Genomic DNA, 112,729 nt, shown 5'->3' with positions numbered 1-112,729 from the left:
TTCATAGGGTAGAATGAATAATGATTGCCAATAACACGAAAATATTTATTATTAATTATTATCACCCCGAGAGATTACTCTACTAAACAGCTGAGCTGCGCTACGCGGCCAGGGCCGCTGTGCCTTTCCGGCTGTACCGGTCCCGATACGCCCCCGGCGACACGCCCGTAATCCGCTTAAACAGCGTCCGGAAGGCCTTGGTATCGGAGTAGCCCACCGAGTACATCACCTCGCTCACGTTTTCCTGCGATGATTCCAGGCTCATTTTGGCCGCCTCAATCTTCACCCGCTGAATGTATTCGGCCACGGTGTTGCTGGTGGCTTTCTTGAAGCGGCGCTCGAAATTGCGGCGGCTCAGGCAGGCCAGCGCCGCCAGCTCCTCAATGGATAGTTTCGCCGCAAAGTGCTGCTCGATGAACTCCTGGGCCTTTTTGATGGGCTCGTCCTCGTGGTCTTTCTGCCCGCTGAAAATGACGAACGGCGACTGGCTGTGGCGCCCAATGTCAATCTGGAACACCTTGGCGCAGCACACGGCCATGTCGCGGCTCACGTACTTCTCGATGAGGTAGAGCACCAGGTTCAGGTAAGAATAGGCCCCGCCGCTGGAATACAGGCCCTGCTCATCGGTAATCACCTGCTCGGCTACCAAATTCACGGCCGGGAACATGGCCGCGAACTGCTGGGCGCCCAGCCAGTGCGTGGCGCATTTGCGGCCATCCATCAGGCCCGTGGCCGCCAGAATAAACGCGCCGAGGCACAGGCTGGCTACTTCGGCGCCGGCCCGGTGCTGCCGGATTATCCAGGGCAGGAAAGCGTGGTTCAGGGCCACGGCTTCGGCCAGGTCGCCGTGCGGGGCGGGAATGATGATGAGGTCGGTGCGGAAATCCTCGTCAATGGTGCGGTGGGCGTGCAGCGTGAACAGGCCCCGGGTGAAAGTCTTGTGCCTGGTGAGGCCCACCAGTTCAATCTCGAAGGCGGGCGCCTGCCCCAGGCCCACCAAAAAGTCATTTACCTGGCTGAGTACCTTGTGCGGTCCCTCAATGCTGCCGACCACGGCATCGCCGGCCGGCACCAGAATCGAAATGTGCTTCATAGCTCAAATATAGCCAAATACCTGCCGCTTTCACCCCCCTAAATGGGCGTGATTGCCCCTGCTGCCACCTCGCATTTGCTAATACCTTTGCTAAACAAGTTAGGCATTACTAAAACAGTTAACACTCTCTTCCCCTCAACCAACCCCGACCATGAAACCACGCACCACCGCCCGCCTCTATTGGACTCTCACCGTTCTCTTCTGCCTGATGATGCTGGCCGACGGCGTCGCCGGCCTCCTGCTGGAGAAAAACGGACAGGAAGCCATGCGCCAGCTCGGCTACCCCCTGTACATCATGACCATCACCGGGGTGGCCAAAATCCTGGGCGCGCTGGCCCTGCTGCAATCCAAGTACCGCACGCTGAAGGAATGGGCGTTTGCCGGCTTTGCCATCGACTTCATCGGGGCGGCGGCTTCCGTGCTGTTTGCCGGCATGGGGCTGGTGGGCTCCATTCCCGCTCTGGTAATGCTGGCCGTGCTTTTCGGCCTTTATTTTCTCTGGAAGCGCTACCTGGCCACGGCCCGGCCGGCTCGTGAGACGGGCGAAACGATGCTTTTTGATTCTGCGCCTTCGTTTGTAATCTAGCCGCACGGCTTCTCTTTCAATCACCTGCTTTTAAACCCCTAAAAATCAGTTGTCATGATTCACCTCAGCCCCTACCTCTTCTTCAGCGGCAACTGCCGCGAAGTGCTTGCCTTCTACCAAAGCTGCCTGGGCGGCGAACTCGACTTGCAGCGGTTCGGCGACTCGCCCGCAGCGGCGCACATGCCAGCCGAGGCCCAAGAGAACATTATGCACGGCACGCTCACGACTAAGGATTACATCATCATGGCAGTCGATACCGGCGTCCCACGGGCGTCACTTACCTTGGGCAATACTGTGCGGATGAGCCTGCACTTTGACAACGATGCCGAAATCGAGGCCACCTTTGCCCGGCTGAGCGAAGGCGGTCAGGTCATCGACCCACTGGCAGATATGTTCTGGGGCGGAAAATTCGGCACGTTCACCGACCGGTTCGGTATCAATTGGCTATTCAATTTCCAACGCCCTGCCGACGAATAAATTCCTGTCATGAGAAAAGTAGTTGCCGCCGAATACCTTACCCTCGACGGGGTAATGGAAAACCCCGCCTGGACCGCTCCCTACTGGAACGAGGAGCTGGCCCAGTTGCAGCACGACCTGAACTTCAGCAGCGACGCGCTGCTGCTGGGCCGCGTCACCTACGAGGGCTTTGCCGCCGCCTGGCCCACCATGACGGACGCGGAGCAGTTTGCCGAGCGCATGAACAGCCTGCCCAAATTCGTGGCCTCCCGCACGCTCGCCACCACCGAGTGGAACGCCCGGCTGCTGCAAGGCGACGTGGCCGAAGCCGTGGCCCAGCTCAAGCGGCAGCCCGGTCAGAACCTGCTCATTTACGGCAGCGGCCAGCTCACGGAGTACCTGCGCCAGCACGGCCTGGTTGACGAGTACCGCCTCATGGTGTTTCCTACGGTGCTGGGCAGCGGCAAGCGGCTATTTACCGAAGGCTTCGGCTCCGATTTCAGGCTGACCAATACGGTGACGACCAGCGCGGGCGTCGTTGTCCTCACCTACGAGCGGGCCAGCGCCTGAGCCTGCATTCAACCCTAACCATGGACTTCAAACTCGAACTAATCCCGGTGCCGGTGGCGGACATCGACCGTGCCCTGAAATTCTACACCGAACAAGTCGGCTTCAGGCTCGACCACGACGTGCGGCCCACCGCCACGGTGCGCGTGGTGCAGCTCACGCCGCCCGGCTCGGCCTGCTCCATCGTGCTGAGCACGGGGTTGTCGGGTATCGCCATGCCCGCCGGCTCGCTCCGGGGCCTGCATCTGGTGGTGGCCGATATCGTTCAGGCCCGCGCCGAGCTGGCCGGCCGGGGCGTGGCCATGGGCGAAATCCAGGACCTGAGCGGCATCAAATACGCCGGCTTCCGGGACCCCGACGGCAACACCTGGACCTTGCAGGAAATCCCGGAAAGGCGGTAGCGCGCACCGGGCCCACAGCGGATTGGCTAGTGCGTCACGAGCAGGCCCATGCGCTCCACGGTTTCGCCTTCGAAGTCGAATTCAATGAGAATGGCGGGTTCATCGCCCACTACCCAGCCGTCGTGGCCGGGCGCGATGGCCACCACCTGCGGCGCCACAAACTCCTCAATCACCCCGTCGGCGTACTGAATATTAATCTGGCCACTGGCCAGAAAGCCCACATGGGCGTGCATGCACAGCGGCGTGCCCACGATATCCTTCAGGTTTTTCGACCACCGAAAGCCTTGCGGGTACACAACGCGCTTGACCCGCGCGTTGCCGGTCTGCACCACATCAACGAGCACACCGCCTACTTCGCGGTGCGTAGCGCCCTTCAGCGGGCTCAGGAGGGAGGTAGTTTTCATACCCCAACCTACGCATTTAAGTTGTCAGTTACTAGTTGTCAGTTGTTTGTTGCTCACAATCACTCCCCAACAGCCTAACAACTGATAACGGGCAACTGACAACTAACGCGCCATTTACCCTACTTTTTCGCCATGGAGGCGGCCACAATTGCCGTATTTTCCGGCAGGAGAATTTCGCGGGCAGTTTCAAATTGACCGGCTTCGGGAGCGGTTTCTTCCACGCGGCGCTGCACGATGCGCAGGCGGTGGCCGTCCACGTTCAGCACGGCCAGGTCGGAGCTGGTGCCGGTGGCGGCCGAGTAGCTGCGGAAGCCCATCAGCATGCCCGCTGGGAAGTTGGCGGCCTTGGCTTTGGCGGCGTCCACCACGTCGGGCTTGCCCACAAATTTGCCCAGGTCAATGTCCTGCGGCTTGCTGCCTTGCAGCACGAGGTGGGCGCTGGTGCGGGGGTGGCTGGGGTCGTCGGGGTCCGGGCTGGGCTTGAAATTGAACGACACTTTCATCACTTCGGCCTCTTTCAGCGCGGGCGTAGTAGCTTCGGGTGCAGGCGCCGCAGCGGCCGCATCGGCAGGCGGGGCCGCCGCCGCGGCCGTAGCCGAGTCGGCCTTGACGGCGGCCGGCGTGGCGGCCGTTTCGGGCGCCGCGGCCGTGGGCGCAGAAGTGACGGGGGCCGTTTGGTTGCAGCCGGCCAGCAGCACGGCCGCGCCCAGCGCCATTGAGAATGATTTCATCCGGAAAAGGAGGTAAAGTTTTGCCGCCGTAAGATTAAGCATAATTGCGCAGCCACCCGCGGCCAGCAACTCCCAAAGTACCGGCAGTCTTTTCGAACAGCACTCCTTGCCGGGGGCACAAAAAAAGCCCTGCGGCCGAAGCAGCAGGACTTTTCATTCAGAAATCAGGCGGGCTTACCAGCGGCGGCCGTAGCCACGCCCACCGCGGTAGCCACCCCGGTAGCCATAGTAAGGCCGGGGGGCGTAGTACACCGGGCGCGGGGCGTAATATGGCGCGGGCGCGTATATCACGGCCGGCGGGGCGTACACCACGGGAGCCGGCGGGTAGTAGTAGCGGGGTGGGTAGTAAGCCCGCGGGTAGTAGCCTCTGCCAATGCTCACGGAAACCTGAGCGTTGGCCGCGTGGCTGGCCAGCATCAGCAGGAACAAGCCCAGCGAAAGAATCATGGATTTAGTCCGCATAAGGATTCGCGCCAAAGCGCGTCAGTTAATGATGAAAGGACGTTTATGGGAGTTAGACGTAAACCCGGCCGTGGGGTTTAACAGTCCCTGCCACAACTCCAAATACCATTCCATTACGTGAGGAATCAATGAAAACCAGCGGCTGGCAAACCTATTTTTTGTGGTACGCAGCGTTCAGGTAAGCCAGCACCGGCGCGGTGATGTCGAGGTCTTTTTCGCCGTAGGCAATGGTGCCGCTGGGGGCCGCAATCAGAATCAGCTTGTAGCCGTGGGCTTTGCCGTAGGCTTCCACTTTCTTGTTCACGCTTTCGAGCACGCTTTGGGTCAGTTTACCTTCCTCCTCCTGGGCCTGGGCCTGGAGTTGCTGCTGCTGCTGGCCCACCTGCTGCTGCTGGGCCTGGAGCTTCTGCTCGGTGGCAGCGCGCTGCTCGGCGGTGAGGGTGGGCGCCTGCTTCTGGTAGGCCTCCACGGCGGCCTTAAAGCTGGCCAGCATGTTCTGGTTCTGCTTTTCCCAGCCGCGGGCCTTGACTTCGAAGGCCTTGCGGGCATCTTTCATGCCCTGGTAGCCGTCCAGCATCTTGCCCGATTCCACGTAGGCCAGCTTGCCCGAGAAGTTGCCGGTTACATCGGCCGCAGGGGTGGCGGCAGGAGCCGGAGTGGTTTCGGCGGAAGTAGTTTCGGCTACGGCGGCAGCGGCCGTATCGGTGGCGGTGTTCATATCCGGCGAGGCCATGACGGCCACCGATTTATCGGTAGCAAGGGCGGGCGCGGCCACGGGACTGCGGAAATGCATGAAATACAGCCCGGCCACGGCCAAAGCCAGCACAATGTTAATGGTTAACTGGAGAGGGTTTTTCATTGACGAATGAAGATGGAGAAAGGACAAAAGTAAGGAGGCCGTAGGAACGCGCCACGGCGCGTTCAATCGTGGAACGACCAATGGGGTGCGCAAGCCCCGAACGGCCCGGCCGCCGAACGCGCCGTGGCGCGTTCCTACTCGGGCACGGCAATATGCAGCAGGGCGTCGCCCTGGTTCACCACGGGCATGTAATTCAGCCCAATCACGTAGCCGCTCACCGGCGACTCCAGTCGCACGGACTGCTGCCCGTAGGGGTCGGCCACGGAACCGTAAATCTGGCCCTTTTCCACAAATTGCCCGTTCTCGACGTGCGAGCGGAACAGGCCCGCAAAGCGCGCCCGCAGCCACGTATGCCGCCGGCAGATGATGCCCGGCCGGGCCGGCGCAGGCGCTTCCGGGCCCATGCCCAGGTGGTGCATCACCCGCAGGGTGCCCGCCACGGCCTCCTCAATGCCGGGCTCATCGAGCCGCAGGCTCTCGCCGGTTTCGTACACGATGATGCGCTTGCCCAGGTTGTGGGCGGCTTCGCGCAGGGAGCCGCCGCGCAGCGAGGCGTGCAGCGTGAACGGCGCGCCAAACGCGGCCGCCATGGCATCCATCTCGGGGTCGACGCCCAGCAGGCAGCGCACCTGCGGATAGTTGGCCCGGGCCGCGCCGCCGGTGTGGAAATCAATGCCGTAGTCAATCAGGGGCATGATTTCGCGCATGAAGCGGTGCGCCACCCGGCCGGCCAGCGAGCCCCGCGGAAACCCCGGAAACGAGCGGTTCACGTCTTTGCCGTCGGGCACGTCGCGGCTGAAATTCAGGAACCCGTAAATATTGAGAATGGGAATGGCGATGACACTGCCCCGCGACGGCAGCAGCAGTTCGCGCCGCACCAGCCGCCGGATGGTTTCGATGCCGTTCACTTCGTCGCCGTGCATGCCGCCCATCAGCAGCAGCGTGGGGCCGGGCTCGGTGGCGCGCAGCACGTGCACCGGCACGTCAATCACCGTGCCCGAGGGCAGCTTCGAAATCACGAGCCGCGTGAGGACCTGCTCGCCGGGCTGAATGGTGAGGCCGTTGAGGTGAAACGAGGCGGCGGCATGGCCCATAGGCATCTTCATTGAATAGCAGCAGAACTGGTTAGGCCGCAGCACTGGCCAACTTCATGCCAGCCCTATTTACCCGTCGGCACATCCGATTGCGCATCCACGGCGTGGTCGACGTCCTTTTTGGCTTTGGGTTTGATTTTCTTCTTGGCCGCCAGGTTGGTGGTGTATTCGATGATGCGGCCGGCAATGTCCTGCTGGGTAGCTTTTTCGATGCCTTCCAGGCCGGGCGAGGAGTTCACCTCCAGCACCAGCGGGCCGCGCTTGCTTTGCAGCATGTCTACGCCCGCGATGCCCAGGCCCAGGGCTTTGGTGGCCAGCAGGGCGGCGGCTTTTTCGGCCCGACTGAGCTTGACCAGTGTGCCGGTGCCGCCCCGGTGCAGGTTCGAGCGGAACTCGCCCTCCTTGCCCTGGCGCTTCATGGCGCCCACCACTTCACCATCTACCACGAAGGCGCGCAGGTCGGCCCCCTTGCTTTCGGCGATGAATTCCTGCACGATGATGCGGGCCTTGAGGTTGTGAAAGGCCTCGATGACCGACTGCGCGGCTTTGGCCGACTCGGCCAGCACCACGCCCAGGCCCTGGGTGCCTTCCAGCAGCTTGATGATGACCGGGGCGCCGCCCACCTGGTTTATCATGGCGGGCACTTCGTCCGAATTGTTGGTGAAGGCCGTTTTGGGCATGCCCACGCCGGCGCGGCTCAGAATCTGCATCGAGCGGAGCTTGTCGCGCGAGCGCACAATGGCCTGGCTGTCGACGGCGGTGCGCACCTTCATCATCTCAAACTGCCGCACCACGGCCGTGCCGTAGAACGTGACCGAAGCCCCGATACGCGGAATAATAGCGTCGAAGCCTTCCAGCCGCTCGCCTTGGTAAATGATGCCGGGGTGGCCCTTTTCCAGCACCAGGTTGCACTGCAGGTGGTCGATGACCACGGCTTCGTGACCCCGCGCGGTGGCAGCCTCCACCAGCCGTTGGGTGGAATAGGACTTGGGCTCGCGCGAGAGAATGGCCAGTTTCATCGGGAGGTGGCGGGGTGGTGATGGGTGTAGTTGGCGAAGCAGGGGTGGGACGGCGGTAGGGCAGGTTGGGGATGCAATGAAGGGTTAAATTTCTGCCCAGGCACCAATTCAACCCTTCACCAACCCGCCGGCTTGCCGCGCCACAAAGCTAGTCAGGGCCGGGCGCGCCGGGCGGCGGCCCGGGCCAGGGCTTTGTAGGATAGGTTGCGCTTGGCCACGTCGACCACGAAATGCCCCTGACGCAACAGGCTGCGGCCCAACAGCACAGGGTATTTCATATCGGACCGGTCGGAGAGTGAAAAGTCGGCTTCAAAATCCTTCCCGTACAGCTGCACCACCGCCCGAATGACGTACCGCTCCTGCACTTCGCCATTGGAAGAGCGGATGTCGCGCAACTCGAACTCGGTAAACGTTAGGGAGCAGCCATCGGTGCCTTCATGGCCGGGGTCGAGCAGGTTGACCACCAGCACTGGCCGTTGCCGGGCATCGGTTTCGATGTGAATGTTGGTGCAGTGAATGGCGCTGGTGTAGGCCCCGGTGTCCACCTTGGCCTCCACGCCGCCGAGGGCAAAGGCAGGAAAGTCAATCAGTTCGCGGCGGCCGAGGATGCGCTTGAGCGGGCGGGTCATGAGAACGGGAATGGAACGAACGGGAACGTCATGCAGAGCGCAGCGAAGCATCTCTACCGCAATAGTAAACCCAAACGACTGGATTACCAGCGCGGTAGAGATGCTGCGCTGCGCTCTGCATGACGTTCTTTTCTGTCCTTTTACCCCTGCCCTGCCCTGCCCCCTACCCCGCGTACCAAATCCGAAATACGGCCCCGCCCTGGTCGTCGCTCACCAGCATCGAGCCGTCGGGCAGCACCAGCAAACACACCGGGCGGCCCCAGCTTTCCTGGCCCTGCAGCCAGCCTTCGGCGAAGGGCTGGTAGGCGATGGTGGCCTTGCCGGCGGCATCCAGCTTCACCATCGAAATGCAGTAGCCGCTCTTTTTGCTGCGGTTCCAGGAGCCGTGCTCGGGAATAAAAATCTGGTTGCGGTACTGGGCCGGGAACTTGCGGCCGGTGTAGAACTTCATGCCCAGCGAGGCGACGTGGGCACCCAGCTTGCGGGCCGGCTTCACGTACATATTGGCCGTTTTGCCGGCGCTCAGCTCGGGGTCGGGCACATCGCCGGCGAAGAAATACGGGAAACCGAAATTCTGGCCGGGCTTGGTGAGGTGGTTCAGCTCATCAGAAGGCAGGTCGTCGCCCAGCAGGTCGCGGCCGTTGTCGGTAAACCATAGCTCCTTGGTTACCGGGTGCCAGTCAAAACCCACGGTATTGCGCACGCCGGTGGCCACGTTCTGGAAGCCCGTGCCATCGGCCTTCATCCGGTTGATGGTGCCAAAAATCGGCTGGTCCGGCGCGCAGGAATTGCAGGGCGCGCCCACCGGCACGTACAGCAGCCCGTCGGGCCCAAAGGCGATGTAGCGCATGCCGTGCCAAGGGTTGCCGGGCAGCTTATCGTACACCACCACCGCTTTGGGCGCCGTTTTCAGGTTGGCCGCGATGTTGTCGAAGCGGGTAATGCGGTTGATTTCGGCCACGTAGAGGCTGCCCTGGCGCACGGCCACGCCGTTGGGGCTGTTGAGGCCGGTGGCAATGGTGAGCACGGCGTCGGCCTTGCCGTTGTGGTTTTTATCGGGCAGCGCGTACACTTTGCCCTTGGTGCCGTCGGCGCTGGTGCCCACGTACACGGTGCCGTCGGGGCCCACGGCCAGCTCGCGGGCGCCGGGCACGTTCTGGGCAAAGTAGCTGATGCGGAAACCGGCGGGCAGCTTGATTTTGGCGAGATTAGCTTCGGCCGTGGTGGCTGCGGGCAGGACCGGCTTCTTCACCGGGGCCGGGCCGGCGGCCAGGAGCAGCGGCGCGGCCAGCAGGGGCAGCAGGTTCGTTTTCATACCCGCACAAACCGCTGCCCGCCGCCGAAGGTTGCCCGCTTACCGGTAACGGTCCAGGTTGCCGGTGCCTTCCTCGCGCATCAGCCGCTCGTATTCGCGCTGGGTGCGCTGCTCGCGGTTGAAGCCGCCGTATGCCCCGATTCCGCTCATTACCAACCCAATGCCCCAAAATACCGTGGACCATATCGGCCAGGGTATGCCGCCATCGTGCTGCCGGTCGGTGAAGGCCCACAGCACCCACAGGCCGCAGTTCACCACCACGTACGTCACGAGGTGCGACTGGAATCTGGTCCGGGCTTTTGCTTTCTGCCACAGGTAGGGGTCGCGTTTCAGGGGTTCCATGATGGTAAGGGGCTGAGGTGGTTAGGATTAATGATTAAATATAGCTTTTCGCTACCGGGGTCCGCCACTTTCTGTTGCCGAAGTGTCGGGGCGGCCTGCCCAGGCATCATTTGCGCGGGCCGAAGCGTAAGCACAAGCTGAATCGCCGGAACCCGCGCCAGCATTACATCTTTGCGCGAATATCTACTTATTTTCCTTCTTATGCCCGCTACCCTCTCCGCCCGCATCCAGCTTGTGCAGGGCGACATCACCCGCCAGGAAGTCTCGGCCATCGTCAACGCGGCCAATTCCAGCCTGCTCGGCGGGGGCGGCGTGGATGGCGCCATCCACCGCGCCGGCGGCCCCCAGATTCTGGAAGAATGCCGCCAAATCCGGGCCCGCCAGGGTGGCTGCAAAACCGGCGAGGCCGTCATCACCACCGGCGGGCGGCTGCCGGCCGCGCACGTCATCCACACCGTGGGCCCGGTCTGGAACGGCGGCCACAAGGGCGAGCCCGAGCTACTGGCCCACTGCTACCGCAACAGCCTGCGCCTGGCTGAAGAAAAAAGCCTGGCCAGCGTGGCTTTCCCCGGCATCAGCACGGGCATCTACGGCTACCCCAAAGCGGAAGCCGCCGCCATTGCTGTGCACGAGGTACGGCAGTGGCTGGCGGCCCATGAGTTTCCCGAAAAAGTCGTTTTTGTGGCGTTCGACGAGGAAAACCGGCGGCTCTACGAGCAGAAGCTACGGTAAAGCCTACGCCAGCTCGCCCACGCCTTCCACCCGCTCGGCCACCTGCTGCATCAGCCAGAGCGGCGTGCTGGTGGCCCCGCAAATGCCCACGGAGTGCGCGTCAGCAAACCAGTTTTCGTCGATTTCGGCTTCGTTTTCGATGAAGTAGCTGTGCGGGTTCACCGCATTCACCACCGAGAAGAGGGCCTTGCCGTTGGAGCTTTTGCGGCCGCTCACGAAGAGCACCACGTCGTATTCGAGGGCGAATCTGGCCAGGGCGGGCTCGCGGTTGCTCACCTGCCGGCAAATGCTGTCGTTGGCATCGAAGCTCTCCAGCGTGCCGCCGGCGGCCTGGATGCGCGCTTCCATCAGGGCCTTCATCTTGTAGAAGCCGGCCGTGCTTTTGGTGGTCTGGCTGAAGAGGGTGACGGGCCGGGCAAAATCAATCTGGTCGAGGTCGGCCTCGCTCATCACGATGATGGCGCGGTTGCCGGTCTGGCCCGTAAGGCCGGCCACTTCGGCGTGGCCGGGCTGGCCATATATCACAATCTGGCCGTCCTGGCGCTGGCTAAGGTCGAAGGCGTGCTTCACGCGGTTTTGCAGCTTGAGCACCACCGGGCAGCTGGCGTCAATCAACTCCAGGTTGTTTTCGAGGGCCAATTGATACGTTTCCGGCGGCTCACCGTGGGCCCGGATGAGGACTTTGGTGTCGTGCAGCTGGGCCAGCTGCTCGCGGTCGATGATGCGCAGGCCCAGCTGGTGCAGGCGCTCCACTTCCATGCGGTTGTGCACGATATCACCCAGGCAATAGAGCTGCTGGCCGTGCGCCAGTTCGTCCTCGGCCATCTGAATGGCGAATTCGACGCCAAAGCAGTAACCGGAATTTTTATCAATCGTGACCTTCATGCTGCAAAGTCTAACACCACGCGTCGGCGAGGGGTTCGCCGGGGCAAAGGTACGGCAACGGGGTTTGCGAATGCGCAGTTTGCCGTCATGCAGGGCGCAGCGAAGCATCTCGCGTGTAGTAGTGACTCAATCGCAAGAAAAATAATTATTACCCCACGCGAGATGCTTCGCTGCGCGCTGCATGACGTTCTTGTTTGAACGTTGCTAGTCCCAACCCGCCGCGAACAGTGCCGCCGAAACCCTATCCAGCACGAAATCGACCTGCTCGGTGATGGTAATGTGCGTGGTGTCGAGCAGCACGGCATCGGCCGCGCGGCGCAGGGGGCTTTCGGCGCGGGTCGAATCGAGGTAATCGCGCTTGCGCAGGTTCTCGATTATGTCTTCCAGCGGCACTATCTCGCCGGTTAAGGCCAGCTCGTCCTGGCGGCGCTGGGCGCGCAGCACGATTTCGGCGGTCATGAAAATTTTCACCTCCGCATCGGGGAAAACGGTGGTGCCGATGTCGCGGCCGTCCATCACCACGCCGCGCTTGCGGCCCATGCGCTGCTGCTGGGCCACCATGGCGTGCCGCACCATGGGGATGACCGACACCTCGCTCACGGAATTGGAAATGAGCATCTGCCGGATGTCATCCTCGCGGTTCATGCCGTTCAGAAACAGCTCGTTGCGGCCCGTGCGGCGGTGGCGGCGGAAGGTGATGTTGATTTCCTGCAAGGCCTGCTCGATGCGGGGCAGGTCATCGAAGGCAATCTGGTTTTCGAGCAGGTACAGCGTCACGGCGCGGTACATGGCGCCGGTGTCGACGTAGGCGTAGTGCAGCAGCGTGGCCACGGCTTTGGCGGTGGTGCTTTTGCCGCACGAGGAGTAACCATCAATGGCGATAACGAGTTGTTTCATAACGACGCGGGCGGCCATTGGCCCCGCAAGATTACGAAATCCAACCCTTACGAGCAGCAGGTGGCGACTTCAAGCGGCTCGGAACCGAGGCAAAAAAAGCAGCTACCGAGGCGCTTTCTCCCTCATTCAGTTGCGCATCGACTAAATGGAAGGGGTTAAAAAAAAATCGATTGGCCAGCCCGATACCGGTGGTGCCGTCGCGCCCGGTGCCCCATTCGCCCCGGTACACCTGCACCAGGCACTGCCCCAGAAAGCAGCCCAGAGCCATAATAACGCCCGGCCGCTCGGCCGGGCCCAGCTCGCCGCGCTGGGCCTGAATAAAGTTGGCCAAGTGAGCCACGCCCTCGGCATCGAAGGCTTTTAATTTTAACTGCTGCCGAACCTGCTCGGCGGCGGCATTTATCGAATCGAGGGGTGTGGGAATGATATCGGGCATAAAAATAGAAATAGCAGCGGGTTAGAGGTGGGGCATAACATTAAAACGGAGGCTAATTATAGCCACCAATGCCTAATGCAGCGCATTACCCTGCAGAAAATCTGCGTAATCCTTGATTAGTTGCTCTGCTTCGTCGCGGCCCATTTCGCCGCTGGCCACTTTGGCGGTCAGCGCCGGCGAGTCCTTCACAATGGCCAGCATCGCAGTTTTGAACTCGGCTTTGCCCGATGGCAACAGCTGCATCGACGCGTTGGGGCGGCTCAGGAAATACGTCGGCCGGCCCGTTTCGTAGTACATCGCCAGCAGCCGCACGCCCTGGCGGTTGACGCAGGAGCGCAGAAAATCGGGCTTCTCGGGGGCCACGCGCCGGCCGGGCAAGTCCTTCACCACCAAAAAAGTATCCTGCTTCACTTCCAGCTGCCGCACGGTTTCGGAGGTGAAGCGCTGCTTGCCGGTCGCACCGTCCTGCACCGTCAGCTTTTCGCCGTTGAACACCAGCCGTTGGGCCCGGTGCCAGCTGCCGTCGGGCAGCTGGTAGCTGCCCGCCCCGTCGCGGTGGGCCAGGGATTCGGGCCGGCTCCCCCACCCGTAGGGAGGCATATTCATGTTCATGGAGGGTACCGGCGGGGTGTAGTGGTAATTGGGTATCGACAGCGGCGCCGACTGGCCGAAACCGGCATGACTCAACAATAGCGCGGCACCAAACGCACCGATGTTCGGGTAGCAAAAATGACAACGACGCATTGGGCAGTTAACTAGAAATTGGGGCAAGCGGTACGCCGCCGCACGGTTCCGCTTTGTTGAATAGCTGGAAACCCCGCCTTAGCAGTTGTGCGTAGGGCACGGAATGCGGCCGCCGGGCGTGGTGTGGTGCTTATACCAACGGGTTTTTTTTTCCTGAGCAGTGCGGGTGGCACAGCCGCTCCCGGCCAGCAGTGGCAGCACGAGCAGCAAAAGGGCAAGGTTCTTTTTCACCGGAAATGGTTTTTTGTCAAATATAAGGTTCTTTGCCTCCGCAAAACCGGCCGTGTGCCGGTTTACCTGTTGCACCCCACCCTGCTTATGACCGCTGATTTTTCGCTTACCGCCAACGTTGTAGACATTTTTGCTCATACCATCCAGCCCGCCACTATTTTGGTCGAAGCCGGCCGCATTGTCAGCATCGCGCCCATCGACGAAGCCACGCCCAACCCGGCCCTGCCCTACGCCCTGCCCGGCTTCGTAGATGCGCACGTGCACGTGGAAAGCTCGTTGCTGGTGCCCACCGAATTTGCCCGCCTGGCCGTGACGCACGGCACCGTGGCCACCGTGAGCGACCCGCACGAAATTGGCAACGTGCTGGGCGTGGCCGGGGTGGAATTCATGCTGGAAAATGCGGCGCACTCGCCCTTCAAGTTCTGCTTTGGCGCGCCCAGCTGCGTGCCGGCCACGCCGTTTGAAACGGCCGGGGCCGAAATCACGGTGGCCGACATCAAAAAGCTGTTCGAAAACCCCAAAATCGGCTACCTGGCCGAGATGATGAACTGGCCCGGCGTGCTGCACCGCGACGCCGACGTGATGGCCAAAATTGCCCTGGCCCACGCCGCCGGTCGCCCCGTAGACGGCCACGCCCCCGGCCTGCGCGGCGACGACGCGGCCCACTACGCCAGCGCCGGCATCAGCACCGACCACGAGTGCTTCACCGCCGCCGAAGCCCGCGACAAGCTGGCCGTGGGCATGAAAATCCTCATCCGCGAAGGCTCGGCCGCTCGCAACTTCGATGCCCTCATCGAATTGCTGCCCGAGCACTACGCCAACCTGATGTTCTGCTCCGACGACAAGCACCCGGATACCCTCGTGCTCGGCCACATCAACCAGCTGGTGCAGCGGGCCGTGGCGCTTGGCTGCGACGTGTTCAGCGTGCTGCGCGTGGCCTGCGTGAACCCCGTGAAGCACTACCACCTGCCCGTGGGCCTGCTCACCGAAGGCGACCCCGCCGACTTCATCGTGGTGAAGGATTTGCAGAATTTCGAAGTTCTGCAAACCTACCTCAACGGCCGGCTGGTGGCCGAAAACGGCAAATCCTTACTGCCGGCCGCCCCCATTGCGGTGGTCAATAATTTCCACGCCCGGCCCGTCGCGGTGAAGGATTTTGAGTTGCCCGCCCCCAAAACGGAGCGGCCCATTCTGCGCGTCATCGAGTGCTTCGACGGCCAGCTCATTACGGCCCGCGTCGACCTGCCGGCCCACGTCGAAAACGGCCTGGTGGTGCCCGATGTGAACGGCGACGTGCTCAAGTTGGCCGTCATCAACCGCTACCAGCCGCAAGTGGCGCCGGCCCTGGCCTTTATTCGCGGTTTTGGGCTGAAAAGCGGCGCGCTGGCCAGCAGCGTGGGCCATGATTCGCACAACATTACCGCCGTGGGCTGCGACGACGAGAGCCTGGCGCGGGCCGTCAACCTGGTTATCGCGGCCAAGGGCGGCCTGGCCGCCGTGGGGCCCGATGGGCAGGAAATTCTGGTGCCGCTGCCCGTGGCGGGCCTCATGTCGGACCAGGAGGGCCCGGCCGTGGCCCGGGCCTACGCCGCCGTCGATGCCCTGGCCAAGCAGCTCGGTTCTCCGCTGGGCGCGCCGTTCATGACGCTTTCGTTCATGGCGCTGCTCGTGATTCCCAGCCTGAAACTGAGCGATAAAGGCTTGTTCGACGGGCAGCAATTCACGTTTGTGGACGCGGTGGAGTAGGGGCGGCGCAATTTTTAGCGCGGTTTCTGCGTAGGGAGCGGGGCAAGTCCTCGCACCCTACCTTGTTTTGCTGGTTATGAAATTGCTGCCCCTGCCCTTTTTCTGTTATTTCCCTGGCGCCTTTCTGCTGCTGCTGGGGCTAGTAACTCAGCCGGCCGCCGCGCAGAAATACCGCACCGCCGCCGGTTTCCGCAGCGACGGCACCAACTACGGCCTGACCATTCAGCAACTCATCATCCCCAAAACCACGCTGGAGGGCCTGGCCATGTTTGCGCCGCGCGAGCGCAGCGGTACGGTGCTGGCCGAGCGCCATTTCGGCATTCTGGGCCCCAGCCTGAACTATTACTTTGGGGCTGGCGGGCACTACGGCCGCAACCGCGACGACGGCGACTTCTGGGGCTTCGACGGCCTCGTTGGCGTCGAATACAAAGTCGCCTTCATTCCCTTTGTCCTCTCCTTCGATTTCAAGCCCACCATCGAGTACGGCTCGGCCGATTGGAACCGGTTTCCCACGGGATTTTCGGTGCGCTACATTTTTCTCAAGCAGCGAAAAACCGGCATCTTCCGGGTGCTGAACAAACTATAAGGGCAAGAAAAAACCGCCTCCAGCGGACCGGAGGCGGTTTTTTTGTCGTTCTTCCACTAAACGGACAGGTAGAAGAGGGAAAGCGTGGTTCTATTGAAACCGCTTTTCCAGCAGCTTACGCATCTTTTCTTCAGTCAGCGGTTTGGTGAGGTATTCTACGTTGGGGTACTGGGCCACGCGGGCCGTGTCGGCGCCGTGCATGGAGGTGGTGAGCACGGCCATCACCGTTTTGTCCTGCACGGGCTGGGGCAAAGCGTTGTACAGCTCCAGAAACTCAAAACCAGACACGCCGGGCATCTTCAGGTCCACAAACACTAAATCAGGAGCCGCCTCATTGCCGCCGCTCACGCCGCCCCAGAGCTGCTCGAAGGCTTCGTCGGCCCGCGAGAACGTGCTCACGTGGTCGGCTACGGCCAGGCGGCCCAGCAAGCGGTTGTTGAGGAAACTGGTGGTTTCGTTGTCATCAACCAGCACAATGTGATTCAGATTTGCGGACATGGATAAAGATTTATATGCTAGCTTTCACGAAGATACCGACCCCGGCGCACTCCTGCAACAGCGGCGCTTACTATAGCCAGCCCTGAGCGCGCATCCAGTCATCGTTGTAGATTTTGCCCAAGTAGCGGGTGCCGTGGTCGGGCAGCAAAACCACCATTGTGTCATCTTCCTTCAGGTGCTCGCGGGCGTATTCCAGCGCTCCGAAAACGGCCGAGCCGCAGCTCCAGCCCACAAACAGACCTTCTTCCCTGGCCAGCCGGCGGGTCATCACGGCCGCGTCCTTATCGGCCACTTTAATAAACAAATCGATAACGTCGAAATCCACATTCTTAGGCAGAATATCTTCGCCAATGCCTTCGGTTTTGTAGGGGTAGATTTCGTTCTTGTCGAAAATGCCCGTCTCCTTGTACTTCTTGAAAACCGAGCCGTAGGTATCCAGGCCCACCGTGACGATGGCCGGATTCTGCTCCTTCAAATACTTGCTGACGCCGCAAATGGTGCCGCCCGTGCCCACACCGGCCGCCCAATGCGTGATTTTTTGGTCGGTGCCGGCCCAGATTTCGGGGCCGGTGTGGTCGTAGTGCGCGGCAGTGTTCGAGAGGTTGTCGTACTGGTTGGGGTAGAAGGAATTGGGCGTTTCGGCATTGAGGCGGCGGGCTACCGAGTAGTAGCTGCGCGGGTCGTCGGGGGCCACGTCCACGGGGCACACCACTACCTGAGCGCCCACTGCACGCAGAATGTCCTGCTTTTCCTTGCTCTGCTTGTCGCTCATCACGAAGATGGTCTGGTAGCCTTTGGCAATGGCGGCCAGGGCCAGGCCCATGCCGGTGTTGCCGCTGGTGCCCTCGATGATGGTGCCGCCGGGCTTGAGGAGGCCGGCCTTCTCGGCGTCCTCCACCATGCGGATGGCCATGCGGTCTTTCACCGAGTTGCCGGGGTTGAAATACTCCACCTTGGCCAGCACGGTGCCTTTTATGCCATCGGTTACTTTGTTGAGCTTGACGAGGGGAGTATGGCCGACGGCGTCAATGACGTGGTTGAAATACATCGAAATTTGTTAGGTGGGATGTTTCTGTTCAAGGGGACAAAGGTAGGAATTTCGGCGGCGGGGCGGGGTCGGGAGAGGTAGCGGCCGGCAAAAAGCCCGTTATGCAGGGCGCAGCAAAGCATCTCTATCACTTCGTTGCCCCAAGTGAATTACTTCTCCGGCAGAGATGCCTCGGCAAGCTCAGCATGACGTTCAATGGATTGCCTGACTTCTGCCTTGTCCCGGCACCAAAATGCCCTACTTTTGCACCACCGTTGCCCGTCCGGGCCGCCCTCTCCATCAATCAACACCCAAAAACACCTCCGAATGAGCGTTCTGGTCAATAAAGATTCCAAGGTTATCGTGCAGGGCTTCACCGGCTCCGAGGGTTCGTTCCACGCCCAGCAGATGATGGACTACGGCACCAACGTGGTGGGCGGCGTGACGCCCGGCAAAGGCGGCTCCGAGCACCTCGGCCGGCCCGTGTTCAACACCGTGGCCGAGGCCGTGACCCAGGCCGGCGCCGACACCAGCATCATTTTCGTGCCCCCGGCTTTCGCCGCCGACGCTATTATGGAAGCCGCTGACGCGGGCATCAAGGTGATTATCACCATCACCGAAGGCATCCCGACCAAGGACATGATTGCCGTGAAGCAGTACCTCTCGGAGCGCCCCACGGTGACGATGATTGGGCCGAACTGCCCCGGCGTGATGACCGCCGGCGAGTGCAAAGTGGGCATCATGCCCGGCTTCATCTTCATGAAAGGCAAAATCGGCATCGTGTCCAAGTCGGGCACGCTGACCTACGAGGCCGTGGACCAGCTCACCAAAGCCGGCCTGGGCCAGACCACGGCCATCGGCATCGGTGGCGACCCCATCATCGGCACTACCACCAAGCAGGCAGTGGAATTGCTGATGAACGACCCCGAAACCGAAGGCATCGTGATGATTGGCGAAATCGGCGGCGGCATGGAAGCCGAAGCCGCGCGTTGGATTAAAGAAACCGGCAACAAAAAGCCCGTCGTGGGCTTCATCGCCGGCCAGACGGCGCCTCCCGGCCGCCGCATGGGCCACGCCGGGGCCATCGTGGGCGGCGCCGACGACACGGCCGCGGCTAAAATGGCCATCATGCGCGAGTGCGGCATCCACGTCGTGGATTCGCCCGCCGAGATTGGCGACACCATGCTGCGCGTGATGAGCGGCAAGTAAGGTCCCCTGCTTTTTATCCGGAATGGGTCGTTGCCACTTGCTGGCAGCGACCCATTTTGTTTGGGCCTGATGATGCGTGCGGCGCGGGTAATACTCCAGCTTCGGAGTGGCTGTTATTTTATTGCGAAGTCTTGTGAAGCAGGCGCTTTTTTGCGGCTGCGCTTATATCTTTAGGGCCTCTTTCACATTCGTTAATCTACCTAATTGACCTTATGGCATTTCGTCCATCCCACCGCGCTAGCTTGCTGTTGCTGGCAGCCATTGTCCTGAGTTTTAGCGCTTGCAAAAAAGAGACTGAGATTCAGATAAAGGAAGTTGATAAAGTGTATAGCTGGCAGGCAGACCGGCACCTTTATGGCCTCAGCAAAGTCATTCTGGGGATGGGCCAAGATGCCAGTTCGCTTTACCTGCAGACGCCAAACTACCTGGGCCACTTGTTACCGGTAGCAAGCGGTAATTCGACACTTTATTTTACCAGCATAAGCTGGCTGCCTTCCGATGTGACTTTGCGGGTTCCCATTGTGGCCAATATGTATGCGTGGCCTGCGGCCGATACTGCGATAACCATTACCCCCATGGCGGATGCGGTCAACCCGGAATACAGCGCCAACATCCACTTGCTTAAACTGGACCCGCAAGCCACCACCTACAAGTCGACCCTAGCCGAGTCGTCGATGAGAGAATCGCGCTTTGCCGCGCTTAATCAAAACCACTACCTCCTGTTCAGCTATCGCCGCACGCCTACCGGGCCCACCGACCCGGTTTTGCGCCTGGTACTGGCCCACATAGTGCCAAATGCCTTCCAGCGCCTGCAGGTGCAGTCGCAACAGGTACTAGACTTCCCGAACAGCACTTTTGACGCGGGGTCTTATACCAGCCAAATAACGGCCATAGACGACTATTTTCTGGTTGGCAGCGAAAGCAATGCCTTTTATAACCCTGGTATCTTCAAAGTAAAGCAGGACGGCACCATCCGGCGCGTGAGCCCCCAAACGGGTGTTACGGCGTTTTATAAGTGGCAGGGCAAAGTATATGCGCAGACATTTGACGATAAGCTTTTGGTATCGACCGACAATAGCGAAACCTGGACCACGTACGCCAATACGCCTTCCCTCCTGCGTTCCAGCGGTTTCCGGCTTATCGGTGATAGCCTGGTCGGCTTCATCCGGCCCTTCAACCAGCTATACTCGCTGCGCTGGAATGGCGGCACCGGGCGGGTGCGCGAGCTCAAAAACGACGGGCTGGGTGAAGCCGCCATCACCGACATCCAGCAGCTGGGCGATACGGTGTACGTGGGCACCACCAGCGGGCTGTTTAAACGCCTGAAAACGGTGTTTTTTGAGAGCAAGCCCCAGTAACGCCGTCCCACGCCGCGCCTACTCGTCCAGTGTGGTGTTCTTGTCCAGGTTGATAACGATGCCGATTTGAAAGACCGAATTCGCGGCCTTCAAAAACTTATTGCTGCGGAAGCCGAAAATCTGGCCGCTGATTAATTGCAATTGGACGGGGCCGGCAATTTGGGTGCGGGTGAAGGTGATGGGCTCGAAAAACACGTTGTTTTCGCCGGGGGCGGGCAGGCCATCGAGGTGGAAGTTGTTGAGCTGCATGTAGCTCAGGCGCAGGGCGGCGCCGTAGGTCAGGGGGAAGTCGCGGTTGAAGAGGTGGATGTTGTCGCGCTTTTTGCGGGCGTAGTTCACCTGGGCAAATACCTTAGAGAGGCTGCCGCTGAGGGTGCGGGAGGCGATTTGGGCTTCGTTGCGCTCGATGCGGTCGGTGTGGCCGCCGCCGCCGCCCACGTATACTTCCAGCACGCGCTTGTCGGACAGGCGGGTGAAGTAGCCGAGGCTGGCTTCGCCGAAGTCGATGTTTTTGGTGGCGGCGTCGTTCTTGGTGTGCAGCGAGGAGAACGTGCCGGCCACGCCGAGGTGGTTGGTGAGGGCGTAGGCCCCTTGCAGGGCGTAATTATTGTGCTGGTTGGTGCTCACGGCCCCGTAGAACTCGCCCTGGTGCGTGAGCAGCGGCGCGTGGGGCGGGGGCGGAAAGTACAGCGAGGTGCAGCCGGTGAGGCCAGTTAGGGCAAGCGAAAAGGCGGCGCGCAGCGGATGCTTCATAGAGGCGGGGCAAGGAGAATCAGAAACCAGGCAACGCCTGATACGGCAATTTCGTGTTTCTGCGGCACATTCCGCCGCAATTCGGGCTTTATAGGCCCGTAAGGCCGTATGCATAACGGTACCCGCTACCTTGCGCCACCCTACTTTTTGTTCTCCTCCATGCCCGCTACTGCTTTCGACGCCATTATTATCGGTTCTGGCCAGGCCGGAAACCCGCTGGCCACGGCCCTGGCAGGGGCTGGCCGCCACGTTGCCCTCATCGAAGAAAACAAGCTGGGCGGCTCCTGCATCAACTACGGCTGCTCGCCCACTAAAACGCTGCTGGCCACCGCCGAGCGCCTGCACCTGCTGCGCACCGCCGCGGCCGTGGCGGCCCCGGAAGTGGCCGGCGCGGCGGCGTTGAAAGTGGACCTGGCCGCCGCCGTGGCCCGCAAAGATGCCCTCATTGCCAAGACGCGCAAGGGCATTCGGGCCAACTTTGCGCAACACGCCGAACACGTCACGCTGCTGGAAGGCCACGCGGCCTTCACGGCGCCGCATTCGCTGCACGTCACGCTGGCCAGTGGCGGCATTCAAGACGTTACCGCGCCGCTTATCTTCATCAATACCGGCACCCGCGCCGCCGTGCCCGACGTGGCCGGACTGGCCGAGGTTGACTACCTCACCACCACGCAGCTGCTCGACTTGAAGGAGCTGCCCGAGCACCTGCTCATCCTCGGCGGGGGCTACATCGGGCTGGAGTTTAGCCAGATGTTCCGGCGCTTTGGCAGCCGCGTCACCGTCATCGAATCGGGCCCGCAGCTGCTGGAACGGGAGGACGACGACGTGTGCCAGGGCCTGCAGGCGGCGCTGAGCCAGGAGGGCATCGAATTCGTGCTGGGCGCGCGGGCCCACAGCGTGAGCCGCACCCCCAGCGGCAACATCTCGCTCATGGTGCACACCGCCGAGGGCGAGCGCCGCCTGCGCGGCAGCCACTTGCTGGTGGCCACCGGCCGCCGCCCCAATTCCGACAAGCTGGGCCTGGGCTTCGCCGGCATCAAAACCAACGACAAAGGCTACATCCTCGTCAACGACAACCTGCAAACCAACGTGCGCGGCGTGTACGCGCTGGGCGACATTCACCCCGGCCCGCAATTCACGCACATTTCCTACGACGACTACCGCGTGGTGCGCGATGCCCTGCTGCACGGCCGCAAACGCTCGGCCCGGCAGCGGCCCCTGCCCTACTGCGTATTCACCGACCCGCCGCTGGCCCGCATCGGGCTGAGCGAGGGCCAGGCGCAGGAGCAGAAACTCCCCTACCGCGTGGCCACCATGCCGGTGAGCGTGATTGGCCGGGCGCAGCACACGGGCGAGAGCCGGGGCTTCTGGAAGGTGTTGGTGGGCAACGACGACCGGCTGCTGGGGGCCACCCTGCTCGGGCCCGAAGCCGGCGAAATCATGGCCGTTATTGAAGTGGCCATGGCCGGACGGCTTAAATATCAGCAGCTCCAGGACATGATTTTTGCCCACCCCACCTGGGCCGAGGGACTGAACAACGTGTTCCGGGACTTGCGGCGGGTGGGCAAATAAAGGGCCCGATACTTCATTCAGCCTACATAAGGGCCCCCATAAGTTAGCGGCGGCTTTCGCATGGGGCGGACGCTTTCCCCAGCTACCCTACCTGGACTTTATGAAGCTTACCTGGCTACTTCTTCTTCTTGTGCTGCCGGGCGGTACGGCCGCCGCGCAGGGCACGGGCACTGCTCCCGCCAAGAAGGACCCCGAACTCATGGTGCCCTACTACGGCCACTTCACCATCACGGGGCAATACGTGCCGCTCTACCTCACCGCCGATACCACGGCCGTGGACCAGCACGCCTCGCGGGGCGAAGTGCTGCCCGTGTGGCAGATTGGCAATATCTGGGCGCAGGTGCACAAAGCCGGCAAGTCCTACTACGTGCGCCGGAGCTACCTCAACTTTCCCGACGCGCTGGTCATCACCCCCGATTCGGTGGCCGTGCCCCGCGACCCCGCCACGGGCCTCATCCGGTACGTGGGCGACGTGGACGTGCCCGGTACCCAGGCCGAGCTCATGGGCCGGGCCCAGGTGTGGTTTGCTACCGGCTTCCCCACCAAAGACGTGCTGCAGGTGAACGACGCGGCCACCGCCACCCTGGTGGGCCGCACGTATTCGGAAATATTCATTCACGCCCCGGAGCCCAACAACCACCGCGTCGACTACACCATTCAGCTCACCTGCCGTGACGGCCACTACCACTACGCCATCAGCAACTTTGCCTTTGGGGCGTATCTGGCGCCCATCGGCAACGGCACGGGCAGCCCGGCCGAGCTGTTCGTGTTCCGGACCAAGGCCAATGGCCAGCAGCGCGCCCTCATGCTGAAACACAAAGCCGAGCTCTGCCGCGTGGGCCGCGAGCTGCAAAGCCAGCTCCGCACCGCCCTGAGCAGGCCCACGGGGTCGTAGCGCGGGTAGAGAAAGCTACCAGACCGTCATGCTGAGCGGAGCCAAAGCATCTATGTCGCTTCGTTGAATCGGTTGGAATACGACCGAGGTAGAGATGCTTTGGCAAGCTCCGCATGACGTTTCAGGGTCGTTTCAACGACTTATTTGCCGGGCTACTCAGAAGTCGAACGTGCGCGGCTCGCCCAGCAGCTCGCGGCCGTCGAGCAGGCTTTCGCGCATGCAGTGGCCGAGGTCGCTGCGCCAGGTGGGCTCTTCGGCTTCGGGGTGGCTGATGTTCAGGTCCTGGCGCATGCGGTAGGCCTCGTACACCTGGGGCAGGTGGGCCAGCAGCTGGTGGCGCTGGGTTTCGACCACGGCCTGGCGCAGGGCCGCGCGCCAGTCGGCGGCCGGGGCCAGGGGCACAGTTTCACCGGGGTCGAGGGCTTTGAGGTAGGCAAAGTCGGCTTCGACCTGCTCATCGGCGGCTTCGCGGTCTTTTTGGGCGGCGTAGGCGGCTTGCTGGCGGCGCAGCTTGGGGCTTTCGAACCGGTGCAGCAGGGCGTGTTGCAGGGTTTCTTCCTGCTCAAACGTCAGGAACCGGGGGCGCGGGTCGGTGGGCGGGGGGCTGGCCGGGCCGGGGCCTTTGGCGCGGCGGTGGGCGTAGTAGGCGTCCAGGTAGGGCTTTTCGCGGGGGCCGCGCAGGTCGGGCAGGCTCAGCAGGAAGCCGTGGCCGGTGCGCGAGTTATGGTAGTCGTACCAGGCCGGCGGCCGCACGCCTTTGCACGCCTCATCGGGGGTATTTTGGGCCTCCTCCTGCTCGTGGAGGCGCATTTTGTCGTAGTCCTGCCAGTCGCGGGGCAGGCCGAAATCGCCGCCGTAGCAGTCCAGCACGTCCTCGTCGAAATCGGCCGCCTGGCGCACGAAATCGCAATACATCGCCAGCTCCTCGGGGCTGATGGGGTCCAGCACGGGGCAGTTCTCGATGGCGACGTCGTAGCGCGCGAAGTCGAAGGTGCAGTCCAGGCCCGGCCCGGTGACGTGGCCGGCCCGCCAGCGGCATTGCAGGTCGAAAAGCTTCTTGCGCTGGATGTCCCACAGCCGGTTATACGCCGCCTCACTGCAACGGCTCAGGGCGTCGGTCTGGTCAAATTCGGCTTGCGCGCCGTGGTACTGCCACTGGAATTTGTTGATGGCGTAGTTGGCCGCGAACTTGGCCACGGCCTCCGGGTGATAGGGCGCAAACAGCGCCGCGTAGCGCAGGTTGGTGAGCATGTCCTGCTTGATTTCGGTGTGGGAAAAGTCGGGCATAGAACGAGGCGGCCCTGGTGTGGCCACGGGCTTAAAGATAACCGGAAGTTGCAAGCAGTCAATGCCTCCGAAAACCTATCCGATGGCTCCGGCAACTCGTCCGATGGCTCCGGCCACGCCCCTCACCGTATCGGCCAGAAAATTCGGCATCGAGCCCGCGCGCCAGGGCCGCAACAACGACGAGCACGAAGGCCTCGCGGATTCGCTGAAAACCCTGCTCCAGAACATCGAAACCAACAAAACCGCCCTCCTGGCCAAAGGCCAGACCCGGGCCGAAACCGACCAAATCCAGGAGCTTTACGACGCCCTGGTGAAGGACAGCACCGCCCAGGGCAGCAGCCTCAGCGACCAGCGCCTGCTCACGGCCGGCAACGTAAAGCTGTTCCGCGCCCTCTACGCGCCCATGAAAGAGCTGCTGGCCGACGGCAAAAGTATCTACAAAACCGACGATAAAACCAAGCTTCAGGACTACACCCTGCGCAAAATCCTCCAGCAGGTGCGCAAGGACCAGCCCGCCCCGCCCGCCCCGGACAAACAAACCGGCGGCGTAGGGTTTCGAGGAATTGTCAGGCAACAAAAAAGGGCACCCGCTTGGCGTGGGTGCCTTTTTTTGTTAGTTAGAACGTTGTTTAAACCGCTTCGCTTGGAGCGAATTCCCCTGCACTACTGGCTTACAACCCGAGCCACGGGCTCGCGGCCAACGGGCAGAGCATTGCAGATACACGCCAGTAGCGAAATATCTATGCATTACAGTGGCAGTTGCAACGGCCGCAGCCCGGTCTGGAACGCCAGTACGTCAATCCGTTCAGCCGAAACCAAGCGGTAGATGATGCGATACTGTCGGTACAGTAACTCGCGCACCTTTTCATTGCCAAACTCGGGCACCATGCGGCCCATTTTGGGGTGCTGGCGCAACAAATCAAGCTGCCGAAAGACGCTATTCACCACTAAAGAAGCCCGAGTTGTTGAATACTGCGCCAGATAATCGGCCTGCTCGTCCAGTTCATGCACGAAGCGGGTGGTATAGTGGATAACCATCCTACCGCGCCGCCGTGCCCGTGTCGGTCAGCCAGCGGCTGAGGTAGTTTCGGGCTTCGGCTTCGGTCAGCGTTTCGCCATTATCCGATTGGCGCACCCCTTCCTCAATCCGCTTGATGAGCAGTAAACGCTCGAAAAGGTCTTCTAACTCGAAGTTTTCCGGCAATTGGTTGACGGCTTCGAGGATTTGGGCTTTGGTCATGGGGGCGGGTGGCGTGGTGGTCGTTTGCTAAACTACGCTTCGGGTTGCAAAAGTGCCGGGGGTTGCACTAGTTATTGGCTACTGGTGCCTAGGCGCAAGCCACAGGCTCGAAGCTAGTGGGCTGCGCGTCACAGACACATGCCAGTCGAGGTTGTAATAGGCTTTAATCTGAATGAGTTGCTGCTATAATGTTATTCCATTCATCATCACTCCATTCTTTAAAAAACTCTGAGAATACTGCTAATTGCGATGTCCATTTTCTAATTTGTTCATTAGTTTCAAGCCCTTCATCAAGGCATCTTATTGAGTTTATCAGGCTCTCTCGCTTTTCCGATGATATATGCCTCACAGCGTTGATGAAATTTTTCTTTATCAACTCTTCATTATAGATATTGATTATATCTGCCGGATTTTGGTAATACGATATAATACTGTGTGTCCTAATCGCCTTTGGAAGGTAAACATTGATATACCTTATCATTTCCAACAAAGTATAGGCTGGAGTATCAAACCCAGCAATACCCTTCAATAAGGTTGCTTCGTTTCTTGCATCTCGCCCTTTTATTGGTACTCCTTCTCCTCTCCGGAGGTTGATAAAATACCCTTTATTCAAAACGAATATTGCATCTGGCTGCAAGTGCAGTGGAACACTCTTAAGCTTTTTACGCAATTGCATGAAAATTGCTTCAATGCTTGTTTTGCTATCAAACGCAAAAACTAAATACGGGATTCTTTGAATCATGTATTCGTAATCCCCTGCAAACCCTTTAGCAGTCATTCCCAATGTCAACTGTCTATCTAGTTTTTTTACTGAAATACAGTTTTTAATAATCCTATCTATTTCATTACTACTAATAACAGCTTTCACTTGAACAACAAAGTCAACGCCTTCACATAAAATCAGTTCACCCGTTTTAGTTCTAAAAGGTTGGTCATCATTGCACACACATACGTCTATCTCGTCTGAAGCTTTGCCTAGCGAATCAATTATCTGATTGTTATTACTAATAAAATTACATTTGATGTGCTCAGATAAAAATTCAGAAACTATCTTCTCATTATTCGACCCTTTCACAGCTGAATCAGAATAAATATCTCTGATTCTTGCAAAATCTTCAGTTATCCTTCGCTGATGAGATGCAAAGTATTTTTCCAATTTCGAATTCTCGCGCATAATATTTCTTTAAACCAAAACCCCCGCGCCAGCCAAAGCCGACGCGGGGGTTTCTGTTGGTGCTTAGGCAGCGGCCAAGCTACTACATATTCTTGATAATTTCCTGGCCGAATTCGCTCGTTTTGAGCAGGGTGGCGCCTTCCATCTGGCGTTCGAAGTCGTAGGTCACGCGCTTGCTGGCGATGGCGGCTTCGAGGCCTTTGTTGATGAGGGCGGCGGCCTCTTTCCAGCCCATGTATTCGAGCATCATCACGCCGGAAAGGATGACCGAACCGGGGTTCACCTTGTCGAGGTTGGCGTATTTGGGCGCCGTGCCGTGGGTGGCTTCGAAGATGGCGTGGCCGGTTACGTAGTTGATGTTGGCGCCCGGCGCGATGCCGATGCCGCCCACGATGGCCGCCAGCGCATCGGAGATGTAGTCGCCGTTCAGGTTCAGCGTGGCCACCACCGAATACTCCGAAGGGCGCAACAGAATCTGTTGCAGGAAAGCATCCGCAATGCTGTCCTTGATGATGAGCTTGCCCTGGTCCTGGGCCTGCTTTTGCAGCGCGTCGGCCACGGCCACGCCCTGCTTGGCCACGATTTTATCGTACTGCGCCCAGGTAAACACCTTGCTGCCAAACTCCTTCTCGGCCAGTTCGTAGCCCCAGGTTTTGAACGCGCCTTCGGTGAACTTCATGATGTTACCCTTGTGCACGATGGTCACCGACGGCAGCTTGTGCTCCAGCGCGTACTTGATGGCGGCGCGCACGAGGCGCTCGGTGCCTTCTTTCGACACCGGCTTGATGCCGAACGAGGACGACTCGGGGAAACGAATTTTCTTCACCCCCATCTCATCCACCAGGAATTCCAGCATTTTCTGGGCCTGGGGCGTGCCGTACATGTACTCGATGCCGGCGTAGATGTCCTCGGTGTTCTCGCGGAAGATGACCATGTCGGTCAGCTCCGGGTGCTTCACCGGCGAGGGCACGCCGTCGTAGTAGCGCACGGGGCGCACGCAGGAGTACAGGTCCAGTTCCTGGCGCAGGGCCACGTTTAGCGAGCGGATGCCACCACCCACTGGCGTCGTTAGCGGGCCTTTGATGCCCACGAGGTATTCGCGGAAAGCATCCAGCGTTTCGGTGGGCAACCAGTTATTGGTGGCTTTGTAGGCCTTTTCACCCGCCAGCACTTCCTTCCACATCAGCTGCTTTTTGCCCCCATAGGCCTTCTCGACGGCGGCGTCAAATACAAGTTTGGAAGCCCGCCAGATGTCCGGACCGGTCCCGTCGCCCTCGATGAAGGGAATGGTCGGTTTGTCCGGAACGGTCAGCTTGCCGTTTTTTATGGTGATTTTTTGCTCTGCCATGGGGTATTATTTGTCAGTTATTAGTTGTCGGTTGTCAGGTGGGAATGCAGAATTGTCGGCCATGAGGAGTGCTGGGCACTGTTCCGGTCACCAGCCTGACAACTGACAACCACCAACCGACAACTAGGAATCAGTACCCAAAAATCTCTTTCAGCGTGAGCTGCTGCACGGTGCCGTACTTGGCCAGCTCCTTAAAATTGAGCCGGTCTTTCGAGCCAATAACCAGGATAACCTGGTTCTGGCCGCGAATCTTGGCTATTTGAAACTTCTTCAATTCGTCAAAAGTCATTTTCTGCGTGCTGGCGTACACGTCGCGGCGCAGGTCGTAGTCGAGGCCGAGGCGCTTGGCGCGCTCGTAGCTGAGCAGCACATTGCCTTTGGTGATGCGCTCGGTGCTGATGCTGTTGCGCAGAGCATTCTTGGCGATTTCCAGGTTGGCTTCGGCCACCGGCATATCCGTTAGCAATGCCTCCATGCCAGCCATCGCCTCGGGCAATTTGTCGCTCTGCGTGCCGATGTAGCTCAGGTTGTAGTTGGAGCGGCCCAGCTTGTCGGCATTTGAGTAGCCGGAGTAGGCCGAGTAGGCCAGCGCCTTGCTCTCGCGCAAATCCTGAAACACGATGCTGCCCATGCCCCCGCCGAAATACTCGTTGTAGAGCGCCACGGTGGGCACCATATCCTTGCTATACAAATCGCCCTTGGTCAGGAACAGGATTTCGGCCTGTACCATGTTGTAGTCCACCCAATACACCTTTTTGTCCTTCAGCGGCTGCTCGGCGAAGTCTTTGGCAGCGGGTGCGGGCGTGAGTTTGGCGGGCGTTTGGTGGAGTTGCCACAATATGTCGACTACTCCATTTCCTTGCCGGCTACCAATTGTTCCCAGTTGAACAACACTTTTGCCTTTGGAATTAACTTTTGTTTTTGGCAAAGTCTCTGCGTTCAATTCACCAACAGGACGCGGCCCGTAATACAGCACCCGGTGCTGATACGTCTCCAGCTTCTTAATCAGGGCCGTGAGCTGCTCGGGTTTCAGCGCCTTTAGCTCTTTCTCGCTGAGGATATTCGTGAAGGTATTTTTGGGGCCGTACTTCACGTAGTTCACCATCGCTGCATTTAGAATTACGCGCTTTTCGAGCTTGGCATCCTGGCGCTGCTTGAGCACGCCGGCCACCATGTTTTTCAGGGCGGCGGCATCGGGCTTGGGCGCGTTCAGCAGCTCCTCAAACAGCTTCAATGCCGGCTCCAGGTTGCTGTCGAGGCCATTCAGGCTCACAAAAATGCGGTCGGGCCCACTGCTCACGTTGAAGGAACAGCCCAGCTTGTAGAACTCCTGCTGCAACTGCGCGGCGGTGTATTTCCCAGCACCAAGGTATTGCAGGTAATCGGCCGCCAGGCCCCAACGCGGGTCATTATTGGTGCCGATGTCCAGGATATAGGACAAGTTAAACAGGCCGTTTTCGGCGTTGTGCGTGTAGTACAGCGGCAGACCGGGCTTTATTTCGGTTTCCTGGACGTCCTTTTTGTAATCCACAAACACCGGCTGTAGCTCCGTGCTCGGCATCGCCGTCAACTGCTTGTAGTAGGCCGAAGACACGTCGCGGTTGGCCGGCACGGGCGTGATGGCAGGCTTCACCACCTTCACCTTATTGGGGTCGACGCCGGTGCGCTTGAACACCGCCACGTAGTTCCGGCCGTAGTTGTCGTTAGCGAATTTCACAATTTCAGCCTTGGTAATCTTGCCGAAATCGTCCTGCTGCTTCAGGTAATCTTTCCAGTCGACGCGCTCGATAAACGCCTCGTACATGGCGCTGGCGCGAGCCTCGTTGCTTTCGTAGCCCTTGGTGCGGGTCAGCTTCTCGTTGTTGATGATGGCCGGAATCAGCCAGTCGGGGAAGTTGCCGGCTTTCACCTTGGCCAGTTCACCCTGCAGCAGGGCCTTCACGTCTTCCAGCTTCTGCCCCTGGCGTGGCGTGCCGTAGATGACGTGCGTGGAGTAGTCGTCGTTGAGGTCGGTGAACGAGGCGGCCTCCAGCACTTTCTGCTGCTGGTTCAGGTCGAGGTCAATGAGGCCGGCCTGGCCGTTGGTCAGGATTTTATCCAGCATGCGCAGGCGCACGGCATCGTGGCTGGCTTTGCCCGGCAGGCGGTAGCCAATCATCACGTTTTCCGACTGCGGCCCGACGATTTCGCGCGTCACCGGCGCCGTAATCGGCTGCTCCACCGGCGCGTTGAAAACCGGCACCGGCTTGCTCGGCAGCGCGCCAAAATATTTATCAATCAGGCGAATGGTTGTGTCGTAATCCAGGTCGCCGCTCAGGCACAGCGCCACGTTGTTCGGCACGTAGTACTGGCCAAAATACTTCTTAATCTCCGTGATGGACGGGTTTTGCAAATGCTCAATCGTGCCGATGGTCGTCTGCGTGCCGTAGGGATGCGTGGGGTACAGCGCGGCATTCAGCGCCTCAAACTCCTTGTTGAAGTCGCTGTCCAGCCCCCGGTTTTTCTCCTCGTACACCGCTTCCAGCTCGGTATGAAACAGGCGCGGCACCATCTCCTGCATTCGCTCCGATTGCAGCGCGGCCCATTTCTCCAGCTGGTTGCTCGGAATGTCTTCCTGGTACACCGTTTCCTCGTTCGAGGTGTGCGCGTTCGAGCCCTTGGCCCCGATGGCGCCCATTATCTTGTCGTACTCATTCGGCACGGCGTATCTGGCCGCCACGCCCGAAATTGAGTCAATCTGATGATAGGTCCGCTTGCGGGCGGCTGCATCATTGCGCTCGCCGCGGTACACTTCGTACAGCGCCTCAATCTTGTCAAGCTCAACTTTTTCCTTGGCCCAATCCTGCGTGCCCAGCTTCGATGTGCCCTTGAACACCATGTGCTCGAGGTAGTGCGCGAGGCCGGTAGCGGTGGCGGGGTCATTTTTAGAACCAGCGCGCACCGCCAGATACGTCTGGATGCGCGGCGCATCCTTGTAGTCGGACAGATAGACGGTCAGGCCGTTGTCCAAATGGTATACACGAGCTTGCAGCGGGTCGCCGGGCACCGATTCGTAACGGTATTCCTTCGGTGCGGCCAGAGCAGCGGGTGCAGAAGCAGGGACGGCGGCAGACACTGCAGTGGCAGTAGTTACCGGCTTGCTCGATTGGCACTGCGTGGCAACACCTAGCACCGCCAGGGCCGGAAACAGCAGCAAAAAAGGATTTTTCACGAAGGGCGCAGGCGGGTAGCTGGGGGATTCAAAAAACAAAGGTAACTGGCTGATAGGGGAATAAAAAACGAATTTTTACCTTATCTTAGCAGATTGTAGCCACCGCTGATTCGCCGCTGCCTTTGGGGTTGCTTCCTCCCCAATCGTTTGCAGGTTTTGCGACTGGCATGGAGCTTGGTGATTCCGGAAGGCGTCATGTGCAGTCCGCGAATATTCTTACTTCCAACGACTCATTTACCCGCCCAAAGTTGCGTAGCCAAGGTCATCAGCCCTTGTTGAGGGCTGTCGTGGTTGCGCGCTCGGCTGCGCGTTTTAGAGGCGTGGCATTGCCAAACCGCTGGTCGCTTCGTAGGCAGCCGGTTCGATCAAGCCGTTTTATCGCCGCTCACAGGCACGGGCGCGTGGCCGGAATGCGCCAGTTACAGAGTCGCAGGGTTCAGACGAAATCCAAGCTGCCTAAAAATCGGCTTCCAACCCCAGGCGTTGCTTGGCTTCGCGCAGGGCGGGAAACCGTTCGGCCAGGTATTCGAACTTATCCGAGGCGGTGTAAAGCTTGCGGGCCGAGGGTGCGGCAGCGGCCACTACTGGCTGCACCGTGAGGCGCGGGTGGCCGGTGCGCCGGCGCAGCTCGGCCAGGAATTCTACCCGCATTTCGTTGAACTGGTCCACCTGAATGGGGTTGTCCACGGCCAGCTCGATGTTGTGCTCGGCACTGGCTGTCACGGGGCGGTTCAGGACCCAGTATTCGCTCATGCGGTCCTGGGTGCGGCGCTCTTCAGCCAACTCCTGCCACACGCGCTGCAACAGGGCGGAGTCGATGGGTGCCACCGGCCCGCTGATGAACTGCGGCTCGGCAGAAGTGGCAGCGGCCGGGCCGACTGCACGGCTGCCCATGTTCTTGAGGCTGGGCAGCTTGCTGGCCAGGCTGGGAATTTTGGCAAAGGCTGCCTGAGGCGAGGGGCGCGGCTCGGGCTCAATTCCTTCGAAGCTGGGCACGCCGATTTCAACGTGTGGCAGCGTGTCGCGCATCTGGTGGCGCTCGGTGATGGCTGCAGTGGAGTCGGCCTCGATGCTGGGCGTATCGTGCATTTCCTCCACGCCGTTTTCCACGGGCAGGGGCTCAGGGCCATCGGCGGGGGCGGCCCCGGTGGCCACGGGCGCACCAGCTGGCATTGGCAGCGCGCCCGGCGCGGCAGCCGGGCGCGGGGCGGCCGTGTAAGGAGCGGCCGGCGACTCAGTGGCATACGCAGCGGGCGACGCGAACGAAGCGGCCGGAGTAATGGCAGCCGCCGAGGCTATTGGCGCGTACTCAGCGTGGCCGGTGCTACCAGTGCTACCCGGAGCAGAGGCAACGGCAGGCACTCCTCCCCCACCGTTTAGGCCGCTAGTTTTTTTTTTTAGCCTCGCCGTTATCTGACGATGACCTTTGGTTGGTGGCGGGGCTTAGCTCGCGCACGAATTGCACGGCTCCGTTCAGGTAGGCCAGCTTCATCAGGGCCAGCTCGACGTGAAGGCGCTGGTTTTTGGCCTGCTTGAACTCGCGGTCGCACTGGCTGATGAGGTTGAGGGCCGAGAGTAGGAAGGCCAGCGGCGCGGCCTGGGCCTGCGCAACGTATTGTTTTTTAATGCCATCCGATACTTCCAGCAGCTGCACGGTCACGGCATCTTTGCACACGAGCAGGCCGCGCAGGTGCTCGGCGGTGCCCACCACGAAGTTGTGCAGGTCGAAGCCGTTCTGCATCACCTCATCGAGCAGCAGCAGCGCGGCCGAGAGGTTTTCGGTGAGCAGGCTATCGATGAGGCGGAAGTAGTAGTCGTAGTCGAGGATGTGCAGGTTTTGCACCACCTCTTTGTAGGTGAGGTTGTTGCCGCCGAAGGTGACCATCTGGTCGAACATCGACAGGGCATCGCGCAGGCCGCCGTCGGCTTTCTGGGCCAGCAGGTGCAGGGCGTCGTCTTCGGCGGTGATGCCTTCCTGGGTGGCCACGTAGCGCAGGTGGCTGCGCATGTCCTCCACCTTGATGCGGCTGAAATCGAAAATCTGGCAGCGCGACAGGATGGTGGGAATAATCTTGTGGCGCTCGGTGGTGGCGAGGATGAAGATGGCGTAGCTCGGCGGCTCCTCCAGCGTTTTCAGAAACGCGTTGAAGGCCGCGTTCGAGAGCATGTGCACCTCGTCGATGATGTAGATTTTATATTTGCCGGCCTGCGGGGCGTAGCGCACCTGCTCCACCAGCGAGCGAATGTCCTCCACGGAGTTATTCGAGGCCGCGTCCAACTCGTGCACGTTGAACGAGGCGTTTTCCCGGAAGGCCACGCAGGAGGCGCAGGTACCGCAAGCCTCGGTTTCAGGGCTGAGGTTGGTGCAGTTGATGGTTTTGGCCAGGATGCGGGCGCAGGTGGTTTTGCCCACCCCGCGCGGGCCGCAAAACAGGAACGCCTGGGCCAGGTGCTGGCTCTGAATGGCGTTCTGCAGCGTGGTGGTGACGTGCTGCTGCCCCACCACGCTGCGAAACGTGGAAGGACGGTACTTGCGGGCCGAAACGACGAAATTATCCATAAGTTCTGTTGACAAAGTTACCCAGAAACGGGCGGCTTTGGAAGCGGTCGGGCGGCCGTCTGGCTTATCATCAGGTTATCAGAGCGTCATGTCGAGGGCAGCCGAGACATCTCGCTCGCATCGACTTCACGATTGGATTACTACCCCGAGCGAGATGTCTCGGCTGCGCTCGACATGACGTTCCTTTTTCCTGTTCCGATGCAATCCAAACACGCAACCCGCCGGAAACCTTCCCTCCGCCCCTGCCGTTTCAACTTCACCGCGTACCTTCGCGGCCCGCTTAGCCTTTCGAGGCGACTGCGGGACTCGTTCTTTACCATTTGGGGATGACCGGAATTGACAGCTTGCGCAAATTGCGGGTAAGCGTGCCAGGAGTTGATGGAAGCTCTCCTGTCAAAAAATCTATCAAACAACAACTGGCGACTATTCGTACGCCATGGCTGCCTAGTTCAGAATTAGGTAATTGCCATCGTTCCGCCTGGGTAAGTTTCTACACCTGGGAGTTCGGAGCGTCGTAAGTAGAAAATAGCCTTCGAGGAGCTGTGACCCGGGGGCGAAACCCAACTGCAGCTAGGGGGATTTCAAAGGCCTGACTGACGCCTGGAATACCATGAAAATCCAAGTCTGGATACGCACGTAGAAAGCACGTTGATTTCCTTGTCTGGACCAGGGTTCGAATCCCTGCATCTCCACTTTAAACCCCGTTTGCGATGAGCAGGCGGGGTTTTTCGGTTTTCGGGGGACGCTTTAGGGGACAAATCATTTTTACAAGCAGCCTGATTGAAAGTGCTAGTAGTGAAATGTAAGGCCCACGCCCCATCCCTACTGGTTGTCGTAATTGGCGCTGAGCGAGGCGTATTTACTGCCCATTGTAGCGAAAACCGAGGGTGAACTCGCGGTCCGTATTGGCCCGAATGTCCATGAATACGTTGTTGCTCAGGGGCTGGTCGCGGCGCTCCAGCTGCGCCCGCAGCTGGCCGGTAAGGTCGGTGCGAAGTTCGGCCCGGACCGGCAGGGGCAATAGGTAATGCACGCCAACTTCGGCCTGCCGGCGGAAGTTGCGGTTGTTTTTCTCGGTCCGGCGGTTGCCGCCCTCGGTGTCCGAGGCGGAGCGCCGGGTTTTGTTGTCGCGCAAATTTTCGTGCGCCGCGAATACGGCCGCCGCCCGGGGAGCCAGGCCCGTGGGCAGGACGTGAAACGTGGTGCTGGCGGCCAGCGGCCCCACGAAGCCGCCCGCCATTACCGCCAGGCAATCCACCGCACCAGGGGCCAATCTTTGAACACCAGTACCGCCTGTAGCGCAGTGGCCAGCAGGAGGATGAGGACGATGGGGAAATGCACCACCAAGGGGTTCGCTATTTCAGTGACCGGCGCAGTAATTGCGCGTTCAACGCCACGATGACGGTGCTCGCGCTCATGAGCACCGCGCCGATGGCCGGGCTCAGCACAAAGTGCGGGTACAAGCCCCCGGCCGCCAGCGGCAGGGCAATGACGTTGTAGCCCGTGGCCCAGAACAGGTTCTGCATCATCTTGCGGTAGGTGGCCTTGCCGGACTCCACCAGGTTGGTAATGTCAGTGGGCTTGCTGTTGACCAGTATGATGTCGGCGGTTTCGGCTGCGATGTCGGCGCCCGAGCCTACGGCGATGCCCACGTTGGCCTGGGCCAGGGCCGAAGCGTCGTTCACGCCCTCGCCGTTGACCGCCCCGGCGATGACCTTGGCGGCGGCCTCCTTCTGCACCGGCACGCTTTCGCCCGTAAGCATGCTCTCGTTCACGGCGCTGCAGCCGTCCACCACTTCGCCATCGGTGGGAATCCGCTCGCCGGGCCGCACCAGCACCAGGTCGCCGACCACCAGGGCCGAAACCTTGACATCGCTGATTTTATTGCCTTCCTTCTGATGGGCCTCGGCCGGGAGCAGCTGCACCAGCAGCTCCAGCGAGCGCGAGGCTCCGGCCACCGACCGCATTTCGAGGTAGTGCCCCAGCAGCATGATGTCAATCAGCGTGGCGAGTTCCAGAAACAGGTCCATGCCCCGCAGCCAGCCCACCGTCACGGCCACGCGGTAGCCGTAGGCCACGGTAATGGCCACTGCCACCAGCGTCATCATGCCCGGCTACCGGCCGCGCAGTTCCCCACCGTGCCGCTGAGGAAGGGCCAGCCGCCGTACACGTAAATGACCGATGCCAGCCCCAGCAGCAGCGGGGTGCTGTAGGAAAATGAAAGGTGGTAACCGGCCAGGGCCTGAAACATCATCGGCAGGGCGACGATGGGCACGGACAGGGCCAGGCACACCCAGAACCGGCGCAGGAAGTCCGCGACCATGGCCCCGTGGTCGTGCCCGCCCGCCGGGCTATGGGGGCGTGGTGGGGTACGCGGACGGGGACAGCTTGGCGATGGAGGGGGCGTGTTGATGCTGCATCCGGCGGGGGGTTGGGTCGCTGTAAAAAAAAAGCGAACTCACGGCCAGCCGCGAGTCCGCTAAACAGGGGGCGTTTCCGCGCCTGCCGCGGCGAGCGGCGAGGACCGAAACCAGTACCGCCCGACTACATTTTCATGCCTTCCATCTTGTGGCCGCTTTTCGAGCCGGCGGGCATTTTCATTTTGCCGCTCATCATCATGCACTGGCCGTCCTTCATCTTCATCGTGGTGCCATCCTTCATTTTGCAGGTGCCATCGGTCATGCACACGGTGCCATCGGCCATGGTCATGTCGGCGGTCATGGGCATCATTTTGCCGCCTTTTATCATCGTCATCTTACCGTCCTTCATCATGCAACAATCCTGATGCGATGACTTGGTGGCGGAATGGGCATGGGCGGCCTTCGGGGTCGTCTGGGCGTGGGGTGCGCTGGTCAGGCCGGCGAACAGGAGGGCGGTCAGGAGATAGGGGAGCTTTTTCATGAAAGGGGGAAATGACGGTTGACGAGATACGTGTAAGTGACGGGCCAGACCGCCGGGCCACTCGTTCGCCAAGGGCAGAAACGAGGAGCCAGCGGTGCCAAAGGTCCGCCAGGGCTGCATGGGGGACCATGACAAGCGAGGCCCCAATAGATAAGATTTGTCAGCTTGCCGGGCGGGCTGTGCCGGGCGCGAATTCGACGGTGTTGAGTTGGTGGGCAACGCTATCGAAACCAAAAACGCCCGGCGGAGCCGGGCGTCTGGGCGGGGTAAGCAGCAAGGGATTAAGCCGCCTGAATCTCAAAGCCGGCATTTTCGACGGCCTGCACGACTTGCTCCGGAGTAAGCTGGTCGGAGCTGACCGTGAGAATCTTGTCGGGGTTGGCCGTGTCAACCTGCCAGTTGCCGGCTCCGGCCTGCTGGTTGAGGGTGGGCGTCACGGCCTTGATGCAGCCGCCGCAGTTGATGTTGGTTTTGAATTGAAGGGTTTTCATGACGAATTGAGTTTAGGAACCCGCACCGGGTTCGTGCCAATACAACACGCAAAGCTGCGGCCAAGGTGGCACCGGCGGGGTATAGAATTGCGCAGGGGACTTGCATGATTTCCCGCCGGCAGGCCACCAGAAAAACCCGGCTTAGGCCGCAATGCCGGCGCGGCAGGCTTCCTCGCAGCGACGGCAGGCCTCGGCGCATTCCCGGCAGTGCGGCATGTGGGCCGCGTGCTTTTCGCACTCGTCGCCGCAGGCTTTGCAGACTTCGGCGCACTCGCGCAGCAGGTGCGGGCCATGCTCCGAGCCGCGGGCAATCAGGCGAACCGTCAGGGCGCAGACATCGGCACAGTCGCGGGCGAGGCCAATACAGCGGGCCATCATTTTCACGTCTTCTTCCTGTAGGCAAGCGGTGGCGCAGGGTTCGCAGGCGGCGATGCAGGCGTTGAGGGCGTTGAGGAGGGCTTGGTTTTGAGCGGGCATGCGGGAAGGGGCTAGAAGTGAATGGGGGTTGAGCCTGAACTACCCCTTCTGATACCCATAGTGCTCAGCTTGGTTTTGCATCAATGCCCCCGTGGATTGCATCATTTGGCGGCGCGGCGTCGGTCCGGGTCCGGGTTGCTTCCTGCTGGCGGTAGGCGGAAGGCGAACATTGTGCAAACCGCCGGAACTGGGCGGAAAAATGCGCCAGGCTGCCGTAGCCCAGCCGCCGGGCAATGCGCCCGATGTTCAGCCTGGAAGTATCCAGCAGCTCCTGCGCGTAAGCGAGCCGGCAGCGCGTGATGTAACCAAGCAGGCTTTCGTGGCCGGGCAGCCGGGCGAAGACCCCGTGGATTTGGCGCACACTCAGGCCCATTTCCTGCGCCAGCGTTGGAATGAAGTCGCGGTGCCGCAATGTTTCGGCGTGGCGCAGCAACTCGTCCACCACGCGCTTCACCTGAGCGGCCTGGGCCTGCTGCGGGCTTTCCAGCAAGGCAAAGCCCGCCGTGAGGAGGGCGGCCCGAATGCGCGCCCAGTCCAGCTCCGGGGCCGGGCCCGCGACCGTGGCGGCCCCCAGGCGCACGTCGAGCACGCGCAGCCCCAGGTTTTCCAGCTCCCACCGCACCACCCGAATACCCCGCGCACAGACCATGTGCTTGATATAAAGCACACAGCCGGCATCATCGGGCGCAAGGGATTCAGGAAGCGACATGGCCGGGCACTTACACGGCGGATTGCACTGGGTTCCGGTCGGCCGGGGGCGTGAGGGGCTGGGTGTCCAGCTCCTGCGGGTGGGCATCGAGGCCGACTTCGTGGTGGCCGCGCTGGTACCGGGCCAGGGCTTTTTCGCCGAAGAGCCAGAACACCACGGGAGTCACCACGATGTCGAGGAAAGTAGAGGAGAGCAAACCGCCGAGGATGACGGTGGCCACCGGGTAAAGGATTTCCTTGCCCGGCGCATCCCTGGCCAGGGTGAGCGGCACCAGGGCCAGCGCGGCCACCAGGGCCGTCATCAGCACCGGCACCAGACGTTCGAGCGAGCCCCGGATAATCAGGTCCTTGCCGAACTTCTCGCCCTCGTGCTCCACCAGGTGGATGTAGTGCGAAATCATCATGATGCCGTTGCGCGAGGCAATGCCGGTGAGCGTGATGAAACCCACCAGCGAGGCAATGCTGAACGTGCCGCCGGTGAGCAGCACCGCCACCACCGAGCCGATGAGGGCCAGCGGAATGTTGAGCATAATCTGCCCCACCAGCAGCCCCGACCTGAAGTGCGAGAACAGCACCAGGAAGATGCCGGCCAGCGAGAACAGGCTCAGCCAGAGAATCTTCTGCGAGGCCGACTGCTGGCTCTCGAACTGTCCGCCGTAGGTGAGGTAGTAGCCCGCCGGCAGCTTCACCTGCTGGTTGATGCGGGCCTGCACCTCCTTGACGGTGCTGCCCAGGTCGCGCCCGGCCACGTTCATCGAGACGGTGATGCGGCGCTGGGTGTTTTCGTGGTTGACGGTGTTGGGGCCGGGCTCGTAGCTCACATCGGCCACCTGGCTCACCGGAATCAGGGCGCCGCTCGGAGTTTCGATGCGAGTCTGAGCGATGGTGGCAATGTCGTTGCGCTGGGCTTCGGGCAGCTTCACGATGAGGTCGAACCGCTTCTGCCCGTCGAGCATCTGCGACACCACGTCGCCCTGAAACAGGGTTTCCAGCGTGGAAACCACTTGCCCGCGCTCCAGGCCGTAGGCCCGCAGGGCGGCGTCGCGGGGCCGCACCAGCAGCTGCGGAATCTGCACCTGCTTTTCGACCTGTAAGTCCACCACGCCGGGCACGGAGCCGGCGGCCGTGCGGATTTCGTTGGCGTAGCGGCGCAGCTCCAGCAAATCATTGCCGAATACTTTGATGGCCACCTGCGCCCGCACCCCGCTCAGCAGGTGGTCGAGGCGGTGGCTGATGGGCTGGCCGATGTTGACGTTCACGCCGGTTATCAGGCTCAGACGCTGGCGCAGGTCGGCCAGGATTGCCTCCCGACTACGCATGGTTTGGCCGGCTTTTTTCAGCTCTTCCGGGGTTTTGAAGGCAACCTCGATTTCGGAGTTGTTCACCGATTCGGCGTGCTCGTCCAGCTCGGCGCGGCCGGTGCGGCGGGCGGTGTAGGCCACTTCCGGCAGCTGCAAAATCTGCTCCTCGCCCAGCGTGCCCAGCTTGTTGGACTCGGTGAGCGAGGTGCCGGCCGGGGCCGAAAAGTTGACCGTGAGCGAGCCTTCGTTGAAAGGCGGCAGGAATTCGGTGCCGAAGAAGGGCACCAGCGAGGCCGCCAGCGCGAAGAGCAGACCGGCGACGGTCAGCACCACTTTCGGGTGGGCCAGGCCCCAGTTCAGCAGGCCGGTATCCTTGCGCTTGAGCCAGCGCACCAGCCCGCCCTCCTGCTCGGCCGCCCGAATCTGCTTCATCTTGGGCAGCAGGTAGTAGCAGAGCACCGGCGTGACGGTGAGCGACACAAACAGCGAGGCCACGATGCTCGTGATATAGGCAATGCCCAGCGGCGCGAAAATGCGCCCTTCCATGCCTTCGAGCGCGAACAGCGGCAAAAACACCAGCACCACAATAATGGTGGCGTAGACGATGGAGTTACGCACCTCCGAACTTGCCGCGTAAATCACCTGCAAAGCCGGCTTGGGGGTGGGCAGGTGCTGGTTTTCGCGCAGCCGCCGGAACACGTTTTCCACGTCCACGATGGCGTCATCCACCAGCTCCCCGATGGCAATGGCCAGCCCGCCCAGCGTCATGGTATTGATGGAAATTCCCGCGAAGCGGAATACCAGCGCCGTAACCAGCAGCGACAACGGAATGGCCACCAGCGAAATAAACGTGGTCCGTACGTTCAGCAAAAAGGCAAACAGCACGATAACCACCAGAATAGCCCCGTCGCGCAGCGCGTCCTCGACGTTGCTAATCGACGACTCAATAAAATCGGCCTGCTTGAACAGGCGCGTATTCACCTGCACATCTTTGGGCAATGAAGGCTTCAGCTCGACCAGGGCCTTTTCCACAGCCTCCGTGAGCCCCACCGTGGCGGTGCCGGGCTGCTTCTCGATGCTTAGAATGACGGCGGGCTTGCCGTTCACGCTGCCGTCGCCGCGCTTAAAGCGGGCCCCGAAGGCTACATTGGCCACCTGCCTGACGCTGATGGGCGAGCCCTGCCGGTAACCGACGATGATGTTCTCGATGTCGGCCACCGAGCGCAGCCGGCCCAGGTTCCGAATCAGCACTTCCGAGCCGTTGCGGTCGAAGAAGTTGCCGGTGGTGTTCAGGTTGGAGCGGCGCAGTGCCTCTTCCACCTGGGTCACGGTCAGGCCTGTGGCGTTCAGGCGGGGCATGTCGAGCAACACCTGGTACTGCAGGTTGTCGCCGCCGATGGGGATGACCTGCGCCACGCCGGGGATACTGAGCAGGCGCTGGCGCACGGTGTAGTTAGCAAGCGTGCGCAGGTCGGCCGCGTTGGTGGCGCGGCCGACTCCCACGCCAACCTCACCCCCCGGCCCCCTCTCCAAAAAAGAGGGGGAGCCTGACGATTTCGGGTCGTCATTCTTTTGATTGGTAACTGTTAACTGCTCATTGTTAACTGAAGAAAGGCCCACCAGCATAATCTGCCCCATGACCGAGGAAATCGGTCCCAGCACCGGCGTGATGCCGGTGGGCAGCTGCCCGCTCACGGTCTGCAGCTTTTCGGCTACAATCTGGCGGGCGGTGAAAATGTCGGTGCCGTAGTCGAACTCCACGAACACCATGCCCAGGCCAATGGCCGAGTTGGAGCGCACGGCTGCCACGCCGGTGGCCCCGTTCAGGGCCGTTTCGACCGGGAGCGTCACCAGGGCTTCCACTTCTTCGGGGGCCATGCCGGCGGCTTCCAGGAACACGGTCACGCGGGGGCGGTCGAGGTCGGGCAGCACGTCCACGGGCAGCTGGCGCGCCGTGTAGGTGCCGGCGATGAGCAGGCCCACGGCAAAGGCCAGCATGAGCAGGCGGTTTTGCAGGGCAAAACGGATGATTTTATCGAGCATTTTGGGTAGAGTTAAAAGTTAAAAGGGAAGAGTTAAAACGTCTGATTTCAACTCTTCCCTTTTAATTTTTAACCCGCTATTGGTTCAGGTAAATGGATTTGAGCTGGTAGGTTCCCACGCTCACCACCCGGTCGTTCTCGTTCACGTCGCCGCCCAGCAGCACCGTTTGCTCGCCGTTGGCCGCGCCGGGCTGCACGTAGTGGACTTTGAAGGTTTCGGGGTCAGTGTGCACGAAGACCACCGGCTTGCCGTTCAGGTCGGTTAGCGCCGAGGTGGGCACGACCAGCTGCTTTTTGCCGCTGCGGCGGCCCAGCACCTGCACGTTCACGGCCTGGCCGGCGCGGAACAGATTGGTGCCGGTGGGGTCGAGCTCCAGCACCAGCTGGCGGGCCTGGTTCACCGGGTTCACCACGTTGCTGAACACGACCAGCCGGGCCGGCGCGCTACCGGTCTGCCCCTCGAGGCCTTCCACCTGAAACTGTGCCCCGGCGGGAATCTTGTCCAGGTCTTGGGCAAACACCTGGGCTTCTACCCGCAGCTTGCCGGGGTTAAGCACCCGCAGCAGCTCGTCGCCCTGCGTGACCTGCTGGCCCAGTGCGAGGGTAAACACGTCTACTGTCCCGCTAATGGGCGAGGTAATGGCGACGCGGCGGTTGCTGGCCTGGCCGTTGAGAATCCCCGCGTTCTGGCGGGCCTGGCGCAGGCGCAGCTCGGCGGCCACCACGTCCTTGCGGGCGGCGATGTCGGCGATGGTTTGCAGGCGGGCGTAGTCCTGCTGGGCAGCCCGCAGCTCGGCCTGGGCGTTGGCCCGCTCCGTGCTGAGGCCGATTTGCTGGGTGGCATCCAGGGTTTGGTCGACCACGGCCAGCACCTGCCCGGCGCGAACCGGCTGCCCCACTTTAGCTAAGAGGCTGACAATGCGCCCGGTCTGGGGCACCACCACCCGGCCTTCGCCCCCGGCGGCCGAAGCCACGGTGCCGTAGAGCGTGAGGCGGTTGTAGGTATCGGAATAGCCGGCCAGCGCCGTGCGCACCCCAAACAGGAACTGGCTTTCCTTGGGCAGGGCCACGGCATCGGTCATGGCCACGCCGGTCGAAGCGTGGGCGGCCCCGCCGTGGTCTTCGCCACCGTGGGCCCACAGCGCGGCGGGCGGGGGCAGCAGCACCGTCAGGGTGAGGCCCAGGGCGGCCGTAGCCGCGAGGAATTTATGCGTGGTTTTCATAGACGGCGGACGTTGAAGTAGGGACGGCAGCCGCCGAACGGCGGCGCATAACCAAGGCGGTGGCGGCAATGCCCAGCGCAAAAGCACCAAAGAGCAGCAGCACGGTTTTCCAGGAGCCAATAAGGGCGGGGGCTGCTACAGCCGGAGCTGCCGCAACCGGCAGCAGCTTGCCCACTTCGATGCCGGAGAGCAGCATCAGGTCGGCCTTATCGCCAGCCACGATGTTCACGGCCAGGCTATATTTCTTATTCGCCGGAAACACGCCCTCGACCATGTAGGCCCCCGGCGACTTTTCGGAGACGGTGAATTTCAGCCCGGCCGCTTCCGGGCAGGTCACGGTTAGTTTGGCTCCCTTGATGGGCGCATTGGTGCCGTAATCGGAGATGAACAGGCGCATATCGGCGTCCTGGCCCTTTTTCAGAGGCTCGAAGCGGAGCAGCAGCTCAAAGCTCTCGGACAGCGCGGCCACCGAAAACGTGGTGGCCACGGCCCCGGCCGAGGGCTTGGCCGCGTCGCCGTGGTCTTCGCCGCCGTGGGCGCGGGCCCCGGTGGCCAGCAGCACGGCCAGCAAAAGCAGGAGGAGGTTCTTCATTAGTATCCCCGCAGGTAATTAAGTGCAACGATGGCCTGACGGTAGTCGCGGATGGTCGTCAGGTAGGTATTCTGAATGGTAAACGCCTGGTTCAGGCTCTGAATCAGCACCAGGTAGCTGATTTCGCCGGCCTTGAACAGGCGCTGCGACTGGCTGATGATGGCCCGCGACTGGGGCAGGCCCGTCTGCTCGTAGTAGGTGAGCGAGGCGGCAAACTTGCGCGTATCGGCCACGGCCTGCTGGTACTGGGTGCCCAGGTCGAGGCGCTGCACCTGCAGCTGGGCCTGCGCGGCCTTGCTGCGCGCCGTGGCCGCTTGCAGCTGGGCGCGGTAGGTCCAGAACCAGATGGGCACCGACACGCCGAACTGGAAGCGGTACTTGACCACGGAGTTCTCATAGGCCTGGTTCTGGTAGCCCAGCGTGAGGGCCGGGGTGCGCCGGGCCCGCACCAGGCTGATGCCCGACTGGCTCAAGGCCACGTTCTGGCCGTAGTAGGCCAGCGTGGGGCTCTGGACTACGGCGGCGCTGTCCTGCTGGGGTAGGGTACCCAGCAGCTCCGCGCCGGCGCGGGCCAGCGCGGGGCCGGTCTGGCGCAGGTCGGTGTCGGCGGTCAGGTTGGCTTCGGGCTGCCCGAGTAACAGGCCCAGCCGCCGTTGCGCCGAGCGTTGGTCCACCAGCGCCTGCTCCAGTTGGTTGTGCACCTGCCGGGCTTCGGCCTCGGTGCTCACGCGCTGCAAGGCCGTCACCTCGCCGGCCTTGAACAGGCGCTCGGTGGCCTGCTGCAAGGTCCGAAACAGGCTGTCCTGGTAGGTGAGCTGCCGCACCTGGGCCTCGGTAAACTGCAGGCTCAGGTAGGCCTGGCGCACGTCGCGCCGCACGGTGGCGCGGTTCACGTCCAGGCCCCGCTCGGCCAGGGTGATGCCCGCCTGCGCGGCCTGCGCCTGCCGGCGGTACACCGTCGGGAAGTCGATGGTTTGCACCACGCCGGGAGCCCACCGCTCACCCGTGGGCGCGGAAAACAGAAAGTCGGGGTTGGGGGGCGAAAAGCTGCCGCGCTTCAGGGCGCGCTGCTCCTCTATTTCCTGGGCCGACTGGCGCAGGCGCGGGTGCCGGCGCAGGGCCAGCTGTTCGGCGCTGTCGAGGCGCACCACGACCTGCTGGGCCCACGCCGGCCCGGCCAGCAGCAAAAGCAGCAGCAGGAGCCCGGGCCGGCGGTTGCGAAGGGGAAGGTTATTCATGAGCGTTGATTGGGCCGCCAGCTCATCCGCCGGCGAGCTGCCAGCAGATGGGAAGGGGACACGAAAGGCTGTCGGCGGTGAAAGACGGCCGGCCGCCGGTTTTCAGGCTTTTTTCTCCAGGTCCATCCCGCACTTCGGGCACTTGCCGGGAGCGGCGCTCTGGCCGCCGTCGTTCATCGGGCACTCGAAGACGGCGGCGGCCTTCATCTTGCCGGCGTTCCTGGCGTGCCAGGCTTTGAACTGTTGGATTTCCTTCTGCTGGGCGTCAATCATCATCTGCGCCATCTCCTTAAGCTTACTGTCTTTGCCGTGGGCCACTTCGGCCTTGGCCATGTCCACGGCGCTCTGGTGATGCACCGTCATGAGCATGTTGAAATTCAAGTCGGCATCAGCCACCATCGGGGGCATGTTTTTCATCATGCCGTCCATCGAGGCCTTCATGGCGCTGGTGAACGGGTCAGCCGGGTCCTGGGGCTTGTAGTTGGTGGGGGCCGAGTCGAGGCGTTCGGCAATGGGCTCCATCTCCCCGATTTCCTTCTGCTGGTCGGCCTTGATTTTCCCGGCCATCTGGCGCATGGTGGCGTCCTTGCCGTCGCGCAATTCGATGTCGGCCATAGCCACGGCGCCCTTGTGGTGCTCCATCATCATGTGGGCAAAGTCGTGGTCGGTGTTGCCCATGGGCTTCAGGGCGTCCATCTTGGCCATCATATCGTTCATTGAGGCCACCAGTGGCGAAGCGGCGGCCGCTCCATCCGCCATTTTCGAGTGGTCCATGCCGGCCATGCCGGCCGCGGCCGAATCAGTAGCCACCGTCGTGTTTTGGGTGGTAGTAGCTGTAGTATCGGCCGACTTGTCGGAGTTGCAGCTGCCCAGCAACAGGGTGCCCGAGCACAGGGCGGCGAGGAAAAACGCGGACTTTTTCATGGGGTTTGGATTGGGATGGGAAGTAAAAAATGACGGGTGCCTGAAAGCGTTAGGCCTTCACGTTGATGGTGAAATCAGTGGTGTGAATCTGCCCGCCGTGGTTGAATTGCAGGAACACGCGGTACCGGCCGGGCTTTTCGAAGCTGGTGTTGAAGCCGATTACCGGGCCTTTGTCGGCCTGGTCGTTGGGGTGCACGTGCAGGTAGCGCTCCGTGTCCTCGCTGATGACCACGACGTGGCCCAGCGCCCCGAGGTACTTGTCGAGGTCCGTCACGGGCCGGCCATTTTTACTGATGGTAATTTTCATGCCCAGCAACTGGCCCACTTTCAGCTCCTTGTCGAAGGCGAGCGTGGCCTGGTAGCCGTCCTGCTGCCACTGCATCTGGTCTTTGCTGAACTTGACGGGCGTGTACTTCGGCCCCTGCACGCTCACCACCTGGCGGCCGAGCTGGTGCCCGCTGCCGTCCGGCGTATAGTCCTGAAACAGCACGTATTCGCCGCCCTTGGGGAAGGTGAAGGCGGCCTTGTAGTTGGCGTCGGCCGTGAATTGGGGGTGCTCGTGGTTGAACACCGACAGGTCTTTGCGGACGATGATGAGGTGGATTTTCTTCTCATGTACCACGGCCAGCGGCACCGGGGCGGTTAAGTTGCCAAGTTCCTGCGGGGTATACGTGAGCGTGACGGGCTGGCCGGCCACCAGCTGCATGGGCTGGGGCTCGAACTTCATCTGGTAGCTTTTGCCGTTGCTCACCTGGTCGTTGTGCACCAGCTCCATGCCGCACTTAGGGCACTTCTGGCCGGGCTTGGTGCTGGTCACCTCCGGGTGCATGGGGCAGGCGTAGGTGTGGCCCCCGGCGTGCCCGGCGGTGCTGTCGGGCGCGGTGCTCGTGGGCGTCGTAACAGTGTTGGTGGCGCTGCTGCTCGATGCATCAGAGGAGCAGCTGGCAACGGTAACTACGCTGGCAAGGGCCAGCAACGGAACAAGAAAACGGTTCATAAAAACGGGTAATGGATGGAAAATGCGGCCCTGAAAGACCGGTGGGGCCGACGCCTGCCATTGCTGCCAGAGCACGAAGCCCAAGGCGGCAGCCAGCCCGGCGTAGGGCAGGCAGAACAGCCCACGACGGCCCGGCCCAGGCGGGCGCGGCGCGCCGGCCTCCTGACCGCAACCCTTCAGTGCGAAGGACGAAAAACCAGAAAAATGGGGAGAGGGGGCGCGGCCTGGCCACGCAGTCGAGCAAACGAAAAGGCCCGCCCCGGACATAGCGTAGCTATGCCGGCGCGAGCCTTAGCGCGTCGGAACAATCAAACAGTCAGGGACTGGATAAAAATGCGGATATCGGGTATTTTGGGCTTGAGGTGCCGCGTCGGAACCAGGGCCACCGCGCCCGTGCGGTTCCATTTGCCAGCCAGGGGCCGGAAATGAAAGCCCACCGCAGCCGGCAGCACGGCCGGGGCAGCGATGAATAAGTGCTTTTGAGTGGGCGTCGTCAGCGACGAGAGCAGCGAGGCCGACTTGTCCTTGCAACAATCGTGGTTGCGGGTCGACTTGGCCGGGTGGCCGTCGTGCTTGCCGTGGTGCTCAGCCACCGCGCCGTGGCCGTGGCAACCCGGGTGCGTGGGCTGCTCGACTTCGTGGTGGCCCACGGCCGCCATCGGCGGAGCTGCCTGCGCCGGATTGACCGTTGCGCACCAGCACTGCCCCACGAACACATTGACGAAGACGAGCAGGAAGCTCGTCGCTAGCAAACGGCGGAAGGGGAACAAGCTACGGAACATAACGGGCACTAAACAACTGCAAAAATAGGCTTATCTCCGGTAAGGGGTTGGGCTGGTTAGGTACCCGTAAAGCCGCTAAAGGGTTCCGGCGGTTGTGTAAGGCCGGCCGAAGCAAGGAGATAATGTGGCGCTATTAGGCGCCTCAAGGCCTTCTGCCCAAGTGCTGGGCAAACATGCAATGGCGGGATAAAGCAAAATTATGTAAGTAGACGGCGCGATTTTATAAAGCCTTACCCTTCAGAAGGCAGTTCGCAGCGCGGGGCGGGCGCTCCTGCGCTAAATGCCGCAATGGCTTGGTCTTGTTCAAAATTGCCCCCAGCGATACCTATACCTCCCACTACTTCTTCGTTCCATAATAGAGGAAATCCTCCGGGCAAACCAGAAATGGAAGAATTAGCCGCAAACGAAGCTCGCAACGCCGGAAACTGCTGGCCGAGGTTGCCCACAACATGACTTGGTAAGCGTAGCTGCGAAGCCGTTATTGCTTTTGCCCGACTGCTTTCCAAGGCAAAATAGCTACAGCCGTGCTGCCGCACCACGGCACGAACATGGCCGCCATTATCAACAATGGTTACGGTGATGAGCACGCCCTGACGCTGGGCCTCCTGCTGAGCGGTTGATAATATGGAGTCGATATAGGCTTGGTTCATGTAGCTTAGACAGTTAGCGTGTTCCGGGGGGAAAGTTTTCATCGTCTAGCAAGAAGGTGTCGGAGGTGCGGGCATAGCGCGAACCCGCCATGCGGCCCAGGGCGCGCAGCTGCTCAAAATCAACCCGAAAGCGGCCATCAATTAACGCATCGTCTATGTGGACGTAAACTATTTCGCCGATGACGAGGCACGAACGCCCCACCGCCAGAGGGGTTGCGGTACGGGCCATCTGGACGGCGTAGTGCTCGGTAGCGATGTTGACGACAAACTCCCCGGTGCCCCCTTGCGCGGGTAGGTGTGCATTGCGCAACGTGTCTTTCAAGGTGCCATCGGGCTTTGGTCCGGCAACCGCGAACGACAGGGCCAGCGGGGCGTGCCCGACGATGTTGAAATAGGAAAACGGGGCCAGATTGGTGACGCCCTCGGTTGATAGGGTCGACACCACTGCCACTGGCCGTGGAATAACGGTACCGGTTAGCAATTTGTAGCGGGCTTCAATGGGAAGTTGGTCGGCGGGGAGGTGCATAAGGGATAAACGAAGACACAATAGTAAGCATTGCTGACCATATAGTAACTGTTGCTGACTAAATTTGTTCATGAATACCTTCGCTTTGCTAACCCAACAGATATCTGAAAAGAACCTGGCGGGCCACATCCACCACTTTTCGCGGCTGCTTGCTTACCTCAGCGAACACCGGTGGGCCACCGATGGCTACCCTGATTTGAGAAGTAGCCACGTACAACTGCTGCGCAACCTTGACCCGACGGGAACCCGTGCGAGTATACTGGCCGAGCGGGCTCAGGTGACCAAGCAAACAATGGGTCGATTGGTCAAGGAGCTGTTTACCAGCGGCTACGTGGGCCTCGAACCTGATGCGACTGATAATCGGGCCCAACTAGTGCGGTTGACTCCACGGGGAGAAGGCTTTTTATCCTACCTGGCTAGCACCTTAGTAGACCTGGAGCGCGCCTTTGGAAATGTACTAGGGCCACCAAGGCTGGCGGAGTTCACCGCTTGCCTGCATGAATTGACGGCATTCGCGGAAGCGCGCCGGCAAACCATCGCTTCATTCTAAAGCAGGGTCATCGTTGGAAAGTAGTGCGGCGTGGCAAATTAGAAAAATGGTATCCCGTCAAATTATGCAATTCAGGAGCGGTATTTAGTACCAACTTCGAGCGAGCAGCACCGTTCCTTTGTAAGGTGATTATGGGCTGTTGCCAATTGGCTAAAAGGCTCGGGAATCCCTCATTACGCCGCTTTTATGGAACCTGCCACCAAAACTGAAACCCTCGACATCGAAGGCATGACCTGCGCCTCGTGCGCGGCTTTCGTCGAGAAGTCGCTCAGCCGCACGCCGGGCGTGCAGCGGGCCATGGTCAACTATGCCACCGAAAAGGCCACCGTCGACTACCTGCCCACCCAGGCCTCCCCCGCCACCCTGAAGGAAGCCGTCATCAACGCCGGCTACGGCGTGACCGAGCGTGCCCCCGACACCAGCGCCGCCGAGCGCGGCGCCGAAATCGACCGCCAGAAAGCGCTGGCCTACCAAAAGCTCAAACGCCGCTTCGGGGTTGCCGTGGGCCTGGCCGTCATCATCATGCCGCTGAGCATGCTCATGCTCTGGCCGGCCATGATGCAGCGCATCAACATGCAGTGGCTCAACTACGCCCTGCTGTTGCTCACGCTGCCGGTGCTGCTCTACAGCGGGCGCGAATTCTACGTTTCGGCCTGGAACGGCTTCAAGCACCGGGCCGCCAACATGGATACGCTCATTGCCGTGGGCACCGGCGCAGCCTTTCTGTATAGTCTGGCGGCGACGGTGGTACCCGGCTTTTTTACCAGCCGGGGCCTCGTGCCGGAGGTGTATTACGACACCACGGCCACCATCATTGCCCTGATTCTGCTGGGCAAGGTGCTGGAGCTGCGGGCCAAAACCCAGACGTCGGCGGCCATCAAATCCCTCATCGGCCTGCAAGCCAAAACGGCCCGCGTGGCGCGCCCCGATGGCGCGGAAGTCGACGTGCCCATCGAGCAGGTGCAGCTCGGCGACATTGTGGTGGTGCGCCCCGGCGAGAAGGTGGCCACCGACGGCCTCATCACCGAAGGGCATTCCTCCCTGGACGAGGCCATGCTAACCGGCGAGAGCCTGCCCGTGGAAAAGAACGCCGGTGACCCCGTATTCGGGGCCACCCTCAACAAAACCGGCTCCTTCCGCTTTCGCGTGACGAAAGTCGGGGCCGATACCATGCTTTCGCAGATTGTGAAGCTGGTGGAAGATGCCCAGGGCAGCCGCGCCCCCATTCAGCGGCTGGCCGACAAAGTGAGCGCCATTTTCGTACCTACGGTCGTGGTTATTGCCATCCTCACCTTCGTCATTTGGTTTGATTTGGCCCCGCTGGGCACGCGCCTGCCGCTGGCGCTGGTCAATTTCGTGGCCGTGCTCATCATTGCCTGCCCCTGCGCGCTGGGGCTGGCCACACCCACGGCCATCATGGTGAGCACCGGCAAAGGGGCCGAGCACGGCGTGCTCATCCGCAATGCCGAAGCCCTGGAAAAGGCCTACAAAGTAGATACCGTGCTGCTCGATAAAACCGGCACCATTACCAAGGGCGAGCCCGCCGTGACGGATTTCTGGACGCTGCCCGGCCCTGCCGGGGCGGCCCGGGAGGCCGGCCAGCTGCTGCAAATGGTGGCTGCCGTGGAGCGGCAGAGTGAGCACCCGCTGGCCGAAGCCGTGGTGCGCCACGCCGACGCCCAGGGCGGGCCCCGCCTAACTGCCACCAGCTTCCGGGCCATAGAAGGCAAAGGGGCCGCCGCCAGTGTGGACGGCCAAGCCGTGCTAATTGGGAACCGCCGCCTGCTGGCCGACGAAAACATTACCCTCTCCCCTCCCCTGATTGCCCAGGCCGAGCAGCTGCTGAGCCGGGCCAAAACCGTGCTGTACGTAGCTGTGGCGGGCCAGGCCGTGGGCCTGTTGGGCGTGGCCGATACCGTGCGCGATACCTCGGCCGCCGCCATCAAGAAGCTCCAGGGGCTGGGCATCGAGGTGGTGATGATGACGGGCGACAACCCGGAAACGGCCGCCCAGGTGGCCGGGCAGGTGGGCATCACGCGCTACTTCGCCGAGGTGCTGCCCCAGGACAAAGCCGGCAAGGTGAAGGCGCTGCAAGCCGAAGGCCGCATCGTGGCCATGGTCGGCGACGGCATCAACGATGCCCCCGCGCTGGCCCAGGCCGATATCGGGCTGGCCATCGGCTCGGGCACCGATGTGGCGATGGAAGCCGCCGGCATCACACTCATGCGCTCCGATTTGAACGGCGTGGTAACGGCCATCGAGCTGAGCCGCCAGACCATCCGCACCATCAAGCAGAACCTGTTTTTTGCTTTCATCTACAACACGCTGGGCATTCCCATCGCGGCGGGCCTTCTCTACCCCTTCTTCGGCCTCCTGCTCTCGCCCATGCTGGCGGCCGGGGCCATGGCTCTTAGCTCGGTATCGGTGCTGACCAACTCGCTGCGCCTGCGCGGCTTTTCAGTTAAAAGTTAAGAGTGAAGAGTGAAAAGGCAACTCCCTTTACCTGACTCTTTTTTCGCTCCTGCTTTTAACTCTTCACTGTTAGCTTTTAACTCCAAAATGGATACGACCGCCATCATTGTTACCGTAGTTGGCCTGGGCCTGGTCGCCTTCGTGCTATGGTACTTCTTTTTTTCGGCCCGCCAGACGGCCAGTGCCGTTTCTTCCACCAGTGGCGTGCAGGAGGTGGCCATCACCGTGAAGGGCGGCTACTCACCCGACGTCATCGAAGTAGAAAAAGGCAAGCCCGTGCAGCTGAGCTTTTACCGCGACGAGGAAAACAGCTGCTCGGAGGAGCTGTTGATGCCCGATTTCAGCATCCGTCGCGACCTGCCGGCCTTCAAAACTACCTTGGTGGAGCTGCTGCCAAAAGAGGCCGGGACGTTTCCGTTCACCTGCGGCATGGGCATGTTGCGGGGTAGCTTAGTGGTGAAATAATGCCGCATCCCATGAAAGCCGACGTCAGCATTGCCCACGTTCTGCCCCCGCCCGGCTCGCACCGGCTGCTGATTAAGAATATGGTTTGCCCGCAGTGCATCCGGGTAGTGGGCGAAGAGCTGGCAGCGCTGGGCCTTACCGTGCACCGCGTAGCGCTGGGCGAGGCCGACGTGTCGACGCCCGACGGCGCGGCTCCCGACTGGGCCGCCATTCGGGCCAGCTTACAGGAGGCCGGATTTGCCCTGCTGGAAGACCTCCGCGACCAACTCGTGGACCGCATCAAAACCCTGCTGGTGGCCCTGGTGCACTACCCCCCGCCCGGCCCGCGCCTCCTGAACTACTCGGACTATCTGGTGGAGCGCCTGGAGAAGGACTACCACTATCTTTCCCATTTGTTCTCCGCTTCCGAGGGCCTCACGATTGAGAAATTCATCATCCGCCAGAAGGTGGAGCGGGCCAAGGAGCTGATTGGCTACGGTGAGTTGCCCATGGCCGAAGTGGCCCAGCAACTGGGCTATAGCAGCCCGGCGCACTTGTCGCGGCAGTTCCGGCAGGTGACGGGCCTTACCCCGACTGAGTTTCAGCGCCTGGGCCCCGCCAGCCACGCCCGGCGCAGCCTGGATTCGCTGATTTAGAGCTGGAAACTATGCAAGTAAATGGCACGGATGTGTAAAATCCAAGCGGCCGGCAAGGGCATTAAGAGGGCTCATTAAATCTTCATAATATCTATTCCCCGTTCCCGTTCACCCTGCTCGCGCTGGCCTCGTTCGGGCTGTTTTTGGTTCCCTGCATGAAAAACCATGACATGGACCCCGCCCACGCAAGCGTGTACATGACCATTATGACGGACATGACGACAAAAATGGACGCGCAGGCCAAAACCAGGACCCCGGCCACGCCTACGCTTCCCAGACGGTGCTGCACCATTAGACGGCCATCAAATGGCCCAGGAAGAGCTGAAAAGCGGCACCAACCAGGAAATGAAAACGACGGCCCAACCCATCATCACCCCGCAGCAGGCCGAAATCACGCAGTTCAACGCCTTCCTCAGCGGCCACCAGCCCCAGCAGCCGTTGGTGCCGCAATTTACCCAGCTTTAGAAAACCGATATGGATAAGATGATGGCCAGCAGCGACCAGCGCGCCATCACGGGCCGGCCCGACTAAGGACTTTGCCCAGCTGATGGTAGACCACCAGGCGGCCATCGACAACTCCGAAGCCCTGCTGGTCCATCTCCGCTTTAAACCCCGTTTGCGATGAGCAGGCGGGGTTTTTCAGTTTCAAAGCACCTTGACAGGAGGCCGGCGATGCCCGGAGGGAAGTCGGAAAAGCGCACAAAAAAGCAGCCCGGCTGGAGAGCCGGGCTGCTTTCTAGAAAGTGAAGCAGTATTGACTTATTGCTTCACGAAACGCTGGGTGAAGATGTTCGTCCCATCGCTCACGCGCACCACGTACAGGCCGTTGGCCAGGCCGGCCAGGTTAAGTTGGCCGTTGCCTTCGTAGCGGGTGCCGGTTACGGTAGCACCGCGGGCATCGAGCAAGGTCACGGTTACCGGCTCGGCGTTGTCGGGCAGCGTCAGGTGGAGGCGGTCCGTGGCCGGGTTGGGGTAGACAGCCAACGTAGCCGAGCCGCCGATGGCGGAGCCGGTCAGGGCGAAAGTGCCACCGGTGATGTTGAGGGTATAATCCTCGGTTTCGCCGTAGCTGAAGCTGCCGCAGCTGGTAGTGGCGCTGTTGTCGCTCATCACCACGCGCAGGCGGGTGGCGCCGCTCTTGGCCGAAGCGGGCACCGTGAAGGAGCCCGTGCGGGTAGTAGCGGCGGTGCTGGCCGCCGCCGATACGACCAACTCACCAGCATCGGTGAACACGCCGTTGTGGTTGTAGTCGATGTACACTTTGAAGTACTCCGAGTAGGCCGTGCCCACGAAGCCGGCCGAGAAGCTGATGGTCTGGGCCGAGCCGGCGGCCACGCTGGTGCTCAGGGCCGTGCCGTTGTAGTAGCCGCCATCGGCGCCCGAAGTGCGGCTGGTGCTGCCCAGGCTCACTAGGTCGATGTACTCGTAGGCTACGCTGGTGCCCTGGCTGGCGCAATACGCAACGGTAGCAGCCGTAGTGGTGAAGGTGCCCGAGGCGCTGAAGGCACTGTTGCCCCCGGAGCAGACGGTCTGCACCTGGAACTCATACGTGGTGGAGGCGGCCAGGCCGGTCAGGGCCTTGCTGGTGGTGGTGCTGGTGGTGCTGGTCCAGGTGCTGCCGCCCGATACGCGGTACTGCACGTTGTAGGACGAAGCACCGCTCACAGCCGTCCAGGCCACTGTAGCGCCGCTGCCGGTGAGGCCGCTGCTGGTCAGGCCCGTGGGCACGCCGCAGGTAGTGCCCGTGCCGGTAGTCACCGTCACGGAGTAGTCTTCGGTTTCGCCGTAGCTGTAGCTGCCGCAGCTGGTGGTAGCGGCGTTGTCGCTCAGCACTACCCGCATGCGGGTTTTGCCGGCGGTGGCCGTGGCGGGCACGGTGAAGGAAGCCGTTTGGGCGGTGGTGGTGGCCGTAGTGGCCGAAACCACGGTTTCACCGGCATCGGTGAAGGTGCCGTTCTGATTCCAGTCGATGTATACTTTCACGTTTTCGGTGTAGGCGCTCGATACGAAGCCGGCTTTGTAGGTGATGGTCTGGACCGAACCCTGGGCCACGCTGGTGCCGAGGACCGTGCCGTCGTAGTAGCCGCCGTCGGCCCCCGAAGTGCGGTTTATGCTGCCCAGGGCCACTTGGGCGAGGTATTCGTAGGCCACGCTGGCGCCCTGCGAGGTGCAGTAAGGCGACGTAGTGGTGCCGCCGCCATAGGCAGCGCCGATGCCCACGGCGTACCAGGCGTTGGTGACGGCCTGGGTCTGGGTAGCGGTGGCACCAAACAGGTCCGTAGCGGCCTGAATAGAGTAAGTGCGAGCGTTGGCGTAGCTTGAGCCGGCCGTCATGTACACGCTTTCCATGCGGAAGGTGATTTTAGCCGCATCCGAAATCCCAATGCCGGTTACGGCGTAGGCAAAGCCTTTCTCGTTGGTGCCGGTTTTGCCCGTGCTGATGAGGTAGTACCAGTAGTTGAGGATGCCCGAGTTGGTGTGCACGCCGCCCTGGTCATTGGCATTGGAGGGCGAGGTGGTGGTGGCGGCCCAGTATTGGCCTTTGTAGTAAGCCGGCTGGCCGTAGAGGTTGGGGTTGCTCATCGAGCGCAACGCGCCGCCGGCTTTCATGATGTCTTCGCCAATGTCCCAGGTCGACTTGGTGAGGCCCAGCGCGGCGCAGGTGTACTGCTCAATGCTGGCCCCCCAGATATCGGAGAGGCCTTCGTTCATGGCGCCCGATTCGTTGGCGTAGGTCAGGTTAGCCGTTTTTTCGCACACGGCGTGGCCGATTTCGTGGCCGCACACGTCCAACGCCGTCAGGGGCTTGAAGGTGCTGGCGCCGTCGCCGTAGGTCATCTCGGTGCCGTCCCAGTAGGCGTTTTCGAAGCCGGCACCGCCGGGCACGTCGTCGAAGTGCACGTAGCTTTTGATTTTAGCGCCGGCGTTGTCGTAGGAGTTGCGGCCGAATACGTTCTTCCAGTAGTCGTAGGTGCTCTGCGCGCCGAAGTGAGCATCGCCGGCTACGTTGTCGTAATTGGCGTTATTGTACTCGGCGGCCGTCCAGTTGTTGTCGGCGTCCACAAAGTCGGTGGCGGCGGTGTAGCTGTTGCTTTTCTTGCAGTTATAGGTTTCGATGCCCAGGCCGCGGGTGTATTCGCGCAGGTGGTAGCCGCCGGTGGCCGTTTCAGTGGCCAGCGTGCGGGTGCCGCTGTAAGCCGTGGCAAAAGTGGCCGTGGCCGCCGTGGCGTGCTTGATGATTTTGTCTTCGAGCACAACTGCCCCGGAGCGCGCGTCTACGTACACGTAAGAACGGCTAATGGGCTGCTGGGCATAGATGTTGAATTTCCAGGCCAGCACGGGTGCGCCCTCGGCCTGGCCGGCCTTGGGACGGTGGTTTTCCACAATCACCAGCTCGCCCTGGGGCAGCGCATTGCCGGCGCCGGGCACTTCCCACATGTATTTCCGGGCGCCCACGTGCGATAACGCGCCCTGCAAGGCGGCGGCAGCCGAAAGAGTTGGCGCCGTGTTCAGGCCCTGAATGCGCTCGAACTTGCCGCTCAGCGTTTCCACCTGGCCCTGGCGGGCGTGCACGGAGTAGACGGCGTGCTCTACTTTGATGCCTTTGTAATACTGCTGGTATTTCTCGTGCGTGAAGCCCTGCAGGTCGGTTTCGATGCTGGTCCGCTGCAGGTGGTCGTCGCCCTTGAGCTGGAGCTGTTCGGTCAATACCTGGGAGGCTTCGCTCAGCGCACGGGTGCGGCCCGTGGCGGCCAGGTTGATGAGCAGCGGCGAGCCGTCCTCGGCCAGCACGGTGGTGGGGGTGGCTGCGCGGGCCGCGTCCTGGGCCTGCGCAGTGTGAGTGAGGCTGGCGCCGCCGAGCAGAAGCAAAGCAGTTGCCGAGTAGGTTTTCATCATAAAAAGGAAAGTTGGGTTGGGGGTGAAACCGATAAAAGAATATTGCTTCCCAAAGGTGGTGGTGGGACTACCTGCCAATTGGGAAGCAACAAAACTACTGGCTCCACCCATCCAGCCAATGTCCAGACAGGGTTACCCAAGGTGGACAAGTCGCAATAAACAGGCGGACTTTAGGTGGACAATTGCCAAAAATCCCGCAAATCATTGGAAATAATCTAAAAAACCTGTGGCTCCATCAACAATTACGCAGCCTTGCTGGTCTCCAGGCGCATCATGAAGTCAACCAGGTTGTCGGTGGTGCTTAATTGCAATTTTTGACGAAGGCGGTAGCGGGCCTTCTTGATGCTCTCCTCGGAAATACCCATCAGCCCGGCCATGGCTTTGGACGAGAAGTTGAGCTTGAGCAGGGCCGCCAGCCGCAGTTCATTAGGGGTCACTTCGGGGCACTGCCGCCGCAGCTCCGCGAAGAAATTCTGGTGCACTTCCTCGAACATAAGCCGGAATTGCTCCCACTCTTTAGTGGAGGAGCCGTTCTGGTCGATGTTCTGCCGCAGCCGCATGAGCTGCTTGCGCACCTCATCATCGGCAGTGCGGGCAATGGTATCCAGCCGCTCCTTCACTTCCTGCAAGATTTCGCCTTTTTGCATCACCGACAACGCCAGACTGGTGAGCTTTTGGTTGTTGAGGGCCAGGTCGTATTCGGCCTGCTGCAGCTTGGCTTCGTTGAGGAGCCGCTCGACCCGCTCGGTGGCCTGCTGGGCTTCCTGGGCCTGCTGCCGGGCCTGGTCGCGCTGGCGGGTGGCGCGGTACTGGTGCCGCAGACCCAGCCCCAGGGCCAGCAGAAACAGGCTCACTCCCAGCACCAGCAGCAGCGTGAGGTGGCTGATGCGCTGGTCGCGCTCCAGCTGCTGAATAAGGTAGCGGTGCGCCGTTTCTTCCTGCTCGCGGCGGTAGTGCTGGTACTGGTTGCGCAGCGCATCAATCTGGGCCGTGTGCTTGGTGCCGTACAACGAATCTTCCAGGCGCTTGCCCTGCTTGTAGAAGGCCAGCGCGGGCTCGAACCGGCGTTGCGCGGCCAATGCATTGGCCAGCACAATGCAGACTTCCTTGGCCACCGGCGTAGCCTTGATACGCTCAGCAATAGCCAAACTGCGCTGGGCATACCCCTGGGATTTGGCGTATTCTCCCTGTTGGTAAAGCACTTGCGCCAGGCCGGCGCAGCACACCGCAATCATCGACTCGTCTTTGTTGGAGGTGGCCAGCTGCAGGGCCTGGCCGAAATACGTGCGCGCCAGCAAGTAATTTTTCTGCTTGGAGTTGATGTCGCCCAGGTTGTTGAGCACAATGGCCTCGTTGGTGCTGTCTTTGTTGCGATGAAAGACGGCCAGGCCCCGCCGGAAATAGGTTTCGGCCTCGCTGAACTTGCCTTGGTCGGCATACACCAGGGCCAGGCCCTGGTAGCTGGTGATGAGGTCGGCCTCGTCCTTATTTTTGGCCAACAGCTTAATGGCCTGCTGATAATAGGCAACGGACTGGGCGTAGTGCTGCTCGTTGTGCTCCACCGACGCCACGTTCATAATGGCGTAGGCCAGATGGGTGGAATCATGCACGGCGCCGTAGTAGCGCAGGGCCTGCAAGTCATTCTCCAGGGCCTCGGGATAGGCGCCTTCCTGTTGCAGCACCAGCCCAATATCGGCGTGCAGCATGGCGCACTCCTTGGCAAAATGCGCGGCCTGCGCTTTGGTGAGCGCCTGCTGGTAGGTGCGGAGGGCGGCCGGGTAGTCGCCGCGCACAAAATGCAGCCAGCCCAGGTGTTCGAGCGCTTCCGATTCCAGGCGGGGGGCGTGGGCTTGCCGGGCCAGGGCCAGGCTTTGCTGGGCGTAGCGGCGGGCGCTGTCGGGCTGGCTGGCCAGGGTCAGGTCGGCCAGCCTGAGCAGGTGCACGATGCGCGCCGTGTCGGCGGGAGCCCCGGCTCCGGCCGCACCGAAGCCCACCACCAGCAGCGAGAGTAAGAGCAGCAGACAGGAATAGAGACTCCTCATACCATCTCAAAACAGTTCATTTCCTTCACAAAGCCAAAACCGGCCCCGTAGCTATATAATAGCGAAAGGCTTAGCTGACAAAGCTACAGCAATTGCAGGCTAGCCGGAAACGGTTTCTTTTCTTTTCCAGCAAGCATTGGGAAGGCGACCCCAGCCATCCACCAGGCGCGGAAAACCGGCTGCGCTCTTCCCCAGCCTTAGTAATACGACGAGTACAGGGTAGGGTGCTTGGTTTTGATGGCGCCGGGGCTTGTGCGTAGCCGTCCGCGCCCGGTAGTGCTTATTTTGGCGAGGGGGTCGCGGAAGAAATACGCGCCATCTTCCACTATCAGCTGGCCGGCGATGGTCACCTTGGTGTGACGTAAAATTTCCAGGGAGCCGCCCTTTTTCACAATCAACCGTGAGGTGGGACCGATGTACAACTCCGAGATTTTACCCGCCAGCTCATTTATTACCAAGGCATTGCCAGCCCCTACCACTACACTGGCAGAGTCGCGGGGGTGAGCCGGCTGCCGGCCAATATCCAGGCCGCCTGGCACCAAATTGTAAGTATTGGGCGCTAGAAACTGCAAGCTGCCGGGTGCATGCAGCACCACTGTTCCCACGGCACCGTTGTTACCGAGCATAAAATCGGAGCGGTGGCGGCTGGTGCGGTGCGGCCCGTCCCGAAACACGTTGCTGCCGCTGAACACGGCCCCCAGAATTTTGTCGTAGGAGCCCTGGGGCGGCTGGACGTAGTCGTATAGAAACGTGCAGTTGCGCAGATGAAACAGGCTGGCAGTGTCGGTGGCGGCGGGAATGGCATGAATGAGGTAGTTGTGCGTGCCGATGAAGCGACAGTCGGTGAAGCTCATGCGGCGGGCGTAGGAGTCGGAATGCAGCGTGAACGGCCCGAAAGCTGGCTGCCCGTGGTAGGGCCGGTCCTCAAAAGTGCAGCCAACGAAGCGGGTAGCCTCGGCCGCAGTGGTGGCCTTGCAGCCATGCACGAAGGCCCCGTAGATGCGGCAATTCTTGAACAGAAAACCCGGCTGCGTCACCCAGGCCGACCAATTGGTGGTGCCCCACACGAGGCAGCCGGAAACCCGCATGTTTTTCGTCGCGGCCGGGCGGGAGGCGTCGGGCCGGTCCGACACGATGCCCTGGCCGGCATTGTCCACGAAGCGGCAGTTTTCCAGGCTCACGTTGGTCACGAAGCCATCCTGCGGCTCCAGGTCGATGCCCGCGGCGGGGTTGGAAACCAGTGGCTTGCCCGTGGCAGCCATCATCACCCGGCCGGTGTGGCTAAAGCTGCAATTGACGGCCCGAAACCCGTTGGCGCCCGTGAGCGACATGCCCTGGCGGCCGTTGTAGTTACAGGTGGAGTTTTCGATGAGGTTGTCTTCCCGGTTGGGGTCGTCGATGCCCTTGGCCAAGTGGTTGAGCACCTGAATACCGTCGCGCCCAAAGTGATGCAGCGCCAGCTTCCGCAACGCGATATGGCGCGAGTCGCTGACGAAAATGGCATCAAACCCTAACTGAATGCCGGTATCGCCCCAATGTCCCCCAACTACCAGGTGCGGGCTGTTGCCGTTCAGGTTGAGGTTGGCCACTTCCACGTTGTCGCAGTTCTGCAAGGTGATGCAGCTGCCACCGGTGGCCGCGTACTTGTAGTCGGCAAAATATTGGGTGGCAGCCTCGTAAGGCAGTTTGGTGGCGGGGTCGAAGGCGCCGTAGCGCAGGCCGTTGACGTAGCGAATTTCGGTGGTGGCGCTGTCGTCGCCCAGCACCGAGAGGTTGTGGCAGCCAGCCAGGTGCAGCACGTCGGCGCCCAGGCCGGCGGCATCCTGGCGGCCCACCAGGTACACGCCTTTGGGAATGTGCAGGACGGCGCGCCCGGTGCCGGCCGGCGTTTGGGCGCGCTTGTTGAAAAAATCGGCGGCCCGCTCGAAGGCGGCGTGGTCGTTGGTTTTGCCGTCGCCCACCGCCCCAAAATCGGTTCTCAGGTCCTTGCGCAGCACCGGCGTCGCTGCCTGCCCGTGCGCCAATCCACTGAATAGCAGAAAGCAACTCAGCAGAAGCAGCATTTCTGGCCGCAGCGAAAAGGCTTTTTTATTCCTTAATACATCACTCATGCGGCTTGCGGCTATTGACTAAAAACCCGGATACGAGTCTCCGGTAAAATTAGCCAGGAATGCCAGCATGAACAGCGGCACTCATTGCACCAGCTGGGCAAACAGGCGCGCCAGCGTGGCGGCCGCGTCGGCGCACAGGCCGGGGTGCACGGGCGAGGACTGCACCACGGTGCTGCGCGTGGCCGTGAGCCAGCGAAACCGCTCCGCAATAGGCAGTTGCCCAATGGCGCCGCCCGTGGCCCGGCCCTGGCAGATGCGCTCGAAGGCTTGCAAACGAGCCGTTATTTCTTCCAAATCCAGGTCGGGAGCCAAGGCCCGCAACCGCGCCTCGGGCAGCTCAGACCGCGTTTGCAGAAAGCCCAGCGACCGGCAATACACGATGACGCCGACGTTTAGAAACTCCTCCCGCTCGACGCGGGGCACCACGCGCAGCACGGCGTACTCAAATAAGTGCATTGCGGGCATCTTGGGCTTCCTGAACAAAGGTTTCTGAGGCGGCCAGGCGGGTTTCGAGGAAGCGGACGTAGGCTTCGCGCTGCTCCTCGGCGGTGGCGTCTTCGTTGGTCAGCCACTCGTCGGGCACCAGCGCCACGATGGCGCGGAGGACCTGGGGCGTGAGGCGGGCGCGGCTTTCGGCGTCCACGGCGGCCAGCTCGCTGGCCTGGGGCAGCAGGACGTGGGTCTTTATCTGCGGAAATGGGCGCGGGCGCGGCAGCGCCCAGTCGGGGCCGGCGTGGTGCACGTAGAGCGCCGCGCCGTGGTCGATAAGCCACAACTCCTTGTGCCACATCAGCATGTTGGTGTTGCGCACGGTGCGGTCCACGTTCAGCGTGAGGGCATCAAGCCACACAATTTGCGAAGCCAGATGCGGCTCCACGGTGGTCACCAACGAATCAAACGTGATGGCCCCGGAGAGGTAATGCAGGGCCAGGTTGCGGCCGGTGCTGGCCCGCAGCAGGTCCTGAATTTCCTCGTCGGGCTCGGTCCGGCCGAAGGATTCGTCAAGCTCACAAAACACCAGCTCCGGCACGCGCAGGCCCAATACGCGGGCAATTTCGCCCACAATCAGCTCGGCAATCAGCGCCTTTACGCCCTGCCCCGCGCCCCGGAATTTTACCACGTAGAGGAAGCCATCATCGGCCTCGACCAGGGCCGGCAGGGAGCCGCCCTCGCGGAGCGGCGTCACGTAGCGGGTTACCGCCACGGTGCGGAGTTCAAGGGCAAAGGGTGGCGGCATAGGAAAGCAGAAGCGAAGAAAGTGCAGCAACCACAAAGAACGTCATGCCGAGCTTGCCGAGGCATGACGTTCTGGGGTTGCTTGATTCCCCTATCGGCCTCTCCCCTTCCGCAGCGCCAGATAATCCAGATAATACAGCACCTTCACCGAGAGTGAGTTATTGTGAGGGGTGTTAATCGTATTGTTGAAATTATCGAAGAATTGCGGCGTGGCCTCGTTGGCTTGCAGGAAGGTATAGCCGGCGTTTTTCCAGACCACGCTGATTTGCGAGCCGGGCGCGAACCACCACGAGTACACGGCGTCGATGTTGAAGGCGTTGTAGGTGTTGTCGCGGTTGCGCTGGTAGGCCACCGATTGCTCCTCACCATTCTTGCCGAGCGTAGTGAAATCGGCGTAGCGCACGTTGCTGGTGTATTGGCGCAGACGCAGCGTGAACGACATGCGGTTGGTGAACGTGTAGGCCACCGACACCACGTTGGCCACCGTGGCCACGTTGCGGCGGCCCAGCACAATCTGACTCAGAAAAGGCACATCGAGCGGCTCGTTGGCATCCATGCCGCCATTCACGTAGCCAATTTGGTTCTGCCGCAGGCTCCAGTCCACGCTGTAGCGGAAGGTGAGGTGGGTATTCACGCGGTAGCGCGGGTAGAAGCCCAGGCTGTAGCCGGTGCGGCGGGCGCGGGCCAGCCGGTCGTCGTGGCCGTATTCCTGGAAGCCGGCGTTCCAGTTCACGGCAAACGGCTTGCGCGAGTCGGAATTGAAAAAGAACGTGAAGCGCGTGTTTTCGGGCACCCGCACGTAGGTTGAGCCGAGCGTGGGCGTGCGCGGCTCGAAGAAATCATGCGTCACCGGGTCCACGTTCAGGTCGAAGCCGATTTGGTTGAAGCTCTTGGTGAAGGTGGTGTTGGCCCCGAGGTAGAAGTTGAGCGCCTGGTACAGCGTGGGCTTGTAGAGCAGCGTGTGGCTGATGTTGCCGAACAGGAACAGGTTGTTCACCTTCCAGAAGGCCTTGTACTTGGCGTAGTTCAAATCCAGCGATTCGGTGATGTTGTTGTTGCCGAACAGGATGCCCAAATCGTTCGGATTGTAGGTATCCGACTCGATGCCGTGGCTCAGGTTCCAGGTGAAATTGCCGCTGATTTTGCCAAAGCCCACGCGGTACTTGTAGCCGTCCTGGTCGTTGATTTGCTCCTCGGAACCGAACTGCGTGCCGCGCCGCCGCGAGTAGATGGCGCGGCCGTCGAGGGCGTAGGAGTTCTTCTTGTTGGCGAAGCGGAACAGGCCGCCGGTCACGTTGGCATCGTAGGTCTGGCCCGCCCGCGTCACGTTGGTGTTGATGAGCGAAACGTAGGAGTTGTTTTTCAGGCTCTGGTCGAGCACCATGATGTTGTAGTTGCTCAGCGGCTGGGTCAGCACGCGGCGCTCCTGCCCGCTCTCCTCGTTGCGGACGGTGGCGTACACGTCGTTGCTCACAGCATTAAACACCCCGATTCCCAGGCCCTTGCTGGTGCGGCCCGATATTTTGGTGGCGTTCAGCAGCGGCGTCTCGGAAGGGTTGCTCAGCAGTCGTTCGTTGGTGCCGGCCGCCACGTTGTAGAAGCCGATGGGCGTGGCGCCCACCCGCCGCGAATAGAACAGATTGCCCTTGTTGAACAGCTCGGTGCCTTCGGTAAAAAACTGCCGGTTTTCGTTGAACTGCACCTCAAACGGCGAGAGGTTGAGCACCTGATTATCGCTCTGCACCTGCCCAAAATCCGGCACCAGCGTGGCATCCAGCGTGAAGCTTTCGTTGATGCCCCATTTCAGGTCGGCCCCGCCGTTGAAGCTCGTCGTGGTGCGCTTCGTGCCTTCCGCGTTCAGCGGGTTGTGGTTCACGTAGGCCGACACGTAGGGCGTGAGCGAGAGACGCAACGGCGGTTTCACGCCCCGCACACCAGTCAGCTCGCCCCATTGGTTCACAAAACCGTCGACCTGCGGCTTCACCTCGTTCCAGAAATACGCCGCGTTGTCGTGCTTGCGCTGCCGCATGAAGTTCAGGCCCCACTGCTGCACATCGGCCGTGCTGAAGCGGATGGCGGAGTACGGAATGCGCATTTCGGCCACCCAATCGGTGCCTTGCAGCGTGGTGCGGCTTTCCCACACGGCGTTCCAGTTAAAGTCCTCGCCGCCGGCCGGCGAATAGCGCGAATCGAGCTGCACGCCGCTGCTGGTCACGATGAAACCGTAGCCGTTGAGCTGGTCGTGGTAGGTATCGAGGAAAATGCCGAAGAAGTCGGAGTTGCCGGTATTGTCCCGCGCCGTCAGCTCCCGGGGGATGGAATCCGGCGAGATGTCGTGCATCACCGCGCCCACGTAAATGGCCGCGTCGTCGTAGAGCACGCGCACTTCGGTGGGGTGCTTTTCGGGCACGCCGGGCTTGGGCCGCTGCTGGGTAAAATTGCCGGTCACGGCGGCTTCGCGCCACGCGGCTTCATCGAGCACACCGTCGAGCTTAATGGGCTGCGTGATGCGCAGGGCCGCCAGCTGGCGCTTGGGCGCGGCCGTGGCGGTAGTGGCGGCCGGCGTTTGGGCCGCAGCCGAGGCCGCCAAAGCACATAAGCCCAATAGCAAGGCCCTAAAGCGAGTCGGGAGAGAAAGAACCATGATGCAGAAAAGTGAGGTGGAAAGGCCGGAAGAATTGAGCAAAGCAGTGGCTGACAGCAGCAAAAAGCTGCGCGGCAAAAGCCCATAAGAGTGGTTGGTACTTTGGAGCGCGCCTCTACCGAAGGCGGCCTTATTTGGCCTTGCGCAGGAAAATGTCGCCGTTGAAGGTCTTCATCATCATCTCCGCGCCGCCGCTGTTGATTTTGCCGTAGGTCCAGTCGTCGGTGCTGAGGCGGGAGAGGCCGTTCTGGCTGGTGCGGGTCACTTTGGGCTGGCCCTTGCTCAGGGCCACGTCGAAGTCGCTATACACGTTGCCGCGGTCCGATTTCATTTTGAGGGCGGCGCTGGCGCTGGCCGGCAGGGTCACGTCCACCTTGCCGTTGAGGGTGGAAAAGGCCATGGGCGCGCCCGCCGTGATGCTGGTAAACGAGGCCTTGAGGTCGCCGTTCACCGTGTTGGCCACCGCCGAGCCGGCCACCTGGTTGAGCGAAATATTCCCGTTCACGTTGGTCACCTCTAGTTCGCCGGCCACGTTGTCGACCACGATGTCACCGTCGTTCACGGTGCTCACTTTCAGCGAAAAATTCCGGGGCACCTTGATGGCCAAATCAATCGGGCCTTTCCACGATTCGGTGCTGATTTCGACGTGGTTGTTCTTCTCCTCCGCCGTCAGGTTGAGGCTGTTGCCGGCCGAAATCCGCTTCAGGCCCATGACAAGGCTGGGGCCGGAGTCGCCGTGCTTGCCGGTGCGGGCGGCGGCGTCAATCGCCACCTCCCTGCCGCTGTAGCCCGTTACGTGAATGCTGCCATTCACGAGGCTCACTTCCAGAAAACCGGGCTTGCCGGGCATGCTGAGGGCTACGGTGAGCTGCTCCCTGGCATCCTGCGCAAAGCCGGTCCCGCTGCCGCCGAGGAGAATGAGGGCCAGGATAATGCTTCGCCCGAGGGCGATTCGAAACGAATAAGTCATTGCTATTGAGTTGAATTGCTATTGCTTGGTGATGGTCACGTCGCCGTTCAGGGTTTCGAAGCGGAAATCCGGCCCGCCTTTGCCGATGCGCACGGCCGTGTCCTTGGTCAGCTTGTACACGGTGCCGTCGCCCCGGCCCTGCTGGTTTTTGGTGACTTGCGCCGGCAGCACTTCCACGTTCGGAAAGTCGGTATAAAACTCGCCGTGCATGCTTTTGAAGTGTAAATCGGCGGCAAAATTGGCCGGGTACTTCACCTTAATCTGGCCGTTGATGGTGTGGTACGACGACGCGCCGGGCGGATTGGCCGCGTAGGCCGCCTCCACGTTGCCGTTCACGGTGTGGGCCTGGGTGGTGCCCTTCACATTGAGCAGCGTGATGGCGCCGTTCACGTTGCCGGCGTTCAGCGGGCCGCTCACGTCCTGCACCAGCACCTTGCCGTTGTTCACGGTCGAAACGTGCAAGTTGAGCTGGTACGGCACTTTCACCACGTAGTCGATATCGTATTTGTAGTCGATGTCCTTGTGCTCCCAGCGGTTGTGCTCGTTGTGCGGGCGCGAGTCGTAGGGCGCGGCCATGTACACCACCACGCTATCGCCGTGCTGCGAGAAGCCCAGCTTGGTTTCACTCTTGCCGATTTCCAGCGTTTTGGCACCGTCGGCGCTAATGGTTTTGGTGGCTTCCACCAGAATTTTATTGCCGGCGTAGCCCTGCACCGTCACCGAGCCGCTGATGTTGTAGAGGGCCAGCGTGCTGCGCCCCGCGTCCGCCGTGAGCGCAAACTCGCGGCTGATTTTTTCTTCCGAGTGCTGGCTTTGGGCCCGGAGGCCGCCGCCGCTATACAGCAAGAGCAGGGTACTCAGCCCGAGGGGAAACATGCGTTTGGTCATGGCGTGGGGGGAGTGAGGGCGCGGCGGGCCGGCCCGTGGATAAGGTTTGGATGCTCTCTTCAATCTTGCTTTTCACCGTGCTATCCAGGTCCGCCTGCTTCAGCAGGGCCCGCAGCCGGGGCACCGAGCGGCGCTCCTGGAGCTGCACCATCACATCGGCCAGGGCCGACTGCACCAGCGGCGACTGCTGCTGCGCCAGGGCGTGCACCAGGCCCAGCCGCACGGTGGGGTCGGCGGCCAGCGGGGCCAGGGCCTCCAGCGTGGCCAGCCGCACGTTCACGTTATCGTCGTGGTTGAGGGTACTCAGCAGCGCTTCCACCACGCGGGCATCGGCGGCGCCGTCCAGCTCCTTGGTGTAGCTCACGGCCCGCAGCCGCTCCGTGGCCGAGGGGTTGTCGATGAGCGCCAGCAGCATCATTTGCCGCATTTCGCCCACCTGCGCCGCCAGGGCGGTGATTTGCTGCTGGTTGGCCGGCGTGTTGGCGGGGCGGTTGTTCAGCCAGTAGCCGCCCACCACGCCCATCGTCAGCAGGGCCAGGCTGTACGCCAGCCGCAGGGCCGGCTGCGGAATTTGCAGCTCCCGCAGCCACCGCCACAGGCCCTTTGGCGAATGCGTAGGCTCGGGCGTCAGCGTGTCTTTAAATTCGGCCAGCATGGCATAAAACTCGGGCCGCAGGTTGGGGCTGGGCTCGGGCGTGGTCACTTTGCCCAGCGTGCGCCACACGCGCTGCACGGCTTCCAGTTCTTCGCCGCAACCGGTGCATTCGGCCAGGTGGGCTTCCAGCGCCTGTTGCTCCGCTTCGGGCAGCTGGCCGCTCAGGTAGTCGGCCAGCTGGGCTTTGGTGGATTCGCAGTTCATGGGCGGGTCAGTTTTCAATGCGCAGATAGGTCGTTTTCAGCTCGTTCAGGGCGCGGTGGGCGCGCACTTTCACGGCGCCTTCGGTGGTGTTCAGCAGCACGGCTATTTCGCCGTATTTCAACTCCTGAAACCGGCTCAGGACCAGCACCTCGCGGTTTTCGGGGCTGAGGCGGGCCAGCGCCTGGTGCAGCAGGGCCGTTTCCTGGGCTTGCTCCAGGCTGGCATCGGCCCGGCTGCCGCTGTCGAGGTGCTCGGCCAGGTCGGCCACGTCGGAGTGGTGGGCGGCGCGGCGGTTCTGCTTGACGTAATCGGCCAGTACGTTGCGGGCCAGGTGGTACATCCAGGTGCGGAACTCGCCCTCGCCGGTGAAGGTGTGGCGGTACTTCAGCATGCGGTAAAACACGTTCTGCACCAGGTCCTCGCTGGCCGCCCGCCCGCCGCCCAGCATGTGGTAAATAAAGCCGAACAGCGCGCGGTGGTAGCGCTCAAAGAGCAGGCCCATCCGGTCCACGTCGCCGGCTTTCACCCGCAGCATCAGCGCGTTATCCGTTAGCGAGTCCAAGCTGATACAGTGGGGTTGTGATGGTATTCAGGGGTGGACACCGCGCCAAACCGGGAAGGTTACAGAAATCTGCAAACTTTTTTTCAGGTCCGAAAACATAAGGCAATGGCAGGGTGTAGAGACGCATAATTTCGTCTCATCGTCCGCGCCTTTCGAAAAGCATCAAGGAGTCATCGTTCAACGACAAGACGCAATTATGCGTCTCTACTTCCGCTTACGGAAATACACGTCGTTGCTGATGGATTCGAGCTTGACCAACGGGCCGCTGCCTTTGAGCGTGCCGTGCAGCTGATACCCCACAATGGGGGTTTTCTTCGGCGCCGTGCTAAAGGCGATGTCCTGGTCGGTATACACCTCGCCGGTAATGGTTTTCAGCGCCAGCTCGGCGCCTTGCGTGGCGGGCCAGGCCACATCCACGAAGCCGCTCAGCGACTTGGCCTCGATGGGCCCGGTGAGGCCGGCAATGTCGATGTTGCCGCTCAGCGTGGACACGCGCAGGCTCACGCCGGCCGGCACCGTGATGTCGTATTCGATGACGGCGCAGACCGGATTGTGGCGGTTGCCGTTGCGGTCGGTCGCCCCGTCATCTTTGCCGTTGGCGTAGTACGTTTCGCCGTAGTAAGCGCCGCCGCTGGGGCAGTCGCCGGGCTGGGCATTGCGCAGCATTTCCTTGTCGAATTCAGAGGTCAGCTTCACCTCCTCTCCGGTCTGCTCCGTGGTGAGCAGCAGGGCGTCGTTGAGGTGGTTCTGGTTGATGCTGACGGAGGCTTTCAGGGTCACTTTGTTGCCGGCCCCGGCCCGGATGCGAATGCTACTCGCCTGCCGCAGGTCGAGGAATAAGCGCTGCCCGGTGGCCAGGCTCGCGCTTTTTTCAATAATTTTCTGGGCGAAGGCTGATTGCATGCCGCCCGTGGCGAGCACCAGCAACAGGAGGAAGAAAAAGCGGCGCATGGCGTTGGTTTTTTTGCAGAAGTGGAAGGAGTAATTTTTAGAAGCGTTTTCCGGGCTTACCCAGCACAACCGTTCCCGATATGGCCGGCGGGGCCAGTCCGCTACTTCGCCTTGCGGACGTAGATGTCGCCGCTCACCGTTTTGAGCGATACCGCGTTGCCACCGCCGTTAATGCTGCCGTCCACCACCTGGCCGCCGATGTGGCGCATGTTTTCGTCGCCTTTGCCCAGGTTCATGTCGAAATCGGTGTAGACTTCGCCCGATATAGAACGCAGCTTCAAGGTGGCTTTGGTGCTGGCGGGCATGCTCACGTCCACGTCGCCGCTCACGGTGCTGATGGAGCTGGGGCCCTGGCGCATGGGCGCAAACTTCACCTGGATGTCGCCGCTCACGGTGTTGGCCACCACCGGGCCGGCCACGTTCGTGAGCTTGATGTCGCCGGATTTCATGCTCACTTCGAGGTCGCCGGCAATGTCGCGCACCACCAGGTCGCCGCCGTTCCAGTTCGTTTGGCTGTACTGCACGCTGGAGCCGCGCGGCACCTGAATAACGTAGTTGGCATCCTTGCGCGAGGCCCGCACAATGCGCACCGTATTATCGGTTTGCGTCACCGCCAGGCCAATTTTGGTGTTGTCCACGGCCGTGTTGTAGATGGGGTGCAGGCCCTCGGCGCGCTTGGGGGCTTCTTCGTAGCCGTTGCCTTTTATCACCAGCTCGCTGCCGTCGATGCCTTCCACGGTCACGTCGCTGCCCTGCATTTCGAGCACGATTTTGCGGTCTTTGCCGCTGAGCCTGGTCTTGTATTCCTGGGCGTGTCCGGCCTGAGCCACGAGCGCACCCGCCAAAGTGAGGAGAATGAACTTGTTCATATTACGTAAATAAATTAAGCAAGTGAGGTCCTGGCGCGGCGCCGGTGACCGGCGCCGCGTGCAGAAAAAAGGAGAGAAAAGCGAGGAATAAAACGTCATGCAGAGTGCGGCGAAGCATCTTGCATGGCATAGGAATTCAATCGTTGAAAAAGAATCAGTGGTGGCACGCGAGATGCTTCGCCGCGCTCTGCATGACGTTCTGAACTGTTCGTTTAAATCAGTTTGCCGATGCCGGCTTCGGCCTGGGCGCGCACCACGGGCAGCGCATCGGGGCGCTTGGCCAGGCGCTCAAGCTGCGGCACGGCCCGGCGCACCCGCATCGACACCAACATGTCAATCAGGGTAATCTGCACGTTGGGGTCGGTTTGGATGGGCAGCGAGTGCACCAGCGCTTCGCGCACCCGCGAGTCGTCGCGCAGGCGGTAGAGGGCCTCGCAGGCGGCCAGGCGCACGTTGGGGTTGGGGTCGAAGTTGAGCGTGTTGATGAGCACCTGCACGGTGGGGTCGCCGGGCTCGTTCTGCCTGCTGGAATTGGTCACCAGCTGAATCCGGTCGCTGGCCGACACCGTGTTGCCGTTACTGCCGGTCAGGGCCTGGGCCAGCTCGGCGTGGGCCGGCCGGGTGTTCGCGGCCAGGTCGGCGGGGGGTTGGGCGCCCCAGTGCAGGTTGCGGCCGAGCAGCACGCCGGCGGCAATCAGGACAATACTGGCGGCGATGCGCAGCCAGTTGTTGGCCAGGGCCGTGGGCCACATCGATACCACTTTGGCTTCGGGCGGGGCCGGCGGGGCAGCGAAGGTTGCTTCAGGCTTCAGCTGCGCCTTTTGCTGCTCCAGCATGGCTATAAAGTTGGCGCGCAGGGCCGTGCGGGGCACCTCGGGCAGGGCGGCATCCAAGTCGTCGGAAAGGGCGCGGAGCTGGGTGACTTGCAGCTGGCAGCCGGGGCAGGTGGGCAGGTGGGCGGCCACGCGCTCAGCCTCGGCAGCCGGCAGACTGTGCTCGACGTAGGCCGGCAGCAGGGCTTCCATCTCGTGGCAGGCAGTGGGTTCGGGCGTTTTCATGGACTTAATTGGCGAAGTAGATTTTGCGCAGCGCCTGCAATGCGCGGTGGGCTTTCACGCGGGCGGCTTCGGCGGTGCAGCCCAGCAGCTTACCAATTTCCTCGTAGCCAAACCCCTGGAAGCGGTTCAGCACCAGAATTTCGCGCTGCGGGGTGGGCAGCAGGGCCAGGGCTTCGTGCAGGTCGTCGTGGTGGTTGCTGACGCGCATTTGGGAGAAGGCCGCGCCGCGCAGGCCGCCGGTGCGCTCCACTTCGTCCACATCGGCGGCGCGCAGCTTTTCCTTGCGGTGCCAATGGTCGGCGTGCACGTTGCGGGCCATTTGGTACACCCAGGCCTTGAAGGGCTGGGTGGGCTGGTAGCTGCTGCGGTATTTGAGGATGCGCTCGAACACGGTTTGGGTCAGGTCTTCGCTGGTTTCGCGGTCGTTGGTGAGGCGGGTAAGGTAGTTGAACAAGGGGCCGTGGTAGCGTTCGAACAGCGGCACCAGCTGGTCGAGGTCGTCGGCCTTTACGGCGGCCATCAGTGCTTCGTCGCTCGTGGATTCCACGGAATGGTTTTAGGGGTTGGATTGAAAGGGGTACCGGGCTTCGAGCGAATCGTTACACCGGCTGCAAAAAAAATACCGGATAGCCGGAAAACCAGCCTTTCTGGCGCCGCCGGAGCCGCGCCCTGTGCCAGCCGCCCACTGCCACCGACTGCCTCATCGTGCGCACCCGGCCCGGCAACTCCCCGCTGGCAGTGTGCTGGCGGGGAGTTTTTTTGGGTGCAAATCACCCCGCTACCTACCGCAGGCGCGGCGCATAGCCAACGCCAACCCGAAGCGACGCAGTTGGCTTGGCGCTATTTTTCGACTGGTTGTTCCTTGGAAATTAGCGGTTTTAAAGGGTAAAAGATGAGCCTGAAAAACTGTTGATTTGACATATGATTTCAGCAGTATTTATTTTATAAATAGTTGAGCTTAAATTTTTTACCTCCAACAATAACTCTTCCATTTTGTAACCAAACCAAGGTGCATTCCCGTAAAGGGGCTACGGCTTAAGAAGCTGTCCTCCTTATTAAAAACATCAACTCCTGACCTTTTCCTTTCCACATTTCCATTTTCCATAATTACATGAAGACTATCAAAATTCTCGCGGCCGCTTTGTTGACTTTGGGCTTGAGCAACGCAGCTTTTGCGCAAACCACTGCTGGCAGCACCACGGGCACGACCACCGGTACCACGGGCACCACTAGCGGAACTACGGGCAGCACCACAGGCACTACAACCGGTACCACTACCGGCACCACGGGCAGCACCAGCGGAACCATGGGCACTACAACCGGTACCACTACCGGCACCATGGGCACCACCAGCGGCTCTACGTACGGCACCACCAGCGGCACGACTTCGGGCAGCACTACCTCGGGCCGCACGATGAAATCTAAAAGCACGAACCGCAAGGGCAAAATGAAAGGCAAGTCCACCATGTAGTGTAACTTATTGCGACCCAAGGCCGTAAGAGGCAAAGAAAACCGGCTGTTTCTTTCGAAGCAGCCGGTTTTTTGCTTCTCTCCTATTTCCCCCCTTTATATGAAACCGTACTTCCTGCTGCTCGCCGGCCTGCTGCTGGCCGCTTCGGCACAAGCCCAAACCATTCCGTTCGACCCTTCGGCTCCGGTGCGCGCGGGCAGCCAGGGCCAAACCACCGTGCCTCCCGTGAACCCGGCCCTGAACCAAAGCACCATTCAGGGACCGCCCGACATGCAGCGCACGCCCACCAATACCGACGCCCAGCCCAGCCGCCAGGTGCAAACCGGTAGTTTCTCGCCGGCGGGCACGCCCGAGGCTTCACCCACGGCCGTGCCCGACATTCGGGAGCAGCCCTTGCTCAAGGATGGCCGCCTTCGCCAGTCCACCGACGTGGTACCGAGTCGCTCGCGCCGTAGCAGCAGCAGCAACGTGCGCCAGAACTAAGCGTTAAGCATCACTGGCCAAAGCCAACGAAGCCCCGCTCAGCATTTGAGCGGGGCTTCGTTGGCTTTGGCAAACCGGCCACCAGCACCTATTTATTCTTGCTTTTTTCGGCGTGGGCTAATAAGTCGCCGCCGTGCCGACGCAGCAAATCCGCTAGCTCGGTGAGCGGCTTTTTCAGGTCGTCGGGGGCTTGGGCGCTGGCTTCGCCGGTCTGTTCGCCCAGCATGGTGAGCGAGTTGCCAATGGCCGCGGCACTCAGCGCGCCGCTGGTGAGCAGGGATTGGAGGTTGCCAATTTCGCGGGCAATGTCCTGCAAGCCGGGCTCGCCGCTTTGCAGAAATTGATGCTGCCAGGTTTCGGTATTGTCCATCGCGGAGCCCAGGGGCAGGCTGGTGAGGCCGTTTTTAAGGGCGCTGATGGTGGCAAGAAGGTGGTCGGAAGGCATGGTTGGAGGGGTAAGGTGATGGTTTTTGAGGCGTTGGTGCACTGCTTCACCAAGTAAACAAAAGTGAGCGGGTATTGCCCTTCTCAGACGTGGCTGCTCATTGCTTTTGGGGCGCGTCGGGCTTTGGGTGGCGCGCTGGGGTCGGGCGGCAGGGTTAGCGGCAGGCGGGGAACATCGGGGGCGGGGGCGCTCAGGCCCAGCTCGCGCAGAATGGCTACGGCGCGCAGGGCGCTGGCTTCCTTGTTCTTGATTTCCAGCATGAGGTCCACCTCCAGCCCGTGCAGCTCGGCGAGGAAGCCGCGGAACAGGCCGTCGACCAGGTCATCGGTGTGCTTGCCTTTGCGCTCGCCCAGGGCTTGGGAGCTGTAGTCCATCATCGGCACGCCGTCGGCGGTGGGGTGCCAGGTGGCGGCGGCCAGGCGCAAGGCTTCGTGCATGGGCTCGCCGTGGTTGAGGCATTCGTGGTGGAAATTGTCGAACAAAATGGGTACGCCGGTCAGCTCGTGCAGGTGCAGGCAGTCGCGCAGCGGAAACAGCCGGTCATCGTTCTCCACCACCACGCGGGCCTTCACCGCCGCCGGCAGCGTAGCGTGCACGGCCGCAAACCGGCTGATGGCCAGTTCCCGCTCGCCATACAGCCCGCCCACGTGAATCTGAAGCTTGGCCGTGCCATCCAGTCCCATCAAATCCAGCATCGAGCCCTGGTAAACCAGTTCTTCGATGCTGCGCCGCACAATGTCCGGGCTGGGCGAATTCAACACCACAAACTGGTCGGGATGAAAGCTCACCCGCAAATTATTGGCCTTGATGTAATCGCCAATTTCCCTGAACTCCGCCGCGAAGTGGGCCTGCCAGGGAAAAGTGTTGATGGGGTGCGAGCCGAACGGCACAATGCCCGAACCAATTCGAAAAAAAAGCAGGCCCTGGGCCACGTTCCATTCCAGGAGGCGGCGCAGGCAGGCCAGGTTGGACGTCACGGCCGTCGTCAGGCGTTCTTCAGAGTACGAGGCCAGCCGGAAGGTATTGGCCGCGCTGCAATCCATCGCCTCGTTCACGCAAGGATACCCAATTTTCATACTTTGGGCTTACGCGAAAGGGTAAGTAGCAGTTATCAGTGAGCAGTTATCAGTGAGCAGTTATCAGTGAGCAGTGAGCAATTTCGTTAATTGTTAACTGCTCACTGCTCACTGTTAACTGCTACGGCTGGTAGCCGCGGTTGTCCAGAAAGGCTTTGTTGTAATCGGCGCGGGATTTTCGGGCTTTTTCGGCCCGTAGCTCGGCTTCGATTTGCTCCATTTTGCGGCGCTGCTTGCCCTCGCGCGAGAACTGGTCGTAGAGCAGGCTCACGGGGCTGGCGATGGTGGGCACCGGCTTTTTGGGCGCGGTCGAATCGACGGCGAACAACGGCTTGGGCTTGGGCGGACGCTTCACGCCGCTTACCACCGGCGGCACGGGCCGCTTCATGTTGCGCAGCGCCCGGTTGATGATGGCGCGGTCGGGCCGGTCGGCGGTTACCTGCACATCGCCCAGGCGCACGCTGTCGCGCGCCAGCTGAATGCGCACCACCAGCTGCGAGAGGCCCGTGCCGCCCAGTGGCATCCGCTGCGACTTGTAGCCCAGAGCCCGAAACATGATGGTATCGGTGGGCAGGGCATCCACCGAAAAATCCCCGGTTGTGGTCGTGACCACGCCCCGGCGCGTGCGCAGCACCAGCACGGTAGCGCCCGGGATGGGCAGCCGGGTTTGTACCTCCGATACGCTGCCGCTCACCCTCACCTGCTGCGGCGCCTGGGCGTGTGCAATTCCAGCCCATAGCCACAGCCCCGCCAACAGGCCGAAGCCACGGCTCAACTTCGGCCAAATGGCACGTACACAAGACTCTACCTCAGAAAGCATCAATCCTTTAAACGCAACGCAACTACAAAGTAGCAACCCAATGAGCCAAAAAAAGCCCACACCGTTGCAGGCGTGGGCTTTTAGGCGATGATATGGCCGATTGCATCGACCAAACCGTTAATTTTTTACTTTGGTGCCGTCGGCATCTTTGGTTTTCACCTTGCCATTTTCTTTCACCTTGATTTTGCTGCCATTGTCGGCTTTGGCCTTCATTTTCGAGGCCGTCATGGCGTCGGTGCCAGTGCCGGCATCAGTCGTGGTCGTGGTGCTGCTCTCCGTCGTAGTCGTCGACGAAGCGGGGGCCATGGAGGTGGAAGCGGTATCAGCCATCGACGTCGAGCTGTCGTCCGAGTAGTTGCTGTCGTCGTAGGTCGAGCGGCTCGACTCGTAGGCCTGATACTGCGTGGGGTCGGTAAAAACCGACTTGAATTCGGTATCGGTGGCGGTGCCGGCCTCGCGCATGGCGGCAGCCATGCCGGTGGTGTCGGTGGTGTACTTGGTGCGCAGCTCGTTCATGCGCTTGTAGCGGTTCACGTACACGGTGCGGATTTTGGTTTTCGTGGCCTCATCCGTAATTTTCATGTTGGCCACCATCTTATCGGCAATTTGCTGAGCACGGGCCTCAATCTGGGCATCGGTCAGCGGAGTGGTCGTGGTGGTAGTAGTCGTAGTGGTGGCGTCACCGGCGGGGACAGTCGTGGTTTCGGTGGTTTTTTCCTGCGAGCAGGAAGCGAGCGAAAGCGCGGCGGTACCGACGAGAATTAACAGGGAATTTTTCATAACAAAAGCAAGGTGAAAGAAGAACCGTAATTGGTTTGGGGGCGCTTTACGGCAATGTCGCGGCGGATGTTTCCTCCTGCTTTCCGGAAATGCTTAATTACTTAGGCGCGCCGTAATTCAAATAGCGTGATTTCCGGCAGAAACCCGACCCGGCCCGGATAGCCCAAAAAGCCCAATCCCACGTTCACGTACAGCTTTTGGCGGCCTTTTTCGTACAGCCCGGCCCACTGCTTGTACACGTATTCCACGGGGCTCCATTTCATGAAAGGCAGGTTCACGCCGAACTGCATGCCGTGGGTGTGCCCGCTGAGGGTGAGGTCGATGTCCGGGTAGTTCAGCACCTGGGCTTCCCAGTGCGAGGGGTCGTGCGAGAGCAGGATTTTGAACGGCGCGTCGCCGCTGGCGGCGTGGGCCTTGGGCAGGTTGCCGTGCTTGGGGAAATTGGCGTGGCTGCTCCAGTTCTGCACGCCCAGCACGGAGATTTTATCGCCGCCCCGCTCGATGGTGTGGCTGGTGTCGTTGAGCAGCGTCCAACCGATTTTGGCGTGGTTGCGCATGAGGCGCTCCAGGTTTTCGCGCTTCTCGGCGGCACTGGTCCACTGCACGTAGTCGCCGTAGTCGTGGTTGCCGAGGCTACTGAATATGGGCAGCTCGGACTTGATTTGCTGCAAGGCCGGAATGTGCGGCTCGACCTCCGTGGCGCGGTTGTTCACCAGGTCGCCGGTCATCAGCACGAGGTCGGCGCCCTGCTTATTTATCATCGCCACGGCCCGTTGCAGCGGCTCGGTCGAATTGAAGCTGCCGGTGTGCAGGTCCGAAATCTGTATCACCTTGAAGCCGTCGAAGGCGGCGGGCAGGTTGGGGAATTTCAGCGTGACGCGGCGCACCTGGTAGTCCGTCGCGCCCTTCACCATGCCCCACAGCAGGCCAAAAAACGGAATTGCGCCCAGGCCCAGCGCTAGCTTCGCCAGAAATTCGCTGCGCGGAATGGCGTCGCTTTCCACCCCCACCGGCCGCGTGGCCGAGCTCACGGCCCACCGGCCGAAGCGGGTGAGGTCTTCCAGCACCAGCGGAATGAACACCACCAGCTTGGCCGCCAGCAGCAGCAGCGGCAGGCTCAGGAGGTAGCTTTTCAGGACGGTGTTGCCGGTTTGCCGGGTGGTGCCGGCCCATACGGCCAGGCCCCACACGCCCAGCGTGAGCAGCCAGTAACCCACCGCCACGCCCCGGCGCCCGCCCGGCGACCAGTGCTGGGCCAGCGTGCGCGCGGCCTGATATCCATACCATTCGGCCAGAAATACGACGGCCAACACCAACCACAACACAACAGGATTTCTCATAATCAAAAATAATACGAACAGCTCTGCCGTTGCTTAACGCCGCAGCAGGCTTGGGGTTTAAACGCGGTCAGGCGCCTTTTGCTTTACATTTAGTCAGCTTTTTACAATCTGCCACCAGCCACACCGCATGGAAACGCCTGACCGCCTGCCCGAACCACCTGCCCCTGCCCCACCCTACGCCGCGCCCACCGCGCTGGGCATCAAGAGCTGGGCCGAGGAAGACCGGCCCCGCGAAAAGCTGCAAGCCAAGGGCCGGGCCGCCCTTTCCGATGCCGAGCTGATTGCCATCCTGCTCGGCTCGGGCACCGTGAAATTATCCGCCGTCGACGTAGCCAAGCTCATGCTGCAAGGCGTGGACAACGACCTGAACGCGCTGGCCCGCGAAAGCGTGAAGCAGCTCTGCCGCCACCCCGGCATCGGGGAGGCCAAGGCCATCAGCATCGTGGCGGCCCTGGAGCTGGGCCGCCGCCGCAAGGAAGCCGACGCCGCCCCGCGCACCACCATCACCTGCTCGCGCGACATCTATAATTTGATTCGGCCCAACCTGATGGACTTGCCGCACGAGGAATTCTGGGTCATTCTGCTCAACCGGGCCAATGTGGTGATGCGCAAAACGGCCATCAGCCGCGGCGGCGTGGCCGGCACCGTGGCCGACCCCAAAATGATTTTCAAGGAAGCCCTGGAGCAGCTGGCCAGCAGCATCATTCTGGTGCACAACCACCCCAGTGGCAACCGCAACCCCAGCGCCGCCGATATTCAACTCACCAAAAAGCTGAAAGAAGCCGGCAATTTTCTGGACTTGCCCATCCTCGACCACCTCATTTATTCTGACCAGGGCTACTACAGCTTTGCCGACGAAGGCATGCTGTAAACCGTCATGCCCCGGCTGCGCTCGGCACGACGTTCGGAATAAATCCCGCTACTTCGCCGCCCGAATTTCCGCCGCCGCCTGCTCTACCAAAACCGCTGTTCCAACGGCATTGGGCCGCGTGGATTGCCGTTGCTGCACCTGCTTCAGCAAGCCAATGATGTCTTCGGAATTAACATAGGGCTTATACTTCACCGTCAACTCCTTGATGCGGGTAATGCCCTGCGTCAGCGCCGCTGAATCGTCGGTACGCCCCAGCAATTCGCCAATTCCGGGCAGCATATCGAACCGCCCGCCGGGGCCAGCAGCATCGTATTTGGCCAGCATCAGGGGCCACTGCGCCGGGCTGCCGGCCTGGCCATACACCGTCACCAGCGCTACCGTCAGGGCTCCTTTGTTATCGGCTTCGAAGGCCGAGGCGCGAGCCAGCGCCTGGGCCGGGTCGAGAGCTGCCAGGCCCAGCAGCGCCGCTGCCTGCACCCGATACGACTTACTTGCGAGGGCTTTGGCAAACAGCGCGGTGTAGCGCTTGTCCTTCAACGGGCCCAGCGCCGTGAGGGCCGCCGCCCGCACCTGCACCGACGAATCGGTAGCCGCCAGCTTCGCCAGCGCCGGAGCCGCAGCTTTGCTGAGCGGGGCATTTTTGAGGTTGAGCAGTTCCACGGCCATCTGGCGCAGGGCCGCCGATTTATCCGTCAGGCCCGCGACGAGAACCTGACGCGCCAGCGGGTCGGCCAGCTGGGTTTGGGCCGCGGTGAGGGCTTCGCGCCGGTCGAGGTAGTACGGGGCGTGGCGGTATTGGTAAGCAAATTCGGCCAGGGATTTGTGGTCCTGCTTCTGCCAGACCAGCACTTTTTCGGCGTCTACGTTCACCAAATCCGGCCGGGTGGCGGCCGGAAAGTACAGCGTGTCCGCGGCGTGGCGCAGGGTAGCGGGGTAGCGCCGGGCCCGACCGTTGGCGTAGACATCCACCGTGAGCGGCAGCACGAACGGCGTGCCGGCCTGCGTTTGGCGCACTACCACGGTCTGCCGTTTACGGGCGGCATCCCACTGATAGTCAATGGTGACAATGGGGTGCCCCGCGCCGTAGTACCACTGATTAAAAAACCAGTTCAGGTCGCGGCCCGAGGCTTCTTCCAGCGCCAGCCGCAGCTGCTGGGCCTCGCCGGTGCCGAAGGCGTTTTGCGTGAGGTAGCGCTGCAAGCCCCGGAAAAATACGTCCTCGCCCAACTCAGCGCGCAGCATGTTCAGGATGCTGCCGCCCTTCTGGTAGGTCACGCCGTCGAACATGTCCTCCTTGTCGGCATACTGAAAACGCACCAGCGGCTTCGGGTAATTTCCGGGGCTGCGGAGGTAGGTGCGCAGGCTGCGGTCGGCCTGCTCGGCGCCGGCATCGGCGCCATGGGCGTGCTCGGCCCACAGCACTTCGCTGAAATTGGCGAACGACTCGTTCATGGTCAGGTTGCTCCAGCTTTCGCAGGTCACGTAGTCCCCGAACCAGTGGTGGAACAGCTCGTGGGCGATTTCGCGCTCCACGCCGGCGTATTCCCAGTCCAGCAGCTCGCGGGCCGTGCCCTGGGCCTGCTCGCCAAACAGCGAGGCCGAGGCATTTTCCATGGCGCCGGCCACGTAGTCGCGGCAAACAATCTGGCTGTACTTATTCCACGGAAAAGCCACGCCGAGGCGCTGCGAGAAAAACTCCAGCATTTCGGGCGTTTGACCAAAAATGCGGCGAGCCTGGGCCGCGTATTGCGGTTCGAGGTAATAATTCACTTCCTTGCCATGCCAGGTGTCTTTGGTAATGCGGAAGTCGCCCACGGCCAGCATCACCAGATAGGGCGCGCAGGGCTCGTCGAGCTTCCAGGTATCGGTGCGCAGGCCGGGTCCGGCGGGGGTCTGGCTGGCCAGGCGGCCGTTGCTGAGCGTGACGTACTTGCTGGGCACGGTCAGGCTGATTTCGGTGGTGGTTTTCTGGTTGGGCTTATCAATGGTCGGGAACCAGGCGGAATTAGATTCCGTCTCGCCCTGCGTCCAGATTTGCACGGGCTTGCCGGCCACGGCACTGTCGGGGTTGATGAAGTACAGGCCCTTGGCACCACCGATGGCCTCGCTGCCTTTCGCATCCAGTTCATCGGGCTTGGCGACATAGGAGATGTAAACGGTATAAGGCTCGCCGGCCGGTATCAGACGCCCCAGTTGCACCAGCAATTGCCGCCCATTGTAGTCATATTTCAGCGGCTGAGTCACCGTGCCCTGCATTAAACCCACTGCTTTGATTTCCATGCCTTTGGCATCGAGCCGCAGCGAATCGGTGGCACCGCCGTGGGGCCTGAGCGTCAGCTCGGCCTTGCCGTAGAGGTAGCGCCTGGCGTAGTCGAAGCGCACTTCCAGCCTGGTGTGCACCAGGTCGTTGACCTGGCGCTCGGTGGCCCGATAAGCGGTGGTGGCCGGTTGCTGGGCAGTGGCAGAAGCAGCGCTGACCAGCGCGAGCAGTAGCAGAACGAATTTTTGCATGAGGCAAACAAGGTAGGAAAGCAGCCGGTAGTGGCTGCACGAGCGGCCCGATTAGCCGGCCAGTCGCTACCTTTTCCAAAAGGCGTTACCCATGATTAAGAAAGTAGCCATCGTCGCCGCGCTCATCGGCATTATTCTGTATTCGCTGGGGGGAATCAAGCCCTTTTCCAGCGTCTACTTTGCGCAGCTGCGCCAGTTCCGTAGCGAAAAAAACCGCACATTCCGGCAGTCCCCCAACTCGCCGCTGGCCACTGCCGACAAGGCCGTATTTGATAGCCTGAACTACTATCCCGCCGACTTGGCGCTGGTGGCCGAGGCCACGATTTCGCGCAGTGCGCGCCCCGAAACGCTCCTGATTCAGATGAGCGCCAACCGGGCCGAAAAGTACCTGCGCTGGGGCCAGGCCCGGTTCCAGATTGCCAACCAGCCCCAGCAAGTGGCCCTCTACCTCCAAGCCACTGGTACCGATTCCACGCTGTTTATTCCCTTCACCGACCTCACCAACGGCCACGAGAGCTACGGCGGCGGCCGCTACCTCGACGTGCCGCTGCCCGCGCCCAACGCCACGGAAATCAAGCTGGATTTCAACCGCGCCTATAACCCTTATTGCGCCTACAACAACGACTACAGCTGCCCGGTCCCGCCCGCCGAAAACCGGCTCCAGGTAGCCATTCCAGCCGGCGAAAAGTCGTTTCACGAGTAGCCTTTGCCTAGCTGCCCGTGGGCCCAAACCGCTCGGTGCGAATGGTCTCGTCGGGCAGGCCCTGGGCTTGCAGCAAGGTGGCGGCGCTTTCCACCAGGCCGGTGGGGCCGCACACGTAGCATTGCGGCGGGCCGGGCAGGCGCCCCACGGCCTCGGCCAGCATGGCGGTATCGAGCCGGCGGCGGTAACCGGCCCAGCCGGCCGGGATTTGCCGGGTGTAGGTGAGCAGCAGCGTGAAAGCAGGGTCGGCCAGAGCCAGGGCTTCCAGTTCGCGCTGGTAGATAACCTCATCGGGGGTACGCACGCTGAACAGCAGCACGGCCGGATTGCGCAGGCCGGCGCGCTGCCGGTGGCGCAGCATGGCCATCAGCGGCACCACGCCCGAGCCGCCGGCCACCAGCAGCAACGGCGCTTCGGGCGGGCCGGCGGGCCACACAAAATAGCCGCCGATGGGCCCGCGCACTTCCAGCTGCTCGCCCACGGCCACGCCATCGAACAGGTAGCCCGACACCTCGCCCTCGTCAATCAGCTCCACGGTGAGGTCGATTTCGCCGGTTTGCTCCGGGGGCGAGGCGATGGAGTAGCTGCGCTCGGTTTGGTAGCCATCGGGAGCGGTGAGGCGCAGGTCGTAATGCTGGCCGGCGCGGTGGGGCGTCCACTGCGGCAGGCGCAGCGTGAACGTTTTCACACGGGGCGTTTCGGGCGTGATGGCCGTGATGGTAGCCCGCTGCCAGTCGAGCCGGCTCACAGGCGGAAGCTGTTCGTGGATGCGCCGTCCGCGTCGTCGTCGCTGCCGTAGCGCTGCTCCTTCCAGGGGTCGCCGTATATGCTGTAGCCGTTTTCCTCCCAGAAGCCGGGCTCGTTCTGGGCCATGAAGCGCAGGCCCTGCACCCATTTGGCGCTTTTCCAGAAATAGAGGTGCGGCACCACCAGCCGCGCCGGGCCGCCGTGCTCGGCCGCCAGCGGCTTGCCTTCGAACTCCAAACCGATGAACGCCTGGCCGTTGCGCAGGTCGGCCAGCGGCAGGTTGGTGGTGTAGCCGCCGTAGGAAAAGGCCATTACAAACTGCGCTTCGGGCTTGAGCTGGACGTGTTCCAGCAGCGTATCGAGGCTGACGCCGCGCCATTTGGTGTCGAATTTCGACCACTTCGTGACGCAGTGAATGTCGGGATTGAAGCTCTGCTGCGGCAGGGCGTTGAATTCGTTCCAGCTCCACTTCGCCGGATTTTCCACCAGTCCTTCGAGCCGAAACTCCCAGTTCACCAGCGGAATGCGCGGCGTGGGCCCGGCTGTGAGCACGGGAAAATCCTGGGTTTCATACTGGCCGGGCGGCAGCTTGTGGCCGCCATCAGTGGGCCGCTTGGCGTGGAAGCCTTTGTTGACGAAGGGCATGATGCAGGAGGAGGTAAAGGTGAGAGAAATGGAAAGAATGAGGCAGAACGGTCGTGCTGGGCTTGTTGAAGCATGACCGTTGCAACAAGGCAGCCGCCACAAACCGGCCCTTAGCAAATATATGCCAGCGCCCTCCAATTCAGTCATTTCGCCCCGCCGTACCTTTGCCCCGTCGTCAGCGGCCTGACAGCTGACACCTAACACCCGACCACGACCAATGCGTATTTCCCTCGACTGGCTTAAAACCCTCATTCCTACCGATAAACCTGCCGCCGAAATTGGCGCCCTGCTCACCGGCTCGGGCCTGGAAGTGGAAAGCGCGGAGGAGCTGGAAAGCATTCCCGGCGGCCTGCGCGGCCTGGTGCTGGGCACCGTGCTCACCCGCGAAGCCCACCCCGACGCCGACAAGCTGAGCCTGACCACCGTGGACGTGGGCGACGGCACCCCGCGCCAGATTGTGTGCGGCGCGCCCAACGTGGCCGCCGGCCAGCGCGTGGTGGTGGCCCTCGAAGGCGCCACGCTCTACCCCGCGCAGGGCGAGCCGTTCAAAATCAAGAAAAGCAAAATTCGCGGCGCGGCTTCCGAAGGCATGATTTGCGCGGAGGACGAAATCGGCCTGGGCACCTCGCACGCCGGCATCATGGTGCTGACCACCGAGCTGCCCAATGGCACGCCCGCCGCCGACTATTTCGGCCTGGGCTCGGATACGGTGTACGAAATCGGCCTCACGCCCAACCGGGCCGATGCCGCCTCGCACTACGGCGTGGCCCGCGAGCTGCGCGCCCTGCTGCGCCAGCCCTGCCACCTGCCGGATGTGAGCGGGTTCGTTGCGCCGGAATCGGCCGCGTCGAACATCAAGGTATCCATTGAAGACGCCGAAGCCTGCCCGCGCTACGCCGGCCTGCTGCTGGAAAATGTACATGTCGGCCCGTCGCCGGAGTGGTTGCAGCGCCGCCTGCGCAGCATCGGCCTCTCCGCCATCAACAACGTGGTGGACGTGACCAACTTCGTGCTGCACGAGCTGGGCCAGCCCCTGCACGCCTTCGACGCCGACCAGATTACCGGCGGCCGGATTCGCGTGAAACGTGCCGAGGCCGGCGAGAAATTCGTGACCCTGGACGGCGTGGAGCGCCCGCTTAAAGCCGAGGATTTGGTGATTGCCGATGCCGATGGCACGCCGATGGCGCTGGCCGGCGTGTTCGGCGGCAAAACGTCAGGCGTGAGCGAAGCCACCACCCGCGTGTTCCTGGAAAGCGCCTATTTCAGCCCCGCTGCCGTGCGCCGCACCTCCCAAACGCACCAGCTGAAAACCGACGCCTCGTTCCGCTTCGAGCGCGGCACCGACCCCAATATGGTGCTGGTGGCGCTGCAACGGGCGGCGCTGCTGCTCCAGGAAGTAGCGGGAGCAACCATCGCCGCGCCCGTCGTGGATGAATACCCTGCGCCCATCGAATCCATCATCGTACGGCTGCGGCTGCCGCGCGTGGAGCGGCTGGTGGGCCAGTACATCGCCCCCGAGCGCATCCATCAGATTCTAACCGATTTGGATATTAAAATCGCCGAGGAAAGCCTCGACGAGAACGGCCAGGAAACCTGGCAGCTTCTGGTGCCGCCGCACAAAGTGGACGTGACCCGTGAGGCCGATATCATCGAGGAAATTCTGCGGATTTACGGCTACAACAACGTGGCGTTGCGGCCGAATAACTCGGCTTCATTCCTGGCCAAATTCCCGAACCCCGACCCCGAGGTGACGCGCGTGAAAATTGCCTCGCTGCTCAGCGGGCAGGGCTATTCGGAGATTCTGACCAACTCGCTCACCAACTCGCTGTACTTCGATACAGAGGGCGAAGCAGATGGCTCATTGGTGCGCATCCTCAATTATAACAGCGTTGATTTGAACGCCATGCGGCCCTCGATGCTGCATTCGGGCCTGGAAGTAATCCGATACAACATCAACCGCCGCCAGCGGGATTTGAAGCTGTACGAATTCGGCAAAATCTACTCGCAGAGCGAGAGCGGGAAATACCACGAGAAGAACAAGTTGGTGATTTACCTGACCGGCAACGCCGAGGGCGAAACCTGGCAATACAAGTCGGAAAAAGCAGCCTTCCACGACCTGGCCAATGCCGTGCAGCAGGTGCTGGCGGCCCTGGGCTTCGGCGGCGCGGCCTCGCAGCCGGTGCAGCACGAGTACCTGGCCGGCGGCCTCGCGCTGCTGGTGCACAACCAGCCGGTGGCGCAGTTCGGGGCCGTGTCGGCCTCGGTGCTGAAGCGGCTCGATGTGACGCAGCCGGTGTGGTACGCCGAGCTGGACTGGGACGCGCTGAGCAAGAAATATAAGCCCACGCTGGCGGCCCGCGAGCTGCCCAAATTCCCGGAAGTGCGCCGCGACTTGAGCATCGTGGTGGATGCATCGGTGACTTTCGACCAGTTGCGCCAGATTGCCCAGCGCACTGAGAAGAAGCTGCTGCAAAGCGTGAACGTGTTCGACGTGTACGCCGGCGAGAACCTCGGCGCGGGCAAAAAATCGTACTCGGTGAGCTTCACTTTGCAGGATTTCAGCCAGACGCTCAGTGAGCAGGCCATCGACCAGGTGATGCAGAAACTCATCGCCCAATTTGAGAAACAGGCGGGCGCGTTGATTCGCAAATAAATCAGGCAACCTACCTTTCGGCCGGCAATGGTGTGCAACCGCACAGCATTGCCGGCTTCTTTTTCCTACCCTTGTTCACTTTTTCCCGCAAAATGAATTTCCGCCTACTGACTACCCTGGGCCTGGCCCTGGCCACTACGGCCAGCCTGGCGCAACAAAAGCCGGTGGCCAAAGCCCCGGCGGCCAAAACGGCCCTCGCTACCACGCCCGGCGGCACCAAGCTGGTGGAGAAGGTGACCAAGCAGCCCGGCCAGCTCGTCATTCCCTACGAGAAGTACGTGCTGCCCAACGGCCTCACGCTCATCGTGGCCGAGGACCATTCCGACCCGTTGGTGCACGTCGACGTGACGTACCACGTTGGTTCGGCCCGCGAGCAAATCGGCAAGTCCGGCTTTGCTCACTTCTTTGAGCACATGATGTTCCAGGGTTCCGACCACGTCGGCAACCAGCAGCACTTCAAGCTGGTGACGGCCGCCGGCGGCACCCTGAACGGCAGCACCAACCAGGACCGCACCAACTACTTCGAAACCCTGCCCAGCAACCAGCTCGAAACCGGGCTGTGGCTGGAGGCCGACCGCATGGGCTTCCTGCTCGATGCCGTGAGCCAGAAGAAATTTGAAATCCAGCGCTCGACCGTGAAAAACGAGCGCGGCCAGAACTACGACAACCGCCCCTACGGCCTCACCGGCGAGTACATCAGCAAAACGCTGTACCCCTACGGCCACCCCTACTCCTGGCTCACCATCGGCTACCTGGAGGATTTGGACCGTTCGAACGTGGACGACCTGAAGAACTTTTTCCTGCGCTGGTACGGCCCCAACGACGCCACCCTGACCGTGGGCGGCGACGTGAAACCCGCCGAAGTGGTGAAGATGGTGGAGAAATATTTCGGCCCCATCAAGCGCGGCCCGGCCGTGGCCAAGGCCTCGCTGCCCGCCCCCGTTCTTACCGCCGACCGCTACGTGAGCTACCAGGACAACGTGCGTTTCCCGATGCTGCAGGTGGTGTTCCCGACCGTGCCCCACGGCAACCCGGACGAAATGCCGCTCGACGCGCTGGCCGAAATCCTGGGCGGCGGCAATAACTCGCTGCTCTACAAAAACCTGGTGAAGAGCCAGAAAGCCGTCCAGGCGCAGGCCTACCAGTCCAACTCGGAGCTCGGCGGCCAGTTTGCCTTCATCGCGCTGCCCTTCCCCGGCAAAACCCTCGACAGCACGGAGGTCATCATCCGCAACACGCTGAAGGAATTCGAGAAAAAAGGCGTAACCGACGAGGACCTGCAACGCTTTAAGGCCCAGACCGAAGCCCAGAACGTGAACGGCTTGGCCAGCGTGCAGGGCAAGGTGAGCCAGCTCGCCGCCAACCAGACTTTCTTTGGCAACCCCAACTACATCACCGTCGAAACCAAGCGCCTGCAAAGCCTGACCAAGGCGGATATCCAGCGCGTTTACGACAAGTACCTCAAAGGCAAGCACGCGGTGATTCTGAGCGTGTTGCCCAAAACTGGCACCGCCGTGGCTGCCAAGCCCGATAACTACACCATCGATAAATCGGCCTACAAAGCCCCCAAAGACGAGTACAGCGGCCTGACCTACGTGAAGGCCAAGGATAATTTTGACCGCAACAAGCAGCCCGCTTCGGGTGCCAATCCGGTTATCAAAGTACCGGCCCTGTACCGCGAGGAATTCGCCAACGGCCTGAAAATCATTGGCACGCGCAACACCGAAATTCCGGCCGTGACCATGCTGCTCACCATCAAGGGCGGACACCGCCTGGAGCAGGCCAACCCCGCCAAAGCCGGCGTGGCCAGCCTCACGGCCCAGCTGCTGAATGAAGGGTCGGAGAAGTACACGAGCGAAGAATTTTCTTCGGCGCTCGACAAGCTGGGCAGCACCGTGCAGGTATTTTCGGGCGATGACCGCACCACGGTCTACATGCAAAGCCTGACCAAAAACCTGCCCGCCACCCTCGCCCTGCTCGACCAGCGCCTGCTGCACCCGCGCTTCGACCAGGCTGATTTTGAACGCCTCAAAAAGCAAACGCTGGAGCTTATCGCCAACCAGAACACCCAGCCGGTGGTCATCGCCGATAAAACGTACGACCGCCTGCTGTACGGCACTGCCGACGTGATGAGCATCCCGGGCAGCGGCACGGCCGCCACCGCCGCCAGCCTTACCCTCGACGATGTGAAGCAGTTCTACCAGCAGAACTACGCCCCGAACGTGAGCTTCCTCACCGTGGTGGGCGACGTGGACCAGGCCACCCTCACGCCCAAGTTGGGCTTCCTGAAAGCCTGGGCCAGGAAAGACGTGACATTGCCCGCGGGCATGGCCATCACGCAACCCGACAAAACGCGCATCTACTTCGTGAACAAGGACGGCGCGGCGCAGTCGGAAATCCGGGTGGGCTACCTGGCCCTGCCCTACGATGCCACCGGTGATTACTACCGCGCTTACCTCGCCAACTACCTGCTGGGCGGCGCCTTCAACTCGCGCATCAACCTGAACCTGCGCGAGAACAAGGGCTACACCTACGGCGCCAACAGCGGCTACCGCGGCACGAGCTACGTGGGCCCGTTCACGGCCCGGGCCGGGGTGCGCGCCGATGCTACGGCTCCGTCGGTGAAGGAGTTCATGAGCGAAATCACCAATTACCCCAACGGGATTTCGGACGAGGAACTGCGCTTCGTGCAAACCTCGGTGGGCCAGAGCGACGCCCTGAAGTACGAAACCGGCCAGCAGAAAGCCGCCTTCCTGAGCCGCATCGTGGAGTATAACCTGCCCACCACCTTCGTGGACGAGCAGAGCCAGATTCTGAAGAAGCTGACCAAGGAAGACGTGCAGGCTTCGGCCAGGAAATACCTGCCCGCCGACAAGATGTACATCGTGGTGGTAGGCGACAAAAAGCAGCTGCCCGCCGTGCAGGCCCTCGGCTACGAAGTGGTGGAACTGGATGCCGACGGCAACCGCGTGGCCGCCGCGGTGGCCCCGGCCGCGCCCGAGCCCGTGCCCGCCGCCAGTGCCGATGAAAAGCTCAAAACGAAAACCGACGACGGCGGCAAGCTTAAAACCAAGTCGAAGAAAGGAAAAAGCTAGGCCATGCCACGGCACCTTCCAACTTTGGGCATCGGCAAGCCGCCTTTCTCAAAGCTCCCTGAGTAGTAAGTAACGAGCGGGTCCCTGATAAAGCGTAGCTTTCAGGGACCCGCTTTATCTTCACCCAAAATTTATCTCGCCCGTGGCCTCTTCCCAACAGCTTGCCCAACTCGACCGCCTGGAGCGGCAGATTACCACCTTAGTGGCTGCCTATCAGCAATTGCGCGAGGAGCTGGCCGATGCCAACACCACCGTGCAGCAGCTGCGTGCCGACGTGCGCGAACGGGACCGGCAACTTAAGGAGCATCAAAACCAGGAAAATATTGTTAAACTTGTACACACCATAGCTGGAGAACCCACCCACGCCAACGAATTAAAACTGCGCCTCAACGAATACATCCGCGAACTGGACAAGTGTCTTGCCTATTTGAGAGACTAACCGACTGACCCTCCCCTCCCAAGCCGTAACTCCCGCCTTATGAGCGAACTAGCCATCAAAATTCGAATTGCTGACCGGGACTATCCCATGCGCGTTGACGTGCAGGATGAGGAACGGCTGCGCCTGGCCGGGCGGCTGCTGGGCGACAAGCTGCGCGAATTCAGAGAAGGCTACGGCATTCAGGACAAGCAGGACCTGCTGGCCATGATTGCATTGGCTACCATGGCCGACCAATTGAAAGTGAGTAAGGAAAAGGATGGCACCGATGCGGCGCTAACCGAGCGGCTGGCTCGTTTCGACGAGCTACTATCCGGCGTGGTGCTGGCGGGCTGAGTTAGCCCCGCCCGGCACCCATATTCTCGTTGGCCCGGCAGGGCGGCGCGGCAATCGGCCGCTTCCGCCCCAGTCCGGGCAAAACCGTTCCCCCGGTTATGGTTTTTTCACCCTTTCAAAAACCATAATTATATGACACCCCTAGTAATGTACAGTCTGCTGGCCGCCGTGGTCGCCCTTGTGGCGGGCATTGTGGTGGGCCGGCTGCTGGCCGGCAAAGCCCGGCTGGACCATGAAGGCGAGGCCACGGCCCGCGCCCAACAAATCATCCGCGACGCCGAAGAGAAGGGCAACCGCCTCCGCGACGAGAAAATAAAGCAGGCCGATGAGCGCCTGGAGCAGTCCAAGAACAAGTTCAAGAACCTGCGCAACGAGTTTGACCAGGAAAGCCGCCGCCTCAAGCAGGCCCTCGACCAAGAGCTGACCGAGCGCCGCCAGGGCGTCATCGAGCAGGAGCAAAGCATTAAGCTGCTGACCGATACCACTCAGCGCCAGCTGGAGCAGCTGCAGAAAAAAGAAGCCGACCTGGAGCGCACCCGCGAGAAAATCCAGGCCGATACCCAGCAGCTGCGCGACAAGTTGGAAAGCCAGTCGGAGAAGCGCCGCGCCGACCACGAAGAGGCGATAGCCGAGCTGGAAGCCAAGCAGAAAGACGCCGATGAGCAGCTCCATTCGGTGCAGCGACAGCTCGAAACCATTGCCAACCTGACCGCCGCCGAGGCCCGCGAACAGCTGGTGGATTCGCTGAAGAACGAGGCCCAGATTCAGGCCAGCTCCTACATCAAGGACACCGTGGCGCAGGCCAAACTCACGGCGACCAAGGATGCCAAGAAGATTGTGCTGGAAACGATTCAGCGCACTGCCTCGGAGCACGCCATTGAGAACTGCGTGTCGATTTTCAACATCGAGAGCGACGATGTGAAGGGCAAAATCATCGGCCGCGAGGGCCGCAACATCCGGGCGCTGGAAGCGGCGACGGGCGTGGAAATCATCGTGGACGACACCCCGGAGGCCATCATCATTTCGGGCTTCGACCCGGTGCGGCGCGAAATTGCCCGCCTCTCGCTGCACTTGCTGGTGAAGGACGGCCGCATTCACCCGGCCCGCGTGGAGGAAATTGTGGCCAAAACCCGCAAGAACATCGAGGAGGAAATCATCGAAATCGGGGAAAAAACCATCATCGACCTCGGCATTCACGGCCTGCATCCGGAGCTGATTAAGATGGTGGGCCGGATGCGTTTCCGCTCCAGCTACGGCCAGAACCTGCTGCAACACAGCCGCGAAGTAGCCAACCTCTGCGCCACCATGGCCGCCGAGATGGGCCTCGACGTGAAGAAAGCCAAGCGCGCGGGCCTGCTGCACGACATCGGCAAGGTGAGCACTGAGGAGCCCGAGCTGCCCCACGCCATCTTGGGCATGGAGATGGCCAAGAAGTGGAAAGAGCACCCCGACGTGGTGAATGCCATCGGCGCCCACCACGACGAGATTGAGATGACGGCCATGATTTCGCCGCTCGTGCAGGCTTGCGACGCCATCTCGGGCTCGCGCCCCGGCGCCCGCCGCGAGATGATGGAGAGCTACATCAAGCGCCTCAAGCAGCTGGAAGAAACCGCCAACGGCTTCAAGGGCGTGAACCAGTGCTTCGCCATCCAGGCCGGCCGCGAGCTGCGCGTGATGGTGGACGCCGAGAACGTGACCGACGAGCGCGCCGCCGAGCTTAGCTTTGAAATCTCGCAAAAAATCGAGAAGGAAATGCAGTACCCCGGCCAGATTAAAATCACCGTAATTCGGGAGATGCGTGCCGTGGCCTACGCTAAATAGCGTGTAGCACATACTTCAGCTTGTGCGCTGAAGCGGATAAAAAGAAGCCCCCGCAACGGAAGTCGCGGGGGCTTCTTTTTATGGCTCCCTTTTTTCAAAAGTCATAAAAACCGGGTTGGAATCTGGATTCAATAGGTAGAAACGGCTCTTTCCACCTGCTAAATCAGTAAATTCAAAGTCCTTACAAAGCAAAAATCAGTTAGCTCCCGCTGAAATAGAAGCTTAGCTTAGCCGATATCTTTTCATTCGCTATGGCCACCATGAGACGCTTCAACTGCCAATTTCTTCACAGGTCTGGACTTGCGTGGCTACTACTGGGGGTGGGCGGCTGCACCCTGTACCAACCGCTGCTGACTACGCTGCCGGCCGTGCGTGAGGCGGGCGAAGTGGCAGCGGCCGGCAACTGGCAGTTTCCTCAAGGGGTGCAAGGCTCCGTCATTGTGTCGCCGGTATCGCACGCATTGCTCTTTGCAAGTGGCGGGCTGAACGGTTACAACACCGAGCGGGACAGTAGCAAAGGGTACGCCCGCACCCGGCAGTTTGAGACAGGAATCGGCGGTTATATAGCCCTGAAGCAAGCCTGGCTTAGCGCCTCCGTTGGCGCTGGTCGGGCGCGGGGCTACCGCTACGGGCGCTTTGATTCGGATGGCCTCAATGTTGGGGTTTTGGTACCGGTCCCCGGCGGAGGGTCGGGGGGCCGGCCGATACCCGTGCCGGAACTGCTGGGCTACTACACTACCCGGTTTGCCCAAGCCACGATTTGGTGGCCCGATGCCCGCAAACCATCGCTGGAATGGGGAGCCACCCTGCGTGTAAACCAAGTGCGATTCGCTGATTTGACGCTTAACGGCGTAGCACAGCCCCTGCCCGCGCAATACTACCTGCAAACTTCGGTAGTAGCGCAACAGCACTTGTGGCGCCGGCTAAGCTGGCAGGCTACCGCCAGCTACGATTTTGCGGTAATGGGCGTCACGGATAAGCAGGCTTTTCCCAGCGCGCCGTTGCGGGTGGGAGTAGGCCTGGCTTTTTGCCCGGTAAAACCCAACTAAACCATTGCCTCGGGTACCTGGCATTTGATGGACGGCCAGCAGCAGGCATCGTTGAGCGCCCCCAAATCATGCCTGAAAGCCACGGCTCGAAGTTGTCCGTTCACCCGCAAAACCAAGTACCTTAGCCCTACTCCTTCTACTACAAAGAATAAATGAAACTCACCTTTACGCTGGTAATAGCCGGCTACAGCTTCCTGCTTAGCAGTTGCGTGGTGTACATGCCCATGCAGTGCGCGGCCCCGCAGATTACCGACAAAAAGCAGGCAGAAGTCACCGGCAGCACCTACCTCAACGGCCGGGTCGAAGTGGCCGGTACCTACTCGCCGGTGCGGCACCTGCTGGTGCTGGCATCTTACAGCACCCTGCGCGACGACACGAAGGACAGCACCTACTACCGCGGGCACCAATACGACCTCGGCGTGGGCACCTGCTGGCGGCTGGGCGACCAGTGGCTGGTGGGCGCGCTGGGCGGTTTTGGGCAAGCCCAGAGCGCGGCGGCCTACTCCACGGGAGGGTTTATTTTTGGCTATCCCACGCGGCACGAATTTGATGCGCGCTACAACAAGGTATTTGGCGAAGTATACGGCACCTTGCAGGCCAGCAACACCGTTTCCGTAGGGGCCGCCTACCGCGTCACGCAGGTAAATTTCACGAACCTGACCGACCAGAGCACGCCCGTGGACCTCGGCCGCATGACCCGCAGCGAGCCCATGTTTTTTATGCGCGTGCGCTTGGGCGACGGCCCTACCGAGGACCGGCCAGTGCAGCTGCAAGTGGCGTGGGGCACCTCGGGCACGTTCGGCTACAATGAAAAAGACACCAACACCAGCTACCCTGCCGGGGTGCGCGACCTGAAACAAAGCCGGGGCTATACCACCATTGGCATTACCCTGTTTCCGCACTGCCTGTTCCGCAAGGTCCAGTCCGATATCGGGGTGCATTAAGGCCCCGTTTTATTGCCGAAATTTGGCATCTCAACCCGGCCCTCCCGGAAATTCACCACACCCGTATGTCCCTTCGCTATTGCCTGGGCTTGGCCCTGGCTGTTGTTCTGGCCGCCTGTGCCGTGCAGAAAAACCCCTACGCCGTCACCAACAAGTCGTACCAGCAGCAGGTGAAAGCCTACGCCAAAGCCTTGCGCGCTACCCCCGCCCCAACGCCGGGCGGCGACAGCCTGCTGCTGGGCAAATACTGGGTGGGCACCACCAACTTCAACCTGCGCAAGCCCAACTACGTCATCATCCACCACACGGCGCAGGACTCGACGGCCCAAACGCTTAAGACCTTCACCCTGCCGAGTACGCAGGTGAGCGCGCATTACGTCATCGGGCGCGACGGGCGGGTGTACCACATGCTGAACGACTACCTGCGCGCCTGGCACGGCGGCGTGGCCAAGTGGGGCAACACCACGGATATCAATTCCAGCTCCATCGGCATTGAGCTGGACAACAACGGCGTGGAGCCCTTTTCCGAGCCCCAGATTGCCAGCCTGCTGCAGGTGCTGATGGGCCTGAAGAAAGCTTATGGGATTCCGGTCGCCAATTTCATCGGCCACGCCGACATTGCGCCGAGCCGGAAAAACGACCCCAGCGCCCTTTTTCCTTGGAAGCGGCTGGCCGGCGCCGGCTTCGGCCTGTGGTACGACGCCGGGCCCCTGCCCAGTCCCTTCGGACCCGACAGCGCGGCCGCCCTGGCCAGCCGGCTCCTGGCCCCCAAACCGGCTGACTCCGAAGAAATTCCGCCCACTGATATTCAGCCGGATACGACCGTACTGGACCGCCAGCTGGCCCGGCTCAACGGCCCTATTACCCCATTCAATCAGCGGGAGGCGCTGCGCATTATCGGCTACGATACGCGGGATTTGCCGGCGGCCATTCGGGCCTTCAAGCTGCATTTTATTCAGCAGAACGTGGGCGCGCCGCTTTCCGATGCCGACAACCGGATTCTGTATAACCTGTATAAGAAGTGCTTGTGAGCGGCCGATGGCCGTTATCTTTAGCCAATTGTGGAGGCCGGCTGCTACCCCAGCGCCGGCCGTGGGTTTTACTGTTGTTTTATGTTAGAAATATCCCAGCGGGGACGGTCCATGCCCGTTTCCCCGTTTCGTAAGCTGGCCCCTTACGCCGAAATGGCCCGCAAACAGGGCAGGATTGTGTATCCGCTCAACATCGGCCAGCCCGACATCGAGACGCCACCGGCCGCGCTTGCCGCCGTGCGCAACGCCGATATCCGGGTGCTGGGCTACAGCCACGGCGCGGGCACCGAGAGCTACCGCCGCAAACTGGCCGCCTACTACCAGCGGGCCGGCCTGCCGGTGGTGATGGAAGACATCATCGTGACCACAGGTGGCAGCGAGGCCATCCTCTTCGCGCTCCTCACCTGCCTGAACCCCGGCGACGAGGTGATTATCCAGGAGCCGTTCTATGGCACCTACTCGGCCTTTGCCATCGCGGCCGGGGTGACCATCGTGCCGGTGACGGCCATTATTGCGAACGGTTTCGCGTTGCCGCCACTGGCTGATTTTGAGCGTGCTATCACGCCGCGCACCCGCGCCATCCTCATCTGCAACCCCAGCAACCCCACCGGCTACGTGTACAGCCGCGCCGAGCTGGAAAGCATGCTGGCCCTGTGCAAAGCGCACAATATGTTCCTGATTTCGGACGAGGCCTACCGGGAATTCTGCTACGATGCGCCCTACGTGAGCGCCCTGGAACTAGCCGGCGCCGAGCCCAACGTGGTGGTGGTCGACACCATTTCGAAGCGCTACAGCGCCTGCGGGGCACGGGTGGGCGCCCTGGTCACGCTCAACAAGGAAGTGTACATGGCCGCGTTCCGCTTCGCCCAGATGCGGGTGAGCCCGCCCGGCCTGGGCATGCTGCTGGCCGAGGCGGCGGCCGAGCTGCCCGAGTCGTATTTCGACGGTAGTAAGGCCGAGTACCTGGCCCGCCGCAACCTCACCGTGAGGCGCTTGCAGGCCATGCCCGGCGTGGTGTGCCCGCGCCCCGGCGGCGCATTCTACGTGCTGGCCCACCTGCCGGTGGATGATACTGAGAAGTTTGGGCAGTGGCTGCTGGAATCGTTTTCCTACGAAAATCAAACCCTCATCCTCTCCCCGGCCAATGGTTTCTACCAAACGCCGGGCCTGGGCAAGCAGGAAGTCCGCATCGCCTACGTCATCAATCGCACCGACCTCGACGCTGCTTTTACTTGCCTGGAGCACGCGCTGCGCGAATACCCCGGCCGCACCGAACCGCTGCCCGCATCTGCCGTAGAAGCTTCCGTTGCCCTCACTGCCTGAGCCGTCACTGACCGATGAACCCAACCATTGCCCCCGCCGTCGAAGTACCTATCAAAGACTACCGCGCCTCGCTACGGTTCTGGCACTGGGCCAATGCGCTGCTGATTAGCCTGCAATTAATTACCATCCTGTTTCAGAAGGTGATTGTCAACTCCCGGTCGGCGGTGCCGGAGTTTCAGCAGGCCATGAGCAAGAACAACATAACGATTACAACCAAGCAGGGCGGCGCTTTTGCCCACATCATCAGCGAGCGCATCTGGGACTGGCACATTTACTTCGGCTGGGCGCTGGTGGCGCTGTGGGTGCTGCGGCTGGGCCTGCAGCTCACGGGCCCTTCGGAGCTGCGCTTCTCGGCGCGGCTGATGGAGATACTGCGCCGCTACCGCCTGGCCCCTCCCGCCGATAAGGGCGCCGCCGGCAAAGTTTTGTTCGCTAAAACCACCTACGCGCTGTTCTATATTTTCATCACCATCATGGTAGCTACCGGCCTGATTATGATATATGAAGACACCGCCTTCTTCGGCCCGATGCACCATACGGCCGAGGAAATCCACAACGTGACGATGTACCTGATTATGGGTTTCATTGCTGTGCACGTAGTAGGCGTGGTATGGGCTGAAATCAAGGAAGACCACGGCCTCGTGTCGCGCATGGTGGGCGGCAAAGGACCGAACGTCAAGGCGTAAATCGCCCAAGCATCAACCTCACCCCCTGACCCCCTCGCCAAAAAAGCGGGGGCACCAGTCTTGCTCCTTGCGATTTGTTCAACAACAAAAGAGCCCGCTTTGCAGCGGGCTCTTTTATTTTCAACTGTGTCAATAGTACCGAACCGGTGCCCCCTCTTTTTTGGCGAGGGGGTCATGCCCCGGAAGGGTCCCGTGAGGTTACTGGCCGCTGCCGACCGGCTTCTGCTCCATTTTCTGCATGGGGCTGGCTTGCGCGGCTTGCTGCTGCATGGGGTTGGGCTGCGCCTGCTGCTGCTGCTGGAACAGCTCGAAGCGCGAGGCGGCGGGCTGACGCGGGAAGGCGTTGTTGCTCAGGTCGGTGTCGGCCGTTTGCTGGAAGGGGTCGATTACGAAGCTGATGACGGGCTTCTTGGTCACGATGATTTTGCTGACCTGGGCGTTGTTTTTGCGCCAGATTTCGGCCGGGATGGTCTGGATTTCCTGCGAGTTATCGGCGTAGGTCATTTGCAGGACCACCGGCATCACGAGGCCGCCCACGTTGCGCAGGCTCAGCTCGTAGAAGTTCTGGGTGTCGCCGAGGCGCTGCCGCTGCTCGGGGCTGAGGGTGCCGAGGTAGGCAGTATAGCGCTGCTGGTCGGCGGCGGTGGGAGCCAGCGGATTGAAGTTATTGTAGAAATCCTTCAGCTCGGGCTTCTCTTCCACCAGGGTTTGTTTGATGTCGGTGGCGTTGCGCTGGGCCGTGATGGACTGCGGCGCGGCGGCCTGCATCTGCTGCATGCGGGCGTTTTCCACCTGCGGATTCTTGGTGCTCACGTTGTAGGATTTCACCGATTCGAGGGCGATGTCGGTGTGGTCCGTGGTGTAGAACCAGCCGCGCCAGAACCAGTCCAAATCCACGGCCGAGGCGTCTTCCATGGTCCGGAAGAAGTCGGCGGGCTGCGGGTGCTTATAGGCCCAGCGGGTGGCGTAGGTTTTGAAGGCGTAGTCGAACAGCTCGCGGCCCATCACCGTCTCGCGCAGAATGTTGAGGGCCGTGGCGGGTTTGCCGTAGGCGTTGTTGCCAAACTGCAGCGCCGACTCCGAGTTAATCATAATCGGGGTTTGCAAGCTCTTATCCGTAGCCATGTAGGCCGAGATGTTGCGGGGCTCGCCGCGGCGGCTGGGGTAGTTGCGCTCCCACTCCTGCTCGGTGAGGAACTGCACGAAGGAGTTCAGGCCCTCGTCCATCCACGTCCACTGCCGCTCGTCGGAGTTGATAATCATGGGGAAGAAGTTGTGGCCCACTTCGTGGATAATCACCGAAATCATCGCGTATTTCCGCTCCGGCGAGTAGGTGCCGTCCTTCTCCGGCCGGCCGCCGTTGAAGCAAATCATCGGGTATTCCATGCCGCCCACCGGGCCGTGCACCGAGATGGCCACAGGGTACGCGTAAGGAATGGTGAATTTCGAATAGGTCTTGATGGTGTGCGCCACCACCTGCGTCGAGTACTGGCCCCACAGCGGGTTGCCCTCCTTGGGGTAGTAGCTCATGCACATTACCGGCTTGCCTTCTTCCTTAATTTCCATGGCGTCCCAGATGAATTTGCGGGAGCTGGCCCAGGCGAAGTCGCGCACGTTTTTGGCGGCGAACGTCCAGGTTTTGGTGCCGGTGGCGCGGCTGCCTTCGTTCTTCACGGCCTCGTCCTGGCTCACGATGAGCACCGGCTTCCTGGCGGTTTTGGCTTGCTCGAAACGCTTCTGCTGGGTGGCGCTGAGCACCTGGGCGGCGTTGAGGAGCGTGCCGGTAGCGCCCACCACATGGTCGGCCGGCGCGGTGATGCTGACGTGGTAGTCGCCGAAGGGCAGCGTGAATTCGCCGTTGCCAAGGAACTGCTTGTGCTGCCAGCCCTGGTTGTCCGAATACACGGCCATACGCGGGTAAAACTGCGCGATTTCATAGAGGTAATTCTTGTCCTCCGGGAAAAACTCGTAGCCGCTGCGCTCGTTGATTTTCAGCTGGTCGTTGATGTTGTAGTGCCACTTCACGTTGAACGACACGGCCTGGTGGGGCCGCAGCGGCGTGAGCAAATCCACGCGCATCATGGTGTGGTTCGTGACGGTGTGCAGAGCCCGGCCGTCCTTGCCGGTCACGCTTTCAATCTTGAAGCCGCCGTCGAAATCCGACAGCAGGCCTTCGAGCGACTGGAACGAAACCTTGTCCTGCAGCTGGCCCACCTGGGTGGCGGCCGTCATCGAGTTTTTGTCCAGAATGTTCTGGTCGAGCTGCACCCAGAGGTAGGGCAGCACGTCGGGCGAGAGGTTGGTGTAGGTGATGGTTTCGCGGCCCGTAATGGCCTGCTTGGCATCGTCGAGCGTGACTTTGATGTCATAGTCGGCGCGCTGCTGCCAGTAGTCGGGGCCGGGCGCGCCGCTGGCGGTGCGGTAGGAGTTGGGCGTGGGCAGCATCGTTTCGAGCTGCGCGAATTTGTCGGTGCCCGAATTGGTGGTTTGGGCGATGGCAGGCAGCTGGCCCGCCACAGCCAGCACCAGGCCGGCGAATAGAAAACGACGCATGGGAAAAGCGTTAGTGAAAAATCAGGAAAAACAATAGCTGAGAAAGTCGCTAAAGTTACGTCAGGGTTGCGGGGTGAGCGAAGGAATTAGGCCGTCATGCTGAGCGCAGCCGAAGCATCTCGCGTGGGGTAGTAATTCAATCGATTGGATTAGTTGAAGCACGCGAGATGCTTTGCTGCGCTCCGCATGACGTTCGATAAACGCTCCCTCTTCTCCTCCCCTACGGCCACAGCTGCTGCATGAGCAGCACCGTGGCAATGCCCAACGCCGCGCCGCTGGTGGTCAGCAGCCAGTCGCGGCGGGCCACGCGCAGGCTGCCCAGCAGCACCGCACCCGCCAGCAAAATGGCCGATACGATGAGCACCTGCCCCAGCTCGACGCCGATGTTGAAGGCCAGCAATTCCTCCACCGGGCGGCTATTGGCTCCGAGCAGGGCGCGCAGGTAGTTGGAAAAACCCAGCCCGTGAATCAGGCCGAAACCCAGCGCCAGAAAATTGGGCGTGGCGGCCCACATGGGCGTGCGGCGGGTAATGAGCCGGTCGGCGCCCCACATATTCACCAGGGCCGTGACCATGATGGTGACCGGAATCAGCGCCTCGGTGATGGCCGGCTTGAAGGCCACCACGCCCAGCGTGGCCAGGGCCAGCGTGAGCGAGTGCCCCACCGTGAAGCTGGTGACCAGGGCCAGCACCCGGCGCCAGTCATTGAGCACGTAGGGCGCGCACAGGGCCAGCAGAAATGTGAGGTGGTCGGCGGCCCGCGGCGTGCAGATGTGCAGGAAGCCCAACTGCAGATAGGTGGAGAAAACGGAAGCCATACGGCAAAGCTAGGAAGTGTGGGGTTTGCCAGGCCGCCGCTAACTTGCACCGGATTTACCTTCTACTAAACTTTTTATGTCCAAACGTTACCTTCTTCCACTCGTTCTCCTCACCCTTGGCAACGGCGCGTTGCGGGCCCAGGAATCGGCCGCATCCCAAACCTTCAAGCAGCGCCTGCGGGGCCAGTATCTGCAAAACGACACGGCCCAGGCCATTATCAACCTCTACAGCACCCGTCAGTTTGGCGGAGCCAGCTGGATAGTGGCGGCCGGCCTTTCCGCGGCGCGTATTGCTACGGCCAACAGCACTACTACCACCAACAACAGCTACGTAGTGAACAACGACGCCCCCAATGCAGGCGCAGTTTTTCTCGTCGCCAGCCCCATTGCCGCCTATGGCGTGGGCAAAATGCTGCACTACAGCAACGGCCACCTGGAGCAGGTGCTCACCGATTACGCCGCTGGCAAGCACTTGCCCAAGTCGCTACGGCGCAAGCTCAAGCGGCGCTTTTTCAAAGTGCCCATCATCAAATACAAACCCGTGAAGGCGCCGGAGGTAAAGGCGCCGGAGGTAAAATAGCTGGTGATGAACATGCGCTATATCTTCTGCCTGCTACTGCCGCTGCTATTGGGCAGCACCGTGCTTTTTGCCCAGGCGCCGGCCGCGGCCACGCCCTCTTCGCCCGGCCCAACGGCCACCGAGGCCGGGGCCGTGCTGCTCTTCAACGACTGGTACCTGCCCGCATACCAGCCCGGCACACCGGCCGCCGATACCACCGGGGCGCTGCTTTCGCTGTTTCGTAAGCGCCGGTATGCGGGCATACTGTTTACGGTGCCGTTCATCGTGGGCATCTCACTGGCCCTGCCCATTGCCTCCAAAGATGCCGCCGGCCAACGCACCGTGGCCGCCGAAGCCATTTCGCCGCCCATCGGCTCGGCCATTCTCGTGGGCACGGTGGTGGGCTTTATCATGCACGCCACCAAGTTCAGCAAGGCCAATCTGGTGGCCATCGACAAAGCCTACGCGGCCGGTCATTCGATTCCGGCCAGGTACCGCAGCCAGCTGAACGCCAGCCATTTTGCGGAAGCGGCCTACCTGCGCGAAGCCATTGCCCAGCAAAAAGCCCGCGAGCCGGTAGCAACACCAGGCAAATAGGACCTTTTGCCTTGGGCGAAAACGCCATTCGGCCACTCCGAAACCAAGCATAAGGCGATAAAAAAGCCCTGGCCAATACGGCCAGGGCTTTTTTATCGCGCGAAGCGTTGCGGAGTTAGTCCTTCACGATGCGGCGCGTGTCGAGGCCGCCTTCGGTTTTGGCCCGCAGGGTGTAGATGCCCGAGGACAACTGCGTCAGGCTCACCGACTGGGTGGTGATGCCGGCAGAAGCCGGCACGGTAGTCGTAAACACCACCTGGCCCAGGGCGTTGAACACTGTCAGCTCCACGGCTTTGCGGTAGCCGGTCAGCTCCACGCTTAGGTTGCCATCGTGAGTCGGGTTCGGGTACACTTGCAGCGAGCTGCCAGCCAACGGCTGCCGGCTCGACGTCACCACCAATGGAGTAGAAGCGGCCGAGGCACAGCCGTTGGCATTGGTCGCCACCACGGTGTAGGAGCCCAGCTGGGCAACGGTGCCGTTCACCACGTAGGTCTGGCCGGTGGCCCCGGCGATGAGCACGCCGTTCAGATAGAACTGGTTGCCCGTAGCCGCGCTCGAGGTGAGCGTGGTGCTCAACCCGTTGTAGGTGGCGCTGATGGTTGGCGTAGCCGGCAGGGCATTCACCACCACTGTGGCAGCGGCCGAAGTAGCCGGGCAACCGCCCGCGTTGGTCACTAGTACGGTGTAGGCCCCACTGGCCGTGGCCGTGTAGGAGGCCGTCGTCGCGCCGCTGATGGCCGTGCCGTTCAGCTGGAACTGGTACGTGTTGCCCGTGCCGGCCGGCGCCGTGAGCACCACCGAGCCGCCCTGGCAGAAGCTGAGTGCGCCGCCAGCCGTGAGCGTGGCCGTCGGCGTGGCATTGATGGTCACGCTGGCCGTAGCCGTGGCCGCTGCGCAGCCGCCCGAAGCACTGATGCTATTGGTCACGGTGTAAGTACCCGCCGTGCTGGTCGCCAGGTCGATAGCACCAGTGGCAGCGTCGATAACCAAACCCGTGGTCGACGAGAACGTGCCGCCGCTGGCGCCCGTGGCAAAAGCCGGGGTCGGGTTCGTGCCACCCACGCAGTACGAGGCGCTGGCGTACGAGAAAGCAGCCACCGGGGCGCTGGTCACCGTTACGGTAGCCGTGCCCGATGAGGGGCAGGTACCGGCCACGCTATACGTCACGGCATAAGTCCCCAGCGTGCTGGCAGCCAGGTCAATGGCTCCCGTAGTCGGGTCAATGCTCAGGCCGGTAGTGGAAGCGAAGGTGCCGCCGGCCGTACCCGTTACCGTAGCAGTGGGGTTGGTGCCGCTCTGGCAGAACGTGGTGCCGGTGTAGGCAAACGTGGCTGTCGTGGCGGGGTTCACCGTCACGGCTACCGGGGTTGAGGTAGTCGAGCAACCAGCGGCGCTGGTCACGATAACCGTGTAGCTGCCGCTGGCCGAAACCGTGGCCGTGTACGTGGCGCTGGTAGCCCCGGCGATGTCCGCACCGTTGAGCTGGTACTGATAGGTAGCGCCCGTCACCGGCGTGGTGGCCAGCGTGATGGTGCCGGGGCCGCAGAACGTGGTAGCCGTGCTGGCGGCCAGCGTGGCGGTTGGGGCCGGGTTCACGGTCACCGTTACCGAAGTGGAATACACCGTGCGGCTATCGGCCGTCATAATCACGGCGCGGAACGTGGTGGTAGACGTCAGGTTGCTAAAAGCGAAGGTGCTGCCCGTGTTGGTGCCGGCTACATCGGCGAAGCCCGAGCCATTGTCGGCCTGGTATTTCACGATGGTGCCCACGCTGCTGGCCAGCGTGAGCGTGCCCGAGTTGGTGCCGGCGCACACGGCAGCTACCGAGCTGCTGAGCGTGCCACCTTCGGTATTGGCCAGTACGAAGAAGTCGTTGCCGGGCGTCAGGTCCAGCGTCGACACGATGCCGGTGGCTGGGACCGTGGCGGCCGCGCCGCCGCGGGTGGTGTAGGCGCCCGCTGCCGTTGCAGCCTGCGCCACCACTGCCGTAGCGGCATTGCCCACCACGTCATCGGCGCCGTAGCTCAGCTGCACGCGGGCCGTAGCCGGCAGATTGGCGGAGTTTTCGAGGCGCACGTAGCGCGTGGGGTTCAGGTTGGTGACGGGCGAAACACCCGTACCGCCCGTGGTGCCATTGATGATGGTAGCAGTGAAAAGCTGGTCGGTGCCGGCCGTGATGCCCGAAACCACCACCGGCCGGAAGCCGGCCGCGTCGCCCACGGCAAACAGCCGCGACACCGCCGTCGCGCTGTTGACGACAATACCGAACGGACCCTTTACGTACGCCGTGGCCGAGCCAGCGGGCATTACCGTGGTGGCGCTGCCGCTGATGAGTCGGTTGCCCACCGAAGTGGTGACAATGCCCGCCAGCAGGCTAAGGGAGCTGCTGGTCGTTGATGGGCCCACCACAGTCAGGTCGCCGCCGGCCACCGTTATTCCCAGCGGGTTGTTAAAATCGGCGTAGTACAGGCTGCGCGAAGGCGGCACCTCAACGCCCGTGGTGCGAGCAACCAGCTCGGGGTTGTAGATAAGATACAGGCCACTGGTTGGCAGGTCGAAGGTCGGGGCAACGTCGAAGCTGCCGGCCGAAGCGGTGGGGCTGGTCAGGCCAAAAGACACCACGGCCAACGTTGTGGCGTTGCTTTGCACCGTCAGGTTATTGGCGTTGATGACGTTGCCCCTGAACATCGCCACGTTGCGCGTGGTAATGGGCATGCTCAGTGTCACTCCCGAGGCGCTATTCTGAAAGGTTATCTGCACCAAGGGGCTGGTAACGGTGCCCGTGCCGCCGATGCTTTGGGCCGTGGTACCCTGGAAGTACAGGCGGCTGCCGGTGGCCGTGCCCGTCAAGGTGCCGTTGTTGGTAATAGTTGGGCCGAGCTGCAGCAGAACGGCTCCGTTCAGGTTCAGCGTCGTGCCCGCGTTAATCAGCACGGCACCCAGGGGGTTGGTCTGGCCGGCGAGCAGCGCGCTTTTCGGGTTGGTGGTGTTGTCGATGGTCAGGTTGGGCATATTGCCGCGCACCCGGAAATCGAAATTGGTGGCCGTGGCGGCCGTGCCCACGTTCACGGTGCCGCCCGTGAAGGTGTAGGTGCCCGCCACGTAGTAGTCGAGCGGGGTAGTGGCCGTGCTGCGCTGCACCAGGTTGATGGTGCCGCCCGAAATCGTGGTCGTGCCGTTCACGCCGAATGAGGGCGTGCCGGAAGCGTTGCCCACGGTGCTCACGTTGATGGTCCCCGCGCTCAGCGTGAAGGTCATGGCCACCGTCGCCGTGGCACTGGTAAAGCTGGTAAAGCGCCCCACCGTGCTCAGCGTGCCGCCCTCCTGAGTATACACCGAGCTGGCGCCGAAGTTGATGGAGTTGCCGATGCTGTTGCCCACGTTGTAGGTACCCGTCGAAATGCGCAACGAGCCATTCACCGTGGGCGAGCCGGTCTGGCTGGCCACGGTGAAGTTGGCATCATTCAGCCAAAAGCCCCCGGTGGCCGGAATGAAGTAGGCGGCGGCGTTGCCAAATACCTTGTTGCTGATAGTGGCCGTGCCCGAAATCTTGAGCGTGCCGGTCATGTCGTCCACGGTATTGGTCGTGGTGCGCGTCGAAAGGAAGCCGTCGCCGGAAGTAGCGCTGCCTTTCACCGATAGCGTCGGCAGGCTCATGTCCACCACATCGGCGCGGACTGCCTTGGCCAGGGACACCGTTTGCAAATCGGTAGTGCCCGTGCCCCCAAACGTGACGCTGCCCGCCCCCGTGAAGCGCAGGTCCGAGCCAATGGTGGCGCTGTTGCTCAGGTCCAGCGTGCCGTTGTTGGTCACGCTGCCGGCCACCTGCAGCGAATACGCCGTGGTGGTCGAAGTCAGCAGCGAGCCCGTGGCCGCCACGGTCAGCGAGCCGGCGGTAGCAGCTACGTCCAGCGTCACGGTGGCTCCGGCCGCAATGGTTACGTCATCAGTGGCCGTAGGCACCGCGCCGCCCACCCAGGTGGCCGGGTCGCTCCAGTTGCCGCCCGTGGCGGTGGAGGAAATGGCCGCCATGCCACGGCGGGCAACGGGCGGGCTGGGCAACTCGGCCAGAACCGGAGCCGCAGCCAGGGGCCGGACTACTTTTTCGGCCATAATAGGCCTTGGAAAAGTCCGGTTTTGCGCAAATGAACCCGTAGTGGCAAATAGGCCCAAGGCCACCACCAGAAAGGGCTTCCAATTGTGCCTGGCCGATAAATCACGTCTCCACACGCGTGGGCATGGCGACGCATTGATACTTGGTAGGGTATGCTGCATGAAAAAAATAAGAAGTGGGTAAAATGTGGTAAAAATCAGCGCAAACAGACTGCCCGGCTGCTCCCTGACGCGAACGGCCAAGGGCAACAAGTGTAAATCAGCGAAGAAGGCGGAATGATGGAAAGCCTTACAAATTGCGCGCAATCAGGCTTTCTTGTTGAGTAGATGGATTAAGTTCAGGAAAGGGATGGCAAAGATGCTGTCTTTTTTGGTCTTTTGCACAGTCTCCCTGAAAATGTTGTTTTTTCTTGCCAAGAAACCTGCTGCAGGCCTGCAATCGTTGCCAGTGGAATCGGCCCCAGTAATCCAAACTGCCGCCCGTCAGCCCATTGCAATCCTGAGGCTGCGCCGGGGTGCGATTTGTGGCTGCGTTTATGGTCTTCTTTCTCCACTGTAACCCGTTCCAGCGGGCCGGCCGTTCGAATAACAGCACAGTCGAGTTGTTGGCCGCTTTTGTCGGGCAGTGGCATATTGGCGGAACCATTTTCTTCGTCCTGAGCAGCTTCCTCATTGCCGTTCGCTACCCCGACCGCGTTGAGCCGTCGCGGGACAGCCGGCTTTTGCGCTGCCAGTGGCAATGGGCCTCTCAACTACTGTTCAGAATGTTTTTCATTTTACAGTACATTTATACACACTTTCACCCGCTATTTTAATTTTTCATGCGCAACCTGCACCCACTCGTTTCCCGCGCCTACCTGGCGGTATTTCTCCTGCTGCTGACGCTTGCGGCGGCCAATGCTCAGAATGTGGCCATCAAAGGCGATGTTATTACCGTGGATAAAAAGCCTTGGGCCAAGCTGACCAAGACGGGCAGCATGATGATGAAAGACTTCACGCTGCTCACCCTCGACGACAAAGAGGTGATGAAGACCAAAGGCACCATCACATCGCTGCCCAACAACGAAACCTTTATTTACTACATGATGACGTTTCAGCCCGGCGGCGAAACGGCGGAAATGAGCAAAACCGGGCTCAACTTCGCGCAGCAACTAGCCGAGGCCCTGGTGAGCAAAGAAGTAATGCTTGATGGCCAGCCCAACCCGGCGGGCATTGCCAAGTTTACCAGTGCGTATTCCGAAAAGCTGTCGGCCAAGTACGCCAAGGAAAAATCCGACCAGCTCAACACCAAGCCGCTGGAGTATTCCACGGTGACGCGCTCACGCAGTGGTACGGCCCAGATTGTGTTCAACAAACGCACCCAGCGCACCGAAATTCAGCAGGGCGGCACCGTAATCGGCTACGTTGGCACCGTGAGCAAGCCCAAAGGCATTGCCACCTGCGACATCCTGCTCCCCGATGGCATGGTCGTTGCCAGCCTCAACATTGATGCCTGGATGGCTGACAACCCCGGCGCCCGCGACATGACCTACAAAATGCTGGTAAAAAAGAACAACCAGTACCATAACCGCAGCGTGGTAGGCGGTGTAGATGTCGTGCAGAAAGACGCAGTTGAGTATTTGGTGACCGGCGGCTATTTGTAAGGTTTCTCACAGCACCAAAAAGCCTCGTCAGCAATTGCTGGCGGGGCTTTTTTCATCAGAATATTCATTGGAACTCAGAATAACAACTCGTGTATTAATTAATTAATTAATACACGACTGGCATAGCACTCATAATGTGAATTCTGCCCAACCGGCGACGAGTTATTCAAAATAAAGAGGCTTTGCAAGTCGTCATCAAATACGAAATTTGGCGGGGCAACGAACATTCCACCTCTATTTTTTAATAGCGCCTTGCTACCAAAAGCCAACCCCACCAAACCCACCACTGCACTACTGAAGAACAGCCAATCTTTGAGCACAATTGAAAGGCCAAGTGCGAAATAAAGCATTACGCCGGCAAAAAAATAAATACGAAATAGCCCGTATAGCCTTCGTCTGTCGTGCCCCCTGTTTTTATCATCAAGTCGGCTTCGGTCGAACGTAACGATGGCACTCCCAGCTGGTTCTGTTGCCAGCTGCTTGAAACAAGCGAATTGTTGAGCATTGAACATCCGGTCAATAGTACGCAGCTACCGTCACAAGCCTATGCGGGTAGTGGAGAATAGGCCACCGGCGGCAGTAACCGGGAGGCGCGGCATTTAGAAATCGAAGTCGAGCGGCTCGCCCAGCCGCTTGCGGGCATCGAGGATGCTGCTGCGCGTGAGGAAAGCCAGGTCATAGTGCTTAATCGAATGCCGGGAGGGATGACTGATGCCGCATTCCTGCCGTTGCACGTAGGCCTCGTGCACCACTGGCAGGGCGGCCAGCCGCTTCTGTTTGCGGAAGTGGTAGTAGGCCCGGCGCAGGGCAAAGCGCCAGTCGGCATCGGCTTCGATGGCCAGCGGCTCGTCGAGGACCTGCGCGAAGTGAATGATGGTGTTCAACTCCTGCTCTTCGGCCGAGAGCGTGGGGTGGGCCGCCTCAAAGGCCTCGCGCCAGCGGTTGATGCGGGCCGGCTCGTAGCGGCGGGCAAACTCGGCCAGTTGGATGGGCAGTTCGACATCGGTGAGTTGGGCGGGGCGCTGGTCGGGGGCGGGCTGGGGGCCGGCTTCGGCATCCTGCTGCGCCCTGATATCACGCAGCACTTGCAGGTACCGCTCCTCTTTGGCGCCGCGCAGGTCGGGCAGGTGCAGCAGGTGGTCGTGGCCGGTGCGGGCGTTGTGAAACCGGTACCAGTTCGGGATTCCCCGGTGAACAAGGCTTTGCGGAGGCACGTAGGGCGCGGGCCCGAGGGCCGCCTTCAGGTCGGCGTGCTTTTGCCAGCCGAAACGGATATCGTGGTCGTCTTTGAGGTCCTGGGCGTAGTCGGCCTCCGCCACCCACTCCAGGTAGAGGGCCAGGGAGTGATGGGGGCACGGCCGCGCAGTGTTCAATGCCCATCGCGAGGGTACCGAAGTCGTCGCCAATCGCCACACCGGGCACCGGGGTGCGCTCGGCCCGCCACGCGCATTGCAGGTCAAACAGCTTCTTCTGCTGAATATCCCAGAGCCGGACGTAGGCCTGCTGCTCATAAATCATCAGCAGCCGGGTCATGGCCTGTTCCGAATCAGGCCCCTTGGTTGCCCAGTAGGTTGCGCCGGCTCACGTACTGCCGCACGAACTGCTCCCGCACCGCCGGCTGGAAGCGCTCAAAAAACGCGTCGTAGTGCTCGTTGTGCAGCACGTCCTCGGCCACGGCCTCGTCCACGTAAGCCTACTGCTGGAGCTTGTCGGCCTCCTGTTGGTTGAAGTCGTAGTACGGTTTGTCATTGTCCGGCACGAAGCTGTCATCGTCGTCGTCGTCGTCAATCATGGGGAGGTGGGTAATCAAGAAAAGATAAGCTCGTGGGTACCACCACGAAAAACCGGGTGGCTTATTGCCTCTCCGACTCGGAATGACAGGCTTTTTGACTTCCTGACCACCTTTAATAACTAAAGTCTTCGGGCTCGCCCAGCAGGGCGCGGGCTTTCAGAATCTGCTTTTTGGTGTACTTCGAGGCTTTGAACTTCGACTCGTAATCGGTCAGTGGCGGATGGGCAATGCCAAGCGCCTGCCGGGTCTGGTACTCCTCAAACACCACCGGCAGGGCTTCGAGCAGGCGCTGCCGCCGGTAGTGGGCCGCCGCCCTGATGACGGCATGCCGCCAATCGGCGTGGTGCTCAATCTCAATCACGTCGTCGTGGGCGTTTTCCAGGGTTTCCAGGGCTCGCTTCAGGCTCCTGCCTTCACGCGGTTTATCTGCTTCCTGATAGGTTTCCAGCAGGCGCGACAGCTTGCCCGGCTCGAAGCGCCGCGCAAAGGCCAGCGAGTGGGCGTCCTGGTCGGCATAGTTCAGGCGCGGCCGGGCATCGGGCGGGTTGGCGGCCTGCTCGGCTTCGCGCTCGGCCCGGGCCTGCTCGCGGGCGGGTCGTTCGGCTTCGTGCAGCACTTTCCGGTAATACATTTCCTTGGCTCCGCGCAGGTTGGGCAGGCCCAACAGCACGGCGGTGCCCCGGTGGGCATTGTAGTAGTGGTACCACTCGGGGATGCTCAGGTCGTGGGCATCCCCGCAATATTCCTCCTTGAATTCGTCGTAATCCTGCCACTCGGTGTACTCATTGCCTTCCACGTCGGCCACAAAATCGGGCGTAGTGGCCACAAACTGGCAATACAGGTCAAAATCCTCGGCCGAAATTGGCTCCAGAAACGGGCAGCGGTGGATGCGGGCGCTCCACTCTTCAAACTGCTCACTCACGTCGATTTTGGGCAGGGTCAGCTGCCCGGCGCGCCACTGGCATTGCAGGTCAAACAGCTTTTTGTGCTGAATATCCCACAGCCGCACGTAGGCGGCGTCGGTGTATTCGGTGATGCGCTCCTGCATCCAGCGGGCCACGTTTTCGCCGTGGTCCAGGGCGCGGTGTTTGGCCAGCGCATAGTGCTGAATGAACGATGGCACGCTATCGGGGTGGAACTGCTCGAACCAGGGCCGGTAGCGGGCGTCGGTGCGCAGCTCTTCGATGTATTGCTCCACCGCTTTGGCTTGCGTGATGTGCTGCTCGGCCTGCTCCTGCAAAAAGCCATAGGCTTTGATTTCGGGCAGGGGCGGCACCGCCGGTTGGTCATCGAAGGCGGGCTGTTCGTCGTCGGCCATGAGCATGGGAGTTGGTGAGGCCCTAAATGTATCGATTGCCGCCGTTTCCGGCCGGGTTTATTTTCAGCCAGCCCCGCCCTACTTTCGGCGTGTGCCTCCGAAACGTGGGCCACAGCACGCCACCCGCCCTTTGCCCTCCCAGGTTTGGCCGGCCAGGTATGTACGACTGATTTCGAAAATCTATTTGCAGTCGTACAACCGCGCAGTGAAATGTGTACGACTGGGTTGGCGAAATGCATGTTCACTCGTACAGTCTTTGCCCCGGCCGCCACCCCAAGCGGCAAGGGTAGCGGAAGTTTCTTTAGTTTCTACTCACGGTAGCCGCAGCTGCAACAGCCCAAACTCCGTCTGCGGCCCCAAAAACGCCTGAATCTGCGGTAGCCGCGCCAGCAGGAACTCCGCCAGCTTCGCCACGGGCACTTGGGCATTTTGCACGGCCACCACACGGGGCGGAAAGCCTTCAGCCAGCACCAGCCGCAGGAAATTCTCGTCCTTGGTCAGCACATCGTAGCCGTGCTGCTTGGCGTAGCGCCAGATGCTGGTATCGGGGCTGTTGTCCAGGTTGATGTCGCGAACGTGCAGCACCGCCGCGCAATGCGGCCGCAGGTAGGCGGCCAAGCGCCAGGAGATGTTTTCGCCCAGCAGCAGGCGCATGAGCAGCTACGCGGCGGCCAGCAGCACGATGCTTTCCTTATAGGCCGCGTACAGCAGGCAGGCCCGCACCTGCGCCGCGCCGATAGCTGGGAAGTCCTCGGCAATGTCGGCGGCGCTCATGCCGTTGGCCAGCATTTCCAGCACTTCGGCCACGGTCGTGCGCGTGCCCTTCACCACCGGCTTGCCGAAGCGCACCTGCGGGTTCAGTTCGATGTAGGCAGTGATGGCGGCGGTGTCCATGCGGGTTGGAATGGGTGGGTGGTCAAAAATACGACGAATGCTCCCTATTCGATTCATCCCGACTGTTACCATGTGCTGTTGCGCTGCCTTGGGCCTTCGGCAGTTTGTACAAGTATTTTCGAAAATCGATTTATTCTTGTACAAACCATCGTGTGATTCTGTACAAGAATTTTTCAAAATCCGATTATTCTTGTACACTTCACCCCGCCCCCGGCCGCCACCCCAGCGGCCCAAGTAGCGACAGTGTCTTCAGGTTCCCATCCAAGCTCGCCGAAACCATTCTGGTATATCCGGCCCAATCGTCGTTAGTTTACCCGGCTCGTATTCGGCAAACCACCAGATGGACGCGCCCGAATTATCGAACAGATACGCCCGGTTTACCTGCTGCATAGTTTCAACTAAAAGGCCCAGGCTTTTTGCATATCGACTCACAATTTTTTCCGTCGAAACGCCGTGTCCGCCTTTGCTCACCCGGTTGCTTACCCGGTCTACGTTCACGGCCGGGGTTTCCGTGGCAATGTAGTAGAGGTAGGTACGGTAGCCCGTGGTGGCCGCCAACTGTAAAAACTCCAGCTTCGACCGGTGCGACATCACCGACTCAAACGTGAAGCTGAGCTTGGCCGCCAGCAATTGATGCCGTAGAAAGTCGGCCACCGTGGCCGCCACGTAAGAATTCACTGCTGCTTCCGGCTGCATTACCACAATATTTTCGGCAACATGCAGCCCTATTTCCTGGCTGGTTTGCGCTCCGACGGCCGTTTTCCCACCTGCCAGAAATGCGGCAAAGTCGGTCTGCGTCGCGGCCAGTTGGTAATCGGACAGATGCAGGAACCGCTGCCGGACCAGCTGCTTCTCAATCTCATCGGCATTCACATACACGCCCAGATTGAACTGCCCGCGCAATTCATCCAGCAGCGCCGATTTGCCCGAGCCGTTGGGACCGGCAAACAGGCGCAGCCGCGGAATGGTAATCGTTGCCATTATTAGGCTTTGCGGCCGGGGTTCTGGTACTGGTCTATCACTACTTCACGCTGCCCGTTGGCGTGAATCCGCACCAGTTTGCCGTTTTCGTAAACCGTCACGGTGAGGCCCAGCGCCCGGCTCTCGCTCACGGCCCGCAATGATGCTTGCCGCGCAGCCGCTTGCAACACTTCGGCGGGTATGTCCTCGGTCTTTTTCATTTTATCGTGGCCTACTACATCAGGCGTTTGTCCATCTAAGATACGACGAACGAAAGCTACCCGCCCACCCCCATCCCCGCGCCCCGGCCGCCACCCCAGCGGCCCAAGTAGCGAGAGTTTCTGCTGACGACACCCCGCCCCCGCCCCCCGCCCGCCACCCCAGCGACACCAATAGCGAGCGTTTCTGTTGACGATACACCGCCAAGCACCCTTTTTGGCTAACCGGCGTTATCTTGCTGTATCATCCATTGCCCGTTCGTCATGGCACCCACCGCACCCGTTCAGCCCACCAAACTCAATAGTCTCCAAATCAGCCTGCTGCGCTTGTTTGAGCGGGGCATGAGCGACGAAGACACCTTGGAACTACGCCGCGTAATCGTGGCGCATTTGTCGCAAAAGATGCTGGCCGAAGTGGAACGTATTGATGCCGAGCGCGGCTACACGGCCGAAGACTACGAACGGATGCTCAACGCTCCTTCCTGATGCAGCGGGTAGTCGTTGATACCAACTGCCTGCTCGCGTCGCTCAACCGCAATAGTCCTTTTCATCGTCTGTACGAATTGTTTGCCAGCGAGGCATTCGAGTGG

The 112,729-nt window shown here is 61.3% G+C and carries 111 protein-coding genes, 1 other RNA gene and 2 pseudogenes (2 of these 114 cut by a window edge); 37 read left to right on the top strand and 77 right to left on the bottom strand.

The window, feature by feature from the left end; all coding sequences use genetic code 11:
* Together J4G38_RS09790 and J4G38_RS09785 are read right to left on the bottom strand one after the other, a co-directional pair.
* Positions 1-5 carry the beginning of a hypothetical protein gene (locus tag J4G38_RS09790; protein WP_210516653.1) on the bottom strand. It extends 388 nt beyond the left edge of the window, so the window shows 5 of its 393 coding nt (coding positions 1-5); it begins with the start codon at positions 3-5; the stop codon falls past the left edge of the window.
* A 95-nt stretch (positions 6-100) separates the two neighbouring features.
* On the bottom strand, positions 101-1,093 hold the full coding sequence (locus J4G38_RS09785) for a GlxA family transcriptional regulator (RefSeq protein WP_210516655.1): 993 nt from the start codon (positions 1,091-1,093) through the stop codon (positions 101-103).
* Between the two features lie 151 nt (positions 1,094-1,244).
* Here J4G38_RS09785 and J4G38_RS09780 point away from each other — a divergent pair, with 151 nt between their 5' ends.
* From J4G38_RS09780 to J4G38_RS09765, 4 genes are read left to right on the top strand one after another with little or no spacing between them, the layout of a single operon-like run.
* Positions 1,245-1,679 (top strand): DoxX family protein, encoded by a 435-nt coding sequence (locus J4G38_RS09780; protein ID WP_210516657.1) that lies wholly within the window; start codon positions 1,245-1,247, stop codon positions 1,677-1,679.
* A 54-nt stretch (positions 1,680-1,733) separates the two neighbouring features.
* Positions 1,734-2,156: a VOC family protein gene (locus tag J4G38_RS09775; RefSeq protein ID WP_210516658.1), complete on the top strand. Its 423-nt coding sequence runs from the start codon at positions 1,734-1,736 to the stop codon at positions 2,154-2,156.
* Between the two features lie 9 nt (positions 2,157-2,165).
* Positions 2,166-2,705 carry a dihydrofolate reductase family protein gene (locus tag J4G38_RS09770; RefSeq protein WP_210516660.1) on the top strand — a complete coding sequence of 180 codons (540 nt, stop codon included), beginning with the start codon at positions 2,166-2,168 and terminating at the stop codon, positions 2,703-2,705.
* Between the two features lie 20 nt (positions 2,706-2,725).
* On the top strand, positions 2,726-3,103 hold the full coding sequence (locus tag J4G38_RS09765) for a VOC family protein (protein ID WP_210516662.1): 378 nt from the start codon (positions 2,726-2,728) through the stop codon (positions 3,101-3,103).
* A 26-nt stretch (positions 3,104-3,129) separates the two neighbouring features.
* Here J4G38_RS09765 and J4G38_RS09760 read toward each other — a convergent pair whose 3' ends face one another.
* The 9 genes from J4G38_RS09760 to J4G38_RS09720 all read right to left on the bottom strand — a co-directional run bounded on the left by J4G38_RS09760 (position 3,130) and on the right by J4G38_RS09720 (position 9,958).
* Positions 3,130-3,507, bottom strand: a complete 378-nt coding sequence (locus tag J4G38_RS09760; protein WP_210516664.1) for a cupin domain-containing protein — start codon at positions 3,505-3,507, stop codon at positions 3,130-3,132.
* 119 nt (positions 3,508-3,626) lie between these two features.
* Positions 3,627-4,238, bottom strand: coding sequence for a hypothetical protein (locus J4G38_RS09755; protein ID WP_210516666.1), 612 nt, complete (start codon positions 4,236-4,238; stop codon positions 3,627-3,629).
* Positions 4,239-4,412: 174 nt separating this feature from the next.
* Positions 4,413-4,700 carry a hypothetical protein gene (locus tag J4G38_RS09750; RefSeq protein ID WP_210516668.1) on the bottom strand — a complete coding sequence of 96 codons (288 nt, stop codon included), beginning with the start codon at positions 4,698-4,700 and terminating at the stop codon, positions 4,413-4,415.
* A 151-nt stretch (positions 4,701-4,851) separates the two neighbouring features.
* Positions 4,852-5,559, bottom strand: coding sequence for an OmpH family outer membrane protein (locus J4G38_RS09745; RefSeq protein WP_210516670.1), 708 nt, complete (start codon positions 5,557-5,559; stop codon positions 4,852-4,854).
* 134 nt (positions 5,560-5,693) lie between these two features.
* Positions 5,694-6,665: a succinylglutamate desuccinylase/aspartoacylase family protein gene (locus tag J4G38_RS09740; RefSeq protein ID WP_226163323.1), complete on the bottom strand. Its 972-nt coding sequence runs from the start codon at positions 6,663-6,665 to the stop codon at positions 5,694-5,696.
* A gap of 53 nt (positions 6,666-6,718) precedes the next feature.
* Positions 6,719-7,672 carry a 30S ribosomal protein S6--L-glutamate ligase gene (rimK, locus tag J4G38_RS09735; RefSeq protein WP_210516672.1) on the bottom strand — a complete coding sequence of 318 codons (954 nt, stop codon included), beginning with the start codon at positions 7,670-7,672 and terminating at the stop codon, positions 6,719-6,721.
* A 152-nt stretch (positions 7,673-7,824) separates the two neighbouring features.
* Complete coding sequence (locus tag J4G38_RS09730) at positions 7,825-8,301, bottom strand: ATP-dependent zinc protease family protein (protein WP_210516674.1); 477 nt, start codon at positions 8,299-8,301, stop codon at positions 7,825-7,827.
* 163 nt (positions 8,302-8,464) lie between these two features.
* Entirely contained in the window at positions 8,465-9,616 is a 1,152-nt protein-coding gene (locus tag J4G38_RS09725) for a PQQ-dependent sugar dehydrogenase (RefSeq protein ID WP_210516676.1), read from the bottom strand.
* A 39-nt stretch (positions 9,617-9,655) separates the two neighbouring features.
* Entirely contained in the window at positions 9,656-9,958 is a 303-nt protein-coding gene (locus J4G38_RS09720; RefSeq protein WP_210516677.1) for a 2TM domain-containing protein, read from the bottom strand.
* A gap of 201 nt (positions 9,959-10,159) precedes the next feature.
* Between J4G38_RS09720 and J4G38_RS09715 the strand changes: the two genes are divergently transcribed.
* The gene (locus J4G38_RS09715; RefSeq protein WP_210516679.1) at positions 10,160-10,690 is read left to right on the top strand and encodes an O-acetyl-ADP-ribose deacetylase; all 531 of its coding nucleotides are present in this window, start codon (positions 10,160-10,162) and stop codon (positions 10,688-10,690) included.
* 3 nt (positions 10,691-10,693) lie between these two features.
* Here the strand turns inward: J4G38_RS09715 and J4G38_RS09710 are convergent, their stop codons facing one another.
* From J4G38_RS09710 to J4G38_RS09690, 5 genes are all read right to left on the bottom strand, one after another.
* Complete coding sequence (locus J4G38_RS09710) at positions 10,694-11,575, bottom strand: 4-hydroxy-3-methylbut-2-enyl diphosphate reductase (protein ID WP_210516681.1); 882 nt, start codon at positions 11,573-11,575, stop codon at positions 10,694-10,696.
* Positions 11,576-11,779: 204 nt separating this feature from the next.
* Positions 11,780-12,472 carry a (d)CMP kinase gene (cmk, locus tag J4G38_RS09705; RefSeq protein ID WP_210516683.1) on the bottom strand — a complete coding sequence of 231 codons (693 nt, stop codon included), beginning with the start codon at positions 12,470-12,472 and terminating at the stop codon, positions 11,780-11,782.
* Between the two features lie 31 nt (positions 12,473-12,503).
* Positions 12,504-12,908 (bottom strand): hypothetical protein, encoded by a 405-nt coding sequence (locus tag J4G38_RS09700; RefSeq protein ID WP_210516685.1) that lies wholly within the window; start codon positions 12,906-12,908, stop codon positions 12,504-12,506.
* Positions 12,909-12,980: 72 nt separating this feature from the next.
* Entirely contained in the window at positions 12,981-13,652 is a 672-nt protein-coding gene (locus tag J4G38_RS09695) for a hypothetical protein (RefSeq protein WP_210516687.1), read from the bottom strand.
* 78 nt (positions 13,653-13,730) lie between these two features.
* Entirely contained in the window at positions 13,731-13,883 is a 153-nt protein-coding gene (locus tag J4G38_RS09690) for a hypothetical protein (RefSeq protein WP_210516689.1), read from the bottom strand.
* Between the two features lie 87 nt (positions 13,884-13,970).
* On the opposite strand from J4G38_RS09690, the gene ade reads away from it, so the two are divergent.
* Both ade and J4G38_RS09680 read left to right on the top strand, forming a co-directional pair.
* Positions 13,971-15,629, top strand: a complete 1,659-nt coding sequence (gene ade / locus J4G38_RS09685; protein ID WP_210516691.1) for an adenine deaminase — start codon at positions 13,971-13,973, stop codon at positions 15,627-15,629.
* Positions 15,630-15,705: 76 nt separating this feature from the next.
* Entirely contained in the window at positions 15,706-16,215 is a 510-nt protein-coding gene (locus tag J4G38_RS09680; RefSeq protein ID WP_210516693.1) for a hypothetical protein, read from the top strand.
* 90 nt (positions 16,216-16,305) lie between these two features.
* Here J4G38_RS09680 and J4G38_RS09675 read toward each other — a convergent pair whose 3' ends face one another.
* Complete coding sequence (locus tag J4G38_RS09675) at positions 16,306-16,713, bottom strand: response regulator (RefSeq protein ID WP_210516694.1); 408 nt, start codon at positions 16,711-16,713, stop codon at positions 16,306-16,308.
* Between the two features lie 73 nt (positions 16,714-16,786).
* Positions 16,787-17,761, bottom strand: a pseudogene (locus tag J4G38_RS09670) (PLP-dependent cysteine synthase family protein); the annotation flags it as partial.
* 306 nt (positions 17,762-18,067) lie between these two features.
* Between J4G38_RS09670 and sucD the strand changes: the two are divergent.
* Together sucD and J4G38_RS09660 are read left to right on the top strand one after the other, a co-directional pair.
* The gene (gene sucD, locus J4G38_RS09665) at positions 18,068-18,949 is read left to right on the top strand and encodes a succinate--CoA ligase subunit alpha (protein ID WP_210516696.1); all 882 of its coding nucleotides are present in this window, start codon (positions 18,068-18,070) and stop codon (positions 18,947-18,949) included.
* 575 nt (positions 18,950-19,524) lie between these two features.
* The gene (locus J4G38_RS09660) at positions 19,525-20,307 is read left to right on the top strand and encodes a hypothetical protein (protein ID WP_210516697.1); all 783 of its coding nucleotides are present in this window, start codon (positions 19,525-19,527) and stop codon (positions 20,305-20,307) included.
* A gap of 18 nt (positions 20,308-20,325) precedes the next feature.
* On the opposite strand, the gene J4G38_RS09655 is transcribed toward J4G38_RS09660, so the two are convergent.
* Positions 20,326-21,060, bottom strand: coding sequence for a hypothetical protein (locus J4G38_RS09655; RefSeq protein WP_210516698.1), 735 nt, complete (start codon positions 21,058-21,060; stop codon positions 20,326-20,328).
* Between the two features lie 159 nt (positions 21,061-21,219).
* Between J4G38_RS09655 and J4G38_RS09650 the strand changes: the two genes are divergently transcribed.
* Both J4G38_RS09650 and J4G38_RS09645 read left to right on the top strand, forming a co-directional pair.
* Positions 21,220-22,632, top strand: coding sequence for a mercuric reductase (locus J4G38_RS09650; RefSeq protein ID WP_210516699.1), 1,413 nt, complete (start codon positions 21,220-21,222; stop codon positions 22,630-22,632).
* 100 nt (positions 22,633-22,732) lie between these two features.
* Positions 22,733-23,527, top strand: a complete 795-nt coding sequence (locus tag J4G38_RS09645) for a DUF4468 domain-containing protein (RefSeq protein ID WP_210516700.1) — start codon at positions 22,733-22,735, stop codon at positions 23,525-23,527.
* A gap of 156 nt (positions 23,528-23,683) precedes the next feature.
* On the opposite strand, the gene J4G38_RS09640 is transcribed toward J4G38_RS09645, so the two are convergent.
* Positions 23,684-24,814: a hypothetical protein gene (locus J4G38_RS09640; protein ID WP_210516702.1), complete on the bottom strand. Its 1,131-nt coding sequence runs from the start codon at positions 24,812-24,814 to the stop codon at positions 23,684-23,686.
* 82 nt (positions 24,815-24,896) lie between these two features.
* Between J4G38_RS09640 and J4G38_RS09635 the strand changes: the two genes are divergently transcribed.
* Complete coding sequence (locus tag J4G38_RS09635; RefSeq protein ID WP_210516704.1) at positions 24,897-25,640, top strand: hypothetical protein; 744 nt, start codon at positions 24,897-24,899, stop codon at positions 25,638-25,640.
* On the opposite strand, the gene J4G38_RS09630 is transcribed toward J4G38_RS09635, so the two are convergent.
* The 7 genes from J4G38_RS09630 to J4G38_RS09600 all read right to left on the bottom strand — a co-directional run bounded on the left by J4G38_RS09630 (position 25,562) and on the right by J4G38_RS09600 (position 34,347).
* Positions 25,562-25,825 (bottom strand): type II toxin-antitoxin system RelE/ParE family toxin, encoded by a 264-nt coding sequence (locus J4G38_RS09630; protein WP_210516706.1) that lies wholly within the window; start codon positions 25,823-25,825, stop codon positions 25,562-25,564. The genes J4G38_RS09635 and J4G38_RS09630 overlap by 79 nt on opposite strands.
* 28 nt (positions 25,826-25,853) lie before the next feature.
* A complete protein-coding gene (locus J4G38_RS09625; protein ID WP_210516708.1) occupies positions 25,854-26,054 on the bottom strand; it encodes a hypothetical protein in 201 nt (66 codons plus the stop codon).
* A gap of 163 nt (positions 26,055-26,217) precedes the next feature.
* Positions 26,218-27,210, bottom strand: a complete 993-nt coding sequence (locus J4G38_RS09620; RefSeq protein WP_226163320.1) for a DUF6602 domain-containing protein — start codon at positions 27,208-27,210, stop codon at positions 26,218-26,220.
* Positions 27,211-27,310: 100 nt separating this feature from the next.
* Entirely contained in the window at positions 27,311-28,576 is a 1,266-nt protein-coding gene (gene icd, locus J4G38_RS09615) for an NADP-dependent isocitrate dehydrogenase (protein WP_210516712.1), read from the bottom strand.
* A 130-nt stretch (positions 28,577-28,706) separates the two neighbouring features.
* Positions 28,707-31,787, bottom strand: coding sequence for a M16 family metallopeptidase (locus J4G38_RS09610; RefSeq protein WP_226163318.1), 3,081 nt, complete (start codon positions 31,785-31,787; stop codon positions 28,707-28,709).
* 456 nt (positions 31,788-32,243) lie between these two features.
* Positions 32,244-33,149, bottom strand: a complete 906-nt coding sequence (locus tag J4G38_RS09605) for a hypothetical protein (protein WP_226163316.1) — start codon at positions 33,147-33,149, stop codon at positions 32,244-32,246.
* Between the two features lie 22 nt (positions 33,150-33,171).
* Positions 33,172-34,347: a DNA polymerase III subunit gamma/tau gene (locus J4G38_RS09600; protein ID WP_226163314.1), complete on the bottom strand. Its 1,176-nt coding sequence runs from the start codon at positions 34,345-34,347 to the stop codon at positions 33,172-33,174.
* Between the two features lie 322 nt (positions 34,348-34,669).
* Between J4G38_RS09600 and ssrA the strand changes: the two genes are divergently transcribed.
* Positions 34,670-35,042: a transfer-messenger RNA gene (ssrA, locus tag J4G38_RS09595) on the top strand.
* A gap of 164 nt (positions 35,043-35,206) precedes the next feature.
* Here the strand turns inward: ssrA and J4G38_RS09590 are convergent.
* The 15 genes and pseudogenes from J4G38_RS09590 to J4G38_RS09520 all read right to left on the bottom strand — a co-directional run bounded on the left by J4G38_RS09590 (position 35,207) and on the right by J4G38_RS09520 (position 49,199).
* Positions 35,207-35,620: a hypothetical protein gene (locus J4G38_RS09590; protein ID WP_210516716.1), complete on the bottom strand. Its 414-nt coding sequence runs from the start codon at positions 35,618-35,620 to the stop codon at positions 35,207-35,209.
* An 82-nt stretch (positions 35,621-35,702) separates the two neighbouring features.
* Positions 35,703-36,688, bottom strand: a pseudogene (locus tag J4G38_RS09585) (P-type ATPase); the annotation flags it as partial.
* A 203-nt stretch (positions 36,689-36,891) separates the two neighbouring features.
* On the bottom strand, positions 36,892-37,248 hold the full coding sequence (locus tag J4G38_RS09580) for a DUF6799 domain-containing protein (RefSeq protein WP_210516718.1): 357 nt from the start codon (positions 37,246-37,248) through the stop codon (positions 36,892-36,894).
* A gap of 281 nt (positions 37,249-37,529) precedes the next feature.
* Positions 37,530-37,739: a heavy-metal-associated domain-containing protein gene (locus tag J4G38_RS09575; RefSeq protein WP_210516720.1), complete on the bottom strand. Its 210-nt coding sequence runs from the start codon at positions 37,737-37,739 to the stop codon at positions 37,530-37,532.
* 141 nt (positions 37,740-37,880) lie between these two features.
* On the bottom strand, positions 37,881-38,216 hold the full coding sequence (locus tag J4G38_RS09570; protein WP_210516722.1) for a four-helix bundle copper-binding protein: 336 nt from the start codon (positions 38,214-38,216) through the stop codon (positions 37,881-37,883).
* A 64-nt stretch (positions 38,217-38,280) separates the two neighbouring features.
* Positions 38,281-38,925: a helix-turn-helix transcriptional regulator gene (locus J4G38_RS09565; RefSeq protein WP_210516724.1), complete on the bottom strand. Its 645-nt coding sequence runs from the start codon at positions 38,923-38,925 to the stop codon at positions 38,281-38,283.
* Positions 38,926-38,935: 10 nt separating this feature from the next.
* Positions 38,936-42,268, bottom strand: coding sequence for an efflux RND transporter permease subunit (locus J4G38_RS09560; protein ID WP_210516726.1), 3,333 nt, complete (start codon positions 42,266-42,268; stop codon positions 38,936-38,938).
* A gap of 76 nt (positions 42,269-42,344) precedes the next feature.
* Positions 42,345-43,490 (bottom strand): efflux RND transporter periplasmic adaptor subunit, encoded by a 1,146-nt coding sequence (locus tag J4G38_RS09555; RefSeq protein WP_210516728.1) that lies wholly within the window; start codon positions 43,488-43,490, stop codon positions 42,345-42,347.
* On the bottom strand, positions 43,474-44,082 hold the full coding sequence (locus tag J4G38_RS09550; protein WP_210516730.1) for a hypothetical protein: 609 nt from the start codon (positions 44,080-44,082) through the stop codon (positions 43,474-43,476). The genes J4G38_RS09555 and J4G38_RS09550 overlap by 17 nt, the downstream gene beginning before the upstream one ends.
* On the bottom strand, positions 44,082-45,320 hold the full coding sequence (locus J4G38_RS09545) for a TolC family protein (RefSeq protein ID WP_210516732.1): 1,239 nt from the start codon (positions 45,318-45,320) through the stop codon (positions 44,082-44,084). The genes J4G38_RS09550 and J4G38_RS09545 overlap by 1 nt, the downstream gene beginning before the upstream one ends.
* A 102-nt stretch (positions 45,321-45,422) precedes the next feature.
* A complete protein-coding gene (locus J4G38_RS09540) occupies positions 45,423-46,244 on the bottom strand; it encodes a DUF305 domain-containing protein (protein WP_210516734.1) in 822 nt (273 codons plus the stop codon).
* A gap of 49 nt (positions 46,245-46,293) precedes the next feature.
* Entirely contained in the window at positions 46,294-47,241 is a 948-nt protein-coding gene (locus J4G38_RS09535; protein WP_210517022.1) for a heavy metal-binding domain-containing protein, read from the bottom strand.
* 308 nt (positions 47,242-47,549) lie between these two features.
* A complete protein-coding gene (locus tag J4G38_RS09530) occupies positions 47,550-47,993 on the bottom strand; it encodes a hypothetical protein (RefSeq protein WP_210516736.1) in 444 nt (147 codons plus the stop codon).
* Between the two features lie 260 nt (positions 47,994-48,253).
* Positions 48,254-48,673, bottom strand: a complete 420-nt coding sequence (locus J4G38_RS09525; RefSeq protein ID WP_210517010.1) for a GlcG/HbpS family heme-binding protein — start codon at positions 48,671-48,673, stop codon at positions 48,254-48,256.
* Between the two features lie 13 nt (positions 48,674-48,686).
* Positions 48,687-49,199 (bottom strand): flavin reductase family protein, encoded by a 513-nt coding sequence (locus tag J4G38_RS09520; RefSeq protein ID WP_210516738.1) that lies wholly within the window; start codon positions 49,197-49,199, stop codon positions 48,687-48,689.
* A 70-nt stretch (positions 49,200-49,269) separates the two neighbouring features.
* Between J4G38_RS09520 and J4G38_RS09515 the strand changes: the two genes are divergently transcribed.
* The 5 genes from J4G38_RS09515 (at position 49,270) to J4G38_RS09495 (ending at position 53,786) form a co-directional block, all read left to right on the top strand.
* Complete coding sequence (locus J4G38_RS09515) at positions 49,270-49,749, top strand: MarR family winged helix-turn-helix transcriptional regulator (protein ID WP_210516740.1); 480 nt, start codon at positions 49,270-49,272, stop codon at positions 49,747-49,749.
* A 186-nt stretch (positions 49,750-49,935) separates the two neighbouring features.
* A complete protein-coding gene (locus J4G38_RS09510; protein ID WP_210516742.1) occupies positions 49,936-52,221 on the top strand; it encodes a heavy metal translocating P-type ATPase in 2,286 nt (761 codons plus the stop codon).
* A gap of 87 nt (positions 52,222-52,308) precedes the next feature.
* Positions 52,309-52,686 (top strand): cupredoxin domain-containing protein, encoded by a 378-nt coding sequence (locus tag J4G38_RS09505; protein WP_210516744.1) that lies wholly within the window; start codon positions 52,309-52,311, stop codon positions 52,684-52,686.
* Positions 52,687-52,697: 11 nt separating this feature from the next.
* Positions 52,698-53,321: a helix-turn-helix domain-containing protein gene (locus J4G38_RS09500; RefSeq protein ID WP_210516746.1), complete on the top strand. Its 624-nt coding sequence runs from the start codon at positions 52,698-52,700 to the stop codon at positions 53,319-53,321.
* A gap of 306 nt (positions 53,322-53,627) precedes the next feature.
* Positions 53,628-53,786, top strand: coding sequence for a DUF305 domain-containing protein (locus J4G38_RS09495; RefSeq protein ID WP_210516748.1), 159 nt, complete (start codon positions 53,628-53,630; stop codon positions 53,784-53,786).
* A gap of 46 nt (positions 53,787-53,832) precedes the next feature.
* Here J4G38_RS09495 and J4G38_RS09490 read toward each other — a convergent pair whose 3' ends face one another.
* From J4G38_RS09490 to J4G38_RS09420, 15 genes are all read right to left on the bottom strand, one after another.
* Positions 53,833-53,970 carry a hypothetical protein gene (locus J4G38_RS09490; RefSeq protein ID WP_210516750.1) on the bottom strand — a complete coding sequence of 46 codons (138 nt, stop codon included), beginning with the start codon at positions 53,968-53,970 and terminating at the stop codon, positions 53,833-53,835.
* 110 nt (positions 53,971-54,080) lie between these two features.
* Positions 54,081-57,218 (bottom strand): M4 family metallopeptidase, encoded by a 3,138-nt coding sequence (locus tag J4G38_RS09485; RefSeq protein ID WP_210516752.1) that lies wholly within the window; start codon positions 57,216-57,218, stop codon positions 54,081-54,083.
* 242 nt (positions 57,219-57,460) lie between these two features.
* Complete coding sequence (locus J4G38_RS09480; protein ID WP_210516754.1) at positions 57,461-59,260, bottom strand: tetratricopeptide repeat protein; 1,800 nt, start codon at positions 59,258-59,260, stop codon at positions 57,461-57,463.
* A gap of 197 nt (positions 59,261-59,457) precedes the next feature.
* Positions 59,458-61,323, bottom strand: a complete 1,866-nt coding sequence (locus J4G38_RS09475) for a right-handed parallel beta-helix repeat-containing protein (RefSeq protein ID WP_210516755.1) — start codon at positions 61,321-61,323, stop codon at positions 59,458-59,460.
* Between the two features lie 129 nt (positions 61,324-61,452).
* Positions 61,453-61,836, bottom strand: coding sequence for a DUF3037 domain-containing protein (locus J4G38_RS09470; protein WP_210516757.1), 384 nt, complete (start codon positions 61,834-61,836; stop codon positions 61,453-61,455).
* Entirely contained in the window at positions 61,814-62,608 is a 795-nt protein-coding gene (locus J4G38_RS09465) for a HipA family kinase (protein ID WP_210516759.1), read from the bottom strand. The genes J4G38_RS09470 and J4G38_RS09465 overlap by 23 nt, the downstream gene beginning before the upstream one ends.
* 90 nt (positions 62,609-62,698) lie before the next feature.
* Positions 62,699-65,251, bottom strand: a complete 2,553-nt coding sequence (locus J4G38_RS09460; RefSeq protein WP_210516761.1) for a DUF5916 domain-containing protein — start codon at positions 65,249-65,251, stop codon at positions 62,699-62,701.
* A gap of 130 nt (positions 65,252-65,381) precedes the next feature.
* A complete protein-coding gene (locus tag J4G38_RS09455; protein WP_210516763.1) occupies positions 65,382-66,221 on the bottom strand; it encodes a DUF4097 family beta strand repeat-containing protein in 840 nt (279 codons plus the stop codon).
* An 18-nt stretch (positions 66,222-66,239) separates the two neighbouring features.
* Complete coding sequence (locus J4G38_RS09450; protein ID WP_226163312.1) at positions 66,240-67,109, bottom strand: DUF4097 family beta strand repeat-containing protein; 870 nt, start codon at positions 67,107-67,109, stop codon at positions 66,240-66,242.
* Positions 67,057-67,968, bottom strand: a complete 912-nt coding sequence (locus J4G38_RS09445) for a zf-HC2 domain-containing protein (RefSeq protein ID WP_210516765.1) — start codon at positions 67,966-67,968, stop codon at positions 67,057-67,059. The genes J4G38_RS09450 and J4G38_RS09445 overlap by 53 nt, the downstream gene beginning before the upstream one ends.
* A gap of 7 nt (positions 67,969-67,975) precedes the next feature.
* Positions 67,976-68,503 (bottom strand): RNA polymerase sigma factor, encoded by a 528-nt coding sequence (locus J4G38_RS09440; protein WP_210517014.1) that lies wholly within the window; start codon positions 68,501-68,503, stop codon positions 67,976-67,978.
* A gap of 231 nt (positions 68,504-68,734) precedes the next feature.
* Entirely contained in the window at positions 68,735-69,481 is a 747-nt protein-coding gene (locus J4G38_RS09435; protein ID WP_210516767.1) for a DUF4097 family beta strand repeat-containing protein, read from the bottom strand.
* A 101-nt stretch (positions 69,482-69,582) separates the two neighbouring features.
* On the bottom strand, positions 69,583-70,350 hold the full coding sequence (locus J4G38_RS09430) for a DUF4097 family beta strand repeat-containing protein (protein ID WP_210516769.1): 768 nt from the start codon (positions 70,348-70,350) through the stop codon (positions 69,583-69,585).
* A 212-nt stretch (positions 70,351-70,562) separates the two neighbouring features.
* Positions 70,563-71,408: a HEAT repeat domain-containing protein gene (locus tag J4G38_RS09425; RefSeq protein WP_210516771.1), complete on the bottom strand. Its 846-nt coding sequence runs from the start codon at positions 71,406-71,408 to the stop codon at positions 70,563-70,565.
* 4 nt (positions 71,409-71,412) lie between these two features.
* Positions 71,413-71,955 (bottom strand): RNA polymerase sigma factor, encoded by a 543-nt coding sequence (locus J4G38_RS09420; RefSeq protein ID WP_210516773.1) that lies wholly within the window; start codon positions 71,953-71,955, stop codon positions 71,413-71,415.
* A 564-nt stretch (positions 71,956-72,519) separates the two neighbouring features.
* Between J4G38_RS09420 and J4G38_RS09415 the strand changes: the two genes are divergently transcribed.
* Both J4G38_RS09415 and J4G38_RS09410 read left to right on the top strand, forming a co-directional pair.
* Positions 72,520-72,879, top strand: coding sequence for a hypothetical protein (locus J4G38_RS09415; RefSeq protein WP_210516774.1), 360 nt, complete (start codon positions 72,520-72,522; stop codon positions 72,877-72,879).
* A 99-nt stretch (positions 72,880-72,978) separates the two neighbouring features.
* Positions 72,979-73,362, top strand: coding sequence for a hypothetical protein (locus J4G38_RS09410; RefSeq protein WP_210516776.1), 384 nt, complete (start codon positions 72,979-72,981; stop codon positions 73,360-73,362).
* A gap of 88 nt (positions 73,363-73,450) precedes the next feature.
* Here the strand turns inward: J4G38_RS09410 and J4G38_RS09405 are convergent, their stop codons facing one another.
* The 5 genes from J4G38_RS09405 to J4G38_RS09385 all read right to left on the bottom strand — a co-directional run bounded on the left by J4G38_RS09405 (position 73,451) and on the right by J4G38_RS09385 (position 77,823).
* Positions 73,451-73,807 (bottom strand): hypothetical protein, encoded by a 357-nt coding sequence (locus tag J4G38_RS09405; protein WP_210516777.1) that lies wholly within the window; start codon positions 73,805-73,807, stop codon positions 73,451-73,453.
* 83 nt (positions 73,808-73,890) lie between these two features.
* Positions 73,891-74,883, bottom strand: a complete 993-nt coding sequence (gene uvsE, locus J4G38_RS09400; RefSeq protein WP_210516778.1) for a UV DNA damage repair endonuclease UvsE — start codon at positions 74,881-74,883, stop codon at positions 73,891-73,893.
* Between the two features lie 121 nt (positions 74,884-75,004).
* Positions 75,005-75,658 (bottom strand): carboxypeptidase-like regulatory domain-containing protein, encoded by a 654-nt coding sequence (locus tag J4G38_RS09395; RefSeq protein ID WP_210516779.1) that lies wholly within the window; start codon positions 75,656-75,658, stop codon positions 75,005-75,007.
* A 162-nt stretch (positions 75,659-75,820) separates the two neighbouring features.
* On the bottom strand, positions 75,821-76,483 hold the full coding sequence (locus J4G38_RS09390; protein WP_210516780.1) for a hypothetical protein: 663 nt from the start codon (positions 76,481-76,483) through the stop codon (positions 75,821-75,823).
* A 101-nt stretch (positions 76,484-76,584) separates the two neighbouring features.
* On the bottom strand, positions 76,585-77,823 hold the full coding sequence (locus J4G38_RS09385) for a metallophosphoesterase (RefSeq protein WP_210516781.1): 1,239 nt from the start codon (positions 77,821-77,823) through the stop codon (positions 76,585-76,587).
* Between the two features lie 127 nt (positions 77,824-77,950).
* Here J4G38_RS09385 and radC point away from each other — a divergent pair, with 127 nt between their 5' ends.
* On the top strand, positions 77,951-78,694 hold the full coding sequence (gene radC / locus J4G38_RS09380; RefSeq protein ID WP_210516783.1) for a RadC family protein: 744 nt from the start codon (positions 77,951-77,953) through the stop codon (positions 78,692-78,694).
* A gap of 48 nt (positions 78,695-78,742) precedes the next feature.
* Here radC and J4G38_RS09375 read toward each other — a convergent pair whose 3' ends face one another.
* On the bottom strand, positions 78,743-81,205 hold the full coding sequence (locus J4G38_RS09375) for a M1 family aminopeptidase (RefSeq protein WP_210516785.1): 2,463 nt from the start codon (positions 81,203-81,205) through the stop codon (positions 78,743-78,745).
* Between the two features lie 91 nt (positions 81,206-81,296).
* Between J4G38_RS09375 and J4G38_RS09370 the strand changes: the two genes are divergently transcribed.
* Positions 81,297-81,908 carry a DUF1684 domain-containing protein gene (locus J4G38_RS09370; protein WP_210516786.1) on the top strand — a complete coding sequence of 204 codons (612 nt, stop codon included), beginning with the start codon at positions 81,297-81,299 and terminating at the stop codon, positions 81,906-81,908.
* 7 nt (positions 81,909-81,915) lie between these two features.
* On the opposite strand, the gene J4G38_RS09365 is transcribed toward J4G38_RS09370, so the two are convergent.
* Both J4G38_RS09365 and J4G38_RS09360 read right to left on the bottom strand, forming a co-directional pair.
* On the bottom strand, positions 81,916-82,656 hold the full coding sequence (locus J4G38_RS09365; protein WP_210516788.1) for a ferredoxin reductase: 741 nt from the start codon (positions 82,654-82,656) through the stop codon (positions 81,916-81,918).
* A complete protein-coding gene (locus tag J4G38_RS09360) occupies positions 82,653-83,300 on the bottom strand; it encodes a sulfite oxidase-like oxidoreductase (protein WP_210516789.1) in 648 nt (215 codons plus the stop codon). Before J4G38_RS09360 ends, J4G38_RS09365 begins: the two co-directional genes overlap by 4 nt.
* Before the next feature lie 217 nt (positions 83,301-83,517).
* Between J4G38_RS09360 and pheT the strand changes: the two genes are divergently transcribed.
* The 10 genes from pheT to J4G38_RS09310 all read left to right on the top strand — a co-directional run bounded on the left by pheT (position 83,518) and on the right by J4G38_RS09310 (position 96,674).
* A complete protein-coding gene (pheT, locus tag J4G38_RS09355) occupies positions 83,518-85,953 on the top strand; it encodes a phenylalanine--tRNA ligase subunit beta (RefSeq protein WP_210516791.1) in 2,436 nt (811 codons plus the stop codon).
* Positions 85,954-86,045: 92 nt separating this feature from the next.
* A complete protein-coding gene (locus J4G38_RS09350; protein WP_210516792.1) occupies positions 86,046-89,048 on the top strand; it encodes a M16 family metallopeptidase in 3,003 nt (1,000 codons plus the stop codon).
* 142 nt (positions 89,049-89,190) lie between these two features.
* Complete coding sequence (locus tag J4G38_RS09345) at positions 89,191-89,487, top strand: hypothetical protein (RefSeq protein ID WP_068188624.1); 297 nt, start codon at positions 89,191-89,193, stop codon at positions 89,485-89,487.
* A gap of 39 nt (positions 89,488-89,526) precedes the next feature.
* The gene (locus J4G38_RS09340; RefSeq protein ID WP_046244125.1) at positions 89,527-89,820 is read left to right on the top strand and encodes a cell division protein ZapA; all 294 of its coding nucleotides are present in this window, start codon (positions 89,527-89,529) and stop codon (positions 89,818-89,820) included.
* A gap of 132 nt (positions 89,821-89,952) precedes the next feature.
* The gene (gene rny, locus J4G38_RS09335; protein ID WP_210516793.1) at positions 89,953-91,641 is read left to right on the top strand and encodes a ribonuclease Y; all 1,689 of its coding nucleotides are present in this window, start codon (positions 89,953-89,955) and stop codon (positions 91,639-91,641) included.
* Positions 91,642-91,961: 320 nt separating this feature from the next.
* Positions 91,962-92,690, top strand: a complete 729-nt coding sequence (locus J4G38_RS09330; RefSeq protein WP_210516794.1) for a hypothetical protein — start codon at positions 91,962-91,964, stop codon at positions 92,688-92,690.
* A gap of 152 nt (positions 92,691-92,842) precedes the next feature.
* Positions 92,843-93,634, top strand: coding sequence for a hypothetical protein (locus J4G38_RS09325; protein ID WP_210516795.1), 792 nt, complete (start codon positions 92,843-92,845; stop codon positions 93,632-93,634).
* A 65-nt stretch (positions 93,635-93,699) separates the two neighbouring features.
* Complete coding sequence (locus J4G38_RS09320; protein ID WP_210516796.1) at positions 93,700-94,665, top strand: N-acetylmuramoyl-L-alanine amidase; 966 nt, start codon at positions 93,700-93,702, stop codon at positions 94,663-94,665.
* An 81-nt stretch (positions 94,666-94,746) separates the two neighbouring features.
* Positions 94,747-95,988 (top strand): pyridoxal phosphate-dependent aminotransferase, encoded by a 1,242-nt coding sequence (locus tag J4G38_RS09315; protein ID WP_210516797.1) that lies wholly within the window; start codon positions 94,747-94,749, stop codon positions 95,986-95,988.
* A gap of 14 nt (positions 95,989-96,002) precedes the next feature.
* Positions 96,003-96,674 carry a cytochrome b/b6 domain-containing protein gene (locus J4G38_RS09310; protein ID WP_210516798.1) on the top strand — a complete coding sequence of 224 codons (672 nt, stop codon included), beginning with the start codon at positions 96,003-96,005 and terminating at the stop codon, positions 96,672-96,674.
* Between the two features lie 198 nt (positions 96,675-96,872).
* Here the strand turns inward: J4G38_RS09310 and J4G38_RS09305 are convergent, their stop codons facing one another.
* Together J4G38_RS09305 and J4G38_RS09300 are read right to left on the bottom strand one after the other, a co-directional pair.
* Positions 96,873-99,227: a M1 family metallopeptidase gene (locus tag J4G38_RS09305; RefSeq protein WP_210516800.1), complete on the bottom strand. Its 2,355-nt coding sequence runs from the start codon at positions 99,225-99,227 to the stop codon at positions 96,873-96,875.
* A 220-nt stretch (positions 99,228-99,447) separates the two neighbouring features.
* Positions 99,448-100,044 (bottom strand): HupE/UreJ family protein, encoded by a 597-nt coding sequence (locus tag J4G38_RS09300; protein WP_210516801.1) that lies wholly within the window; start codon positions 100,042-100,044, stop codon positions 99,448-99,450.
* A 76-nt stretch (positions 100,045-100,120) separates the two neighbouring features.
* On the opposite strand from J4G38_RS09300, the gene J4G38_RS09295 reads away from it, so the two are divergent.
* On the top strand, positions 100,121-100,624 hold the full coding sequence (locus J4G38_RS09295; protein ID WP_210516803.1) for a hypothetical protein: 504 nt from the start codon (positions 100,121-100,123) through the stop codon (positions 100,622-100,624).
* A gap of 12 nt (positions 100,625-100,636) precedes the next feature.
* A complete protein-coding gene (locus J4G38_RS09290) occupies positions 100,637-101,200 on the top strand; it encodes a hypothetical protein (protein WP_210516805.1) in 564 nt (187 codons plus the stop codon).
* Positions 101,201-101,315: 115 nt separating this feature from the next.
* Here J4G38_RS09290 and J4G38_RS09285 read toward each other — a convergent pair whose 3' ends face one another.
* Positions 101,316-105,314: a beta strand repeat-containing protein gene (locus tag J4G38_RS09285; RefSeq protein WP_210516807.1), complete on the bottom strand. Its 3,999-nt coding sequence runs from the start codon at positions 105,312-105,314 to the stop codon at positions 101,316-101,318.
* 289 nt (positions 105,315-105,603) lie between these two features.
* Complete coding sequence (locus J4G38_RS09280) at positions 105,604-105,909, bottom strand: hypothetical protein (RefSeq protein WP_210516808.1); 306 nt, start codon at positions 105,907-105,909, stop codon at positions 105,604-105,606.
* 226 nt (positions 105,910-106,135) lie between these two features.
* On the opposite strand from J4G38_RS09280, the gene J4G38_RS09275 reads away from it, so the two are divergent.
* Positions 106,136-106,957, top strand: a complete 822-nt coding sequence (locus tag J4G38_RS09275) for a hypothetical protein (RefSeq protein ID WP_210516810.1) — start codon at positions 106,136-106,138, stop codon at positions 106,955-106,957.
* A gap of 98 nt (positions 106,958-107,055) precedes the next feature.
* On the opposite strand, the gene J4G38_RS09270 is transcribed toward J4G38_RS09275, so the two are convergent.
* The 8 genes from J4G38_RS09270 to J4G38_RS09235 form a co-directional block, all read right to left on the bottom strand.
* The gene (locus tag J4G38_RS09270; RefSeq protein WP_210516812.1) at positions 107,056-107,469 is read right to left on the bottom strand and encodes a hypothetical protein; all 414 of its coding nucleotides are present in this window, start codon (positions 107,467-107,469) and stop codon (positions 107,056-107,058) included.
* 87 nt (positions 107,470-107,556) lie between these two features.
* Entirely contained in the window at positions 107,557-108,330 is a 774-nt protein-coding gene (locus tag J4G38_RS09265) for a hypothetical protein (RefSeq protein WP_210516814.1), read from the bottom strand.
* 173 nt (positions 108,331-108,503) lie between these two features.
* Positions 108,504-108,644 carry a hypothetical protein gene (locus tag J4G38_RS09260; RefSeq protein ID WP_210516816.1) on the bottom strand — a complete coding sequence of 47 codons (141 nt, stop codon included), beginning with the start codon at positions 108,642-108,644 and terminating at the stop codon, positions 108,504-108,506.
* Positions 108,645-108,861: 217 nt separating this feature from the next.
* Positions 108,862-110,067, bottom strand: coding sequence for a hypothetical protein (locus J4G38_RS09255; RefSeq protein WP_210516818.1), 1,206 nt, complete (start codon positions 110,065-110,067; stop codon positions 108,862-108,864).
* Positions 110,068-110,379: 312 nt separating this feature from the next.
* A complete protein-coding gene (locus J4G38_RS09250; protein WP_210516820.1) occupies positions 110,380-110,721 on the bottom strand; it encodes a DUF5615 family PIN-like protein in 342 nt (113 codons plus the stop codon).
* 6 nt (positions 110,722-110,727) lie between these two features.
* Complete coding sequence (locus J4G38_RS09245) at positions 110,728-110,961, bottom strand: DUF433 domain-containing protein (protein WP_210516822.1); 234 nt, start codon at positions 110,959-110,961, stop codon at positions 110,728-110,730.
* Positions 110,962-111,210: 249 nt separating this feature from the next.
* Positions 111,211-111,942, bottom strand: a complete 732-nt coding sequence (locus tag J4G38_RS09240; protein ID WP_210516823.1) for a hypothetical protein — start codon at positions 111,940-111,942, stop codon at positions 111,211-111,213.
* A 2-nt stretch (positions 111,943-111,944) separates the two neighbouring features.
* Positions 111,945-112,142 (bottom strand): hypothetical protein, encoded by a 198-nt coding sequence (locus J4G38_RS09235; RefSeq protein ID WP_210516825.1) that lies wholly within the window; start codon positions 112,140-112,142, stop codon positions 111,945-111,947.
* Between the two features lie 261 nt (positions 112,143-112,403).
* On the opposite strand from J4G38_RS09235, the gene J4G38_RS09230 reads away from it, so the two are divergent.
* Both J4G38_RS09230 and J4G38_RS09225 read left to right on the top strand, forming a co-directional pair.
* Positions 112,404-112,625, top strand: a complete 222-nt coding sequence (locus tag J4G38_RS09230; protein WP_210516826.1) for a hypothetical protein — start codon at positions 112,404-112,406, stop codon at positions 112,623-112,625.
* A protein-coding gene (locus J4G38_RS09225) for a putative toxin-antitoxin system toxin component, PIN family (RefSeq protein ID WP_210516827.1) crosses the window boundary here: on the top strand, positions 112,625-112,729 show its start. It continues 303 nt past the right edge of the window; only the first 105 of its 408 coding nucleotides appear in the window; it begins with the start codon at positions 112,625-112,627; its stop codon lies off the right edge, out of view. The genes J4G38_RS09230 and J4G38_RS09225 overlap by 1 nt, the downstream gene beginning before the upstream one ends.

The organism is Hymenobacter terricola, from assembly GCF_017921975.2.
GTDB classification, from domain to species: domain Bacteria; phylum Bacteroidota; class Bacteroidia; order Cytophagales; family Hymenobacteraceae; genus Hymenobacter; species Hymenobacter terricola.
This window is presented reverse-complemented; position numbering and strand designations above follow the sequence as displayed.

Coding starts and splice junctions, on each gene's coding strand:
- J4G38_RS09475 (WP_210516755.1), bottom strand. CDS start 61,323: ATGCTGCTTCTGCTGAGTTGCTTTCTGCTATTCAGTGGATTGGCGCAC.
- J4G38_RS09460 (WP_210516761.1), bottom strand. CDS start 65,251: ATGGTTCTTTCTCTCCCGACTCGCTTTAGGGCCTTGCTATTGGGCTTA.
- J4G38_RS09770 (WP_210516660.1), top strand. CDS start 2,166: ATGAGAAAAGTAGTTGCCGCCGAATACCTTACCCTCGACGGGGTAATG.
- J4G38_RS09300 (WP_210516801.1), bottom strand. CDS start 100,044: ATGGCTTCCGTTTTCTCCACCTATCTGCAGTTGGGCTTCCTGCACATC.
- J4G38_RS09410 (WP_210516776.1), top strand. CDS start 72,979: ATGAAACCGTACTTCCTGCTGCTCGCCGGCCTGCTGCTGGCCGCTTCG.
- J4G38_RS09240 (WP_210516823.1), bottom strand. CDS start 111,942: ATGGCAACGATTACCATTCCGCGGCTGCGCCTGTTTGCCGGTCCCAAC.
- J4G38_RS09535 (WP_210517022.1), bottom strand. CDS start 47,241: ATGAACCGTTTTCTTGTTCCGTTGCTGGCCCTTGCCAGCGTAGTTACC.
- J4G38_RS09305 (WP_210516800.1), bottom strand. CDS start 99,227: ATGCGTCGTTTTCTATTCGCCGGCCTGGTGCTGGCTGTGGCGGGCCAG.
- uvsE (WP_210516778.1), bottom strand. CDS start 74,883: ATGAAAATTGGGTATCCTTGCGTGAACGAGGCGATGGATTGCAGCGCG.
- J4G38_RS09485 (WP_210516752.1), bottom strand. CDS start 57,218: ATGATGAAAACCTACTCGGCAACTGCTTTGCTTCTGCTCGGCGGCGCC.
- J4G38_RS09320 (WP_210516796.1), top strand. CDS start 93,700: ATGTCCCTTCGCTATTGCCTGGGCTTGGCCCTGGCTGTTGTTCTGGCC.
- J4G38_RS09730 (WP_210516674.1), bottom strand. CDS start 8,301: ATGACCCGCCCGCTCAAGCGCATCCTCGGCCGCCGCGAACTGATTGAC.
- J4G38_RS09680 (WP_210516693.1), top strand. CDS start 15,706: ATGAAATTGCTGCCCCTGCCCTTTTTCTGTTATTTCCCTGGCGCCTTT.
- J4G38_RS09505 (WP_210516744.1), top strand. CDS start 52,309: ATGGATACGACCGCCATCATTGTTACCGTAGTTGGCCTGGGCCTGGTC.
- J4G38_RS09550 (WP_210516730.1), bottom strand. CDS start 44,082: ATGAAGAACCTCCTCCTGCTTTTGCTGGCCGTGCTGCTGGCCACCGGG.
- sucD (WP_210516696.1), top strand. CDS start 18,068: ATGAGCGTTCTGGTCAATAAAGATTCCAAGGTTATCGTGCAGGGCTTC.
- J4G38_RS09290 (WP_210516805.1), top strand. CDS start 100,637: ATGCGCTATATCTTCTGCCTGCTACTGCCGCTGCTATTGGGCAGCACC.
- J4G38_RS09270 (WP_210516812.1), bottom strand. CDS start 107,469: ATGTTCAATGCTCAACAATTCGCTTGTTTCAAGCAGCTGGCAACAGAA.
- J4G38_RS09655 (WP_210516698.1), bottom strand. CDS start 21,060: ATGAAGCATCCGCTGCGCGCCGCCTTTTCGCTTGCCCTAACTGGCCTC.
- J4G38_RS09495 (WP_210516748.1), top strand. CDS start 53,628: ATGGCCCAGGAAGAGCTGAAAAGCGGCACCAACCAGGAAATGAAAACG.
- J4G38_RS09425 (WP_210516771.1), bottom strand. CDS start 71,408: ATGAAAACGCCCGAACCCACTGCCTGCCACGAGATGGAAGCCCTGCTG.
- J4G38_RS09385 (WP_210516781.1), bottom strand. CDS start 77,823: ATGAGAAATCCTGTTGTGTTGTGGTTGGTGTTGGCCGTCGTATTTCTG.
- J4G38_RS09580 (WP_210516718.1), bottom strand. CDS start 37,248: ATGAAAAAGCTCCCCTATCTCCTGACCGCCCTCCTGTTCGCCGGCCTG.
- J4G38_RS09455 (WP_210516763.1), bottom strand. CDS start 66,221: ATGACTTATTCGTTTCGAATCGCCCTCGGGCGAAGCATTATCCTGGCC.
- J4G38_RS09235 (WP_210516825.1), bottom strand. CDS start 112,142: ATGAAAAAGACCGAGGACATACCCGCCGAAGTGTTGCAAGCGGCTGCG.
- J4G38_RS09540 (WP_210516734.1), bottom strand. CDS start 46,244: ATGAAAAAGTCCGCGTTTTTCCTCGCCGCCCTGTGCTCGGGCACCCTG.
- J4G38_RS09640 (WP_210516702.1), bottom strand. CDS start 24,814: ATGCCCGACTTTTCCCACACCGAAATCAAGCAGGACATGCTCACCAAC.
- J4G38_RS09645 (WP_210516700.1), top strand. CDS start 22,733: ATGAAGCTTACCTGGCTACTTCTTCTTCTTGTGCTGCCGGGCGGTACG.
- J4G38_RS09625 (WP_210516708.1), bottom strand. CDS start 26,054: ATGACCAAAGCCCAAATCCTCGAAGCCGTCAACCAATTGCCGGAAAAC.
- J4G38_RS09340 (WP_046244125.1), top strand. CDS start 89,527: ATGAGCGAACTAGCCATCAAAATTCGAATTGCTGACCGGGACTATCCC.
- J4G38_RS09415 (WP_210516774.1), top strand. CDS start 72,520: ATGAAGACTATCAAAATTCTCGCGGCCGCTTTGTTGACTTTGGGCTTG.
- J4G38_RS09780 (WP_210516657.1), top strand. CDS start 1,245: ATGAAACCACGCACCACCGCCCGCCTCTATTGGACTCTCACCGTTCTC.
- J4G38_RS09435 (WP_210516767.1), bottom strand. CDS start 69,481: ATGCGCCGCTTTTTCTTCCTCCTGTTGCTGGTGCTCGCCACGGGCGGC.
- J4G38_RS09325 (WP_210516795.1), top strand. CDS start 92,843: ATGAAACTCACCTTTACGCTGGTAATAGCCGGCTACAGCTTCCTGCTT.
- J4G38_RS09440 (WP_210517014.1), bottom strand. CDS start 68,503: ATGCTGCGGGTGAAAGCCGGCGACGTGGACCGGATGGGCCTGCTCTTT.
- J4G38_RS09230 (WP_210516826.1), top strand. CDS start 112,404: ATGGCACCCACCGCACCCGTTCAGCCCACCAAACTCAATAGTCTCCAA.
- J4G38_RS09710 (WP_210516681.1), bottom strand. CDS start 11,575: ATGAAGGTCACGATTGATAAAAATTCCGGTTACTGCTTTGGCGTCGAA.
- J4G38_RS09760 (WP_210516664.1), bottom strand. CDS start 3,507: ATGAAAACTACCTCCCTCCTGAGCCCGCTGAAGGGCGCTACGCACCGC.
- J4G38_RS09650 (WP_210516699.1), top strand. CDS start 21,220: ATGCCCGCTACTGCTTTCGACGCCATTATTATCGGTTCTGGCCAGGCC.
- J4G38_RS09745 (WP_210516670.1), bottom strand. CDS start 5,559: ATGAAAAACCCTCTCCAGTTAACCATTAACATTGTGCTGGCTTTGGCC.
- J4G38_RS09470 (WP_210516757.1), bottom strand. CDS start 61,836: ATGCCCGCAATGCACTTATTTGAGTACGCCGTGCTGCGCGTGGTGCCC.
- J4G38_RS09370 (WP_210516786.1), top strand. CDS start 81,297: ATGATTAAGAAAGTAGCCATCGTCGCCGCGCTCATCGGCATTATTCTG.
- J4G38_RS09545 (WP_210516732.1), bottom strand. CDS start 45,320: ATGAATAACCTTCCCCTTCGCAACCGCCGGCCCGGGCTCCTGCTGCTG.
- J4G38_RS09560 (WP_210516726.1), bottom strand. CDS start 42,268: ATGCTCGATAAAATCATCCGTTTTGCCCTGCAAAACCGCCTGCTCATG.
- J4G38_RS09315 (WP_210516797.1), top strand. CDS start 94,747: ATGTTAGAAATATCCCAGCGGGGACGGTCCATGCCCGTTTCCCCGTTT.
- J4G38_RS09480 (WP_210516754.1), bottom strand. CDS start 59,260: ATGAGGAGTCTCTATTCCTGTCTGCTGCTCTTACTCTCGCTGCTGGTG.
- J4G38_RS09450 (WP_226163312.1), bottom strand. CDS start 67,109: ATGACCAAACGCATGTTTCCCCTCGGGCTGAGTACCCTGCTCTTGCTG.
- J4G38_RS09350 (WP_210516792.1), top strand. CDS start 86,046: ATGAATTTCCGCCTACTGACTACCCTGGGCCTGGCCCTGGCCACTACG.
- J4G38_RS09525 (WP_210517010.1), bottom strand. CDS start 48,673: ATGAACCAAGCCTATATCGACTCCATATTATCAACCGCTCAGCAGGAG.
- J4G38_RS09700 (WP_210516685.1), bottom strand. CDS start 12,908: ATGCCCGATATCATTCCCACACCCCTCGATTCGATAAATGCCGCCGCC.
- J4G38_RS09390 (WP_210516780.1), bottom strand. CDS start 76,483: ATGAAAAATTCCCTGTTAATTCTCGTCGGTACCGCCGCGCTTTCGCTC.
- J4G38_RS09785 (WP_210516655.1), bottom strand. CDS start 1,093: ATGAAGCACATTTCGATTCTGGTGCCGGCCGGCGATGCCGTGGTCGGC.
- J4G38_RS09405 (WP_210516777.1), bottom strand. CDS start 73,807: ATGCCTTCCGACCACCTTCTTGCCACCATCAGCGCCCTTAAAAACGGC.
- J4G38_RS09255 (WP_210516818.1), bottom strand. CDS start 110,067: ATGGCCGACGACGAACAGCCCGCCTTCGATGACCAACCGGCGGTGCCG.
- radC (WP_210516783.1), top strand. CDS start 77,951: ATGGAAACGCCTGACCGCCTGCCCGAACCACCTGCCCCTGCCCCACCC.
- J4G38_RS09465 (WP_210516759.1), bottom strand. CDS start 62,608: ATGCCGCCACCCTTTGCCCTTGAACTCCGCACCGTGGCGGTAACCCGC.
- J4G38_RS09375 (WP_210516785.1), bottom strand. CDS start 81,205: ATGCAAAAATTCGTTCTGCTACTGCTCGCGCTGGTCAGCGCTGCTTCT.
- J4G38_RS09695 (WP_210516687.1), bottom strand. CDS start 13,652: ATGCGTCGTTGTCATTTTTGCTACCCGAACATCGGTGCGTTTGGTGCC.
- J4G38_RS09635 (WP_210516704.1), top strand. CDS start 24,897: ATGGCTCCGGCAACTCGTCCGATGGCTCCGGCCACGCCCCTCACCGTA.
- J4G38_RS09570 (WP_210516722.1), bottom strand. CDS start 38,216: ATGCCCGCTCAAAACCAAGCCCTCCTCAACGCCCTCAACGCCTGCATC.
- J4G38_RS09715 (WP_210516679.1), top strand. CDS start 10,160: ATGCCCGCTACCCTCTCCGCCCGCATCCAGCTTGTGCAGGGCGACATC.
- J4G38_RS09515 (WP_210516740.1), top strand. CDS start 49,270: ATGAATACCTTCGCTTTGCTAACCCAACAGATATCTGAAAAGAACCTG.
- J4G38_RS09565 (WP_210516724.1), bottom strand. CDS start 38,925: ATGTCGCTTCCTGAATCCCTTGCGCCCGATGATGCCGGCTGTGTGCTT.
- J4G38_RS09750 (WP_210516668.1), bottom strand. CDS start 4,700: ATGCGGACTAAATCCATGATTCTTTCGCTGGGCTTGTTCCTGCTGATG.
- J4G38_RS09520 (WP_210516738.1), bottom strand. CDS start 49,199: ATGCACCTCCCCGCCGACCAACTTCCCATTGAAGCCCGCTACAAATTG.
- J4G38_RS09675 (WP_210516694.1), bottom strand. CDS start 16,713: ATGTCCGCAAATCTGAATCACATTGTGCTGGTTGATGACAACGAAACC.
- ade (WP_210516691.1), top strand. CDS start 13,971: ATGACCGCTGATTTTTCGCTTACCGCCAACGTTGTAGACATTTTTGCT.
- J4G38_RS09740 (WP_226163323.1), bottom strand. CDS start 6,665: ATGAAGATGCCTATGGGCCATGCCGCCGCCTCGTTTCACCTCAACGGC.
- J4G38_RS09275 (WP_210516810.1), top strand. CDS start 106,136: ATGCGCAACCTGCACCCACTCGTTTCCCGCGCCTACCTGGCGGTATTT.
- J4G38_RS09720 (WP_210516677.1), bottom strand. CDS start 9,958: ATGGAACCCCTGAAACGCGACCCCTACCTGTGGCAGAAAGCAAAAGCC.
- J4G38_RS09765 (WP_210516662.1), top strand. CDS start 2,726: ATGGACTTCAAACTCGAACTAATCCCGGTGCCGGTGGCGGACATCGAC.
- J4G38_RS09360 (WP_210516789.1), bottom strand. CDS start 83,300: ATGCCCTTCGTCAACAAAGGCTTCCACGCCAAGCGGCCCACTGATGGC.
- J4G38_RS09660 (WP_210516697.1), top strand. CDS start 19,525: ATGGCGGATGCGGTCAACCCGGAATACAGCGCCAACATCCACTTGCTT.
- J4G38_RS09245 (WP_210516822.1), bottom strand. CDS start 110,961: ATGGACACCGCCGCCATCACTGCCTACATCGAACTGAACCCGCAGGTG.
- J4G38_RS09445 (WP_210516765.1), bottom strand. CDS start 67,968: ATGAACTGCGAATCCACCAAAGCCCAGCTGGCCGACTACCTGAGCGGC.
- J4G38_RS09775 (WP_210516658.1), top strand. CDS start 1,734: ATGATTCACCTCAGCCCCTACCTCTTCTTCAGCGGCAACTGCCGCGAA.
- J4G38_RS09725 (WP_210516676.1), bottom strand. CDS start 9,616: ATGAAAACGAACCTGCTGCCCCTGCTGGCCGCGCCGCTGCTCCTGGCC.
- J4G38_RS09555 (WP_210516728.1), bottom strand. CDS start 43,490: ATGAAAACCACGCATAAATTCCTCGCGGCTACGGCCGCCCTGGGCCTC.
- J4G38_RS09285 (WP_210516807.1), bottom strand. CDS start 105,314: ATGGCCGAAAAAGTAGTCCGGCCCCTGGCTGCGGCTCCGGTTCTGGCC.
- J4G38_RS09600 (WP_226163314.1), bottom strand. CDS start 34,347: ATGGATAATTTCGTCGTTTCGGCCCGCAAGTACCGTCCTTCCACGTTT.
- icd (WP_210516712.1), bottom strand. CDS start 28,576: ATGGCAGAGCAAAAAATCACCATAAAAAACGGCAAGCTGACCGTTCCG.
- J4G38_RS09250 (WP_210516820.1), bottom strand. CDS start 110,721: ATGCGCCTGCTGCTGGGCGAAAACATCTCCTGGCGCTTGGCCGCCTAC.
- pheT (WP_210516791.1), top strand. CDS start 83,518: ATGCGTATTTCCCTCGACTGGCTTAAAACCCTCATTCCTACCGATAAA.
- J4G38_RS09430 (WP_210516769.1), bottom strand. CDS start 70,350: ATGAACAAGTTCATTCTCCTCACTTTGGCGGGTGCGCTCGTGGCTCAG.
- J4G38_RS09575 (WP_210516720.1), bottom strand. CDS start 37,739: ATGAAAACCCTTCAATTCAAAACCAACATCAACTGCGGCGGCTGCATC.
- cmk (WP_210516683.1), bottom strand. CDS start 12,472: ATGAAACAACTCGTTATCGCCATTGATGGTTACTCCTCGTGCGGCAAA.
- J4G38_RS09295 (WP_210516803.1), top strand. CDS start 100,121: ATGTCCAAACGTTACCTTCTTCCACTCGTTCTCCTCACCCTTGGCAAC.
- rny (WP_210516793.1), top strand. CDS start 89,953: ATGACACCCCTAGTAATGTACAGTCTGCTGGCCGCCGTGGTCGCCCTT.
- J4G38_RS09500 (WP_210516746.1), top strand. CDS start 52,698: ATGAAAGCCGACGTCAGCATTGCCCACGTTCTGCCCCCGCCCGGCTCG.
- J4G38_RS09510 (WP_210516742.1), top strand. CDS start 49,936: ATGGAACCTGCCACCAAAACTGAAACCCTCGACATCGAAGGCATGACC.
- J4G38_RS09310 (WP_210516798.1), top strand. CDS start 96,003: ATGAACCCAACCATTGCCCCCGCCGTCGAAGTACCTATCAAAGACTAC.
- J4G38_RS09755 (WP_210516666.1), bottom strand. CDS start 4,238: ATGAAATCATTCTCAATGGCGCTGGGCGCGGCCGTGCTGCTGGCCGGC.
- rimK (WP_210516672.1), bottom strand. CDS start 7,672: ATGAAACTGGCCATTCTCTCGCGCGAGCCCAAGTCCTATTCCACCCAA.